Annotated in this window: 108 protein-coding genes and 1 pseudogene (1 of these 109 running past the window's edge); 66 read left to right on the top strand and 43 right to left on the bottom strand. The window is 51.1% G+C overall.

What is annotated here, in order from left to right:
• The coding region (locus F4X55_00005; GenBank protein MYC39392.1) for a hypothetical protein at window positions 1-807 on the bottom strand (807 nt) is incomplete at its 3' end.
• A gap of 167 nt (window positions 808-974) precedes the next feature.
• On the opposite strand from F4X55_00005, the gene cofG reads away from it, so the two are divergent.
• From cofG to coaBC, 15 genes are all read left to right on the top strand, one after another.
• On the top strand, window positions 975-2,234 hold the full coding sequence (cofG, locus tag F4X55_00010) for a 7,8-didemethyl-8-hydroxy-5-deazariboflavin synthase subunit CofG (protein MYC39393.1): 1,260 nt from the start codon (window positions 975-977) through the stop codon (window positions 2,232-2,234).
• A 4-nt stretch (window positions 2,235-2,238) separates the two neighbouring features.
• Entirely contained in the window at window positions 2,239-3,438 is a 1,200-nt protein-coding gene (gene cofH / locus F4X55_00015) for a 7,8-didemethyl-8-hydroxy-5-deazariboflavin synthase subunit CofH (protein ID MYC39394.1), read from the top strand.
• A 60-nt stretch (window positions 3,439-3,498) separates the two neighbouring features.
• On the top strand, window positions 3,499-6,357 hold the full coding sequence (locus F4X55_00020; GenBank protein ID MYC39395.1) for an FAD-binding protein: 2,859 nt from the start codon (window positions 3,499-3,501) through the stop codon (window positions 6,355-6,357).
• A 20-nt stretch (window positions 6,358-6,377) separates the two neighbouring features.
• A complete protein-coding gene (gene holB, locus F4X55_00025) occupies window positions 6,378-7,403 on the top strand; it encodes a DNA polymerase III subunit delta' (protein ID MYC39396.1) in 1,026 nt (341 codons plus the stop codon).
• A gap of 215 nt (window positions 7,404-7,618) precedes the next feature.
• Window positions 7,619-8,956, top strand: coding sequence for a carbohydrate porin (locus tag F4X55_00030; GenBank protein MYC39397.1), 1,338 nt, complete (start codon window positions 7,619-7,621; stop codon window positions 8,954-8,956).
• 18 nt (window positions 8,957-8,974) lie between these two features.
• Window positions 8,975-10,507, top strand: coding sequence for a BCCT family transporter (locus F4X55_00035; protein ID MYC39398.1), 1,533 nt, complete (start codon window positions 8,975-8,977; stop codon window positions 10,505-10,507).
• 59 nt (window positions 10,508-10,566) lie between these two features.
• The gene (locus F4X55_00040) at window positions 10,567-12,183 is read left to right on the top strand and encodes a BCCT family transporter (GenBank protein ID MYC39399.1); all 1,617 of its coding nucleotides are present in this window, start codon (window positions 10,567-10,569) and stop codon (window positions 12,181-12,183) included.
• An 89-nt stretch (window positions 12,184-12,272) separates the two neighbouring features.
• Window positions 12,273-13,811 (top strand): methionine--tRNA ligase, encoded by a 1,539-nt coding sequence (metG, locus tag F4X55_00045; GenBank protein ID MYC39400.1) that lies wholly within the window; start codon window positions 12,273-12,275, stop codon window positions 13,809-13,811.
• Window positions 13,812-14,043: 232 nt separating this feature from the next.
• A complete protein-coding gene (locus F4X55_00050) occupies window positions 14,044-15,063 on the top strand; it encodes an amino acid ABC transporter substrate-binding protein (GenBank protein MYC39401.1) in 1,020 nt (339 codons plus the stop codon).
• 51 nt (window positions 15,064-15,114) lie between these two features.
• Window positions 15,115-16,287 carry an ABC transporter permease subunit gene (locus F4X55_00055; protein MYC39402.1) on the top strand — a complete coding sequence of 391 codons (1,173 nt, stop codon included), beginning with the start codon at window positions 15,115-15,117 and terminating at the stop codon, window positions 16,285-16,287.
• A 12-nt stretch (window positions 16,288-16,299) separates the two neighbouring features.
• A complete protein-coding gene (locus F4X55_00060; protein MYC39403.1) occupies window positions 16,300-17,409 on the top strand; it encodes an amino acid ABC transporter permease in 1,110 nt (369 codons plus the stop codon).
• Window positions 17,410-17,423: 14 nt separating this feature from the next.
• Complete coding sequence (locus F4X55_00065) at window positions 17,424-18,209, top strand: amino acid ABC transporter ATP-binding protein (protein ID MYC39404.1); 786 nt, start codon at window positions 17,424-17,426, stop codon at window positions 18,207-18,209.
• 8 nt (window positions 18,210-18,217) lie between these two features.
• Window positions 18,218-19,324 carry an amino acid ABC transporter substrate-binding protein gene (locus F4X55_00070; protein ID MYC39405.1) on the top strand — a complete coding sequence of 369 codons (1,107 nt, stop codon included), beginning with the start codon at window positions 18,218-18,220 and terminating at the stop codon, window positions 19,322-19,324.
• Window positions 19,325-19,564: 240 nt separating this feature from the next.
• A complete protein-coding gene (ilvD, locus tag F4X55_00075) occupies window positions 19,565-21,268 on the top strand; it encodes a dihydroxy-acid dehydratase (protein MYC39406.1) in 1,704 nt (567 codons plus the stop codon).
• A gap of 70 nt (window positions 21,269-21,338) precedes the next feature.
• The gene (coaBC, locus tag F4X55_00080; GenBank protein MYC39407.1) at window positions 21,339-22,529 is read left to right on the top strand and encodes a bifunctional phosphopantothenoylcysteine decarboxylase/phosphopantothenate--cysteine ligase CoaBC; all 1,191 of its coding nucleotides are present in this window, start codon (window positions 21,339-21,341) and stop codon (window positions 22,527-22,529) included.
• An 86-nt stretch (window positions 22,530-22,615) separates the two neighbouring features.
• Here the strand turns inward: coaBC and F4X55_00085 are convergent, their stop codons facing one another.
• Entirely contained in the window at window positions 22,616-23,635 is a 1,020-nt protein-coding gene (locus F4X55_00085; GenBank protein MYC39408.1) for an alcohol dehydrogenase catalytic domain-containing protein, read from the bottom strand.
• A gap of 1 nt (window position 23,636) precedes the next feature.
• Window positions 23,637-24,434 (bottom strand): 3-hydroxy-5-phosphonooxypentane-2,4-dione thiolase, encoded by a 798-nt coding sequence (gene lsrF / locus F4X55_00090; protein ID MYC39409.1) that lies wholly within the window; start codon window positions 24,432-24,434, stop codon window positions 23,637-23,639.
• 84 nt (window positions 24,435-24,518) lie between these two features.
• Between lsrF and F4X55_00095 the strand changes: the two genes are divergently transcribed.
• Window positions 24,519-25,757: a BMP family ABC transporter substrate-binding protein gene (locus F4X55_00095; GenBank protein MYC39410.1), complete on the top strand. Its 1,239-nt coding sequence runs from the start codon at window positions 24,519-24,521 to the stop codon at window positions 25,755-25,757.
• A 61-nt stretch (window positions 25,758-25,818) separates the two neighbouring features.
• Here F4X55_00095 and bioF read toward each other — a convergent pair whose 3' ends face one another.
• The 4 genes from bioF to F4X55_00115 form a co-directional block, all read right to left on the bottom strand.
• Window positions 25,819-27,003, bottom strand: a complete 1,185-nt coding sequence (gene bioF / locus F4X55_00100; GenBank protein ID MYC39411.1) for an 8-amino-7-oxononanoate synthase — start codon at window positions 27,001-27,003, stop codon at window positions 25,819-25,821.
• A gap of 5 nt (window positions 27,004-27,008) precedes the next feature.
• The gene (bioA, locus tag F4X55_00105) at window positions 27,009-28,367 is read right to left on the bottom strand and encodes an adenosylmethionine--8-amino-7-oxononanoate transaminase (GenBank protein ID MYC39412.1); all 1,359 of its coding nucleotides are present in this window, start codon (window positions 28,365-28,367) and stop codon (window positions 27,009-27,011) included.
• Window positions 28,368-28,438: 71 nt separating this feature from the next.
• A complete protein-coding gene (gene bioB, locus F4X55_00110) occupies window positions 28,439-29,461 on the bottom strand; it encodes a biotin synthase BioB (protein MYC39413.1) in 1,023 nt (340 codons plus the stop codon).
• Between the two features lie 59 nt (window positions 29,462-29,520).
• Entirely contained in the window at window positions 29,521-29,982 is a 462-nt protein-coding gene (locus tag F4X55_00115; GenBank protein MYC39414.1) for a 2-deoxyribonucleoside glycosidase, read from the bottom strand.
• A 145-nt stretch (window positions 29,983-30,127) separates the two neighbouring features.
• Between F4X55_00115 and F4X55_00120 the strand changes: the two genes are divergently transcribed.
• The 10 genes from F4X55_00120 (at window position 30,128) to F4X55_00165 (ending at window position 40,270) form a co-directional block, all read left to right on the top strand.
• Entirely contained in the window at window positions 30,128-31,606 is a 1,479-nt protein-coding gene (locus tag F4X55_00120; GenBank protein MYC39415.1) for a hypothetical protein, read from the top strand.
• A gap of 442 nt (window positions 31,607-32,048) precedes the next feature.
• Complete coding sequence (locus tag F4X55_00125) at window positions 32,049-33,524, top strand: aldehyde dehydrogenase (protein MYC39416.1); 1,476 nt, start codon at window positions 32,049-32,051, stop codon at window positions 33,522-33,524.
• A 202-nt stretch (window positions 33,525-33,726) separates the two neighbouring features.
• Window positions 33,727-34,668 carry a ribose-phosphate pyrophosphokinase gene (locus F4X55_00130; protein MYC39417.1) on the top strand — a complete coding sequence of 314 codons (942 nt, stop codon included), beginning with the start codon at window positions 33,727-33,729 and terminating at the stop codon, window positions 34,666-34,668.
• A gap of 20 nt (window positions 34,669-34,688) precedes the next feature.
• Window positions 34,689-35,321, top strand: a complete 633-nt coding sequence (locus F4X55_00135) for a 50S ribosomal protein L25 (GenBank protein ID MYC39418.1) — start codon at window positions 34,689-34,691, stop codon at window positions 35,319-35,321.
• Window positions 35,322-35,333: 12 nt separating this feature from the next.
• Window positions 35,334-35,906 (top strand): aminoacyl-tRNA hydrolase, encoded by a 573-nt coding sequence (locus F4X55_00140; protein MYC39419.1) that lies wholly within the window; start codon window positions 35,334-35,336, stop codon window positions 35,904-35,906.
• 40 nt (window positions 35,907-35,946) lie between these two features.
• Window positions 35,947-38,013: a sodium-translocating pyrophosphatase gene (locus F4X55_00145; GenBank protein ID MYC39420.1), complete on the top strand. Its 2,067-nt coding sequence runs from the start codon at window positions 35,947-35,949 to the stop codon at window positions 38,011-38,013.
• Window positions 38,014-38,116: 103 nt separating this feature from the next.
• Window positions 38,117-38,668: a 30S ribosomal protein S6 gene (gene rpsF / locus F4X55_00150; protein MYC39421.1), complete on the top strand. Its 552-nt coding sequence runs from the start codon at window positions 38,117-38,119 to the stop codon at window positions 38,666-38,668.
• On the top strand, window positions 38,665-38,919 hold the full coding sequence (gene rpsR, locus F4X55_00155; GenBank protein MYC39422.1) for a 30S ribosomal protein S18: 255 nt from the start codon (window positions 38,665-38,667) through the stop codon (window positions 38,917-38,919). The genes rpsF and rpsR overlap by 4 nt, the downstream gene beginning before the upstream one ends.
• Window positions 38,920-38,957: 38 nt before the next feature.
• Window positions 38,958-39,410 carry a 50S ribosomal protein L9 gene (locus tag F4X55_00160; GenBank protein MYC39423.1) on the top strand — a complete coding sequence of 151 codons (453 nt, stop codon included), beginning with the start codon at window positions 38,958-38,960 and terminating at the stop codon, window positions 39,408-39,410.
• Window positions 39,411-39,460: 50 nt separating this feature from the next.
• Window positions 39,461-40,270, top strand: a complete 810-nt coding sequence (locus F4X55_00165) for a thiazole biosynthesis protein (GenBank protein ID MYC39424.1) — start codon at window positions 39,461-39,463, stop codon at window positions 40,268-40,270.
• 50 nt (window positions 40,271-40,320) lie between these two features.
• Here F4X55_00165 and F4X55_00170 read toward each other — a convergent pair whose 3' ends face one another.
• From F4X55_00170 to F4X55_00190, 5 genes are all read right to left on the bottom strand, one after another.
• Window positions 40,321-41,070, bottom strand: a complete 750-nt coding sequence (locus tag F4X55_00170; protein MYC39425.1) for a hypothetical protein — start codon at window positions 41,068-41,070, stop codon at window positions 40,321-40,323.
• On the bottom strand, window positions 41,070-41,558 hold the full coding sequence (locus tag F4X55_00175) for a RidA family protein (GenBank protein ID MYC39426.1): 489 nt from the start codon (window positions 41,556-41,558) through the stop codon (window positions 41,070-41,072). The genes F4X55_00170 and F4X55_00175 overlap by 1 nt, the downstream gene beginning before the upstream one ends.
• Entirely contained in the window at window positions 41,558-42,955 is a 1,398-nt protein-coding gene (locus tag F4X55_00180; protein MYC39427.1) for a Do family serine endopeptidase, read from the bottom strand. The genes F4X55_00175 and F4X55_00180 overlap by 1 nt, the downstream gene beginning before the upstream one ends.
• A 49-nt stretch (window positions 42,956-43,004) precedes the next feature.
• Entirely contained in the window at window positions 43,005-44,201 is a 1,197-nt protein-coding gene (locus F4X55_00185) for an NAD(P)-binding protein (GenBank protein MYC39428.1), read from the bottom strand.
• Between the two features lie 63 nt (window positions 44,202-44,264).
• Complete coding sequence (locus F4X55_00190; protein ID MYC39429.1) at window positions 44,265-45,755, bottom strand: AMP-binding protein; 1,491 nt, start codon at window positions 45,753-45,755, stop codon at window positions 44,265-44,267.
• Window positions 45,756-45,865: 110 nt separating this feature from the next.
• Here F4X55_00190 and def point away from each other — a divergent pair, with 110 nt between their 5' ends.
• From def to F4X55_00205, 3 genes are all read left to right on the top strand, one after another.
• Window positions 45,866-46,414, top strand: coding sequence for a peptide deformylase (def, locus tag F4X55_00195; protein ID MYC39430.1), 549 nt, complete (start codon window positions 45,866-45,868; stop codon window positions 46,412-46,414).
• A gap of 42 nt (window positions 46,415-46,456) precedes the next feature.
• On the top strand, window positions 46,457-47,767 hold the full coding sequence (locus F4X55_00200; GenBank protein ID MYC39431.1) for a hypothetical protein: 1,311 nt from the start codon (window positions 46,457-46,459) through the stop codon (window positions 47,765-47,767).
• A gap of 61 nt (window positions 47,768-47,828) precedes the next feature.
• Entirely contained in the window at window positions 47,829-49,094 is a 1,266-nt protein-coding gene (locus F4X55_00205) for an amino acid ABC transporter substrate-binding protein (protein ID MYC39432.1), read from the top strand.
• 117 nt (window positions 49,095-49,211) lie between these two features.
• On the opposite strand, the gene F4X55_00210 is transcribed toward F4X55_00205, so the two are convergent.
• From F4X55_00210 to F4X55_00240, 7 genes are all read right to left on the bottom strand, one after another.
• On the bottom strand, window positions 49,212-49,436 hold the full coding sequence (locus tag F4X55_00210) for a hypothetical protein (protein MYC39433.1): 225 nt from the start codon (window positions 49,434-49,436) through the stop codon (window positions 49,212-49,214).
• Window positions 49,437-49,497: 61 nt separating this feature from the next.
• Window positions 49,498-50,355, bottom strand: coding sequence for a shikimate dehydrogenase (locus F4X55_00215; GenBank protein MYC39434.1), 858 nt, complete (start codon window positions 50,353-50,355; stop codon window positions 49,498-49,500).
• On the bottom strand, window positions 50,346-51,287 hold the full coding sequence (locus tag F4X55_00220; GenBank protein MYC39435.1) for a bifunctional riboflavin kinase/FAD synthetase: 942 nt from the start codon (window positions 51,285-51,287) through the stop codon (window positions 50,346-50,348). Before F4X55_00220 ends, F4X55_00215 begins: the two co-directional genes overlap by 10 nt.
• A gap of 898 nt (window positions 51,288-52,185) precedes the next feature.
• On the bottom strand, window positions 52,186-53,643 hold the full coding sequence (locus F4X55_00225; protein ID MYC39436.1) for a TrkH family potassium uptake protein: 1,458 nt from the start codon (window positions 53,641-53,643) through the stop codon (window positions 52,186-52,188).
• Complete coding sequence (gene trkA / locus F4X55_00230; protein MYC39437.1) at window positions 53,640-54,971, bottom strand: Trk system potassium transporter TrkA; 1,332 nt, start codon at window positions 54,969-54,971, stop codon at window positions 53,640-53,642. The genes F4X55_00225 and trkA overlap by 4 nt, the downstream gene beginning before the upstream one ends.
• Window positions 54,972-54,980: 9 nt before the next feature.
• The gene (locus F4X55_00235) at window positions 54,981-55,736 is read right to left on the bottom strand and encodes a prolipoprotein diacylglyceryl transferase (GenBank protein ID MYC39438.1); all 756 of its coding nucleotides are present in this window, start codon (window positions 55,734-55,736) and stop codon (window positions 54,981-54,983) included.
• A 15-nt stretch (window positions 55,737-55,751) separates the two neighbouring features.
• A complete protein-coding gene (locus tag F4X55_00240) occupies window positions 55,752-56,639 on the bottom strand; it encodes a prohibitin family protein (GenBank protein ID MYC39439.1) in 888 nt (295 codons plus the stop codon).
• A 48-nt stretch (window positions 56,640-56,687) separates the two neighbouring features.
• Here F4X55_00240 and F4X55_00245 point away from each other — a divergent pair.
• Window positions 56,688-57,361: pseudogene (locus F4X55_00245) on the top strand (restriction endonuclease).
• 150 nt (window positions 57,362-57,511) lie between these two features.
• The gene (locus F4X55_00250) at window positions 57,512-58,855 is read left to right on the top strand and encodes an SAM-dependent methyltransferase (protein ID MYC39440.1); all 1,344 of its coding nucleotides are present in this window, start codon (window positions 57,512-57,514) and stop codon (window positions 58,853-58,855) included.
• A 16-nt stretch (window positions 58,856-58,871) separates the two neighbouring features.
• Here the strand turns inward: F4X55_00250 and recJ are convergent, their stop codons facing one another.
• The 5 genes from recJ to F4X55_00275 form a co-directional block, all read right to left on the bottom strand.
• Complete coding sequence (gene recJ / locus F4X55_00255) at window positions 58,872-60,578, bottom strand: single-stranded-DNA-specific exonuclease RecJ (protein ID MYC39441.1); 1,707 nt, start codon at window positions 60,576-60,578, stop codon at window positions 58,872-58,874.
• A 21-nt stretch (window positions 60,579-60,599) separates the two neighbouring features.
• On the bottom strand, window positions 60,600-61,055 hold the full coding sequence (aroQ, locus tag F4X55_00260; GenBank protein MYC39442.1) for a type II 3-dehydroquinate dehydratase: 456 nt from the start codon (window positions 61,053-61,055) through the stop codon (window positions 60,600-60,602).
• A gap of 59 nt (window positions 61,056-61,114) precedes the next feature.
• Window positions 61,115-61,726, bottom strand: coding sequence for a hypothetical protein (locus tag F4X55_00265; GenBank protein MYC39443.1), 612 nt, complete (start codon window positions 61,724-61,726; stop codon window positions 61,115-61,117).
• Between the two features lie 169 nt (window positions 61,727-61,895).
• A complete protein-coding gene (gene murJ, locus F4X55_00270) occupies window positions 61,896-63,449 on the bottom strand; it encodes a murein biosynthesis integral membrane protein MurJ (protein ID MYC39444.1) in 1,554 nt (517 codons plus the stop codon).
• Entirely contained in the window at window positions 63,427-63,696 is a 270-nt protein-coding gene (locus tag F4X55_00275) for a DUF4911 domain-containing protein (protein MYC39445.1), read from the bottom strand. The genes murJ and F4X55_00275 overlap by 23 nt, the downstream gene beginning before the upstream one ends.
• Before the next feature lie 301 nt (window positions 63,697-63,997).
• Between F4X55_00275 and mraZ the strand changes: the two genes are divergently transcribed.
• The 15 genes from mraZ to ftsZ are packed head-to-tail and all read left to right on the top strand — an operon-like array spanning window position 63,998 to window position 80,434.
• A complete protein-coding gene (gene mraZ, locus F4X55_00280; GenBank protein MYC39446.1) occupies window positions 63,998-64,444 on the top strand; it encodes a division/cell wall cluster transcriptional repressor MraZ in 447 nt (148 codons plus the stop codon).
• Window positions 64,434-65,414: a 16S rRNA (cytosine(1402)-N(4))-methyltransferase RsmH gene (gene rsmH, locus F4X55_00285; protein ID MYC39447.1), complete on the top strand. Its 981-nt coding sequence runs from the start codon at window positions 64,434-64,436 to the stop codon at window positions 65,412-65,414. Before mraZ ends, rsmH begins: the two co-directional genes overlap by 11 nt.
• Before the next feature lie 6 nt (window positions 65,415-65,420).
• Window positions 65,421-65,744, top strand: a complete 324-nt coding sequence (locus tag F4X55_00290; GenBank protein ID MYC39448.1) for a hypothetical protein — start codon at window positions 65,421-65,423, stop codon at window positions 65,742-65,744.
• A complete protein-coding gene (locus F4X55_00295) occupies window positions 65,741-67,621 on the top strand; it encodes a PASTA domain-containing protein (GenBank protein ID MYC39449.1) in 1,881 nt (626 codons plus the stop codon). The genes F4X55_00290 and F4X55_00295 overlap by 4 nt, the downstream gene beginning before the upstream one ends.
• A complete protein-coding gene (locus F4X55_00300) occupies window positions 67,618-69,120 on the top strand; it encodes a UDP-N-acetylmuramoyl-L-alanyl-D-glutamate--2,6-diaminopimelate ligase (protein MYC39450.1) in 1,503 nt (500 codons plus the stop codon). Before F4X55_00295 ends, F4X55_00300 begins: the two co-directional genes overlap by 4 nt.
• Window positions 69,117-70,499: a UDP-N-acetylmuramoyl-tripeptide--D-alanyl-D-alanine ligase gene (locus F4X55_00305; protein MYC39451.1), complete on the top strand. Its 1,383-nt coding sequence runs from the start codon at window positions 69,117-69,119 to the stop codon at window positions 70,497-70,499. Before F4X55_00300 ends, F4X55_00305 begins: the two co-directional genes overlap by 4 nt.
• Window positions 70,500-70,503: 4 nt before the next feature.
• Entirely contained in the window at window positions 70,504-71,616 is a 1,113-nt protein-coding gene (locus tag F4X55_00310) for a phospho-N-acetylmuramoyl-pentapeptide-transferase (protein MYC39452.1), read from the top strand.
• A gap of 4 nt (window positions 71,617-71,620) precedes the next feature.
• Entirely contained in the window at window positions 71,621-72,949 is a 1,329-nt protein-coding gene (murD, locus tag F4X55_00315; protein ID MYC39453.1) for a UDP-N-acetylmuramoyl-L-alanine--D-glutamate ligase, read from the top strand.
• Window positions 72,942-74,051, top strand: coding sequence for a putative lipid II flippase FtsW (gene ftsW / locus F4X55_00320; GenBank protein ID MYC39454.1), 1,110 nt, complete (start codon window positions 72,942-72,944; stop codon window positions 74,049-74,051). Before murD ends, ftsW begins: the two co-directional genes overlap by 8 nt.
• Complete coding sequence (murG, locus tag F4X55_00325; protein MYC39455.1) at window positions 74,048-75,115, top strand: undecaprenyldiphospho-muramoylpentapeptide beta-N-acetylglucosaminyltransferase; 1,068 nt, start codon at window positions 74,048-74,050, stop codon at window positions 75,113-75,115. Before ftsW ends, murG begins: the two co-directional genes overlap by 4 nt.
• A gap of 4 nt (window positions 75,116-75,119) precedes the next feature.
• Window positions 75,120-76,487: a UDP-N-acetylmuramate--L-alanine ligase gene (locus tag F4X55_00330; GenBank protein MYC39456.1), complete on the top strand. Its 1,368-nt coding sequence runs from the start codon at window positions 75,120-75,122 to the stop codon at window positions 76,485-76,487.
• Window positions 76,448-77,380 (top strand): UDP-N-acetylmuramate dehydrogenase, encoded by a 933-nt coding sequence (murB, locus tag F4X55_00335; protein MYC39457.1) that lies wholly within the window; start codon window positions 76,448-76,450, stop codon window positions 77,378-77,380. The genes F4X55_00330 and murB overlap by 40 nt, the downstream gene beginning before the upstream one ends.
• The gene (locus F4X55_00340) at window positions 77,377-78,078 is read left to right on the top strand and encodes an FtsQ-type POTRA domain-containing protein (GenBank protein ID MYC39458.1); all 702 of its coding nucleotides are present in this window, start codon (window positions 77,377-77,379) and stop codon (window positions 78,076-78,078) included. The genes murB and F4X55_00340 overlap by 4 nt, the downstream gene beginning before the upstream one ends.
• A 9-nt stretch (window positions 78,079-78,087) precedes the next feature.
• Window positions 78,088-79,326 (top strand): cell division protein FtsA, encoded by a 1,239-nt coding sequence (gene ftsA, locus F4X55_00345; GenBank protein MYC39459.1) that lies wholly within the window; start codon window positions 78,088-78,090, stop codon window positions 79,324-79,326.
• Between the two features lie 28 nt (window positions 79,327-79,354).
• Window positions 79,355-80,434, top strand: coding sequence for a cell division protein FtsZ (gene ftsZ / locus F4X55_00350; GenBank protein ID MYC39460.1), 1,080 nt, complete (start codon window positions 79,355-79,357; stop codon window positions 80,432-80,434).
• A gap of 19 nt (window positions 80,435-80,453) precedes the next feature.
• On the opposite strand, the gene rsfS is transcribed toward ftsZ, so the two are convergent.
• Genes rsfS through F4X55_00375 form a run of 5 tightly spaced genes read right to left on the bottom strand, consistent with a single transcriptional unit; the run spans window position 80,454 to window position 84,746 of the window.
• Window positions 80,454-80,825, bottom strand: coding sequence for a ribosome silencing factor (gene rsfS, locus F4X55_00355; protein MYC39461.1), 372 nt, complete (start codon window positions 80,823-80,825; stop codon window positions 80,454-80,456).
• Window positions 80,822-81,487: a nicotinate-nucleotide adenylyltransferase gene (locus F4X55_00360; protein ID MYC39462.1), complete on the bottom strand. Its 666-nt coding sequence runs from the start codon at window positions 81,485-81,487 to the stop codon at window positions 80,822-80,824. The genes rsfS and F4X55_00360 overlap by 4 nt, the downstream gene beginning before the upstream one ends.
• A complete protein-coding gene (ribD, locus tag F4X55_00365; protein MYC39463.1) occupies window positions 81,484-82,563 on the bottom strand; it encodes a bifunctional diaminohydroxyphosphoribosylaminopyrimidine deaminase/5-amino-6-(5-phosphoribosylamino)uracil reductase RibD in 1,080 nt (359 codons plus the stop codon). Before ribD ends, F4X55_00360 begins: the two co-directional genes overlap by 4 nt.
• Before the next feature lie 36 nt (window positions 82,564-82,599).
• The gene (ftsY, locus tag F4X55_00370) at window positions 82,600-84,018 is read right to left on the bottom strand and encodes a signal recognition particle-docking protein FtsY (GenBank protein MYC39464.1); all 1,419 of its coding nucleotides are present in this window, start codon (window positions 84,016-84,018) and stop codon (window positions 82,600-82,602) included.
• Window positions 84,015-84,746: a chlorite dismutase family protein gene (locus tag F4X55_00375; GenBank protein MYC39465.1), complete on the bottom strand. Its 732-nt coding sequence runs from the start codon at window positions 84,744-84,746 to the stop codon at window positions 84,015-84,017. Before F4X55_00375 ends, ftsY begins: the two co-directional genes overlap by 4 nt.
• A gap of 242 nt (window positions 84,747-84,988) precedes the next feature.
• On the opposite strand from F4X55_00375, the gene F4X55_00380 reads away from it, so the two are divergent.
• Window positions 84,989-85,468 carry a transposase gene (locus F4X55_00380; GenBank protein MYC39466.1) on the top strand — a complete coding sequence of 160 codons (480 nt, stop codon included), beginning with the start codon at window positions 84,989-84,991 and terminating at the stop codon, window positions 85,466-85,468.
• A 46-nt stretch (window positions 85,469-85,514) separates the two neighbouring features.
• On the opposite strand, the gene rho is transcribed toward F4X55_00380, so the two are convergent.
• Window positions 85,515-86,840, bottom strand: coding sequence for a transcription termination factor Rho (gene rho / locus F4X55_00385; GenBank protein MYC39467.1), 1,326 nt, complete (start codon window positions 86,838-86,840; stop codon window positions 85,515-85,517).
• A gap of 463 nt (window positions 86,841-87,303) precedes the next feature.
• On the opposite strand from rho, the gene F4X55_00390 reads away from it, so the two are divergent.
• From F4X55_00390 to ruvB, 4 genes are read left to right on the top strand one after another with little or no spacing between them, the layout of a single operon-like run.
• Entirely contained in the window at window positions 87,304-88,050 is a 747-nt protein-coding gene (locus F4X55_00390) for a YebC/PmpR family DNA-binding transcriptional regulator (GenBank protein ID MYC39468.1), read from the top strand.
• Window positions 88,043-88,609: a crossover junction endodeoxyribonuclease RuvC gene (ruvC, locus tag F4X55_00395; GenBank protein MYC39469.1), complete on the top strand. Its 567-nt coding sequence runs from the start codon at window positions 88,043-88,045 to the stop codon at window positions 88,607-88,609. The genes F4X55_00390 and ruvC overlap by 8 nt, the downstream gene beginning before the upstream one ends.
• The gene (ruvA, locus tag F4X55_00400; protein ID MYC39470.1) at window positions 88,593-89,177 is read left to right on the top strand and encodes a Holliday junction branch migration protein RuvA; all 585 of its coding nucleotides are present in this window, start codon (window positions 88,593-88,595) and stop codon (window positions 89,175-89,177) included. The genes ruvC and ruvA overlap by 17 nt, the downstream gene beginning before the upstream one ends.
• A complete protein-coding gene (ruvB, locus tag F4X55_00405; GenBank protein MYC39471.1) occupies window positions 89,178-90,203 on the top strand; it encodes a Holliday junction branch migration DNA helicase RuvB in 1,026 nt (341 codons plus the stop codon).
• A gap of 20 nt (window positions 90,204-90,223) precedes the next feature.
• Here the strand turns inward: ruvB and F4X55_00410 are convergent, their stop codons facing one another.
• The gene (locus tag F4X55_00410; protein ID MYC39472.1) at window positions 90,224-90,673 is read right to left on the bottom strand and encodes a hypothetical protein; all 450 of its coding nucleotides are present in this window, start codon (window positions 90,671-90,673) and stop codon (window positions 90,224-90,226) included.
• A 291-nt stretch (window positions 90,674-90,964) separates the two neighbouring features.
• On the opposite strand from F4X55_00410, the gene tolQ reads away from it, so the two are divergent.
• From tolQ to F4X55_00445, 7 genes are all read left to right on the top strand, one after another.
• The gene (gene tolQ, locus F4X55_00415; GenBank protein MYC39473.1) at window positions 90,965-91,645 is read left to right on the top strand and encodes a protein TolQ; all 681 of its coding nucleotides are present in this window, start codon (window positions 90,965-90,967) and stop codon (window positions 91,643-91,645) included.
• A gap of 16 nt (window positions 91,646-91,661) precedes the next feature.
• Window positions 91,662-92,117, top strand: coding sequence for a protein TolR (tolR, locus tag F4X55_00420; protein MYC39474.1), 456 nt, complete (start codon window positions 91,662-91,664; stop codon window positions 92,115-92,117).
• Between the two features lie 4 nt (window positions 92,118-92,121).
• The gene (locus F4X55_00425; GenBank protein MYC39475.1) at window positions 92,122-92,997 is read left to right on the top strand and encodes a TonB family protein; all 876 of its coding nucleotides are present in this window, start codon (window positions 92,122-92,124) and stop codon (window positions 92,995-92,997) included.
• Between the two features lie 6 nt (window positions 92,998-93,003).
• Window positions 93,004-93,618, top strand: coding sequence for a histidine phosphatase family protein (locus F4X55_00430; GenBank protein MYC39476.1), 615 nt, complete (start codon window positions 93,004-93,006; stop codon window positions 93,616-93,618).
• Between the two features lie 18 nt (window positions 93,619-93,636).
• The gene (locus F4X55_00435) at window positions 93,637-95,310 is read left to right on the top strand and encodes an arginine--tRNA ligase (GenBank protein MYC39477.1); all 1,674 of its coding nucleotides are present in this window, start codon (window positions 93,637-93,639) and stop codon (window positions 95,308-95,310) included.
• A 3-nt stretch (window positions 95,311-95,313) separates the two neighbouring features.
• Window positions 95,314-95,835, top strand: coding sequence for an SPOR domain-containing protein (locus F4X55_00440; protein MYC39478.1), 522 nt, complete (start codon window positions 95,314-95,316; stop codon window positions 95,833-95,835).
• A 74-nt stretch (window positions 95,836-95,909) separates the two neighbouring features.
• Window positions 95,910-96,650 carry a CDP-alcohol phosphatidyltransferase family protein gene (locus F4X55_00445; GenBank protein ID MYC39479.1) on the top strand — a complete coding sequence of 247 codons (741 nt, stop codon included), beginning with the start codon at window positions 95,910-95,912 and terminating at the stop codon, window positions 96,648-96,650.
• On the opposite strand, the gene F4X55_00450 is transcribed toward F4X55_00445, so the two are convergent.
• From F4X55_00450 to F4X55_00475, 6 genes are all read right to left on the bottom strand, one after another.
• On the bottom strand, window positions 96,647-96,991 hold the full coding sequence (locus F4X55_00450) for a 50S ribosomal protein L19 (GenBank protein MYC39480.1): 345 nt from the start codon (window positions 96,989-96,991) through the stop codon (window positions 96,647-96,649). The two genes, F4X55_00445 and F4X55_00450, sit on opposite strands and share 4 nt — an antisense overlap.
• Before the next feature lie 132 nt (window positions 96,992-97,123).
• Window positions 97,124-98,422, bottom strand: a complete 1,299-nt coding sequence (gene trmD, locus F4X55_00455) for a tRNA (guanosine(37)-N1)-methyltransferase TrmD (GenBank protein MYC39481.1) — start codon at window positions 98,420-98,422, stop codon at window positions 97,124-97,126.
• Between the two features lie 15 nt (window positions 98,423-98,437).
• Entirely contained in the window at window positions 98,438-98,977 is a 540-nt protein-coding gene (rimM, locus tag F4X55_00460) for a 16S rRNA processing protein RimM (GenBank protein MYC39482.1), read from the bottom strand.
• On the bottom strand, window positions 98,974-99,213 hold the full coding sequence (locus F4X55_00465) for a KH domain-containing protein (GenBank protein MYC39483.1): 240 nt from the start codon (window positions 99,211-99,213) through the stop codon (window positions 98,974-98,976). Before F4X55_00465 ends, rimM begins: the two co-directional genes overlap by 4 nt.
• Window positions 99,214-99,275: 62 nt before the next feature.
• A complete protein-coding gene (rpsP, locus tag F4X55_00470) occupies window positions 99,276-99,509 on the bottom strand; it encodes a 30S ribosomal protein S16 (GenBank protein MYC39484.1) in 234 nt (77 codons plus the stop codon).
• Between the two features lie 44 nt (window positions 99,510-99,553).
• Window positions 99,554-100,888 carry a signal recognition particle protein gene (locus F4X55_00475; protein ID MYC39485.1) on the bottom strand — a complete coding sequence of 445 codons (1,335 nt, stop codon included), beginning with the start codon at window positions 100,886-100,888 and terminating at the stop codon, window positions 99,554-99,556.
• Between the two features lie 287 nt (window positions 100,889-101,175).
• Between F4X55_00475 and F4X55_00480 the strand changes: the two genes are divergently transcribed.
• Window positions 101,176-101,601, top strand: a complete 426-nt coding sequence (locus tag F4X55_00480) for a hypothetical protein (protein ID MYC39486.1) — start codon at window positions 101,176-101,178, stop codon at window positions 101,599-101,601.
• Window positions 101,602-102,560: 959 nt separating this feature from the next.
• Here F4X55_00480 and F4X55_00485 read toward each other — a convergent pair.
• Window positions 102,561-102,833: a hypothetical protein gene (locus F4X55_00485; protein MYC39487.1), complete on the bottom strand. Its 273-nt coding sequence runs from the start codon at window positions 102,831-102,833 to the stop codon at window positions 102,561-102,563.
• A gap of 489 nt (window positions 102,834-103,322) precedes the next feature.
• Here F4X55_00485 and F4X55_00490 point away from each other — a divergent pair, with 489 nt between their 5' ends.
• The 3 genes from F4X55_00490 to dacB all read left to right on the top strand — a co-directional run bounded on the left by F4X55_00490 (window position 103,323) and on the right by dacB (window position 108,188).
• The gene (locus tag F4X55_00490) at window positions 103,323-103,964 is read left to right on the top strand and encodes a methyltransferase domain-containing protein (protein ID MYC39488.1); all 642 of its coding nucleotides are present in this window, start codon (window positions 103,323-103,325) and stop codon (window positions 103,962-103,964) included.
• 106 nt (window positions 103,965-104,070) lie between these two features.
• Window positions 104,071-106,767 carry a DNA polymerase I gene (gene polA, locus F4X55_00495; protein MYC39489.1) on the top strand — a complete coding sequence of 899 codons (2,697 nt, stop codon included), beginning with the start codon at window positions 104,071-104,073 and terminating at the stop codon, window positions 106,765-106,767.
• Window positions 106,768-106,784: 17 nt separating this feature from the next.
• Complete coding sequence (dacB, locus tag F4X55_00500) at window positions 106,785-108,188, top strand: D-alanyl-D-alanine carboxypeptidase/D-alanyl-D-alanine-endopeptidase (GenBank protein MYC39490.1); 1,404 nt, start codon at window positions 106,785-106,787, stop codon at window positions 108,186-108,188.
• Here the strand turns inward: dacB and rsmA are convergent.
• The 4 genes from rsmA to F4X55_00520 form a co-directional block, all read right to left on the bottom strand.
• A complete protein-coding gene (gene rsmA / locus F4X55_00505) occupies window positions 108,182-109,000 on the bottom strand; it encodes a ribosomal RNA small subunit methyltransferase A (GenBank protein ID MYC39491.1) in 819 nt (272 codons plus the stop codon). The two genes, dacB and rsmA, sit on opposite strands and share 7 nt — an antisense overlap.
• Before the next feature lie 168 nt (window positions 109,001-109,168).
• A complete protein-coding gene (locus F4X55_00510) occupies window positions 109,169-109,444 on the bottom strand; it encodes a septum formation initiator family protein (GenBank protein MYC39492.1) in 276 nt (91 codons plus the stop codon).
• 7 nt (window positions 109,445-109,451) lie between these two features.
• A complete protein-coding gene (locus F4X55_00515; protein ID MYC39493.1) occupies window positions 109,452-110,156 on the bottom strand; it encodes an MBL fold metallo-hydrolase in 705 nt (234 codons plus the stop codon).
• Window positions 110,090-110,383, bottom strand: a complete 294-nt coding sequence (locus F4X55_00520; GenBank protein ID MYC39494.1) for an acylphosphatase — start codon at window positions 110,381-110,383, stop codon at window positions 110,090-110,092. Before F4X55_00520 ends, F4X55_00515 begins: the two co-directional genes overlap by 67 nt.
• A gap of 143 nt (window positions 110,384-110,526) precedes the next feature.
• On the opposite strand from F4X55_00520, the gene thrC reads away from it, so the two are divergent.
• Window positions 110,527-111,864, top strand: coding sequence for a threonine synthase (gene thrC / locus F4X55_00525; GenBank protein ID MYC39495.1), 1,338 nt, complete (start codon window positions 110,527-110,529; stop codon window positions 111,862-111,864).
• Window positions 111,865-111,915: 51 nt separating this feature from the next.
• On the opposite strand, the gene F4X55_00530 is transcribed toward thrC, so the two are convergent.
• The gene (locus F4X55_00530) at window positions 111,916-113,163 is read right to left on the bottom strand and encodes a hypothetical protein (protein MYC39496.1); all 1,248 of its coding nucleotides are present in this window, start codon (window positions 113,161-113,163) and stop codon (window positions 111,916-111,918) included.
• Between the two features lie 34 nt (window positions 113,164-113,197).
• On the opposite strand from F4X55_00530, the gene pyrE reads away from it, so the two are divergent.
• From pyrE to F4X55_00545, 3 genes are all read left to right on the top strand, one after another.
• The gene (gene pyrE, locus F4X55_00535; protein ID MYC39497.1) at window positions 113,198-113,929 is read left to right on the top strand and encodes an orotate phosphoribosyltransferase; all 732 of its coding nucleotides are present in this window, start codon (window positions 113,198-113,200) and stop codon (window positions 113,927-113,929) included.
• A gap of 100 nt (window positions 113,930-114,029) precedes the next feature.
• Window positions 114,030-115,037, top strand: a complete 1,008-nt coding sequence (locus F4X55_00540) for an inorganic phosphate transporter (GenBank protein MYC39498.1) — start codon at window positions 114,030-114,032, stop codon at window positions 115,035-115,037.
• Window positions 115,038-115,343, top strand: the 5' portion of a protein-coding gene (locus F4X55_00545) for a phosphoadenylyl-sulfate reductase (GenBank protein MYC39499.1). 423 nt of this gene lie beyond the right edge of the window; only the first 306 of its 729 coding nucleotides appear in the window; it begins with the start codon at window positions 115,038-115,040; the stop codon falls past the right edge of the window.

The following is a 115,343-nucleotide window of genomic DNA, read 5'->3' on the forward strand; positions in this document are numbered from 1 at the left end:
CCCCCCCCCCCCCCCCCCCCCCCCCCCCCCCCCCCCCCCCCCCCCCCCCCCAACTTTGAGTGTGAAGCTTAGCCTCGCCATGCGCACGTTGGAGAACTTGCCCTGTCCCTTGATACTGGTGATGGTGCCCTGGGGAACGGTGGCAGGATTGCTCAGCAAAAATTCAGTCCCGTCCTCGGTACCGGCGTCGTAGGGAAAAAGGTCTACCGTGCGAGAGGACCGCCAATTCGATCCATCCAGCATAGAAAGACCGGAAACCCCCACAAACCAGTCTGGGCTGGGACCGATCATCGAGAGAAGGGTAAGCAGAGGATGAGTACGGCTGAACGTGACTTCAAACGTACTCGTGCCCGTGGCGGAGGTTCCGCTTTGATCTACGGTGGATTTTACGTTTGCGCCGGCAGCGGTGATTTCTGATTTGAATGTGCTCGTGCCACCAATTTCCGCCATAAGTTCAACGCCGGCGGTGGCCGTGCCGCCGGATGTCCAGAAAGTCACACTGCTGTTATGCACGGCGCCGATCAGCGTCGTGAAATGGGCACCCCCCACAACCCCGCCGGGTGTGCTACTAGTATTCCAGTTGCCTTTAAACGTCACCGTGTAGGTGGCGGTGGTCTGGGCATGGGCAAGCTCCATCTGCGCTCCGAGGACGATGGCGGCAAGAAGGAGAAAACCCATCGCGGCCCGGGCAACATCGCGGAAGATGCGGGAGAAACCCGGAAAACAGGTGCGTCTCCACATGCGGATACCGTCCCGGCACGCCGTAGCGGACGGGCCCGGTAGTCTGTCTGATTTTAATGCGGTCATTCCAGATAAAATAATACACTAATTCGGCATGCTCTTGAACTAGAAAATCTTACTGCTTCTCCATACATTCCTTGACAAAAACGGCCTCCGTATAAGATACTTACAGGCGGGGTTGGCGGGGTTGAAAATTGCTTCCGCGCAGGAAGCGTAACGGGTGGTTTCTCTATATGACTCTTTTAGCTAAAACTTGGGAAAAAACATTCGGCGCGAGCGAAAGCGCCATGCTACTCAATGCGTTCGGCGTAAGCGACTTCTCGGAGCTTCGCGCATCCCCGAAACTTGAGAGAATAATATCAAAAGCCATCGATGGAGAAAGCGTCACGCGCGAAGACGCTCTCTACCTTGCGGAGCTTTTTCCCAGGGAAATTCCTTTTCTTCTTCTGGCCGCATCGGCTATCAGAAACCGCTCGAAGGGAAAAACCGTAACCTACTCCAAAAACGTTTTCGTGCCCCTGACCCAGCTCTGCAGGGACCGCTGCGGATACTGCACGTTCAAGATAGAACCGGGAGAGGGAGAGCTGTTCATGACCCCTGAAGAGGTCGTCGACATGGCCAAAAAAGGGGCTAAGGCGGGATGCACTGAACTTCTTTTCGTCACGGGAGACAAGCCGGAACTCGCCTATCAGGTATACAGGGACGCACTCGGGGAAATCGGTTACGAAACAACAGCGGACTATCTGATCGACATGGGAAAAACCGGTCTTGAGTACGGAATTTTTCCCCATACGAATCTCGGGCTTTCGACCCCCGAAGAACTCTCCGGGTTCAGAAAAAGCAACCCAAGCATGGGCCTCATGCTCGAGAACATAAGCGAGAGGCTGCTCAAGAAGGGAAACGCTCACCACGGCTGCGCGGACAAGGTCCCGAAACTCAGGATGGAGACGATGGAGCACGCGGGCGAGCTCAGTATTCCCTGGACAAGCGGCATTCTGGTCGGAATCGGGGAAACGTTCGAGGAGAGAATCGACTCGCTTTACGCCCTTTTGGAACTCTCTCGCAGCTATGGTCACCTGCAGGAGATAATAATTCAGAACTTCAACCCCAAGGAAGGAATAAAAATGGAGGACTACCCTCCCGCCGATTTTCTCGAGATGCTGAAGACCGTCGCCATCTCGAGGCTTATATTCGGAGGGGACATGAACATACAGATACCGCCTAACCTTAACAACAGGAATTTCACTTTCTACCTAACCGCTGGCATAAACGACCTGGGCGGCGTGTCGCCCCTCACGATAGACTACGTTAACCCCGAGGCCCCGTGGCCGCAGGTTGAAAGAATGGAAAGGGAGGTAAGCGCGCTGGGTTACGAACTTCGGGAAAGGCTTCCCGTGTATCCCGAGTATATAGACGAGCAGTGGATAGACCCTTATGTTCTGGGCAAGGTAAGGCAGCGAGTTGATGAGAGGGGATACGTTCCCGTAAACTGAAAAAATGGAAGATATAAACAAGATAATAGGCTCTATAGAGGAGAGAAGGCCCATCGGCGTAGACGGAGTTATGTCGCGCATAAACGGCACTACGGGCCGGATAATCGAGGATGCGCTTTCGGGCAAGGAGATCTCGGTTGAGGACGGAATTCATCTCTTCAACATAGATGATACGGACGAGATATCCGCTCTCGCGCTTGCGGCCGACCAGATAAGAAAGGAAGACGTGGGAGATGTGGTCACCTACGTCGTTAACAGGAACATAAACTTCACTAACATATGCGACGTCTACTGCGGTTTCTGCAATTTCATGGCTGACGAGGGAGACGAGAGGGCCTATTTCCTCTCGATGGACGAAGTTGCGGAGAGAACCGTTGAAGCCTGGGAGATAGGCGCGACGGAAGTATGCATGCAGGGAGGCATGCATCCCGAGATAGACGGCAATTTCTACATCGAGCTTATAAAGACGGTAAAAAAAGCCGTGCCCGATATGCACACGCACGCTTTCTCTCCCTACGAGATCTACTACGGAGCTAAGACTCTCGGTATAGAGGAAGAGGATTTCATAAGAAGACTCAAGGATGTCGGTCACAATACCTTCCCAGGCACCGCGGCCGAGGTTCTGGTTGAAGAAGTAAGAAAGGTAATCGCCCCAAGGAAGATACCGACCGAGGTGTGGATAAGGGTAGTGAAAAAAGCTCACAAGGAAGGAATGAGAACCACTTCGACCATAATGTACGGGCACCTCGACAAGCGCCATCACTGGGCAATACACCTTGGAATTCTGAGAGACATACAGAAAGAGACTGGAGGGTTCACGGAATTCGTGCCGCTTCGGTTCATTCCCTGGAACACAAGGCTGTTCATTCACTCCAAGGGAAAGGTGAGAAAAGGTCCGACCGATCTTGACCAGCTGAAGATGTACGCCGTTTCACGGATGATGCTCCGGGGATGGATAAACAACATACAGGTCTCCTGGGTCAAGCAGGGACCCGAGTTCGCACAGTTCTCGCTCACCGCCGGGGCAAACGATTTCGGGGGAACGCTCATGGAAGAGCAGATATCCCGTTTCGCCGGTGCAAGTTACGGACAGTACTTCCCGCCCGAAGAATTCAGAAAACTCACCAGAGAAATAGGCAGAATCCCGGCCGAACGGGACACGACCTACGGGATACTCAAAACGTTTGAAAACGGCGAGGCCTGAAGACTTTTTCTCGCACACGCCATCTTTTGTCTCGAAACACTCCGGCCGGAATCGGTTCCCATGGAGAAATCAAGAATCGAAGAACTGAGCAGGAAGCTTCGCGGACAGATCCGGGGCGAGGTAAGAGAAAACCTCGTTGACCGGACCATCTACAGCACGGACGCAAGCAACTACAGGATCCTCCCAGAAGCTGTCGTAATCCCAAAAAATCGCCAGGACATAGAAATTACAGTTTCCGAAGCCTCAGCCCGCGATATCCCGGTCACGGTGCGGGGGGCGGGAACAAGCCTTGCGGGGCAGGCCGTGGGAGAAGGTGTAATCCTCGACCTCTCAAAATACATGAACGGGATAATCGACGTAGACGCCGGAGGAAAAAAAGCAAGAGTCGAGCCCGGAATCACGATTGACGGACTCAATAGAAACCTCGCGCCTTTAGGACTCATGTTCGGACCGGATCCCTCAAGCGCAAGCGTCGCCACCGTCGGAGGAGCCGTGGCGAATAATGCCACAGGGGCCCATTCAATACTGTATGGAATGGCGGGCGATCACGTCATCTCCTCAAATGCCGTGCTCGCGGACGGGTCTCCGCTCGAGCTTTCCAAGGAAAACTACGAAAAACGTGGTGGAGGAAACGGTATTGCGGAAAATCTTTTCGAAAAACTCGCCGCGCTCATAAAGGAAAACGGGGAACTTGTAAGAAATGACTTTTCAAGACACTGGAGAAGGGCTTCGGGATACTCGCTTAACTATTTTCTGGACAGGGAATTCAATCCCGCGAAACTTCTTGCCTCCTCGGAAGGAACCCTCGCGGTCTCAACCGATTTCGAGCTTAACCTCGTTGAAAAACCTCGCTCAAGCGCGCTCTGCGTCATCTCGTTCCGCGAAATTCCCGAGGCAATGGACTCGGTTTCAAAAATCCTCTCCCGCAACCCCTCGGCAATTGAACTTATCGACGGAACGCTGATAGGTCTTGCTAGAAGGAAAAAAGGATTCTCCCGCGCCGTTTCCTTCATCGAGGGAACCCCGGGAGCCATCCTCGTAGTCGAATTTCAGGGAGACGATGAAAGACAGACCGGCGAGAAGGCAAAAAGCCTCGCAGAGTCCGCGGTCCCGGGGGCGACCGCGTTTCCGGTGCTCGGGCGGGAGGAGCAGAAAAAGGTCTGGGATGTAAGAAAGGCGGGGCTCGGCATCCTGATGAGCGACAGGGGCAAGCAGAAACCGGTGCCTTGCATAGAAGACGTCTCGGTTCCCACGGAAAACCTTGCCCAATACACAAGGGACGTGATTTCGCTTCTTGACGAGTTCGGTCTTAAAGCCGCTTTTTACGGTCACGCAAGTGCCGGATGCCTGCACATAAGGCCTCTTCTTGACCTCCGGGAGCAAAAGGGAGTATCCGACATGGTAGCGCTTTCGGAACGCACCCTTGAGCTTGTTCTTCGCCACTCGGGGGTAATGAGCGGCGAGCACGGAGATGGCCTCCAGAGGAGTTATCTAAACGAAAAACTTTTCGGAAAGAAGCTTTATTCCATCATGGAAGAGCTAAAGGAGATATTCGACCCGCGGGGAATACTCAATCCCGGGAAAGTAGTCCGTGGGGCTGATTCTTCCTCAAATCTGAGGGCAAGGAAGTCTGAGGAGAGCCTCAACACCTTCCTTGACTGGTCCCGTGAAGGGGGGCTTGCCGCCGCGGCCGCAATGTGCAACGGCCAAGGGGTCTGCAGAAAAACCGCCGAGGGCATAATGTGCCCTTCCTACAGGGCGACCCTCGATGAGGGCGACACCACAAGGGCGCGGGCAAACCTTCTCCGGGAACTTCTGCTGGGCGACATGGACAAGGAGATGGTCTACGAGAAAGGATTCTACGATGTTTTTGATCTCTGCGTGGGATGCAAAGCATGCCGTACCGAATGTCCTTCCGGGGTTGACGTGGGCAAGATGAAAACCGAGTTCCTGGCGCTCTACAAGAATAAAACCGGGTTTACTGCAAGAGATATGCTATTTGCCCGAGTGCACGAGATAAGTTCCGCGCGTAGCGCCCTTCCCCGCTTTCTAAACCGCGCGCTTGAAAGCCCTTTCTCCCGAGGGCTGCTTTCGCTTGCGGGAATTTCCCGAAGAAGATCTCTTCCCCCGATGGCCGAAGATACTTTCAGCGGGTGGTTCCGCAAAAAGAAGAAAAATCCCCAGAATGGAAAACAGGTGGTTTATTTCCACGACACGTGGTCTGAGTTTTTCTACCCCGAGATAGGAAAAGCCGTTATCGGGGTGCTTGAGAGCCTTGGTTTCGAGGTGCTTCTGGAGAGACAAAGAAAATGCTGCGGGCGGCCGATGCTGAGTACCGGCATGGTGGAGAAAGCCAGGGAGAACGCAGCTCACAACGTAAACGTTCTCTCAGATTACGCCAGAAGGAATATCCCAGTGGTATTTTCAGAACCCAGCTGCCTCTCCGCGTTTCGGGATGAATACGCAGATCTTCTTCCAGGTAACGAATCACTGGACACGCTCCTTCCGAACACACACTCGGTCTGCGAATTTGTCCGCGCGCAAGGTGATAATTCCCTCGACCCCGGAAAGCAAAGACGCGGAGGAATACTAGTTCACGGACATTGCCACGAAAGATCTGTCGGCAATTTCGGAAAGACCCTGTCACTTCTTAACGAACTGGGATACGACGCGAGGACAAGCGATGCCGGGTGTTGCGGCATGGCAGGGAGCTTCGGCTACGAGAAAGAGCACTACGAGGTATCAAAAGCCATGGGAGAGTGCGGTCTTTTCCCGAAAATAAGAGACTTGGGAGAATCGGAAAGGGTCTGCGTAACGGGCATATCATGTCTCGAGCAGGTCTCCCATTTCACCGGGGTGGTTCCGGTTCACATAGCCCTGCTTCTCGAAGAATGCATATCGGCTAAAGATGCGAAATAACCATCTCCCGTTCATAGAAGATGCCCGTGCTTGCCGGTAAGATAAAGACCATGGGATTTCCGCAGATCATAGGACACGAACCCCAGAAGGAATTTCTTCGCAACTCAGTCCGCAAAAACCGGATCTCGCACGCATACCTTTTCTCAGGACCCGAGGGCGTAGGGAAAAAACTGGTCGCGATCGGTTTCGCGAAACTCATAAACTGCTCCGAGGGAGGGACAGAGAACCTTGACTGCGAATGTACCTCGTGCGCGAAAACCGAAAAAGGCCTGAACCCCGACGTCTTAGTGTTCGGATACCCAAACGAAAAGACGATAAAAGTGGACCACGTAAGACAGGACATAGAGCGGCTGATTCACCTGGCGCCCTATGAGAATCCCTACAAGGTCTTCATAATCGACGGCGCACAGAGAATGAACTTCAATGCACAGAACGCGTTTCTGAAGACTCTAGAAGAACCACCGCCTAATTCCGTCATAATCCTCATAACGACGCTTGCAGACCTGCTCATGCCGACTATAAGATCAAGATGCCAGTCGGTTGTCTTTCAGCCCCTTGAGGCAGGACAGGTAAGAAAATTTCTGGAAGAGGAGAAACCCGGGCAGAATGACCCGGAGCTTGTCTCAAAAATATCGGGAGGCAGCATCTCAAGGGCACTCGGTACTGATGAAGAGTATCTGCGTAAAAGAATCGAATATATAGACTGCGTAATGGCCGTCGACGCCAAAAAGCCCCTTACCCTTTTTGATTCCGTGGAGAGGATACAGAAAGATATAAAGAGTGGAGGACCGGAAGAGCTGAAAACGGTCTTTGACATTCTCTCCACATGGCTTCGGGATTCGGTGATTCTCAAGACTTGCGGAAAGAAAGAGGAGATAGTGAATACCGACCTCATTGAGCAACTAAATGAATACTCTGAAAAAAGGAACGTACCCGAACTCCTAGTTAAGTTCACCGCTCTTGAGGAAACTATGGCGCGGATCTCGGAGAATAACGCAAACGTCGAGATTTCTCTCGAGAATCTTCTCCTGAGGCTTGCCCTATAACGATATCAATTTGCCTGAGGTTTGTTAATCTGGTGCTTTTCGGAGCGAATTCACCTGTTGCAGTCGATACTTGAAACCATGCTTTATAACTCTAGAACAATTATCAAAAACCCTCGTCGAATATATAAAGTTGCATTTATTAGCACCGCCTAGTACAATTTGAAATCGCAGTCTAAATAGTTTAATGAAATCTTAGCATAGGGGAAGGATGATACATGTACAAACTTATCTTAAGCATTGTAATTCTGCTGTCCGCTTCCCCGCTGGCGTTTGCCGGCGAGGCCGCCGATGAAAACGAAGCGTTGAAACAACGTATCGAATATCTGGAGCTGGAGCTGGAAATAACCCGGAAAAAACTCGCGGAGTCGGAATCCCGGGCAGCACCAGCACCCCAAGAGCCGGAAGAACCTGAGAAAAGTCCGATCAGAATCGGCGGCGCGATGCGCGCCAACCATGCCTACGGCGATTACTCAGGGCGCAGGGGCGAAAACATCGGAGACTCAGATTTCGAACTGCTGCGCCTAAATGTCGATCTCGACTACAACGGCGTTATCGGAAGAGCCGAATACCGGTACTACGATGACTACAGCATGATGCACACTGCATGGCTCGGATACAAGTCGGACGACTACGGAACCCTTAAGGTGGGCATTGTCCGCGTTCCTTTCGGACCGGGCCCATGGGGCGTTTCGAACAGCTGGTTCTTTGATCAGCACTACTACGTCGGGCTTGCGGACGACATGGACCTGGGAGCAAGATGGACGAAGGCCTTCGGCGACCTTACGGTCGACCTTGCCTACTATCTTCAGGACGAAGGACACTGGGACGGAACCAGCCGCGACAGTGCCCGATACAGTTACGACCCCGTAAAGTGGAACAGCGGAGCCGACTCGGACGGGAATGTCACCGACTTCGGAGAAAACGGTTTTGAGGAAGAACACCAAGTAAACCTGCGCATTATCTACGCGAGCGAGAGCATCGGGGATATCGGAATGTCGTTTCAGTACGGAAGGCTTGAAGGAACGAATGTGGATGACTCAGGCGCCGACCACCTCGCAGTCTCAGCTCACGCGGTGACCCCGCTTCGGGATTTCTCGCTTCATTCCCAACTGTCCTATTACAGATACGACATTACGGACAAGACTCCCTGGGGAACCGGTGACCTTATTCCCATGGGAGCTTTTAACTTCGCATGGCCCGTGGCGTCAGAGGCATGGCTGCCGGCTGTTTCCCTCAGGTACAACGGCATTGAGGGTTCAGATATAGCGTGGCTCGACGGCGTCACGCCCTATATCGAGTGGAGTTCCATCCTCAAGACAACAGAAGATTTCAACAACAGCTCCCTCTGGACTTTCGGCGCTCTCTGGTACTGGGGCTCTCTATATATCTACACTGATTTCGCGCTCAGCGACGGTAATTTCTTCGTCGGTACGGAAGGAGACGAATACGGCAATATTTACGATGGAGCAAACGATTTCGGCGCCAGTGGAAACAACAGGTGGCACAAGCGCTTTAACATTAACGTGGGCTACTATTTCACTCTTTACGAATAAAGATCGAGGAGACATAAAGTGGAACACGGTCATCAGGCGGGACAAGACAATCTTCAGATATTCGGTCTTGATATAAACGTCCCGGTATTCGTGGCGTCCGGGATTTCCGTACTTCTTTTCACAATCGGGGCACTTGTGTTCCGGGAGGCGGCTACGGAAGTGCTGGGAACGCTTCGAGTCTGGATTACCACCCGATTTGATTGGCTTTTCATGAGCGCCGCCAACATATGCTTTCTGTTCTGTCTTCTCTTGATCGTATCTCCCTTGGGAAATGTGCGCCTCGGCGGTGCGAGCGCACTTCCCCAGTACTCAAGGTTTACCTGGCTTTCCATGATCTTCACGGCGGGAGTCGCAATCGGTCTGCTGTTCTACGGAGTGCTTGAGCCTGTCTACTATCTGCAGAACCCTCCTCTGGGAATTGATCCATCCGATACCAAGGCGGCTCAGGCCGTCGGCATATCCGCAGCAACCTTTCACTGGGGACTCTCCCCGTGGGCGTTTTACGGAACCGTGGGCCTCGGTCTCGCTTTTTTCTCCTACAACAGGGGACTGCCCCTCACGGTCCGCTCGGTGTTCTACCCTCTTCTCGGAAAGCGCGTGTGGGGCTGGAGCGGGCATCTTATAGATACGCTGGCAATATTCGCCACGCTGTTCGGTCTTGCCACATCTCTTGGCCTCGGGGCGAAGCAATCCGTGGCCGGTCTTAACTACCTGTTCGGAATCCCGGCAACGGATATGACTTACATCGTATTTATAGTGCTGACCACCTTTTTCGCCACCCTTTCGGTGCTCAGCGGGCTGAACGTGGGGATCAGGCGCCTGAGTCAGATCACTGTAGCAATTGCCCTGCTTCTGCTCCTGTTCGTTTTCATCGCCGGGCCGACGCAGTACATATTGAGCAGTATTTTCGCGGGATTAGCGGACTATATCGTGAAGATTGTACCCCTCAGCAACTGGGTAGGGAGAGAGGATACGGATTTTCTGCACGGATGGACGACTTTTTACTGGGCCTGGTGGATCTCGTGGACGCCGTTTGTCGGAATGTTCATCGCCCGCATCTCAAGGGGAAGAACCGTACGCGAATTCCTCGTCTGCGTTCTCGTTCTTCCGACTATCTTCTGCCTCCTGTGGATGAGCGTTTTCGGCGGCACGGCCATTCACCAATTTCTCTTCGACGGCTACACGGGCGTTACGACTATAATCACGCAGTGGAAACCGGAACTCGCGCTCTTCAAGATGCTTGAGCAGCTCCCCATGACGCAGATACTCTCCTTTGCAAGCGTCGTTCTTCTCGTAATCTTTTTTATCACTTCATCGGATTCGGCTTCGCTCGTCATCGACATCACTTCGGCCGGCGGGAAGCTTGACGCTCCCCCATCCCAGCGCGTGTTCTGGTGCAGCCTGGAGGGCGCGGTAGCCATCGCTCTGCTTCTCGGAGGAGGGCTTAAATCACTGCAGGCGGCCTCGCTCATAGCCGGACTTCCGTTCTCGGTCCTGCTCATCCTGATGACGGTAAGCATATGGAAGGGAATCAGGAGCGAAGCCCGCTGATCCGGAAACAGACGGACTTTTCAATACAAATGTGGTAGCTTAACGTCGGTTTGCGTTAAATGAAAGAAGAGAAAAAACCGGCGCGGGGATCAAATATTTACAAGGGGCGCGCCTACAGGCGCGGACGGGACAATCTCAGGATATTCGGGCTTGACCTCCATGTCCGGGCATTCCTTGTTTCCGCGCTTGTCATCGTCATCTTCGTTGCCGCCGGGACGATCTTTCAGGAAGAAACGGCCGAGCTCTTCGCAAACGCCCGCCACTGGGTCGTCACCCGATTCCACTGGTTGTTCATGAGCGCAGTCAACGTCATACTGGTTTTCTGCCTGCTGCTGATCGTCTCACCGTTCGCCAAGGTGCGTCTGGGCGGACGGGATGCGAAACCGGACTACTCGTATGCAAGCTGGTTCGCCATGATCTTTTCGACGTCGGTAAGCGCAGGATTCCTGTTTTTCGGAGTGGTTGAACCGATACATCATTTTCAGAATCCTCCGCTCGGCATCGACCCTTCCGACACCAAAACCGCTTTTGCCGCGGGCATGGCGGGGGCTATTTTTCACTGGGGACTCCACGGATGGGCGATATTCGCCGTCGTGGGCCTGTCAATGGCTCTTTTCTCCTACAACATGGGCATGCCGTTTTCCCTGCGTTCGGTGTTCTATCCCGTTTTGGGCAACCGAGTGTGGGGCTGGAGCGGGCACCTGATCGAAGCGCTGGCGGTATTCTCCACCCTGTTCGGCATCGCAGTCTCGATCGGTCTCGGAACCGAGCAGATAACCGGTGGAGTTGATTACCTGCTCTCGATTCCCCCGACCGATCTCTCCAAGGTGATGGTGATCGCCTTGGTGATGCTGACGGCGATGACGGCCCTGCTGACCGGGATAAATACCGGAATCGGCCGCCTGAGCCGAATCAACATAATCCTCGCGGTGTCGCTTATGCTGTTCATCATTGCGGCCGGACCGACGCTTGACATCCTACGCCACTGCTTGGACTCAACCACCACTTACATCATGAGCATAACGTCCCTCAGCATCTGGATAGGGCGCGATGACACGAATTTTCTGCACGAATGGACCATCTTTTACTGGGCCTGGTGGTTCTGCTACGCGCCGTTTGTCGGAATGTTCATCGCCCGCATTTCCAAAGGCAGAACCGTGCGCGAGTTTTTGTTTTTCGTGCTCATACTGCCGACCATTTTCTGCGTGCTCTGGATGAACGCCTTCGGAGGCACGGCAGTTCATCAGTTCTTGATCGACGGTTACACGGGGGTTACAGAAACGGTCGCGACGGGGCTTCACGGACTCGCTTTGTTCAAGCTGCTGGAGACGTTTCCGCTGACACATCTGTTCAGTCTTGTGAGCATCGTCATGTTGTTTTCTTTTCTCGTCGTCTCGCTTGATTCCGGGTCTCTGGCCGTTGATTCCATAACGGCCGGGGGCAAGCTGAATACGCCCGTGCGCCAACGCGAGTTTTGGTGTCTTATAGGGGGACTTATCCCCGCCGTGCTGATGCTCGCAGGCGGATTGGGGTCATTTCAGGCCGCAGTTATCGTTGTAAGCCTCCCGCTCGCCGTTTTGTTCGTCGTGATGCTTTTCAGTATCTGGACGGGACTTCGCCGCGAGTTGCGCCACCCACATCATCCGAGACAGCCATCCCGCAAAGACGCCGGTTAAGGAGTTTCGTGCAAATATAATTGAAATACTGTTTGGTTATGTTTTATTAATCGCAATACTGACTCTCCTTCTAAGGAATTAGAAAGCACATGGGAAAAAAACAGTTCTACGTAACGACACCCATCTACTACGTAAACGACGTGCCACACATCGGCCACGCCTACACAACCATAGCGGCTGATACAATCGCGAGATACAAGGCTGCTTCGGGACATGAAGTCTACTTCCTCACGGGAACAGACGAACACGGAAGAAAAATAGAACAGACCGCCCAAACGAGCGGAGAAACTCCTATAGAACTTGCCGACAGGGTGGTAGTGAAGTTTCAGGATCTTTGGAAAGTCCTAGGCATCTCGAACACCGATTTCATAAGAACCACGGAACCGCGTCACCACGAGGCGGTTTCCGAGATCTGGAGACTGGTGCAGAAAAACGGTGACATATACCTTGACGAGTACGAGGGGTGGTACGACGTAAGAAACGAGGCTTTCATAACCGAAATCCAGCTTGAAGAAATAATGAAGCTTCCCGAAGAAAGCCGCCCTCACCTAGAAAAAATAAAAGAGCAGAGCTACTTTTTCAGGCTCTCTAGTTACCAAGAGCCTCTTCTTCGGCATTACAGAGAACACCCCGAGTTCATAAAACCTGATTACAGAAGAAACGAGGTCGTAAGTTTCGTCGAGGGAGGCCTCAGGGACTTAAGCGTAAGCAGAACGAATTTCTCATGGGGAATTCCGGCCCCCGACTCAGAAGGACATGTAGTCTACGTCTGGTTCGATGCCCTCACGAACTACCTGACATCTCTGGGCTTCCCTGAAAAGACCGGGGATTTTCAGAAGTTCTGGCCTGCAGATATCCATCTTGTTGGAAAAGACATACTCAGGTTCCACGCAATCTACTGGCCCGCGTTTTTGATGTCGGCGGGACTCCCGCTTCCGAAAACAGTCTTCGCACACGGGTGGTGGACGGTAGAAGGGGAGAAGATGTCGAAATCTCTGGGAAATGTGGTTGATCCCTATCAGGTTGTGGAGGAGTTCGATTCCGAGATATTCCGCTATTTTCTGCTTCGCGAAATACCTTTCGGACAGGACGGGGACTACTCCAGAAAATCGCTTGTAAACCGCGTGAACGGAGAACTAGTAAATGGCCTTGGAAACCTGGTGAGCCGTTCGCTCGGGATGATAGAGAGATACCTCGGGGGTGTCGTTCCGAAGCCCGCAGAGTTATCGGAAAGTGAGAAGGAGATAGAGAATTTCTACCGAGAGACGGCGCAACAAGTCCACTCTGATCTTGAGGAACTCGCTTTTAACAGGGCGCTTTCCCGCATATGGGAATTCATAGCGCTTGTAAACCGCTACGTTGATAACACAGCACCCTGGAAACTTGCTAAGCAGCAAGAACAAGGCGAACGACTCGAAACGGTGCTTTGGACGCTTGTTGAGAGTATCAGGGTGATTTCCCTCCTTGTCTACCCGTTCCTGCCGGAAACCGCCCGCGATATCCGAGAGAAAATCGGTCTTTCTCCCGAACTCGGTGCCGAGGATGCGCACTGGGGAGGTACAAAGCCCGGAACGGCGATAAAAAAGGGAGAAAATCTTTTCACGAGAATAACGGAGAAAAGCGAATAAATTCTCTTCTTTATCCGCTTTTTAAAATTCATTTCTCGCTTGTTAAAAACCGTAGATGCTCTTGAAAGAGTTATCCACATTCTGATTTCTGAACTAGTAGAATTCCCCGCTTAGATTCCCGATTGCAAAACTCCGGGAAATATGATTATATTTATAATTGAGCAAGTAGATCTCCAGTGATCTGCTTATGTTTTCAAAATTCAAAACACTTTATCCCTAAGGAGGTTGAGGTATGAGAGTAATTAAATTCTTTGCAGTGATTACAGTACTGCTTTTATCCACGGTTATGGCCGAGGCGGGCACGCTCGAGGAAGTGAAAGCCCGGGGAAAGGTAAACTGCATCGTTTCATCAGGATTGGCGGGATTTGCCTCGCCGGATGAAAAAGGCAACTGGACGGGTTTTGACGTCGATTTCTGCCGTGCCGTTGCAGCAGCCGTGTTTGGAAGCGGCGACAAAGTGAAATTTGTACCGACTACGAATAAAACGCGGTTTACCCAGCTAAATGCCGGCGAAGGCGACATACTGTTCCGCAACACCACCGAAACACTGAGTCGTGACGTTGACCTGAAGCTGACCTTCCTGCCCGTTAACTACTATGATGGTCAGGGCTTTTTAATTCGCAAAAGCCTTGGGGTAACGTCAGCAACACAACTGGCCGGGGCTTCAGTGTGCATCCAGACCGGCACCACCACGGAACTTAACCTGGCGGATTACTTCAGAGCCAACAAAATGAAGTACGAGCCCGTAAACACAGAGACCAACGAAGAAAGCATCGTCGCATATGAAAGCAAAAGATGCGACGTGTACACAACCGACGCGTCGGCGCTGGCCTCTACGCGAGCGGCACTGAAAAATCCTTCGGAGCATGTGATTCTTCCCGAAATCATTTCAAAAGAGCCGCTGGGCGGCGCGGTGCGCCACGGCGATGATCGTTGGGCTGATATCGGAAAGTGGGTGGTTAACGCGCTGATTATCGCAGAAGAGATGGGAATCACCCAGAAAAACGTCAAGGAGCTCGCCAAAAAACCTGGGAACGATCCGGGCATGAACCGTTTTCTAGGCACCGAAGGCAGCATGGGCGAAATGCTCGGTCTTGACAAGAAGTGGGCCGTTAACGCAATTTCAGCCGTAGGCAACTACGGAGAGATATTCGAAAGGCATCTGGGGCCTAAGACTCCTCTAGCGCTTGAAAGGGGGCTTAACGCTTCCTGGAAAGCAGGGGGAATTTTGTACGCAGCGCCCATTCGCTGATCGTGAGCAAACGTCAATAATGATTCAAGCCGAAGCCGCAGCACGAATGTGATGGATTCAACAGCTTTTCTGTCTCGATTGTGGAGGGATGAGCATTCCCGATCCGTTATTATTCAGGTCCTCGCAGTCGTGCTGATCTTCGGCTTGTTCGCCTACCTAGTAAGAAATGCCATTGTCAACCTTGAGGCAATAGGCAAAGGGTTTAGTTTCGGCTATCTGCAGGAACCCGCAAGCTATGATATAAATCAGCATCTAATAGAATACACGTCCCGTTCCACTCACTTCCGCGCAATGCTGGTGGGAATTCTAAATACCCTTCTGGTGGCGGTAAGCGGCGTCGTTCTGGCAACGGTTCTTGGATTCACGCTGGGCGTTCTGCGGCTGTCGAAAAACCTGCTGGCAAGCAAGCTTGCCCACATCTATATTGATTATGTAAGGAATGTACCCGTACTGCTCCACATACTCCTTGTATACGGGATCATAGTTAATACGCTTCCCGTGCCCAGAGAGGCGCAAAGTCTCGGCGATATCGCATTTCTGACTAATCGCGGCTTTTTTCTTCCCAAACCGATTTTTGAACCTCTGTTTCTGGTGATTCTGGGTCTGTTCGCCGCGGGAATTGTTTTCACAATATGGTTCCGCAGATATGCGGCGGATATACAGAGAAAAACGGGAGAGCACTACCCGGTGTTCTGGATATCGTTGGGGGCCGTGCTGGGAATTCCGTTTATCTCCTATTTTCTGATAGGTGGTCCGATCACGTTTGAGATACCCGCGCTGACAGGATTTAACTTTAGCGGAGGTATGGTGGTCAGGCCTGAATTCACCGCACTTTGGATTGCACTTTCCCTGTATACAGCCGCGTTTATCGCCGAGATAGTAAGAGCCGGCATCATCTCCGTCAATTACGGGCAGACCGAAGCGTCCCTAGCCCTTGGGATAAACCACGGCAGAACGCTTAATCTGGTCGTGATTCCCCAGGCGCTGAGGGTGATAGTACCACCGCTTACCTCGCAATATCTTAACCTTGCCAAGAATTCATCTCTGGCCATCGCGATCGGCTACATGGACATAGTCGCCACCATCGGCGGCATTACGCTTAACCAGACGGGCAGGGAAATGGAATGCATGATTATCGTGCTGTTGCTGTATCTCTCATTATCCCTGTTAATATCCTTCGCGATGAATATCTACAACAAACGAATCAGCCTGGTTGAACGTTAGGAGGAAATAGTTATAAACCAAAGAAACTACAGAGTTGGAGAACACCCTGATCTTCCGCCGCCTCGTAACGTAATAGGAATCTACGCCTGGACAAGAAAAAATTTTTTCTCGAGTGCCACAAACATAGTCTTAACGCTTCTGGCGTTCTGGTTCCTGATTGAAACCGTTCCCGCGCTTGTGGACTGGCTGTTTCTTGACGCGGCATTTACCGGGGGAAGCAGAGATGAATGCAGGGCCAAGGCTGGCGGTGCGTGCTGGGCGGTTATCGGCGAACGTCTTAACCTGTTTACCTATGGTTTTTACCCAGTCGCTGAGCGCTGGCGGGTGAATCTTTCACTTGTCCTGCTGATTTTCACTCTTTTTCCGATACTCTTTGAAAAAGCGCCTTATCGCAAATACGCTCTTCATATCGCGGTCGCCTTCCCATTCGTCACCGCATGGCTTCTGGTCGGAGGACTAGGTCTTACGCCTGTCGAAACCGACCAGTTCGGCGGTTTCATGCTTACCTTGGTCATCGGAATAACCGGCATCGGGTTTTCATTACCGATTGGGATTCTGCTGGCTCTGGGTCGTCAGTCGAAGCTCCCCGCCATCCAGATATTTTCAATAGGCTTCATTGAGTTTATCCGCGGAGTACCGTTGATTACTCTTCTGTTCGTAGCTTCAACGATGCTTAATTATTTCCTCCCTCCAGGAGTGACTTTCGATCTTCTGCTGCGCGTACTGATCATGGTTACCCTTTTCGCGTCGGCATACATGGCGGAAGTTATCCGTGGAGGTCTGCAGGCAATACCGAAAGGACAGTTCGAAGCCGCGGATTCAATGGGGCTTCACTACTGGTCCGCCATGAGGCTGATCGTATTGCCCCAGGCGATGAAGATTTCCATACCCGGCATAGTGAATACTTTTATCGGACTATACAAGGATACGACACTGGTAATTATTATCGGACTTCTAGATCCTCTTGGGATAGGCAGAGCGTCTCTCGCAGATACAAGGTGGACGGGGCTCTCCACCGAGGTTTATCTGTTCGTGGCAATATTCTTTTTTATCTCTTGTTTTGGGATGGCAAGATATTCACAGTACCTTGAAAGTAAACTGGAAACCGATCATAAAAGATAAGGAGCATGGCACAAATGACCCAAAAACCTGAATCAGCGAATGAAAAAACAACATCGGGCGCAGAGAACTACGCGGTAATAATGCGGGATGTGCACAAATGGTACGGCAAGTTCCATGTGCTTAAAAACATCAATCTTAATGTCAGAGTCGGGGAAAAAATCGTTGTATGCGGCCCATCGGGTTCGGGAAAATCAACATTAATCAGATGCATCAACCGGCTGGAGGAACACCAGCAGGGAGAAATCATCGTTGAGGGAATAGAACTTTCCCATGATATCAAGAACATCGAGATCATTCGGCGCGAGGTGGGCATGGTCTTTCAGCATTTCAACCTGTTTCCGCACCTGACGGTGCTTGAGAACTGTACCCTTGCCCCCATATGGGTCCGCAAAATGCCTCTTGCGGAGGCAAACGCAACTGCCATGAAATATCTGGAAAGAGTCAAGATCCCCGAGCAGGCGGACAAGTACCCGGGTCAGCTCTCAGGAGGCCAGCAGCAACGCGTGGCGATAGCCCGAAGTCTCTGCATGAAACCCCGGATACTGCTGTTTGACGAACCAACATCGGCACTTGACCCCGAAATGATCAAGGAAGTGCTAGACGTGATGATTCAGCTGGCAAGCGAAGGGATCACCATGATATGCGTGACCCATGAAATGGGATTCGCAAGAACTGTCGGCGACCGCGTCATCTTCATGGACAACGGAGAAATAATTGAGGAGAACAACCCCGATGACTTCTTCCTGAACCCGCAGCATGAAAGAACGAAGCTGTTTTTAAGCCAGATACTGGATCACTGATGGAAAATATGATTATTTTACATAAGGGAGGGGGCAGAAATCTGATTTCATCCTTAAATTCAAGAGGTTTCATCCTGCTTAAGAAAATAGTAGATATAAGGGCAACGAAGTTTCTGGCAATTATTGCCGTACTGTTTTCATTCACAGTCATAGCTGATGCTGGCACCCTTGAAGATGTGAAAGCACGAGGCAAGCTCAACTGTATTGTTTCTTCAGGATTGGCCGGATTCGCCTCTCCGGACGGAAAAGGCGGCTGGACGGGTTTTGATGTCGATTTCTGCCGTGCCGTAGCCGCTGCCGTGCTGGGAAGCGGGGACAAGGTAAATTTCGTGCCATCTACGAATAGAACGCGTTTTGCCCAGCTAAATGCCGGCGAAGGCGACATACTGTTCCGCAACACCACCGAAACGCTGAGTCGCGACGTTGACCTGAAACTGACCTTCCTGCCCGTTAACTACTATGATGGTCAGGGCTTTTTAGTTCGCAGAAATCTTGGGGTAACGTCAGCAACACAGCTGGCCGGGGCTTCGGTGTGCGTCCAGGTCGGCACCACCACGGAACTTAACCTGGCGGATTACTTCAGATTCAACAAAATGGAGTACGAACATCTCAATACCGGAACCAACGCAGAGAGCATAATCATGTATGAAAGCAAAAGATGCGACGTGTACACAACCGACGCGTCGGCGCTGGCCTCTACGCGAGCGGCACTGAAAAATCCTTCGGAGCATGTGATTCTTCCCGAAATCATTTCAAAAGAGCCGCTGGGCGGCGCGGTGCGCCACGGCGATGATCGTTGGGCTGATATCGGAAAGTGGGTGGTTAACGCGCTGATTATCGCAGAAGAGATGGGAATCACCCAGAAAAACGTCAAGGAGCTCGCCAAAAAACCTGGGAACGATCCGGGCATGAACCGTTTTCTAGGCACCGAAGGCAGCATGGGCGAAATGCTCGGTCTTGACAAGAAGTGGGCCGTTAACGCAATTTCAGCCGTAGGTAACTACGGAGAGATATTCGAAAGGCATCTGGGGCTTAACACTCCTCTGGCGCTTGAAAGGGGGCTTAACGCTTCCTGGAAAGCAGGGGGGCTTTTGTACGCAGCGCCCATTCGCTGATCGTGAGTAAAGTCGTTCCGACTTCGACGGTTTGAAATTGTAACATACCGGTATCACTAATTCTTATTTTCCTGCTCGGTTTCGGCCGGAATATCTCAAACGATTTGATCGCAAGTGCCGGATAAGTCCGGGAAAGGCCCCAGTCTTCTGTTATCGCGCGAAAGTGCATTTTAAGTTAAAATTTACCACGAGAAATAATCAACCGAGAACGGCACGGTCAACACAAGGAGGAATACTTTATTGGCAACGAAAACCGCTAAGAAAAAAGAAACCCCCAGGAAATACTCTTCAATCTACGTGGAAGGGGCGCACAGGGCGCCGAGCCGCTCCATGCTTAGGGCCGTGGGCTTCACTGACAGGGACTTTAAGAAACCCGTAGTAGGAATAGCTTCGACCTGGAGCATGGTAACGCCGTGCAACATGCACATAGACCAGCTTGCAAGACACGGAGCCGCCGGAGCGAACAAAGCCGGAGGCAAATCCATAATCTTCAACACCATTACCGTGTCCGACGGAATATCCATGGGAACTCCGGGAATGAGATACTCTCTCGTATCCAGAGAAGTCATCGCCGACTCGATCGAAACAGTGACGGCCGGAGAGGGATTTGACGGAATCGTGGCCATAGGAGGATGCGACAAGAACATGCCCGGATGCCTGATGGCGATGGCAAGGCTCAACAGGCCTTCGGTGTTCGTCTACGGCGGGACGATACTTCCGGGCAACTACAGGGGAAATGACGTGGACATCGTCTCGGTGTTTGAAGCAGTGGGAGCGCACTCAAACAATGATATTACCGATTCAGAGCTAAAGGAGATCGAGTCCTGCGCCATCCCGGGAGCCGGTTCCTGCGGGGGAATGTACACAGCAAACACCATGGCTTCGGCAATAGAGGCCCTCGGTATGAGTCTTCCGAACAGCTCGGCCCAAGCAGCCGTTTCAAAAGACAAGGTGGCGGACTGCAAAAACGCTGGGGCGGCGGTCGTGAATCTCATACGGGAGAACATAACGCCGCGGGACATAATGACGAAAAAGGCTTTTCTAAACGCCATAACGGTGGTCATAGCGCTCGGAGGCTCGACAAACTCGGTCCTTCACCTGCTCGCCATGGCAAACGCCGCCGGGGTGAAACTGACCATAGATGACTTCACGAGAATAGGCAAGAAAGCTCCCGTTCTCGCCGACCTAAAGCCCAGCGGGCAGTACATGATGTCGGACTTCTGCAAGATAGGAGGGCTGACCCCGCTGCTCAAAATCCTGCTTGACGAGGGATTTCTCCACGGCGACTGCATGACGGTGACCGGAAAGACCCTAAAGCAGAACTTGCGAGGAGTAAAAAGATATCCCAGGGGACAGAAGATAGTGCGTCCGGTGAAAGACCCGATAAAGGAATCTGCCCACATAGTGATTCTCAAGGGAAATATCGCGCCCGAAGGGGCGGTGGCTAAGATAACGGGCAAGGAAGGCAACTCCTTTACCGGGAAGGCAATAGTGTTTAACTCCGAGGAGCAGAGTCTCAAGGCGATCCTAGACGGCAGGGTTAAAAAAGGGCACGTGATAGTCGTCCGGTACGAGGGTCCGAAGGGCGGACCTGGAATGAGGGAGATGCTCGCGCCCACGGCGGCTGTAATGGGCAAGGGCCTGGGAGGAGACGTAGCGCTTATAACAGACGGGCGTTTCTCCGGGGGAACCCACGGATTTGTTGTGGGGCACATAACTCCGGAGGCGATTGACGGCGGCACGCTGGCGCTTATAAAGAACGGGGATGAAATCACAATCGACGCAGAGAGCAGGGAAATAACCCTGAACGTACCGCAGAGGGAGCTCGCAAGAAGAAAGAAAGCTTGGAAGAAACCGGCCGCAAAGGAAAAAACCGGCGTGCTGGCAAAATACTCAAGGCTTGTTTCCTCAGCTTCCCAAGGCGCGGTGACCGACAGGGTCTAGGGCCTAGGTCAGCCGCTTCGCCCCGCGTATTGCCTATTTTCGCAGCGGGAATATACTTTATTGCATGGAGTTGCTTCGCGGAAAAAACGTCATAGTGGGAATAACGGGCGGCATCTCGGCCTACAAGTCCTGCGAACTCGTGAGATCCCTAGTTAGAGACGGGGCGGAAGTGCGGTGCGCAATGACAAGAAACGCCGAGCGTTTCATAACTCCCCTAACCCTCCAGACACTTTCGGGAAACAAGGTCGCCTCGAACCTCTTTGACCTGACTTCAGAATCCGAGATAGGTCACATAAAAATCGCTGACGATGCCGATGTCGTAGTGGTCGCGCCCGCAAGTGCATCCTTCATAGGCAAAATCGCTTCGGGCATAGCCGACAGCCTGCTCGCAACCGTCATACTGGCGACAAAAGCTCCCGTAATCATCTGCCCGGCCATGAACTCAAACATGTACTCAAACTCAATAGTCCAGGAAAACATGGAAAAACTCAGGCGCCACGGATTCACCATAGTGGAGCCCGGCGAGGGAGACCTTGCCTGCGGATGGACAGGCAGGGGAAGGCTTGCGGAAACGGACGTTATAGCTCTTGAGATCCAGAAGGCGGTCACGCCGCAGGACTACGCGGGAGAGAACATACTGGTAAGCGCCGGGGCGACCAGGGAGCATATAGACCCCGTAAGATTCATATCAAACCCCTCGACCGGCAAAATGGGCTATTCGATAGCCCGGGCGGGGTGGCTTCGCGGAGCCCGGGCGACTCTGGTCTCGGGACACTCCTCCCTTCCGGACCCCCATGGAGTGGAAGTGGTGCGGGCAACAAATTGCGATGATATGTACGAGAAGATCCACGAGCGTTTTGAACGGGCTCATATAGTGATAAAATCGGCGGCCGTAAGCGATTACTCGCCTTGCGAAAGATCGGAGCAGAAGATAAAGAAATCGGAAAAACAGCTCTCTATTTCCCTTAAGAAAACCCGAGACATACTGAAATCGCTCGGGGAGGAGAAGAAAGACAGGATTTTGGTGGGATTCGCCGCCGAGACGGAAAACCTTGTCAATAACTCGAGAAAGAAGCTTGACGAAAAAAATCTCGACCTCATAGTGGCAAACGACGTTACGGCCCCCCAAGCAGGCTTCGGGGAAGATACCAACATCGCTTGGCTCGTTGACAGGGAAAGAGTCGAAGAACTTCCTCTTATGAGCAAGTTCGAACTCGCAAACAGGATCCTCGACAGGATAAAGGAAATAGACAGGGGATAAGAATCTCCGTTCCGGATTTTTTAAAACCGTTTACCAAGAAACAGCTCAGACCCTTCACAGCAACAAGCGCTGAATTCTCGCCATTGTCATGGACTTATCATGATCTTAAGGCTTTCCTCGGGATTCTCAGCAAGGGTGAAGCCTTTCTGGATGTCCTCCAAGGAAAACCTGTGGGTAATCATCTTCTCCACATCAACAGCCCCTTTTCCTATTAGAGAGAGGGCCTCTTGCAGGTCCCTGGGAGCCGCCGCGTAGGAACTTACGATCCGCACTCCCGACCACCAGTATTCGTTAAAAGGAAAATCAAGGGCGAATTCCGGATCGGAAGGAGCGAAGAAGAGGATTTTCCCCGACGGAGAAACAAGCTCAAAAGCGCTTTTTATCGCGGCCTGCGCACCAGTACAGACTATTACCACGTCAGAGAGATATCCCGAGTTGTTTTCTCTTACAAGCGAAGCGATATCGTCGCTGGAACTGAAAGCGCAAGTAGCACCGAACTCCATGGCCTTACGAAGCTTGAATTCGTTTGAATCGGTCGCGAAAACCGGCCCGGCGCCGAGATGAAGAATATACTGAAGGCACAAAAGTCCCGCCGTGCCGCTTCCGAGAATCGTCACGCTCTCCCCCTGTCTTAGCCCCGCCGCCCGAACCGCTCTAGTAACGCAGCCAAGAGGCTCCGTGAACGATCCCTCCTCAAAGGAAACACTCTCCGGAAGATGAAAAACGCCCCGCTCCACGTTCGGCGGCGCCACGCATACGTACTCCGAGAAACCGCCTGGGTTAAACCCCGATTCCCTTATCATGGGACAATTAGTGTGCCTGTCGCTAAGGCAGTAACGACATTCGTTGCAGGGAACGTGGTGGGTGGCTACGACCCTGTCGCCCGCGTGGAACCCGCTCACTCCCGGACCCGTTTCAGCTATCTCCCCTGCGACCTCGTGACCCAGCACCAATGGGGCTTTCGGTACCCTGTACCACTCCATAAGATCGCTTCCGCAGATTCCGCTCGCCCTGATCCTGATCAGCACCTCTCCCTCGCCCGGCTCAGGGCGGGGAAACTCCTCAACCCTTAAGTCACTGTTTGTGTGGTAGACTGCGGCAAGCATATTAGGAACTTTCTTCTTTTAGTTCCATGAAAAGCTCGTGGGCCTGTTTCGGGGTCATGTTCTCATGAACGATACCGCGGATCGCCCTTATAATCGCGACCGGGTTGTCACGCTGCCATATGTTTCTTCCCATGTCCACTCCCGCGGCGCCTCTGGATATCGCCTCGTGGGTCATGTTGAAAACATCCATTTCGGTATCGAGCTTCGGACCGCCCGCGATTACTATGGGGACGGGACAACTGCTGGTCACCTTCTCGAAATCCTCGCAGTAATAGGTCTTAACAATACGCGCTCCGAGTTCCGCGCATATCCTGCAGCAAAGCCCAAGATACCTTGAGTCCCTTTTTTCAAGCTCCTTCCCGACAGCCGTTATTCCGAGAACCGGAATGCCGTATTTCTCCCCTTGGTTCACAAGCTCTGAGAGACCCAGGAGGGTCTGTCTCTCAAATTCGGTTCCGACAAAGACAGAAAGCCCTACTCCCACCACGTTAAGCCTTATGGCCTCCTCAAAATCCACGGTAATCCCCTCGTCCTCAAGATGCGGGCCCGCGATGCTGGTTCCCCCGGAGACCCTTAGCACTACGTTGGCTCCCGAGTCGGGGTCGACCGAGGTTCTTAGCACTCCCCTCGTGAGCATTATGGTGTCGGCGTAAGGGAGAAGAGGAGTTATGGTTTCTCTGGGAACCTCAAGGCGGTGAGTGGGACCGAGGAAATAACCGTGGTCAAGGGCGAGCATAACCGCCCTTCCGGTATCTGGCCTTATAATGCGGGCCATCCTGTTTTTCATGCCCCAATCCATCAGAACACGCATCCTCCAATTGCCGTTTCGCTAAACTCTAGAGCAATACCCGCTCCATGTCAAACTCCCGGCGAGGCAGAAGACATGCGGGTGCAGGACAAAGCTTTTGTCCGACGGCAATCGGCCTTCAAACATTCGGCTGCAACACTCTCCAGTAGAATTCTCCCCGCCCTGATATATACTCATCCGGGTTCTTCATCTATATTTCTTTTTTTGCACAGATCAATCCGACCGGAGGAAAAAATGACTGGCAAAGTTCTGAACCGAACCTTAAGCGCAAACGCGTTCCTGTTGATTCTGCCCTTCGTGGTGGTTCTGTTTTTCGCAGTTCTGTCATGTGGCGACGATGACGAAAGTGGTCCCCTTGTGGGAATAGTCTATGACGAGGCTGGCAAAGGTGACAAATCGTTTAACGATTCCGCCTACGAAGGAATTAAAAGAGCCCAAGAAGAACTTGGAACCGTGGTGAGCGAAGAAATAACCGACGGAACGGAGTCGCACCGCGAGGAATTGATCCGGTCTCTCGCCGCGAACAACGATCTTGTAATAGCGGTCGGATTCTTGTTTGAGAATTCAATAAAAAAGGTCGCCGCGGAGTACCCAGACACCAATTTCGCCGGCATAGACATTCAGCAGGGAAATGACCCTCCTGAGAATTTCGCAAGCCTGCTCTTTAACGAGGCCGAAGGCTCCTTCCTCGTCGGTGTTGCGGCCGCGCTTACGACCAAAACAGATAAAGTCGGTTTTATAGGAGGATTGTGCGCTACTCCGGACAAGCTCATTGAAAAATTCGAGGCGGGGTTCATCGCGGGCGTAAAAACGGTAAATCCGGATATCACGGTCAAAACGGAATATCTGACGGGCTTCCGTGACATTGCTGGGGGCAAGAGAGTAGCGTTGCGCATGTTCGGAGAAGACGCTGATGTCGTCTTTCATGCGGCCGGCACCTCGGGATTGGGACTTTTCGATGCGGCAAAAGAGTTTAGCAATGCAGAAGGAACAGAAGTATGGGCGATAGGAGTCGACTCGGACCAGTACCAGACCGTCGAAGAATCCGTACGGGAACATATACTGACTTCAATGCTGAAAAGAGTGGACGTAGCCGTATACAATATTATCGAAGCACAGAAAAACGGTGAATTCTCAGGCGGAGCAGTAAATCACGATCTCGCAAACAATGGAGTGGACTACGCAACATCTGGGGGCTTTGTAGACGATATAAAAGATGTGCTTGAAGCCTACAAGACCCTCATAATAAATGACGTGATTGAGGTTCCAAACGATCCAGATAACGAAGGTTGCCTGACACCGCAGACTTATTAGCTTATTAGTAAAATCGCCGTGCCTGCCGCCTCGTAGAATGCCGGCGTCCAGTTAAACCTGATCACGAACTTTTCACAAGCGAACCTGCCATCCTGAACCCCGAAAGCGCCCGCGATATGTGCTCTTCCGTGTGGGTCGCCATAAGCGACGCTCTTATCCTGCATTTTCCGGCGGGGACCGAGGGAGGCCTTACGGCCGGAGTGTAGATTCCCAGCTCGCGAAGCACCGAAGCCAGCTCAAGGGTAGCTTCCGGTTCTCCTGTCAATACGGGCACTATCGCGCTTTGGGACGGAAGCACGTTAAATCCCATGTCGCAAAGTCCCGCCTTGAACGTGTCTACAAGATCCATTAGATGCTTTCTTCTCTGCGGTTCGCCCTCTATGATGCCGATCGCCTCGATTGAAGCGGCAAGAGAGGCCGCGGGGAGGGACGTATCGAAAATGTAGCTTCTTACCCTGTTTCGGATAAAGTCGACGAGACTTCGGCTGCCGGCCACGTATCCGCCCAGGGATCCGACGGCTTTCGAAAGAGTGCCCATAACCACGGGAACCCTGTCCTCAACCCCGAAATGCTCGGTGGCTCCGCTACCTTTTTTTCCCAGAACTCCCATGGCGTGGGCCTCGTCCACCATGAGCATGCAGCCGTGGCGCTCAGAGATCGAGCAGATCTCCCCGAGGTCCGTCAGGTCACCGTCCATGCTGAATACCGTGTCCGTAACTATGAGTTTCTTTCCGCCCCCGCGGTTTCGGGAAACCATGCGCCGAAGGCTGTCCGTATCCAGGTGAGGATAGATCTTGACCGTCGCCCGGGAGAGCCTGCAGCCGTCTATTATCGAGGCGTGGTTAAGCTCGTCGCTGAAAACCGTGTCCCCCTCCCCGACAAGCGCGGCGATCGTTCCCACGTTCGCGAGATAGCCGCTTGAGAAAAGAATCGCGGCCTCGGTCGATTTGAATTCCGCTATTTTTCTCTCAAGCTCGGCGTGAAGATCGGAACTTCCGCTGACGAGCCTCGACCCCCCAGAACCCGTGCCGTACTCAGCAAGGGCCTGGGCGGCCGCTTCCATCACCCTCGGGTCGGTCGAAAGACCCAGGTAGTTGTTAGAAGCGAGGAGTATATGCTTCTTCCCGCCGATTATTATTTCGGGGGACTGGCCCGAGGCAATCTCCGTAAGCGTCCTGAAGAGATTCTCCCCCCGGATGACTTTTAATTCATCCTCAATCCACTCAAGAGAATCGGGGGTTTCCATCCGTACTAACCCTCTTCGGTTACCTTTTTTATGGAAAGATAGGTCGCCCGCAGAAGCTTCGCTAGATCGTCCATCTCGATTCCCACCGGCGGCATGAGCACTACCACGTCCCCGAGCGGCCTTATCAGAACCTCGTGCGAGAGCGCTTCCTCGGCGACTTGCCATCCCACTCTCTCCGCCGCCTCGTAGGGTTTTTTCGTCTTCTTGTCGCTTACAAGCTCTATTCCGACCATAAGTCCCTTGTTTCTCACGTTCCCGACGTGGGAAAGACCCTCGAATTCGCGAAGCTCATTCTCCAGAAACTCCGTTTTTTCTGAAAGGGCCGAGAGGGTGTCGTTATTTCGAAAGGCCTCGAGATTCCCCATAGCGGCCGCGCACGAAAGAGGATTGCCCGAGTAGCTGTGGCCGTGAAAGAAAGTTTTAAATTCCTCGTAGTCTCCCAAAAACTCCTCGTAGATCTCGTCGGTCGTTATGGTGGCCGAGAGCGGAAGGTATCCCCCGGTCATCCCCTTTCCGAGAACCATCATGTCAGGCGTCACCCCGTCGTGTTCGCACGCAAACATCTTCCCCGTTCTGCCGAAACCCGTAGCCACCTCATCAACTATCATGAGCACATCGTAGCGGGTGCAGTACTCCCTTACTTTCGCCAGATAACCGTCGGGAGCCACCACCATCCCTCCTGCAGCTTGAACGCACGGCTCAAGTATGACGGCTGCTATCTCCTCGTGGTTTTCCCTGAGTATTTTTCCCATCTCATCCGCGCACGCAATCCCGCACCCAGGCCAGGTCTCGCCGAGCGGACACCTGTAGCAGTAGTAGGAAGGAGCCCTGTAGGTCTTAAAGAGAAGCGGCGAGAAAGCCTTGTGAAAAATATCGATTCCCCCGACCGAGACGGCCCCCAGAGTGTCGCCGTGATAACCGTTATCAAGGCAGAGAAACGCTCTTTTCTCCGGCCTGCCCTTGTGAGACCAGTACTGAAACGCCATCTTGAGCGCAACCTCGACGGCACTTGCCCCGTCGCCCGAATAAAAAACTTTCTTGAGTCCCGGGGGACAGATTTCCACAAGTTCCTTGGCGAGTTCCGCGGCTGGTGGGTTGGTTATGCCCAAAAGCGTGCTGTGGCTTACAAGCTCAAGCTGTTTTTTTATGGCTCCGTCGATCTCGGGAACCCCGTGGCCATGGATGTTGACCCAGAGAGAGGAAACGCCGTCTATGTATTTTTTTCCCTCGGAATCTATTAAGTAGGAGCCCTCCGCGCGCTCAATCACTATGGGGTCCTTGCGCGCATAATCTTTCATCTGGGTAAAGGGGTGCCAGACGAATTCCCTGTCGTAGGATCCTATCTGCTTTGATCTGTCGCTCATCTCGGTTTGCCAAGAACTGTTTAGAAAGAGGCCCTGAATGGGAAGAATATAACGAAATCGCGGGGGCGAGGCTAGTTTAGAATTTCTTTCCTGACCGGCATCTGCAGGTCGTCAAGCATCCTGAGATCATCGCGCGGCGAGCGTCCGGGAGTGGTAAGGTAGTTGCCGAGGATCATGGCGTTTGCCCCAGCCACAAGACCCATTGCCTGGAGATCGCGAAGCGTCACTTCCCTTCCCCCTGCAGTCATTATTATCTTGTCCGGAAGCACGAGCCTGTAAATCGAGATTGTTCTTACGGCTTCAAGCGGCTGTATGGTCTCGAGGTTCTCAAACGGGGTCCCGGGTCTCGGGTCAAGGAAGTTTATCGGAACCCAGGTGGGGTTAAGATCCCTTATCTCGAAAGCGAACTCCATTCTCTGACGTATGCTCTCTCCCATGCCTAGTATGCCGCCCGAGCAGAGATTCATGCCGGTTTCCTTTACCAGAAGAGCGGTCTTGAGCCTGTCATCGTAGCTGTGGGTAGTGCATATGCTGGGGAAATGGCTTCTGCAGGTCTCTATATTGTGGTTGTATCTCCACACCCCGTGGTCCCTTAGTTCATAGGCCTGTTCTCTTGTCAGATCCCCCAGAGAGCAACCGACCTTTAGGTTCGTTTCCGCGCAGAGAAGGTCAACGGCCTCGAGAACCTTTTTGAATATCCTGGGCGTCGGGCCCTTGGCGCTTATCACTATGCAGAAATCCATGGCGCCCATTTTCTCCGCCTGCCTCGCAGCTCCGAGTATTCTCTCCGCCGCCATAAGCGGGTGAGCCTCAATCTCGGTATCGAAATGGGCCGACTGGGAACAGAAAGAGCAGTCCTCGGGACAGTTTCCCGTCTGGGCGCTTATTATCGAGCGCAGAAACACCCCGTCGCCCTTATATTTGAGAGTCACCTTTCTCGCAAGCGATATAAGTTCCGAGAGGCGCTCGGCGGGAAGTTCCGAGAGCGCCAGGGCGTCTTCAAAAGTTATGTCTTCCTCTTTTTCGAGAAGTTTTTCGGAAACGACGTCAAGAATGTCTATTTGGTTGCCTCTGAGTATTAAGTCTAGGGGAATCTAGGTTACAGAAACGGGCGGGGTTGTCAAACGAAGCCGGTTTGCGGTCCGAGCACTTCTCATCCGGAAAAAACATCCCCAACAGCGTCCGCAAGTTCCTCTATGGAGCGCACTATCGTACCGCCGCTTTTTCGTATGAAGTACTCGACCTGAAGGTTCACGGTGCTCCCCAGGTTATCTCCCGTGAGACGAAAATCCCCCCTGTAGCCGAGAATCTTCTTCCCGAGAGCGAAAGCGTAGCCTATCTCCGAAGCGGTGCCGCTGTCAACGTCCGTGCCGTCCAAAACGGCGAGCACCCCGTCTGAGGACTCTATCGCCTTTGTGTTTTTCTCTCCGACAAGCGCGTTGAAACGCCTCCATGCCTCTTTTTCCGCTTCGGGGGCAGGGATTTTAAAGCCTATATCCCACGGATCAAGGACCTCGAAACCTGATTCTCTCACGAGAGGCAGAAGCCGCTCGTAGTAAAAACCCCGGCTGGCTTCCGAGAATCCCAGCGGACTCGCTATATAGATTTTCTTCATTTATTAGGACTTACCGGTCCGTATAACCCTGAAATTGCTTTACAAACTCCCTTGCAATTTTAATTTCAGTTATGATTTAATATAAAAAGTATCAATTTTACCCCATGAGGTTAGTACGGTAAAAGATTTTGGGAGGAATATCAGGATGAAACTTAAAGTACACGGAATGTTTTTAAGTTTGTTTTTTGCGCTGGCGTTTTGTCTTTCGTTCAGTATTGAAGCGTCGGCTCATGAATATACAAGGTCTGACGGGCAACATACCTATACTCATAGCGAAGATATCAACGTAAGCGCGTCGGGTGTCGGCATTGCAAATGAAGCTCAAATGAAGCTGTTCGTTCGTCATCTGGCCACGCACCTTGATCTGATTCAAAAAGATACGAGCCTTGACGAAATGACAAAACAGGAGCAGTCAAGGGAGATCGTAATATTTGCAACCAGGGCAAGACAAGTGGGCCCTTTCAACGACGGGAGCGATATTTACGTCATAGGAGTAACTCCGAGAGGAGCCATAACGAATCACGGACTGCATCCAAATCTCTACGGCTACAGATATGATTCTTCCCAGGAGCCACTGAGAACTTTGCTCGGTGATACCGTTCCCGAACTCTCGGATGATGTTGATCCAGAGTGCGCAACGTATGACAGCGGGAACAGAGTGGCCTGTGCGGTCAGACAACAGACCCCCATAGGTACGATAACAACCATAACGGGTCTTCATCACGGGGAAGACGACTACGCTCAAGCTCCCAACTGTGATGAGTTCAATTTTGCGGTTACGGCCAAGGATGTCGAGGACGAGACAGATCCTGTCAGGAAAAAAGAACTCCTTAAAGAGTACGTAAAAGAGGTTATCGCGACATCTACAAGTCTGCTAGCCCGTATAGGGCAGGAGGTAGCCATAGAACTACGCTCCTTTGATCCTGCAAACCCAGACCCAAGAGTTGCAGCAGAAACAAATGCAAGGTTCTACGAAAAAGCGCCTTGCTTCCATAAGGAACCTGATTTACGTTACCGCTCCACATACCCTTTCATTATGGACCCGATACGTGGAGTCGTGTTCCTGAGCGGGACCGACTTTGCCCGAAACGGTATAAGCGCTTCGTTAAATGACCCGAACCCGGTTCCGTATGATGGAACAAATATCGAACCAAATGTCCTGACCGCTATTCAGAGAACACTGACAGGTATTACACCTGAAGATAAAGCTGAAATAGATGAAATGGATATAGCGACGATAGAACATGGAGATTCCGGTTTCTTCAGATATCACTGGTCCCATCCAATAAATACGGAGTTGAACATCCCTGGTGGCCAGATTGCTCTTGAGAGGGAAGTGGTTCCCGGCAAAGCGCTCAAGGAAAGCTACATCGAGGCAGTGGACCTGCTCGCTGGTTTGCCCATTGCGCCTCCTCCCGGGACTAAAGCCTTATTCGTGTTTGGTTCCGGAATCTACCTAGAGGAGGGGGATGGCATGATGCCGGAGCCAGAGATGCCGGCGGAAGACAGCGATGACGGGTGTGCTATCGCCGCAACCGGCAACACGCCACAAAGCATGTTGTTTAACCTGTTTTTGATAGCATCTGTTTTATTCTCGGCCGTTTTCCTGAGAAAGCGCGTTTAACGAAAGCAGACATTTTTCCGCGAGCGGTTTCCACCGCCCAGAGAAAAAAACCGGTTCAGAGAGGGCAGCTTTTCATAAGAAGCTGCCCTCGTCTCTTTCTCCGTGGTTTAACTCTCCGCCTCATCAACTGCTAAGCGAGACGTTCAAAGCATCGACCAAAACACCAAACAAGCATTGAGATTGAGCAGGTGCGATTTCTTACCGGTGGGAGAGACACCAGAAACCTTCTATAATCGTCACGGATTCGCCGCACCGAATCACTTGCTTTCATCCATTCTTCCGCAAGACCTAAAAGACAGCATTCTCTCCCTCCCGCTTTTCAGAGGAGGCCCCTGAAAAAAACACAAGATAAAAAAGGAGCTGTCTATACCCAAAAGAACATTCTTGCTAAACAAGTCCAGGTTTGATTGCAAGAACTTTGTACGGTATAAATTCTCAGGCTATGCCGGACGCAGAAATAAAGTGCAATCTTTTCATTGACGGCGAGGAAAAAACGCCTGCAAGCGGTTCCTATTCAATAAGGGAGAACCCGGCAACGGAAGAACCCCTGGCGCAGGTCGCCCAGGGAGGACCGGAGGACGTTGACGCGGCGGTGCAGGCCGCCGAGCGAGCCTTTCCGGCGTGGTCGAGACTCCCTGCATCGGAACGGGCCAAATATCTCCTTCGGATCGCCCAGATGCTCTCCGACAACAGGGACAAGATCTCCCTTATAAATACCCGTGAGACCGGAAAACCCATCCGTGAAAGCAGCGCAGTAGAGATAGGCGGTTCGGTGAGAACCCTTGAGTACTACTCCGGCGCGCACACTCGCCTAAACGGAGAAACCTTGCAGGTAAACGAAAACCAGATATCTCTCACGATAAGGGAACCCGTGGGGGTTGCGGCGCATATAATCCCCTGGAACTTTCCCCTTCTTCTTTCCTTCTGGAAAATAGCCCCCGCGCTTGTGGCAGGATGCACCGTGGTCATAAAACCCGCGGAACTCACTTCGTGCGGAATCTTCGAGGTAGCGAAGCTCTGCTCCGAGGCAGGGCTTCCCGACGGCGTGCTTAACGTGGTGCCCGGAGAGGGATCCGTAGCCGGCCAGGCGCTTACCGAGCACCCCGGTATAGGAAAGATAGCTTTTACGGGCTCGACCGAGGTCGGAAAAAACGTCATGAAAACAGCGGCGGGACAAATAAAAAGGGTTTCTCTTGAACTTGGCGGCAAGGCTCCCTGCATAGTTTTTCAGGACGCAAACGTCGAGGGAGCAGTGGAGGCGTGTCTTCGCGGAGGATTTTTCAACCAGGGAGAGAACTGTACAGCCGTTACCAGGCTAATGCTTCACGAAAAGATATACGATGAGTTTCTCTCCTCTTATCTTGACAGAATCTCGAAGATAAGAATCGGAGACCCCGAGGACCCGGAAACTGAGTTCGGGACGGTGATTTCAAAGGAACACTTTGAGAACGTAATGAACTACATCGAAAAAGGCGTCTCAGAGGGAGCCCGGGTGGTCGCCGGAGGGAACCGCCCCGAGGGGTTCGAGAAGGGTTACTACATAGCACCAACCGTTATAGAGGACATCCCTCCCGGCTCGGTTCTTCTGCGCGAGGAGATCTTCGGGCCGGTGGTCTGTGTCATCCCCTTTAAAACCGAGGAAGAGGCCGTCGCGGCGGCAAATGACGTCGAGTACGGACTCGCCGGAGGAATCTGGACCCAGGACATAAACCGCGCGCTTCGGGTCGCGAAGGCCGTAAAGGCCGGATACCTCTGGGTAAACACCTACGGGGGCATAATCCCCGAAACTCCCTACGGGGGATTTAAGCAGAGCGGAATCGGAAAAGAACTCGGGGCCGAGGGGATAGACAACTACCTTGAGACCAAGTGCGTTAACATCTTTACCGGGGAAAGCACCGGGAAGTGGTACAAAGGGTAGTTGATGCTCTTCAAATACATAATCTACGAAAAAACGGGTGAAGCTGCCGGGGGAACGAAGACGTTTATGGAGAAAAGACCGCCTGATTTCTCGCCCTACAGAAAGTAGCCCATTCCGGGAACTCCGTTATGTTCCCGGCGCTTGAATTATAAAAACTTTACTCTATAATACAGGGTTTCATATTTTGAGGCCCGCCATGGAAATGCAGGACGCAAAAATATTCAGCGGCACGTCAAATCACCCTCTGTTCGAGGATGTGTGCAACTATCTTGAGGTTTCCCCCGGAGAGATGGAGATAAACCGTTTCAGCGACGGGGAAATTTTCGTTGACATAAGAGAAAGCGTGAGAGGTTCGAACGCTTTCATCATACAGTCGACATGCCCTCCGGTAAACGAGAACATAATGGAGCTTCTCGTCATAATAGACGCACTCAAGCGAGCCTCCGCAAGGGTAATAACCGCCGTAATACCGTATTACGGGTACGCAAGGCAGGACCGAAAAGTTCAGCCCCGCGCCCCGATAAGCGCCAAGCTGGTCGCGGACCTTATAGTCGTCGCGGGCGCGAGCAAAATAGTGACCATGGATCTTCACGCCGGCCAGATACAGGGGTTCTTCGACGTTCCGGTAACTCACCTCTACGCCGCACCCGTGATAACCAACTACCTGCGGGAGAAATACCGCGACGGCGAAACCGTAGTGGTTTCTCCAGATGCCGGGGGGGTTGAGAGGGCAACCGAGTTCGCGAACAGAACCCACTCGGATATCGCCATTTGCTACAAAAGAAGGCCTGCTCCCAACGTCGCCCGGATAAGCAACATAATCGGCGACGTGGAAGACAAGCACGCGATAATAGTTGACGATCTGGTGGACACGGCGGGAACCGCCACCGAAGCCGCCAAGGTGCTCCTTGAGAAAGGAGCCAGAAGCGTATCACTATGCTGTACCCACGGCGTGCTATCAGGACCTGCCCTAGACAGGATAAACAACTCGGACATTGATGAAGTAATAATCACAAACACCATTCCTCAGCAGGAAAACCAGAAACAGAGCACAAAAATCACCGTGCTCAGTATCGCTGACCTCATCGGCGAGGCCATAAGGAGAACGGCGCTTGGGGAATCAATAAGCGCACTTTTCACTTAAACGACTCCAGGAGAAAGACAATGGTACAGAGTTCACTTCGGGTAAAACCCAGAAAAAGAATAGGAAAAAGCGGGGCAAGAGAGGTAAGAAAGGAAGGAAACATACCGGCAATACTCTACGGGCAGGGAGAGGACCCGGTGCCGCTTGTGGTGTCGCCCGATGAACTTAGGCGGGCGCTTTCCAACAGCGCCGGAATAAACACCATCTTGGAACTCGAGATAGACGGTTCCGGACAGCCCGAGAAAAAGTTCTCGATGGTACAGGAAATCCAGAGAGACCCCCTTAAAAACAGGGTTATCCATCTTGATTTTCTGGCTATCGACATGCAAAAGAACGTCAGGGTCAAGGTTCCGGTAAACACACAGGGAAGATCCGAAGGGGAGAGAAGAGGCGGCAAGCTTGAGAAACTGATGAGGACCATCGATCTTGAATGCCTGCCGGGGAACATTCCCGACTCAATAGAAATAGACGTGAGCGATCTCGAGATAGGAGATTTCGTGGACATAGACGGCATCTCGCTCGGCGAGGGAGTGGCGTCACTTAGAAGCGGGAGCGAAAAAGTCGTCCAGGTGGTCGCACAGAGGGCACAAGAAGAGGTAGTGGACGAACCGGAAGTCGAAGAAGAGGAACAGGAACCCGAGGCCCAGGAATAAGTCACTGAATCCATGCGATATTTGATTGCCGGCCTGGGGAATCCCGGTTCCGCTTACGACAATACAAGACATAATATAGGGTTTCGCACAGCGGAGCGCACGGCGCAGCGTCTCGGCGCAAAAATCGGGAAGAAAAAATTCAGAAGTCTCTGCGCGGAGGCGGTTTATTCGGATGAAAAGCTGCTGATAATAAAGCCCCAGACCTTCATGAACGCAAGCGGAGAGGCGCTTCGCGAGGCGAAGGAATTCTACAGGATAGCGGTTGAACGGATAATCGTGGTCTACGATGAACTTGATCTCCCCTTAGGAAACATAAGGGTGAACAGGGGAGGAGGCTCTGCCGGGCATAACGGAATAAGATCCGTGATAGCTTCTTTGGGTTCCGGAGAATTCTGCAGGGTGAGAATCGGCATAGGGAAACCCTCGGGAAAAAAAGAGGCTCGGGATCACGTTCTCTCCACATTCGCTGCAAATGAGAGAGACACAGCGGCGGAGATGGTCGAGACCGCGGTCGAGGCGACACTTGAGATAATAAGCGCCGGGGTGGATTCGGCGATGAACAAATTTAACAGTCGACTGAACTGAAAAAAAACAATTCTCTACTAGGAGGAATTTACCAATGGGTATGGGTGAAGTACTAGCGGGCAATATAGGGCTTGTGGGAATCGTGGTAGGTCTTATCGTGCTCCTATACGCGTTATTTGTATACAGGGGGATAAACAAGCTTCCTGAAGGAAACGACAAAATGAAGCAGATCGCTTCTGCGATTCAGGAGGGAGCGATGGTGTTTTTGAAAAGGGAATACAGGATAATCGGCCTTTTCGCCGCGATTGTTTTCGTTCTGCTCTCGGTGTTTCTTGGAATTGAAACCGGGGCCGCTTATCTGGGCGGGGCGATCTGTTCGCTTATAGCCGGGTTTTTCGGCATGAAGTCAGCCACGAAAGCTAACGTGAGAACAGCACAGGCGGCAGCGACCGAGGGACAGGGAAAAGCCCTTGAGGTGGCTTTTCGGGGCGGAAACGTGATGGGGCTTTCGGTCGCAGGTCTGGGTCTTCTGGGACTCTCTGTCGTTTTTCTTCTGGGAATCGACCTTCAGACAAAGCCTGAAGACAGCACTCTTTTCACGGCGTTCTTAAAGGAATTCGGAGGAATGATAGGCGGGTTCGCAATGGGAGCCAGCACCGTAGCTCTTTTCGCAAGGATAGGCGGAGGTATATTCACCAAGGCCGCTGACGTCGGAGCCGACCTCGTCGGAAAAGTGGAAGCCGGAATACCTGAGGACGATCCGAGAAATCCGGCCACGATCGCCGACAACGTAGGAGATAACGTTGGAGACGTGGCGGGAATGGGCGCCGACCTTTTCGAATCCTACGTGGGAGCCGTAATCGCTACCGTAGTAATCGCGGCCAGCATGGCGACAAACCAGCTCGCCATGATGTCGGTCCCGCTGATACTCATCGTAGTAGGGAGCCTTTCTTCGCTTGTGGGATCCAAGGCGGTAGGATGGCTGAGGGAAGGAGAACCAAGCGCTGTGCTTGAAAGATCCACCATATTTGCAGCGGTCGTATACTGTGCGATCTCCCTGCTGGCACTTTACGGGCTGGCGCAGGTGGAGAGTCTGTCCACCATGGGTAAACAGGGATACATAAGCATATGGCTTACTTCCATAGCGGGTCTGCTCGCCGGAATACTGATCGGCAAGGTTACGGAGCATTTCACCTCGGGACCTCCAATCAGGAAAATAGCAAACGCCTCCGAGACGGGCGTTGCCACCAACATAATCGAGGGAATCGCCGTGGGAATGTACAGCACGGCTTACCCGGTGATCATAATCGCGGCGGCAATAGTGGTGTCTTACTGGTTCACGGGGCTTTACGGAATAGGGATAGCCGCGGTCAGCATGCTAGCGACCATAGGAATAACGATGTCGGTTGATGCCTACGGTCCGGTAGCAGATAACGCGGGCGGCATCGCGGAGATGTCGGAACTCGGCGCGGACGTGAGAAAGATCACGGACAAGCTCGACTCTCTCGGCAACACAACCGCAGCCATAGGAAAAGGATTCGCCATCGGCTCTGCGGCCCTTTCCGCCCTCGCGCTTTTCGCCGCCTACACAAACGCCGTCGGACTCACTTCGATCGACATCACCCAGCCCAAGGTAGTGGCGGGAATGCTTGTGGGAGGAACGATCCCGTTTCTCATAGGCGCCCTGACCATGGGTTCCGTGGGAAGGTCGGCGCAGCAAATGGTGGAGGAAGTAAGAAGGCAGTTTCGGGAAATAACCGGACTTCTTGAAGGAAAAGCCACGCCGGATTACGCAAGGTGCGTGCAGATAAGCACAGACGCTTCCCTGAAAGAGATGATACTGCCGGGCATTACCGCAGTGGTAGTACCACTTATCATAGGTTTTGCCCTCGGAGAGGAAGCCCTCGGAGGTTTTCTCGCAGGTGCCGTTGTGGCGGGAGTCATGCTCGCGCTTATGATGGCGAACTCGGGCGGAGCCTGGGATAACGCGAAGAAATTCATAGAGGAAGGAAACCTTGGAGGAAAAGGATCGGAGGCGCACAAAGCCGCCGTTGTAGGAGACACGATAGGAGACCCGTTTAAGGATACATCCGGACCGGCGATGAACATTTTGATCAAGCTCATGTCCATAGTATCACTCGTCGTGGCTCCCCTTCTAATACTGTAAAACGGATGTCTGAACTGCGGGCGGGGCCACAGCCCCGCCCGTTATTTACACAATTTTTGAAATCAGTATAATAGTTTTTTCTGTTGCTCCTGACTTCTAAGCGATGACGCTCAGGGGCCTAAGACCAAAACAGGAGGCAGTAATCATGGCTATTGAGCCGACGAAGTACGAAACGCTTTACCTAGTAAGACCAGACATATCCCCCGAAGATCTCCTTACGATCCAGGACAGGGTCGAGCAGAGCGTGGCCGCAAACGGCGGAGAAATAATAAAATCCGAGAAATGGGCCGAGAGGGATCTTGCATACAGGATAGACAACTATACCAGGGGCACCTACTACATAACCGTTTACGCGTCTGAACCCGGGGCCGTAACGGACATAGAAAGATATTTCAACCTTTCCAAGAACAACGTTCTGCGGTTCATGACCGTAAAATACATCGAGGAGCAAAAACCGGCGGGGGCCGTGATGAGTGCTCCTCCGCAGGCATCCGGGCAGGAAGATCAAAGCGCTTTTCAGACTCCTCCTTTAACGGCTGAGGAGCAGGCCGAGGAAAGTGCAGAGCCTTCTCAGGAAACTCAAGAGCAGGCCGAAGAAAGCCAGGAACAGCCTCAGGAAGACGCAGAACAGACTAAGGGAGGCAGCGAATCATGAGCAGAAGAGCAATGGGCGGGGGAGGCAGAAAATTTTACTCGCGCAGAAAGAAACCCAGAGACCTTGCCAAAGAAGGCAAGCAGATAGACTACAAGGACATAGAACTCCTCTCTCAGTTCATAACGGAGAGAAAGAAGATACTGCCCAGGAGAAACACCGGGCTTTCCAGGCAGGAGCAGAGGAAGGTGGCGATCGCGATAAAGAGAGCCCGTTTCATGGCGCTTTTGCCGTACACGGTAACTCACAAGTGATTCCCGGATACCGCTTAACCCATACGCGGAGGTAAACAATGAAAGTAATTCTGATTTCCGATGTGGAGAACATAGGAAGCGTCGGAGACGTAAAAGACGTGAAAAACGGAATGGCCAGGAACTATCTTTTTCCCCGCAAGCTCGCAATAAAGGCAACCGAGGCGAACCTTAAGGCCTGGGAAAGCAGGATAGAGGCGATAAGACTGCGCAAAACCGAGATTATCGAGAACGCAAAGGCGCTAGCGGAGAAACTCAAGGGTCTTGAGATTTCCATATCCGCCAAATCCGGGGAAGAAAACCGGCTGTTCGGATCAGTTACTTCGCAGAACATTTCCGACGCGCTGGCGGAGAAAGGATTTGAGATCTCAAGGAGGGATATAGCGCTTGACGGCACTATAAAAGCCCTTGGAACATACACGGTCGCTCTTAAGCTTCATACGGACGTGACCCAGCAGATAACCCTAAACGTCGTGAAGGAAGAAGAGCAGTAGAATAGGAAAAAGCAGAAAGACTTATTGACGTTTTTTCGGAGGGAAACCACATGTCAGACAGTTTAAAGACCCCACAGTTCGCACCGGTAGGAGAGAAGGAAGTAACACGGGCCATAGTCGAGGGATTCTCGGAGGAATTCAGCGAATACATTACAAGTGACGTTATAATCGTCGGCGCGGGACCAAGCGGGCTTGTAGCGGCAAAGGACATAGCGAAGAAAAAGTACAAGGTGCTGCTCGTTGAAAGAATGAACTACCTTGGAGGAGGATTCTGGATCGGCGGATACCTCATGAACAAGGTTACGGTACGCGCACCGGGACAGACGGTGCTGGACGAGATCGAAGTACCGTACGAAGAGGTCTCCGAAGGGCTTTTCGTAGCCGACGGCCCTTACGCCTGCTCGAAGCTTATAGCAACGGCGTGCGAAGCGGGAGCGAAAGTAAGAAACATGACGCTGTTCGACGATCTGGTTTACAGGGAGAACGGAAGGGTCGCAGGAATAGTAATCAACTGGACGCCCATAGCGAACATGCCCAAGGAAATAACCTGCCTTGACCCAATTGCGATAGAATCAAAGCTGGTAATAGACGCCACGGGACATGACGCCTACTGCGTTTCTAGGTTATCTCAGCAGGGTCTTTACAGAAAACTTCCGGGTCACGGATCTATGTGGGTTGAGAAGTCGGAAGAAGCCCTTGTCGAATACACCGGAGAAATACACCCAGGACTGCTGGCATGCGGAATGTCCGTTAACACCACCTTCGGGCTTCCGAGAATGGGCCCTACTTTCGGGGGAATGCTGCTTTCCGGAAAGAAAGTAGCCCAGGTCGCAGTAAACATACTTGACGAGATGGACTAGGAACCACACAGGTTTTCTATCATCCTTCTTCGCAGTGCAAGGAGCCGCTTTTACCTTCCTGCTATCCTCTTTATTTCATTCTCGCACTCGGCGCACAAAACACCTGAGTACTGGATATCGAGAACTTCCCTCTGCCAGTGGGAATTGAAAAGGGCGCACCCGCCGTTTTGGCAGAACTCCTTCCCCGAAAAATTATGTAGAAGGGGTTGAAGCACGTACGCGCTTGCTATCTTCGTTATCTTATCGTCTTCGTAATCGACAAACTTCCCCCGGAAAATCTCGTCAAGCTCCGCAAGGTCTTTTCCCGACCGGACAAACTCCGCCTTGAGGAAATAGTATTCCCTAGATCTAGCCGGGCCTTCCACAACTCCAGAGGTTGAAATAAAGGATGGAACCCCCGAGATGATAACTCTCGCGTGGTATCTTCGGGATCCGTAAGTTCCAAGCAGTCTCCCCGTAACAACCGCGTGAAAGCCGGTTTTCTCAAGTTCTCCGGGATGCTTTTTCAGGAAAAATTTTGAGAATATTCTCTGCACCCAGAAACCGTCGTATAGTTCTTTTTCGAACACATCGGACGGCCGCGGACTACCTGAGAAATCAACGGGCTTTTCAATGTCAAAGACTCTGGCCTTCTGTACAAGAGAGTCAAGTTCCACCGTCTCTTCAGCCTCAAGCGAGAGAAAACTGAGAAAATCTCCGCGAAACTCAACCGAAAAACCCAGACCAGAGAGAAAACCCACTACGTCTTCCATGACAAGCGACTGCGAGGGACTGTCCGAATAAAGGTATACGGGAAACATCAGGGGGAAATATCCGAACTTCTCAGGGCAGCGGGAGAGAACTCGGCTACAATTTCAATTTCAACCGGGGAGTCCATGGGAAGATTTGGAACCCCCACGGCTACCCTCGCGTGGCGACCGCGCTCCGAGAGTACATCAGTGAAAAGCTCAGAGGCGCCGTTAACCACCTTGTGCTGTTCCGTAAAACCGGGAGCGCTTGCCACGTAACCCGTTACTTTTATGATTCTGCTTAGCCGCCGCAGGCCTTCCAGAGTATGACTGATCACGGAGAGGCCGTTTATCGCCGCAAGCCTCGCGGCCTCGTAGCCCTGCTCAACCGTAAGATCGGATCCCACCTTGCCCGTGAAGACAAGCTCTCCATCTTTAACGGGAAGCTGGCCCGATATGAAAACCAGATTGCCCGACACGGCCGCGGGAACGTAACTTCCCAAGGCGGGAACTTCTTTTGCAAGTTCTATTCCGAGTTCCGAAAGTCTTTCCTCTATCATCAGCCGCGGCCCGTCTTTACTCCCAGATATATAGTCCTGCCCCCACGCTCGATCAGGAAAAGCAAGATTCTTCCCGACCCATGCTCATCAAGTGCTTTTTGGTATTCCCCAAGCCCGTCGACGGAATCTCCGTTTACCTCAAGTATCACGTCGCCCACGCGAAGCCCCGATTCAAAAGCAAGGCTCCCGGGGGCGACATTCACGATGATCACTCCGCTCGACGCATTAATCTTGAACCGGTTTCTGAGCTGCTGCGTTATCTCGCTCACCTCGATGCCAAGCTTCTCCTCGGTTTCAAGCTTGTCTGTGGATTCCTTGATTTTTTCGTTCTCGGGATGTTCGATAAGTTTTATTGTAAGGGTTTTCTCCTTCCCGTCGCTAAGCACCACGAACTTCGTATCGATCCCGGGCTGGGTGAGCGCCAGCTTTCTTGCAAGCGTCGCGGCGTCCCGAATTTCCTCTCCCTCAACGGAAACTATCACGTCGCCCCTCCTGAGACCCGCCTTGTCCGCCGGACTCCCTTCCTTGACCTCGGATACTAGACCTCCCTTGTCGCGCTTAATCCCGAGTGCCTCTGAAATTTCCGGGGTTATATCCTGAATCATTATTCCGAGCCACCCTCTGATAACCCTTCCGTGAACCTTGAGATGCTCAATGACGATCTTCGCCATGTTTACCGGTATGGCGAAACCCAGGCCCTGGCCACGGGCCATAACCGCAGTGTTCACTCCCACAACCCTGCCTTCATAGTCAAAAAGCGGTCCCCCGCTGTTTCCAGGGTTAATGGCCGCGTCGGTCTGAATGAAGTTGTCGTAGCGCCCGATCCCAAGGGCCCTGCCCTTCGCGCTCACTATTCCGGCGGTAACCGTGTGACCCAGACCGAAAGGATTTCCGATCGCGAACACCCAGTCCCCTATTGCAAGGGTCGAGGAATCGCCCATCTCCACTGCGGGAAGAGGTACTTCGGGATCGATTTTCAGGAGAGCCAGATCGGTCACGGGGTCGGTACCGACTATTTTCGCAGTATATTTTTTGCCGCCTTCGAGTATGACCTCTATCTCCTCCGCCTTCCTCACGACATGGTTATTAGTGATTATGTAGCCGTCCGAACTCATTATGAAGCCGGAGCCCAGTCCCTTGTTCCGAAACTCCCTCTCAGGCATTTCTTCGGAGAAAAACTTTTCGAAAAACTTCTTGAAGTACTCGTCCTGGTAAGGTGAGCCAAACGGCGATGCTTTTATGACGTTGGTAGTGCTTATGTTCACGACCGAAGGGGTAAGACGCTTTACAGTAGGAGATATGGACTCGGATGAGCCATGGGAGAGAGCTTCAGAGAAAGGAAGCGAGAAAACCGCCGCTGAAACGAGAAAAAAAAGCAGATGTTTAAGTGATTTCATTTAATTTACTCTCCGGAATCGAAAATTTTTTAAACTGCGGGACATGACCTCAGAGGGGATCTTTCAGCATGTTGTCCCAGTATCTGAAAAGCTGCCTGCTCGAATACGCCCTGACGACATAATCGCGGATCGACGAGAGGATGCCGCTTTCTGTGTATATGAATTTCCCCATGATTCTCGACTGGTTTTGAACCTTGTTCACCCTGGCTTTTCTTCTTGACTCATACTGCCGGAAGGCATGGGAAAAGTTTACGGAATCGGTTCTGCAAAGCTCCTCGGCCAAAACGGCGGCCGATTCCATCGCCATCGACACTCCGGCGCCGGCGTTTGGCAGTATGGCGTGAACCGCGTCTCCGACAAGCACCACCCTTCCGCGCGACCAGCCATCCATCCTGAGGTCATTGTATTCATCATAGTAAACTTCGCGTGGGTCATCGAGACCGCGCAGAATTTCCGGCACCACCCCTCCGAACTCGGCGAAACTCTGCCGGATGCTTTCTATTCTCGTATCAACGCTGTCGCGTACGCCGGACTTTCTTCTCACGCTGGTGAAAACAGCAAGGCGTCCGCGCGTCGGCCACATTCCAAGGAACTTTCCCCTTCCCCAGTACTCAATGATCCCTTCGTGTGAGCAGAGGTCGGGGTTGACCCAGAATCCCCACCCGGACATGCCGCTGTAGCGAAGCGGCACTTCGCCGAAAACGTCCCTGCGGACTTTGGACCTTATCCCGTCACATCCTATAACGAGATCGTAGGTCCCTGCACTTCCGTCGCTGAACACCGTCTCGACCCCGTCCTCCGTATCCTCAAGGGAGACAACCATGGTGTTCATCCTGATTGAATCTTCGCTTACCGCCGCCCTCAGTATGTCTATGAGATCGGGGCGGTAAATGCTTATTATGGGGCCGTATTTTTCCACCACGGAGTCTATCGTGTAGCTGTTTATGACCTTGCCCCTGTAGTTGGAAATGTTGTAACTGGTAAAAGCGCAGCCCTGCTCCTGCAGCCGCTCGTAGAGACCAAGCCCCTTGAGTATCCTGCTACCGGAAGGCCAGACCACTATCACGTACCCCACGTCTCCGAACTCGGGGGCTCTCTCAACCAAGGTGGGCTGAAACCCCCGCTGCTGGAGAAGCCCGCAAAGCGTGAGTCCGGCAATGCCGCCGCCGACTATGAGAACTTTCATGTCAGGACCGTAACGGATACGGCCGTTTGAGTGCGTGGGGGCGCTCCCAGCCTGGTTCATCTTTCTCTCCACATCTTGATCCTTAAAAACCTAAGAAGACCGACCCTAGATTACAAAAAGAAATTATAAACTATTTTCAAAAGACTGCTTAATTGCGTTTTTGGTAACCTTGCCCATGGAGTTTCTCGGAAGTGAGGAAAGAAGCAGAAGACGGGTCGGAAGCTTGTACCGGGCAAGCCCGCAGGAAGCCCAGTCGCGAAGCTCTTCAAGCTCTATCGAGAAGCCCTCCCTTAAAACAAGCGCGGCCCCCACCCTCTCTCCCCAGCTAGGGTCGGAAATCCCGACCACGGCGCATTCCTCAACAAGCGGATGCTCCCGGAGCACTTCTTCTATCTCGAGAGCAGATATCTTGTATCCGCCTGACTTTATTATGTCCACCGACTCCCGCCCGAGTATCCGGTAGGAACCTCCTTGCTCCAAAAACGCAATATCTCCCGTTTTGAACCATCCATCACAAAAGGCATTTTCGGTCTCCCGCGGCTTTCCCCAGTACTCAAGAAACACGTTTTCTCCCCTCACCCTGATTTCCCCTTGACCTCCTTCCCGCAGCTGGCCGTCCCGCGCGTCGAAAATACCCACCTCGACTCCCGGCATCGCAAACCCCACGCGCCCCGGAAGCCTCTCGCCCCTGTAGGGATTCGAAAGAGCCATACCTATTTCGGTCATCCCGTACCTCTCAAGGAGCACATGACCGCTTATTTCCTTCCATTTCTCAAGAACGGACACGGGAAGAGCTGCGGAACCGCAGACCATGAGGCGCAATTTCCGCGTGCAGTCGCTCATCTGTTTTTTCTTCTGGGCAGTTGAATTCTCCCAGAAATCTATCAGCTTGGAATAGATCGTCGGAACTCCCATAAAAAGGGTCAGGTCTTTTTTCTCGAACCCCTCCCATACATCCCGCGGGGAAAATCCGTCCATCATTACGCACCTGGCACCCGACCACAGGGAGCAGAGAACAACATTCAGTATGCCGTGGAGGTGATGGAGGGGTAGGACGTTGAGTATGGAATCCTCAGGGCTCCACTCCCACGCCCCCGCCATGCTGTTTATCTGGGCCTTTATGTTAAGATGCGTTGAGACGACCCCTTTCGGCCTAGAGGTTGTGCCACTCGTGTATATGATCATCGCCCTTCTTTCCTCGCGGATGAGCGGGGGTTCTCCGTCTGCCGGCCGCAGGACATCCTCGAGTTCTCGTAACCCCACTCCGGCGCCAAAAGAAATCCCCTCGAGCTTGTACCCAAGATCCGGGTGAAAGATCACCGTATCGGCTCCGGAGTCCCCTATGACGTATTCTATCTCTCTTGGCGAATGTGCCATCCCCAAGGGAACGGAGACACCTCCCGCCATCCACACGCCGAGCTTGAGGGCGACATACCCGAATCCAGGGGGAACGATAAAGGCCACCCTCTTCTCCTCAAGATCTCTTTGGCCGCCGAGAAGGTTAAGCGCCCCGAAACGGGAGACGCGCAGCAAATCTGTGTAAGTGAAATTTCCCGTCCAGTCCTCAACCGCGGTTCTCTCCGCGAAACTGCCTGCCCTCTGTATAAGCTCGATCCCGGCCACGATACCTCCTTTAACCTCCCGGCTTTTTGTTTTATAATAATAAGACCTTAAACAGATGCCCGCAATCCGCTTCAGCGGGCTGTTTTCAATCAGTTACGATCATGGCGCAGCAACGTGAAATCACTGAACTTGGAAACCCCGTGCTCAGGCAGAAAGCCGAAAGCGTCGAAAACATAAGCGACACGGATATTCAGGAACTGATTGACGACCTGATTATCACAGCCGCCGAAGCAAGCGGCGTCGGAATCGCCGCTCCCCAAGTATCCGAGTCCCTGCGAATTTTCATAATCGCCGGAACTGCGAGCCCACGCTACCCCGATGTCCCCGAAACAGAGACCAGGGTGATAATTAACCCGGAAATAGTTTCGGTGTCCGACGAGTTGGAAAAAGGCTGGGAAGGATGCCTCAGCATTCCGGGACTCCGGGCGCTTGTGCCGAGACACAAGTACATCCAAGCGACATACAGGGACAGGAACAACAATCTCGTCGAAGAGAGCTTTTCGGACTTTGCGGCGAGAGTGTTCCAGCACGAATACGACCACATAAACGGAGTGGTATTTCTCGACAGGGTCGAAAGTTCGCTGGAGATAATCACAGAAAACGAATACATGAAACTTGTTGCCGAGTCTGATTCCGAAGAGGAAGAATGAAACTGTCCGCGGGAGCGGAGAAACTAAATTAAGGAGAAATTCATGAGCGAATACCCAGAAGGTCTTGATCACGCCATAGATCACGGTTTTTACGACGCCGTTTTCCAGAGAAGATCTAGGCGCTTCGGTCTTGGAATGGAGATCGAAAAAGGACCCCTGCAATACAAGTCCAAGCACGACCCCGTACCGCTGTCTGAACTTGAGGAAGCCATACTGGTGTGGACGGGCCTCGGCATAAAGAACATAAACCTCTCCGATTTCCCCCCGCACGTGGGTCTTGACCTCGAGATGCAGTTCACAAGCAAGACGATTCCGGCCCTCGGGGACGTGCACAGAACCGAGCTTTTCTACACGAACGACGAGGGGCTCTATATGATAAAGATGCACGACCGACGCGCCGAGGATTTCGAAGGTCTTGAAAAAATGACCCGCCACCAGAGAGTGGACCGGATACTTGAGCTGTTCCGCGAATCCAAGATCAAGCTTTCAGACGGAAGGGCGGACCTGCCGTCAAAACCTCCGGGAATCGCCGCCCATAATCTTTGGAACGTGAACAAGCCCGGAACTACGGTATTCATGCCTGTAACCGATCTTTCGGCGTGCATAATCAATCTCTACTTTTTCTACATGAGACCAGATCACAGGTTCAATTTCGTCGACGAGCTTCACAGGCTGAGACCACCCGGAACCGCGCACTGGCTTGAGCAAGGGTTTCTGGACAAGTCCAAAAGGATGCCGCTTGTCGAGGCAGAGCTTCGCTTCGCAAACGGTTACATCGCGGAGCAGGCATTCATGGGACAGAACATGGTCCTGACGCTTCAGACCCTAGGTCTTGGAGGGTGGCTTTTCAGCGGATTCGCCAGCATGTTCATGCTCGGCGGAACCCCTTTCAACAGGGGACTGGGCTTTCGGTTCGCCACTCCGAAAATACAGGGCGACACGGGAAATCCCAACCCGGTGGCAGTAGGTCGTGACGACCTGTTCCAAGCGTTCTGCCCGCCGTACTACAAGGACATGGGGGAAGCCGTGGAGGCGTTTAACGACATGAAGTGGACGAACTGGGAATCTCACAAGCTTCCCTACAAGGATCCGACGGGAGTGCTCGCAGAGGTTGAAAGGCCCAGCAAGGACGAAATTCAGGTCGTAAAGGACATCTGCAACTACGTTTACGACACGTACGGGAGGTTCCCGGCTTTCTCAGACCCAATGTTCCTTCGGTTCATGGTGCAGGCCCATCATCTGGATCTGGATTTCTACGACAAGTACTACCCGCCCGGAGCCTATACGGAGGCACACAAAAACCATTTCGCGCGCTGGCATCCTGATATTCCTGACCCGTTTTCGGGCAGTTAGGCAGCCCCGCGCGTTCCCTCTCATAACGCTTCAAACGATATAATTCTGGAGACCTTCTAAGATGGAAAAAAACAAGCTACAAAGAACTTTCGGGTTGCTCATGACATTGGTTGTCGTAAGCATGGTCGCCACTGCTTTGACAAGTTGCGACACGAATGACGAAGACTTCAACCTCAACACCTTCCCTGTTTTTAAAATGGGAATGCTGCTTTCTAAAACAGGAGAGCCTGAGATAGGACACAACTACGAACCGGGGGTCAGGCTGGCGGTTAAGGAGATACAGGAAGCGGGAGTGAACGTAATTCTTGCGGAGAGAGACAGCGCATGCAGTCTGGACACTGCGGAAAAATCCTTCAGTCAGCTTATGGATGAAGGCGTACATGGCATTATCGGAGCCGGGTGTTCGGCCGTTTCCTTCGGACTCCTTGACGAGATAAACAAATATGAAATGGTAATGATCTCTCCGGTGAGCTCTTCTCCCGTTCTGACTACAGAACCGACCTCAGGTAACGGGTTTTTCTTCAGATCAAAGCCCTCCGATGCGTTTAGGGCCGTAGTTATCGCCAAAGTTATAGACGAAGACGGAGGGGGCGATAACATCGCCGTAATCCATATAGACGATGCCTACGGCAACGCTCTTAAAGATGCTTTAATAGAAACGGTAGGAGACAGTTCCAAGATCACGCAGATTTCCTATTCCCCGGAGGCTACCGCTTCTGAGTACGCAGAAGTTGCCCGGCAAGCCAGTTCCTCAAACCCCGACGCCATAGTAATTGTTCCCTTAGGAGCGGAGCGCACGGACGTTATAGCGGCGTTGATTTCCGCAGACACGGAACCATCTCAGACAAGAATATATCTTGCCGGTGCCGCGCCGGCTAACCTTGATACAAACGTAAGAAATCTTCTGGGAATACCCGGCGATGAAGTTCAGGTGGAGGGAGTAAAAGGTATTACTACTTTTTTTCCGGAAAATGCGGATTTTGCCCGCCGTATAATGGAATTTGCCCCGGAGATAGGATGTCCTTCCTGCCCGCGACATGCTTATGATGCCACCGTTATCATGGTTCTTGCCGCTTTGAGTACACGGACTGTGGAGCCATCAGAATACGTAAATGAGACAAGCGATGTGACGAGGGGCGGTGAGAAGTGCCAGAGCTTCTCAGAGTGTCTCGACCTGGTTGTTGAAGGTAAGGATATAGACTATGACGGAGTATCCGGCACCATCGAACTTGATGATGCTGGCGATCCTACGGAAGGAATTTACGAGATCAGCAGGTACGATGCAGAGGGCATCCCGGTAAAAGTGGGAAGCATCTCTGTTCCTTAATTACGAGTAAAGAAAACAAGAGGAAGAAGAGTTCAATCAGCAATGCACCTGAAGAATCCACGGGTTTCCTTGTAAGCACTATCGCCAGGAAACTTCTTCTCCTAAAGAAACCTTATGCTAATCTCGCTTTCCGCCGAAAATCCATCTGAACGGTTGTTTCGCAAGCAATAAAACAACCTGAAGGTTAAGCAGCACCCCCGCAAAACTCAGAAGATCGGAGGGCTTCATGTAGATTTGCGAATCCCACACCCCCATCTGCCCGCTTATGACTATGAAGTCACCCTCAACGGACGATTCCTTCACCGTTATCTCAAAATCCCCGGCTGGGCTGGTTACTTTCATTAAAATTCTCCCGTGACCGATTAAAAAGCTCTGGATTCATTATACCAAAAAACCGGAACCGTCACCCGGAAACTGAAAGGGCATCTCTCATCACTTCCACCGGGGCGTCTTCGCCAGTCCAGATCTCAAAAGCGTCAACCCCCTGGTAAAGTAGCATGCCGAGTCCGGATTCCGCCCTTAACCCGAGGGCTCTTGAGTCCCTTACAAGCCCAGTAACGGGAGGCTTATAGACAAGGTCGTAGACCACGCAGTTTTGGCTAAGCAGATCAAGCGGAAGGGAAAGCGGTTCGATATCGCCCATTCCGGCAGACGAGCAGTTAATCACTATATCCGCCTGCTCCATCAGTTCCGAAACCCGACCCGAGTCGTCAAGCGGTGCTGCGGAGAATCCGATGTCGCTAAAGTGGGGAGAAAATTCCTCCAAGAGTTCCTGAGCTTTCAAATAGGTTCTGTTCACAACCACGACGCCTCGGGCGCGGCCTGTACACATCGCCACTATGACGGCCCTTGAAGCTCCGCCCGCTCCCACGATAAAAACATTCTTGCCCCTCGGGGAGAATTCAAGCTCGGATTCAAGCGCCCTCAACACCCCGGAGATGTCCGTATTATAGCCCTTGAGCCTTCCGTTTTCGTTAACTATGGTGTTTACAGCTCCGACCATGGATGCTTCGGGAGCGATCTCATCCAGGCCCTCCATGACGGACTGCTTGTGCGGGATAGTGACGTTAATTCCGCAAAGACCAAGGGCTCTTATTGATTTTACGGCCTGAGCTACGTTTCGGGGATCCACATCGAAGGCCAGATAGACGCAGTCAAGTCCCAGATGCCTGAACGCCGCGTTATGCATGGCGGGAGACAGGCTCTGGGATACCGGATGGCCGAAAATGCCGTATATCCGTGTCGTGGCTCTTATTTCCAAATCCGCTCGTCCTTTGGGTGGCCGCGGAGAATTCGGTGAACCGCCGCGATATCGTGATTTATCTGCTCTACAAGCTTATCCACATTTTCAAAACGCTTCTCGTCTCTTAGCCTCTCGACAAAATTAACTCTGAATTTCTTTCCGTAAAGATCCTCATTGAAATCAAAGATATGGGTCTCAACCGTAAGCTTGCTCTCTTCGAATGTCGGGCGGACCCCTATATTGGTAATACTTTCGTGGGAGCCGTCGGAAAGTTTGACGTAGGTAGCGTAGACTCCCGGTTTGGGAAGAATCTCCCATTCGGTATCAAGGTTAACTGTGGGAAAACCCAGTTTCCTGCCTCTTCTTTCTCCTTCCACAACGACACCCTCTATGTAGTAATCGTAACCGAAAAACCGGTTTGCCTCGCTGATTTCCCCGTCTCTTACAAGGCTTCTTATAGCGCTACTACTCACCACCCAATCATTTACCCGCGCCGCTTCGGCAACCACAGTGTTGAATCCATGCGTTTCTCCCATTGACCGCAGAAGATCGACGTTTCCTTGTCTTTTGTGTCCGAAAGAGAATCCGGGACCCACAACTATGTTCTTTATCCTCAGGCGGTCAAGAAGAATGTCTTTTACGAAATTCTCCGCGCTTACCTCTGAAAGTTCATGGGTGAAGTTAAGACAGACAACCGCATCAATTCCCGTGGACTCAAGCATCTCGAATCTCCGGCTTAAAGGGAAGATAAGGGAAACCTCCTTTCTGCCGAGAACTTTCTGCGGATGGGGATCGAAGGTGATTACGCAGGAACGCATGGAATTTTCCCGCGAGCGCTGTTTCACGGCGTCTATTATTTTTTTGTGTCCGAGATGAATCCCGTCAAAATTTCCAATGCCCGCTGAGGTCTGGAAATCCAGAGGCTGTTTGGGATCAATGATAATTTCCATGTTTTCCGAAAACCAAAATCGTAAAAAAAATAAACACCCGCTGGAAGCGGGGAAGGAAAGAATGAAATACTACCATATAATTCCCCCCTTTTTATCCAAAAACCTCGCGCACACCCCGAAAACCGCTCCAAGCACCCTCCTGACACACGAAAAAGGCCCTGTATATCTCGCTGGTCGCATCGTCCATGGTGACCACCAGATCCCACTTCTCCTCTTCAGCCCACCCGTGCGTGCTGGCGTCCTGATGTATCATCATCCCCACCTGCTACAGAGGAAATAAATCTAGACAGCTTCCCCGCCGCAAAAGCGGACAACTGATTTGCTACAAATCCGGACATATGACTTATTATTAACACATCTACTTGAAAACAGTTAACCAAGAAGTTAGATTTACCGTTAGGTCCTAAGACTTTCACAGCCTGCGATGTTCAGTTGACATCGGCAATCCGTCAACTTAAAAGAATAATTTCTTAATAATACGATGGAGCAAGCGGCTGGTTATAGGGGTAATTACCTAAAAAAGGGGGCGCTGAGGCAATAGAAAAAGAGGAAACAGAAAAAGCCGGTTAAGAGGGGCGGTTTCATCTTCCGTTCCTCCCGTAAGGGGGGTCGGGTTACCGGTCTAGCTATTAAGATGCCCTTCTTTCTTTATAGATGACTGTTCCGCCAGCCCGACCTCCTGTTTTCTAGGTTTGTCAAGTTTAATACATAATTCCCTTTTTAAGAATTGTGACCTTTAGATATAACTCCCATACTTTTGCTACGTTACATTCAGTTTTGCCAATTTTCAAAAGGAACTTATGTGCGTTTAAATACACTAAGAGTTGAACAAGAAAGAAAATTTTTCCTAGTTAGCAAAGACATTATCCTCAATTGCCAAGCCAGCCAGAAATCTCTCCTATCTCTTCCAGAAAGACGGCATGAAAAGCACCAGAACCGTGTAGAGTTCAAGCCTCCCTATGATCATGGCCAATGAAAGCATGATTTTCGTTGGCGAACTCAGATGGGAATAGTGGCTTGTCGGACCGACCTCGTCGAAAGCAGGTCCGACGTTGGTTATGGAAGCAGCCGCGGCCGAGACGGCGGATTCCAGAGATATATCCTCAAGCATGAGAACCACAAGAGCAATGAAGCCGAAAAGGAAAATGTAAAGGATGAAAAAGCTCGTTATGCTCGAGACAGCTTTCTCGTTTATTGTCTTTCCCTCTATGGTTATGGGAGAAACCACGTTCGGATAAACGAGTCTTCGTATCTCTCTGTGAGCTTTTTTGAAAAGCACCATGATCCTCAGCCCCTTTACCGACCCGGAAGTCGATCCCGCGCACGCGCCGAAAAACATCAGCATGAAAATCACCCATTTCACGAAAGCCGGCCACGCGTCAAAATCCGTGGTGGTAAATCCGGTCGTGGTGATAATCGAAACCACCTGAAAAGAAGCGTAACGCAGGGACTCGGAGAAGGTTCCGTAAACACCGGTCTGGATGAGCTCTAAAGCAATGAACATCGTCGCAGCAATGACGAAAAAGAGATAGAACCGAAACTCAGAGTTTCTTAAAAGCCTCCCGGGCTTCCCGGTAAAAAAGTAGAAATGAAGCACAAAGCTAGTTCCCCCGAGGAACATGAAAAATGTAATCAGCCCCTGTATGTAGACGCTGTCATAAGCCCCTATGCTTGCATCCCTGCAGGAGAAACCCCCTGTCGAGAGGGTGCTGAAAGAATGTGTCAGGGCGTCAAAAAAGCTCATTCCACCGAAAATGAGAAGTACCGTCAACACGGCAGTAAGGGCAATATATACAATCCAGAGCTTCTTGGCCGTCTCGGCTATTTTAGGAGCGAACTTCTCCGCCGTCGGTCCAGTGGTCTCAAGCCCCATTAGCTGCGCCCCGCCGACAAAAAGCTTGGGGAAAATCGCAATTCCCAGAACTATTATTCCCATGCCGCCGAGCCACTGAGTAAAGTTCCTCCAGAAAAGAATTCCCTTGGGAAGCCACTCAATGGACGCAAGCGCGGTGGCTCCGGTGGTGGTAAAACCCGCGGTCGATTCGAAAAGCGCATCGACCGGGCTGGCGAACACCCCGTAAACATAATAAGGGATGGCGCCGAAAACGCTTGCAAGCACCCAGCAAAGCACCGCAACCAGAAAACCTTCTCTTCTTCGTATCTCGGTCGGAGTTTCGGGAATGCGGCAAATGACCATAAGAGAAAGACCCGCAATTGATGTTATGAGCGCTGAGATCAGGAAGGCAAAGAGATCGTCCTCCGGGTAAAACAGCGTGCAGACAGCCGGCACGAGCATCAGCAGCCCGAGATACATCACGAACTTTCCCGTGATCTGAAAACAGAATCTAACGTTCACGAAACTAGTATTTCTTCAACCTTTTGCACGGCAGTCGGCAGGGAGAACACCACTAGACGGTCCCCGACCTGCGCAACGAAATCCCCGCCGGGGAATATCGGCTTCCCGTCTCTTATGCAGACGCCTATAACGGAATCGTGGGGCATTTTGCACTCAGAAAGTGGTATCCCGAGGATCTTAGTATGTTCGGTTACGTCAAACTCGAGAATTTCTCCCGCTCCCTCGTAAAGAAGCGATACGTTAGCCTCTCCGCCGAGATGAAGAGAGTTCAGAATGCCGTTTGCCACGGCCATGTTTACGCTTATTGCCCTGTCGATACCTATAGCTTCGAGCACTTCCACGTAATCGGGATTAGAGTAAAGCACCGTGCAGCGGTCAATGCCGAGATTTTTCGCGAGAAGGGCGCTTAGCACATTGTTTTCATCGTCGCCGGTAAGTGCAAGCAGGTAATCGCTCTTTTCAACCCCGGCTTCCTTCAGTATCTCGAGGTTGGTTCCGTCACCTTCAAACACCATTGCCCCGACAAGTTCCTCGGCTGCTGCCCTAGCCTTTTCACTATCGTTTTCAATGAGTCTTACGGAAAGCCCATTAGCGTGGAGCGTGGAAGCGACTTTGCACCCCACCCTGCCCCCGCCGACTATGATAACGGAATGGACCTTCTGGATTTTGAGGTTAAACAGCTTTTTAAGCTTCTCAAGAGCAGAAGGGACTCCGAGAGCGAATACGAAGTCGCCCGGGCGAAGCTCCGTATCTCCCCGCGGAATAGTTATCCTGTGCTCCCTTTGCAGTCCGACGAATGTCCAGTTCCTGGGACTGCTGACGAAATTTCTCAGCTTCTCGTTTATTATGGGCACCCCTTCATCCACCCGAAGTTTGAGAAGCTCTATCTGTCCGCTTGCAAAAAACTCCACCCTCCCCGCAAAAGGAGCACTTATGAGCGCACTTATCTTTTCCGAGATTATGCTGCTTGAGCTTATTACCGAGATGTTCGAGTTTTGTATGACTCCCTCGTATTCTGCATACTTCGCATTTTTTACCGCGGCAACGATTTTTTTGACTCCCGAGGCATGGGCGATAAACGAGGCGAGTATATTCGTTCTGTCATCTCCGGTAACCGCAAGAACTATGTCGGCCTTTTCTATCTCCGCTTGTCTCAGGACGGCGGGATCGTCCCCGCTTCCCTCAATTGCCAAGACATCCTGGGTTTCCTTGGCCTTGGCTATGAGCTCGGCGTCATTTTCAATAACCACAACTTCCTGACTCTTGGAGAGTTCCTTTGAGAGGAAATTTCCAACCTGCCCCAGACCTATTATCAGAATTCTCCGCATAGCAGCAAACTATACCTGCGCTTGCTTTCCGAGGACACCGCCGGAAAGCTGAAAAAGCCTTATCCCGAAGACAACCACGAGCAGCAGAGCCGCTAGCTGGGCTTGGGAAAGACCTTCTATGAAGCTAGGGGTAGTCTCCCTTATAAATTCAATAAAAAATCTCTGAGTACCGAGAATCACGAATCCTACCGCCGAGACAAAGCCCGTGGGACGATTCTCGGTTCTGATTTTCCAGAGAAAAACGAAAAGCAGCGCCATAAACAGCGTGTCGTAAAGCTGCGTGGGGTGAACGTCAACTACTCTTGCGGAAAAAGAAACCGCCCAAGGCAGGGAACACACGGTTCCGTAATCGCAGCCGTTAAGAAAGCAGCCTATCCTTCCTACCCCGTAACCAAGAATCAGGGCCGGACACACGACATCGAGAAGAACCTGAAAATGCGTTTTTCTTAGCCTGGATACGATCCACAGGGCCAAGAAAATTCCCACAAGCCCGCCCACCGATGAAAATCCCGATATGAAGTAACGCACGGGGTTGGCGAGAAACTCGGCTAAAGTGGCGTTCTGATACAGAAAAAGTATCTTGGCTCCCACGAGTCCGGCTATAAAGCACGCAAGCAGGAGGGTTGCGGGAAGGGACGGATCCATTTTCCTGCGGCTCACATCCGCGGACACCACCCAGTAAGCGACCAGATATCCCAGTGCGAGGAATACCGAATAGGAATATATAACCAGACCTCCGCCTAGATCGAAAAGTACCGGGTACATATGCGTCTCCCTGGGTTATTCCTCTTTCAGAAGAGAATCCACGTTTATCAAGGGCACCGTTTCGCTGCCCGTGAACTTGGGGAGAGTGCCGTCCCACTTCTCCGCGACTCGCAGTTGAATGATCTGCGGATTGTTCTTAAGTGCTTTCGCTTCCCTCTCAATCGCATCGGCTCTCGCCTTAGACGCCACTTCTATCTCGAAAGCATGGGCGCTTGCGGCGAGTTTCTTCTCCTCCGCGGCGGCTTCAGCCTGAGTCACCCTCCTTATTTTTTCGTTTTTGGCCTGAAGCGCCTCCTGCTCAGCCTTTACCTTGAGTTCAATCGCCCTGTTGAACTCATCCGAGAAATCAAAGTCCGTTATGGCGATGTTGGCTATTTTAAGAGCGCTTGTGGAAATCTCCTTCTCGGCAAGAGTAATTGATATGAAATTATTTATGGCCTCTTGTATCTCGACCTTCACTTCGGCCCTCTTGGTAACCAGCTGCTCGGCCGTGTACTTGGCCGTAATGGCCTTTACCGATTCCTGTATCGCAGGCTCTATAAGCGTCAGCGACACGGTGTTTCTCTTTCCTATCTTCTGAAATATAACGGGAGCTAGGTCTCCCGTAATGGAATACTGGAGAGTAACTTGAGTCTGTACCGTCTGGAGGTCCTTGGAGGCGGAAACGGCCTTGGCACTCGCCGCGGTAAGACGGATATCGATCTGTTCAACCTTATCCATGAAAGGTTTTTTCATGTGGAATCCCTCGGGAAGCGCCCTAGGCTGCACGGCGCCAAGGGTTCGCACGACCCCAACATGCCCGCTTTCCACTATTACGAAAACCCCTGTCACCAGAAAAAACAGCAGGATAAAAATTATCGGATAAAAAATATTAAGTTTGGGCAACTGCCTCCTCACTTTCATCTAATACCTCCGTTAGATACTTATGTGTCCATACATTATAATACTTGTGTGAAAAAACCGAAACTTACAAGAAAAAGACTTACAAGAAAAAGACTTCTGCAAGGAGCAAAAGCCTTCTCCCCAATTTACTCAAAGACAACTTTTCCTGAAATTTATGGAATAACCGACGGTAAAGCAGTTGGTACCTTCATTGAGCATAAGTTTAGGGAATATCTTGCCGAAACTTACGAATTCAAATCTGGAAGTTCCGCAAAAGGGATTGATTTTCCAAGCTTGGAAATTGACATAAAGGTCACAAGCATAAAACAGCCTCAATCATCTTGTCCCTACAAATCAGCAAACAAAAAATTTATGGGTTAGGATACTCACTTCTGGTTTTCGTTTATGAAAAGACTGACGATCATAATAACAAAACCGGTCGCCTGAACTTTCTACACACTATTTTTGTAGAGAAAGAGATTACGGGTGATTATCAAACCACCAGTGGATTACGCCATATACTAGAAAACAATGGTAACAACGACGATCTTATCGCATTTATGTATGAGAGAAACCTGCCCGTTGATGATATTCAAGCCAACAGAATCGCGGAGGAACTTCTTAAAAAGAAACCCGAACAAGGTTATCTGACCATTTCAAACGCCCTGCAGTGGAGATTGCAGTACGGTCGCATAATTGACGTAGCTGGGGATGTCAAAGGGGTACGCAACTTGCTGAAATAACAAGGAAATGACAAAAAACGAAAAAAAAGCAGAATACGGCGATTTTCAAACGCCTCAAGAACTGGCCCAGCAAGTCTGCAGATTGTTAAAAAAGAACAATCTTGCACCAAGAAGCATCGTGAACCAACTTGCGGCGTAGGCACTTTTTTCATGGAAGCACTGAACGCGTTTGATGAAGCAAAAATGGGATATGCCTGTGATATTGACGGTAGTTACATTGAGGTGTTAAAGAACTGGCTCTCAGATTACGACGGGGGCATTCTTGCCAGAGTTGAAACAGCCGATTTTTTCTCTAAAGACTGGGAATCCGCCTTGGATAATCTGCCGGAACCTATTCTAGTAATAGGAAATCCTCCATGGGTCACGAACTCACAACTTGGTCAGTTAAAAAGCGATAACCTGCCTGCAAAACAAAACCATAAAAAAATGAAGGGACTAGATGCTTTGACAGGAAAAAGCAATTTTGACATATCGGAGTGGATGATAAACCGGATGATTGAATGGCTCCAAGAAAAGCAGGGAACCGTAGCAATGTTATGTAAAACTTCGGTTGCAAGAAAAGTTCTGCTGAACTCATGGAAGCGCGACAAGAAGATGGAAGTCGCCACCATGCACCTAATTGATTCAAAATCTTATTTTCAGATTTCTGCCGAGGCCTGCCTGCTGACCATAACATCCTCTTATGAAAAACATAAAGAATGCAAAGTGTACAATAGTATCCAAGCGGACAATCCAGCTCAGACAATAGGATTACGGGATTGTTTTCTCGTTGCCGATATTCACGGCTATGAAAAAACAAAGCACCTAATCGAAAACGGTCAACATTACAAATGGAGAACAGGGATTAAACATGATTGCTCAAAAGTTATGGAATTGGAAAAAATAGGAAAAGACAGATACATAAACGGATTTGGTGAGACAAGCGAACTCGAAGACTTGTGTCTTTACCCCTTACTAAAAGGTTCCGGTCTTGCTAATGGAAAAACTCCCGAAAAATTCATGCTGGTTCCCCAGACAAAAATCGGTCAAGAAACAAGATATTTGGCGGAGACTGCACCTAAAACATTAGAATATCTGATAAAATATGGCGACCTGCTAGACCGTAGAGTAAGTTCAATATATAAAGGCAAACCAAGATTCTCCGTCTTCGGAGTCGGAGATTATACATTCAGCAGTTGGAAAGTGGCTATTCCTGCCCTTTACAAACAACTTGAGTTCTTTGTTGTAGGCCCTCACGAGGGTAAGGCGGTCGTGTTTGACGACACCGTGAATTTTATCGCCATGGATAATGCTGAAGAGTCCTACCGGTTAGCGGAACAACTGAACTCAAACACAGCAAATATCTTTTACAGATCTTTTATCTTCTGGGACAGTAAAAGGCCAATCACTGTTCAGTTACTTAGATCCTTGGATATTGACAGGCTATTGGCGGAATCAGGAAGCGAATTTAAATACAGTATCAGTAAAACCTCTAGACAATTGCAATTAATATAGAGTTTGGATAGCGGATTCACCCACTGGTCCCCCTCGCGTCCTTTATGAAAAGACGAGTTTCCCTTTCCCCGTTTCGCACGTTGAAGCGCAGAGCGAAAACCAGGTCTATTTCTTCGGGAAGGCGCTTTCGGGAAGCGTAAAACCAGATGCAGTTCAGCACAGAACCGTTTTTCCTCACCCTAAACCGGACATGCTGATTCCTAAGCAGGTTCTGGTCCATTACCCTAACGGCCCTCGAGAGAAAGAGAGGTTCGGGATTTCCCTCTCCGAAAGGCGAGAGAGTTTCAATCTCGGAGACAAGAGTATCGCTTATGGAAGCGAGAGTTATCTCGGAGTCTATATTAAGCCTGCTTTCGGGCTTCTGACCGCTTTTTTCAAGTTCTTCTGAGAACCTCTCCCTGAAAAGATCGATTTTTTCCTCCAAGACGGTTACCCCGGCCGCGTAGGCATGCCCACCGAATTCCATGAGAAGATCTTCGCACTTTGAAAGCACGGAGAAAATGTTGATTCCTCCGAAGGATCTTCCGCTTCCCCTCCCTACGCCGTTTTCATCAACCGAGATGAGAAAAGCGGGTTTCCCGTAAGACCCGGCTATGGAGGAAGCCACGATACCTACGACGCCTCTGTGCCATTTGCGGGAGGAGAGAACAAGCGAATTATACTTTGTGTCCCCGTGGACAGACTCAACCATCCGGGTCGCGTCACGCAGTATCCCCTCTTCGATCTCGCGACGCTTGGAGTTGCGCTCGTCAAGGAACTTCGCGAGGGAAAAAGCCTCCTCCCGGCTGTCGGAGAGGAGAAGCTCGACCGCCTTGTCCGCAGAATCAAGCCTGCCGGCCGCGTTTATCCTGGGACCAAGGCGAAAACCAAGATCGAATATCTCGATCCCGTCGCCTATGCCGCTTACATCCTTAAGGGCCCGCAGACCCGGCCTTTTGGGACTTCGCATTCTCTTAAGACCTTCCTTTAGCATGATCCTGTTTACGTTTTCCACAGGCACGCGATCAGAAACCGTTCCGAGCGAAACGAGGTCAAGAAAATCTCCCATGTTGGGTTCCGCCGCGGTCTCAAAAAATCCCTCTTCCCTGAGCGTTCTCCTGAGCGCAAGGGCGAGGTTAAACGCAACGCCGACGCCCGCGACTTCCTTTCCCGGGTACCCGCAGTCAGTCTGACGTGGATTAAGAACGGCAACAGCCTCGGGCAGCTGGCCCAAGAAACTGTGATGATCCGTAACTATGAAGTCCATCCCGAGAGCTCTGGCCTGCGCCACCTCGTCCACGGCAGTAATTCCGCAGTCAACCGAGATTACAAGGGTCACCTGTTTCTGTTTAAGAGCGCGAAGCGCCTGGGAGTTTACGCCGTAGCCCTCTTTAAACCTGTCGGGAATGTAGTATATGACGTCGCAGCCAAGAGCCCTTAGAAACCCCGTCAGAAGAGAAGTCGCCGTAACGCCGTCAACATCGTAGTCACCGTAGACGGCGATTTTTTCTTTTTTGTGAACGCACCTGCGAAGGCGCTCGACCGCCTCTTCCATCCCTTTCATCAGAAAAGGAGAAGGCAGATCAGAAAGTGATGCACAGAGAAAAGCCTCGGCATCCTGAGTTGAATTTATCCCCCTGTTTACCAGAAGTTCCGCCGTTATCGGCAGAATGCCGAGCTTTGCCGAAATTTTCTCAACCGGCCCCTTGGCGGGTTTTGCGACTACCCATTTCTTTTCCTTCATAAAAATTCCGCGGGGAGAGATTCAGGAAGAGGCGCCTTCTTTCCTCAGGTGCTCAACCAGACCCACAAGTCCGAGGTAATAACTGCGTGCCCCGAAGCCCGACACCACGCCGAGCGATACTCCTGAGACAAACGATTTCTGCCTGAAGTCCTCCCTTTTGTATATATTGGAAATATGAACTTCCACAACAGGCATTCCGGTTGAGAGTATGGCATCCCTTATTGCAACGCTGGTATGAGTATAGGCGCCGGGGTTTATCACTATTCCGTCAAACTTTCCATAGGCATCCTGTATAGCGGTGACTATCTCCCCTTCGGAATTTGACTGAAAGAAGGAAAGCTGGACATCCTCGCCCAGAGACTCGGTGTGGGAAGAAAGAAAAGACTCGATGTCTGAAAGGGTTAGGCTTCCGTAAATCTCAGGTTCCCTTTTGCCCAGCATGTTGAGATTCGGACCGTTTATGACGATTATTTCCATGGGACAAAATACCGCAAGTAATGATAATTAAAAGGTCGGGAAAAAACCAGACGAAGGCACTATTTTCCAAGAAGAGTCATTATCTCTTCGCGCTTGCCGCGGTAAACCGGGTTGTCGGGTTCAAGTTCGCAGAGAACCTCGACTACCTCCAAGGCATCCTCATAAAGCCCTTGGGAGAAGTAAAGATTAAGCATCGTGTCCGTTTCGAAAACCCCGACCTGTGGCTTGCTTTCCTTTCCCGGTTCGGGGGAAGGTTCTTCGGATTCCGGGAGGTCCTCCTCCAGTCGTTCCAAATATGAACCAGGTGATAGAGCCACCCTGAAGGCTTCGCCTGTTTTCCCCGCACTTTCGTATATATGTATCAATAGTTCTGAAGCCTGAGTGTTTCGATGATCAAGAGAAATGGCCTTTTTGAGTTCCTCCTCCGCGGCGGCGGCATCCCAGCACATAAGATAAGCTTTGGCGAGAATAACCCTCGCACGGCTGCTGTCTCCGTTCTTTCCGGTAAAATCAGAAACCAACAGTCTCGCCTTAGTTACTTCACCAAGCGCGAGAGAGACTTCCGCCATTGCAAGAAGCGAATCAGATTCGGGAAAAATCTTCGAGGTGTACTCGTACTTCTCCCTGAGCGTTTCAAGAGCATCCCGACTTAGGGTTTTAAGTTCATCCATAAGCCTTTGTCGCTTTTTCCAGCTGCTTAACCTTCCACACCTTTTCCCAATCCGCGCTGAGTACACTATTTACATGGAAATCGAATCGGCATTTCTGACCCGTTTCACCAAAGATACCGCAATGCTGGGAAGCGGACAACCCCAACCGGGACGATGTTCCGGCCCCATTTTACCTTTTTCTCATAAAAGAGAGCATCTCAACTTCCTTTATCCCAACTAACCTGGCGAGCAGGAAGTAAAGGGCAACGCCAATACCCACCGAGGTAGCCATGACTACTGTCTTGTCAAGAGAAAAACCGGTCTCGCTCCACGAGGAAAATCCGGCAATACCCCACACGGCAAAACCCATGACAACCGCAATCGCAAGAACCCTGAGCGAAAAGAAGATAATTTCCCGGGAAAGAAAACGTCCCAGCCTTCCGTTCAGCAGAACCACCAGCAGAACGAAGTTCGCCACCGAAGAAATGGAACTTGCAAGCGCCAGACCGAAGTGGTCAAGCGAAAAGACAAATCCCAGGACGAACCCGCAGACGGCGTTTAGCAGAAAGCAGAAAAACGCCACCTTTACCGGCGTCTTCGTATCCTGGAGAGCAAAAAAGGCGGGCACGGTGATGCGAATTCCTCCCACGGCAAAAAGTCCGAGTCCGTAGCCCAAAATGGCCTGGGAAGTGTTTATAACCGCCACGTAATCAAATTCGCCATGCTGGTAAAGGAAGTTGCAGAGCGGAACCCGCAAAGCAACTATCCCGACCATGGCGGGCACCATTATAAACAGCATGCGCCTTAGCGAACGCAGATATTCGGCGCCGAATCCATCGTAATCCTCTCTTGCAGCGTGGGATGAAAGAGCCGGAAGCATAACGGTCGCCAGGGAAACGGCCACCACTCCCAGGGGAAACTCTATTATTCTCTCCGCGAAGTAAAGATAGGAAACCGTTCCCTCGGACATGAAAGACGCGTACTGGGTGTTCACGAGTATATTGAGGTTATAGACCGCTATTCCGAAAAGCTGGGGGAACATGAGCAACGCGAGTCTTTTGACTGCCGGGTGGTTGAGGGTTCCGGTGAACCCGAACATGAACTTCTTTTCGCGGAGATAAAACAGGTGGAGCACCAGTTGCAACACCCCTCCGCCAAGAACCCCGAAACAGAGAGAAACGATAGGTACCTCAAGCTCCTGGTAAAGAAACAGGGCGCTTGCTATTATGCACAGGTTAAAAAGAACCGGAGAAAAAGCCGGAGCGAAGAAATGCCTTACGGAATTAAGAACCCCCATCGCAAGGGCGGTAAGAGATATGAAAAGCACGTAGGGAAAAACAAGTCTGTTGAGGTAGACCGCAAGATCGAAAGTCTTCTGATCGAACCCGTAGGCGAAAAGCTTCACGAGCCAGGGGGAAAAAATCACTCCCAGCGCTACCACCAAAACGAGAACAATTAAAAGCACGGTAAACGCGGAGCGCAGGGCGTTTTTCGCCTCCCGCCTGTCGCCCGATTCAAGATACTCGGAGAATATGGGTACGAAGACCGCCGCCAGAGATCCCTCGGCGAAAAGGCGGCGCAGCAGGTTGGGGATACGGAACGCGACGTAGAAGGCATCGGTTTGATAGCCCGCTCCGAAAAGCGCCGCCACCACAACATCCCTCAGGTATCCGATGATCCTGCTTAGAAGTGTGAGCAAGCTTACCAGCCCCCACTTGTGGCTATGATCTTCTCTTGTTTCCATGAAAATCCTGCTCCCCCGGCAGATCACCGCCTTCTGGAGAGCCGACAAATTCAAACTCTATCTCCCCCCTAAGCGCCTCGAGCACCTCGCGCGTTTCCGAAGCGAGTTCAGGGGTGGTGATCACCTTAACTATCATTTCCTGCGGCACCTCGGTCCTCACCCACATCAGGTGCCCGTAGGTGCCGAGTATCGCCTGCAAAAGAACGTTGGAGCTCTTATCCGCAAGTTTTATGAAAAAAACAGACATTTTTCCCTAAGCGAACTCAGATGGATTTTACCCGCAAAACCGCCGTGCCTTCGGATGAGAGTATATACAAAATAAGCGAACAAGTAGAATCCCGTACCCAACGGATAGTATTTTTTTCTTAAATCCCGTCCCGTCGTCCCACATTGTTAAAGTAACATCTAGTTTTATGTTTCCTCTGTCTGAACCCTGAAAAGATTAACTATTTCAAAATGTTACTTGACTTTTTGCATGTTTTTTTATAATTTATGAATTGGCATGAGAAGAATATATTATGGCATATAATGGCAGAAGATAGCATAAAATGTTCAGAGGACGATACGAACACACTATGACCAAGACCGGGAGGGTCAGCATCCCCTCAAAGTTCAGGGAGGTCTGCAGGAAGAAATACTCTGATGAGACCTTCGTAATCACGAACTTTGACCGCTATCTAATCGCCTACCCAATGAGGGAATGGAACGAGCTTGAAAAGAAGCTCTCCAAGGTATCCATAACCGACAGCGAGGCGATCTCTTCAATACGCTATCTCATGGGGAACGCGGTAGACTGCCCCGTGGACAACCAGGGAAGAGTACTGATTCCGCAGTCGCTGCGTTCATACGCGACCATCGAAACTGAAGTGGTCCTGGTCGGCATGCTGAAAAAAATAGAGATCTGGTCAAAGGAAATCTGGGAGAAAGAAAACGGCAGCGGGGCATTTGAGACCTTCATACAGAGCAGAGAGGTACTTGCCGGATATGGACTCTAAGAAAATAAAAGCCGCGGCCATAAGCTCTGAGCCGCAGGAACAGTTTCACTCCCCTGTTATGGCAAAAGAGGTGGTCGAGCACCTCGATCTGCCCGAGGGAGCCATAGTGATTGACGCGACCGTGGGTCTCGGCGGACACTCCGAGTGCTTTCTCAATGCATACCCCTTAATATCAAAGCTCATAGGAATGGATGTTGATCAGGCCGCCATCTCTCTTGCGAAGGGCAGACTTTCGGCCAGCGCGGAAAAAGTGGAGATGGTAAATAGGAATTTCATACACATAAAAAGCACGGTTAACTCCATGGGAATAGAATACGTCGACGGCATCGTCGCCGACTTGGGAATCTCCTCTTTCCAGCTTGAGCGCAGCGGCAAGGGATTCAGCTTCAGAAAAAACGAGTTTCTTGATATGAGGATGGATGCGGGCCTTCAGTTTTCCGCTTACGATCTCGTAAACGGAATGAAAACCGAAGAACTCGAATACATACTGAGAGAATACGGCGAAGAGAAATTCGCCGGGAGAATCGCTAGCTCGATAGTAAAAAGCAGGGCCAAAAAAAGTATACAGACTTCCTTTGAGCTGGCCTCGATAATCTCAAGTTCCATTCCCAAAAAGTTTCACCCGAAAAAGACTCATCCCGCGACCAAGACTTTCCAGGCGCTTCGGATCTCGATTAACAACGAACTCGACAACCTGGCGATCTTTATCGAAGAAGCCGTGAAGATTCTCAATACCGGGGCAAGACTGGCGATAATCTCTTTCCACTCGCTTGAAGACAGAATAGTCAAAAACATGTTCAGAAAACTTGACTCTCCCTGTGTTTGTCCTGCGGACCTTCCAATATGCGCATGCGGAAGAGTTCAGCAGGTAAGAAGGGTGACCCGCTCGGTCATAAGACCCAAGAAGAGCGAGGTGGAGGAAAATCCCAGGGCGAGGAGTTCAAAAATGAGAGTAGCAGAGGGGGTATAACCGCAAATGAGAAAAAAACTTGCCGGAAGAAAAAGGAAACAGAAGGGGTTTCCCCTTCGCACTGTGATAATTTTCGGGGTCTTGTTTGTAACGGCCCTTTGCTTCTTGCGCGTCAAGATCGAATACACAAGAACCGGTTACGAGATCACCAGAAACAAGGAAACTGAGAGGGAACTTATAAAGGAAGGCCAGATCCTTAACTACGAGCTCTCAAAGCTCAAGTCCCCCGAATTTTTGGAGCCCGTGGCTAAGAAAATGGGTTTCAGGTTCGCCACTTATAATGACGTTGTTTTCGTTGAAGAGGTAGTGCTTGCTGGAAGGGCAGAATGAAAAAATCCCAAAAAGGAAAATGGAAGTTTTATCTCACCACGATTTTCCTCACCGGCCTCTTTGTGGCTCTGGGCTACAGGTCCTTTGAACTCCAGGTGCTGCAAAGCGACAGGTTCTCGGCAGGCGCGAAGAAACAGCACAGCAGGGTCTATAAGATGCCTCCGGTACGCGGAACCCTGTATGACCGCAACAAAAAACCCCTGGCCACAAGCGTCTGGGCAACTTCGATCTATCTGAACCCCAAGGAAGTAAAGGACCCGGGCAAGCTCGTCCGGACAATATCGAAACCGCTGGGCATGTCCCGCAAGAAGGTGCTCAGCCTTGCGCGCTCTGAGAAGCCCTTTGTATGGATCAAAAGAGGAGAAGATCCCAAGACCGCAAAGAAGATAAAGGCCTTGGGTCTTTCGGGGGTCGGTTTTGCTGAAGAACCGAAAAGAATCTATCCCAACGGTTCCCTGCTCGGGCAGACGCTTGGATTCACCAACATAGATCTTAAGGGGGTAGAGGGCCTTGAATATGCTTTTGAGAAGATGCTCGCCGGCAAACCCGCCACGGCGAGGATAAGGACTGATGGAAGGGGAAACCGCATATCCGATGCCCTGCTAAACGCAAAAGAGCAGTCAACCAAGGGAAACGATCTGATGCTTACGGTGGATTCCAACATACAGCACATAACCGAGACCGCACTTGAAAAGGGTATAAGAGAAATGAAAGCGGATAGGGGGGCCGCCCTCCTGATGAATCCTCAGACCGGCGAAATACTCTCCATGGCCTCCTATCCGTTTTTTGACCCGAACCGCTTCGGCGAGTTCTCCCAGAAGACTAGAAAAAATCTCCCGGTATGGATGTCTTTTGAGCCCGGTTCGACGCTGAAAGTGTTTCTGGCCGCGACACTGCTAGAAGAAAAGATGGGAGATGAGAATACCGAGTATGACTGCGAGAACGGAAAGCAGAGAATCGGTCCGAACGTGATAAAGGACGTGCACGGACACGGAATCCTGACCGTTTCCGAGACCATAACGTATTCAAGCAACATATGCGCCTGGAAAATGGGAAAAACTCTGGGGAAGAAAAAACTCCACGACTCGCTCAGAAACTTCGGTTTCGGAAAAACGGTCGGAGTGGACCTTCCCGGAGAAGCCAGCGGAAGAATACAGAACCTGAGGAAATGGGGAGATATAGAGCTGGCGACAATATCGTTCGGACAGGGAATATCGGTAACGGCGATTCAGCTGGCGACCGCACTCTCAAGCATCGCAAACGGCGGATACCTCATGAAGCCCTATATTGTGAAGAGAATCGTATCGCCGGAGGGAAAAGTTCTTATGGAGAAAAACCCGGAGGTCCTCAAAAGAGTCATTTCCTACGACACGGCTTCAAAGATCACCAGAATTCTTGAAGAAGTAGTGAAAAACGGCACAGGCAAAAACGCCGGGATCTCGGGCTACAGGGTCGCCGGGAAGACAGGAACAGCGCAGATGCCCAATCCAGAGACCGGCACTTATTACGAAGACAGATATCTTTCGTCGTTCATCGGGTTCGCTCCCGCTGACAACCCGCGTCTGGCGCTTGTGGTAATCGTCGAGAACCCCAGAAAACACAATTACGGAGGAGTGGTCGCGGCACCCATCTTCAAGTCCATAACCGAAAAGGCCCTGTTCTACATGCGCGTACCTCCGCGCAAGGAGGTGCTCGAGGAAACAGTCATGCCGGACATGGTGAACAAAAGCGCAAGAGCCGTGATGAAGTGGGCGGAGAAAGAGGAAGTCTCAGTCCGATTCATAGGCAGCGGTTACGTGGTAGGCCAGCACCCTCCCTCGGGGGAAAAGATAAAAAGGGGAACAGACTGCACTTTTACTCTTAAGCAGAACATATGAGATTAGCGGATGTTCTGAAAAACGCGGGAATTGAAACGTTAACTGGATCACAGAATCCGGGAGATACGGAAATTACAGGGATAACTCTCAACTCGCAGAATGTGGAACCGGGTTCCCTCTTTATTGCCATCAAAGGGAACGTCACCGACGGTCACATGTACGCCGCCTCGGCGGTAGAAAAAGGAGCGGCGGCGCTTCTACTCGAGGAGGTTTCAGAGGAAATTCCAAGCCTTAGAGTACCTGTCGCGAAAACAAGCGACTCAAGAGCCGCAGCCTCCATAGTCGCCTCCAATTTCCACGATCACCCTTCCCTCGCAATGAAGGTCGTGGGGGTGACGGGAACCAACGGGAAAACCACGGTCTCCCACATGATTGAAGCCGGCTGGACGGCCGAGGGACTAAACACTGGGCTTCTGGGAACCATAGAGAACAGATACATGGGAAAAACCGAGGCCGCCTCCCTCACGACGCCCGACCCGCTTGCTTTCATGAGCATGCTGCGCGAAATGAAAGACGCCGGAGTGACGAACGTCACGCTCGAGGTATCCTCACACGCCCTTGACCTAAAAAGGGTCGACGGATGTCATTTTGACGCGGCGGTATTCACAAACCTCACCCAGGATCATCTCGACTACCACAAGACACTCGAAGATTACTTCAGGGCCAAGGAGCGGTTCTTCTCCGAGGTCCTGGAGAGAAGTGCGAAAAAAGAGGTGTTTTCGATAATAAACGCGGACGACCCTTTCGCAAGCAGGATATCCGTCCCGAAAAAAGCTCAGAAAATAACGTTTTCCACGAAAAAAAAAGACTCAGCCGTATTTGCAGAGAACTTCACGCTTGATTCTGGAGGGATAAAGGCCACGCTGGCCACCCCGTGGGGCAAGGTGGAACTTGACTCAAAACTCATGGGGAAGCACAACCTCTATAACATGATGGCGGCAACCGGAACACTCCTCTCTCTCGGTTCGTCCCCCGGGATAACCGGGAGAGCGCTGAGTGAACTAGGGCGCATACCTGGAAGACTCGAGAAAATCGAAAACACCTTGGGCATAGATGTTTTCGTGGACTACGCCCACACTCCCGACGCGCTTGAAAATGTGCTTGAGTGCTTAAAACCTTTCTGCGCTGAGAGGCTAATCACCGTTGTGGGTTGCGGCGGAGACAGGGACAGGCGGAAACGTCCTCTCATGGCCGCAGTCGGGCGCAGGTATTCAGACATGCTGATAGTGACTTCCGATAACCCCAGGACAGAGGACCCTGAAAGGATAATCTCGGATATGACCGAAGGGATAGAGTCCCAGGATCCAGGGGTCGCGGTGATAACCGACAGGGAAGAAGCCATAAAACACGCCGTGGATACGGCCGGGCGCGGAGACACAGTCCTGATAGCGGGAAAAGGGCACGAAGACTACCAGATAATCGGTACCGAAAAGATTCATTTTGACGACAGGGAAATCGCGGAAAAGTACCTTGAAGCCAGAGGCGGGAGGGGACTTTGAAATTCAGCCTTGATTTTCTGCTAAATTCCACGGGAGGCAGCCTCGTCGGCGGCAAGATGCCGGTCGGAGCCACCGGAGTCTCCATCGATTCAAGAAAGATAAAAAGAAACCAGCTCTTCGTCGCCATAGAGGGCCCCAATTTTGACGGTCACGATTACGTCGCCGAGGCCTTTGAGAAAGGTTCGGTGGGAGCCGTGGTGGAGAAATTCCCCCAAATACACGGGAAGCAGAGCTGCGGGGCGATAATAAAGGTAGAATCCACCCAAAAAGCCTTGCTTGAGATGTCAAGGCATTGGAGAAACTCGTTTCCCGGTCTCCGTGTCGCCGCCATTACAGGTTCTAACGGAAAGACCACTACCAAGAATATGACTCACAGCATACTCTCCATATCGGGCAACGTGCTGAGCACCTACGGCAACCTCAACAACCACATAGGCGTTCCGCTCAACCTGCTGAAACTGGAAGAAGAGTACGATTTCTGCGTGCTCGAGATGGGAATGAACTCTTTTGGAGAAATAAGGACCCTTGCCGAGGTGGCCTCGCCCGACGTGGGAACGATAACCACCGTGGGCAAAGCCCACCTTGAGGAGATGAAAGACCTTGAAGGAGTTGCGAGGGCAAAAGGTGAACTGGTTGAGAACTTTGGCGAGGAAAACACTTTCTGCGTGAACATCGACGATCCATGGGTGACGAAAATAGCCGAGAGAGCGCGCTGCCGGAAGATCACCTACGGGGTCAACTCCCCCGAGGCCTTCATAAGGGCAAGCGACATCGACAACGAGGGAATGGAGTCAATTGAATTCACGATACACATCGGCGGACAGTCCGCTAAAACGAGGATAAAGGGAATAGGCACGCACAACGTTTCAAACGCCCTCTCCGCTTCCGCTCTCGGGTATTCGCTTGGATGCGGAATGAACGAGATACTGGCCGGTCTTGAAAAATACGTTCCCTCAGCGATGCGCCTTGAAGTCATGCGCACCCCGTTTGGCTTCAGGATCATAAACGACTCGTACAACGCAAACCCCGACTCGATGCGCGCGGCGCTTGACGAACTTGCGAGTCACCGCCGGGGCAAGGCTAAGGCTGTGGCGGTTCTGGGCGACATGCTCGAGCTCGGAGAAAGCAGCGAGAAAGAGCACGAGCTAATAGGGGAGCACGCCTCGCAACTGGGTCTGGACATGGTGGTGGCCATGGGAGAATTCTCCCGCTCGCTCGTATCGGCGGTGCGAAGCGAAACGCCGTGTCATGTGGCACAGAGCCCGCAGGAGGCGGCGGCCCTGCTTCTCGATGTCTGCGGAGAGGACGACATAGTGCTTGTAAAGGGGTCGCGGGGAATGAAGATGGAAGCGGTAATACAGACGCTTTACAAAACATAAGCCCATGCTCTATTTTCTGCATCTTCTAAAAGACGACTTTGTTTTCCTCAATGTCTTCAAGTACATAACTTTCCGCTCTTTCGGGGCCGGCCTGACCTCTTTTCTTCTCTGCATTCTCTTGGGAAAAAAGCTGATTGACCTGCTCAAAACCGCCCAGTTCCACGAGACCATACGCAAAGACGGACCCAGCAGCCATGGCGCGAAAGCCGGCACTCCCACGATGGGAGGGATATTCATCGTAATGGCCATAGTCATCTCATCCCTTCTCTGGACGAACTTTCTCGTAGACAAGGTGATGCTCGTGATCCTGTTTACGGTAAGTTTCGCCATCCTGGGATTCCTCGACGATTTTATGAAAGTAAAGAAAGGAAAAGGAATAAGGGCAAGGGTAAAGTTTCTCTGCCAGGCACTCATCGCTGTGACGTTTGTGGTCATTCTCTGCATGAATGAGAGCGGGAGCTTCTCGATGTCCATGAGGGCCGGTGAGAGCGCGGTGTATTCCTCGACCTCAATAGTGTTCCCTTTTATAAAGCAGGCAGTGGTGGATCTTGGATATCTCTACATACTTTTCGCCCTCCTGGTTACCGTTGGTTCTTCAAACGCGGTGAATCTGACCGACGGTCTTGACGGCTTGGCCATAGGTTCGATCGTCATCGTAACCTCTACCTACATAATTTTCGCCTATCTCGCGGGGAACCTTCAGTTTGCAAGCTACCTGCAGATCCCGCATGTACAGGGAGCGGGAGAACTGGCCATCTTTCTCGCGGCGGTCGGAGGGGCATGTCTTGGATTTCTTTGGTACAATTCCCACCCCGCCGAGGTTTTCATGGGAGACGTGGGTTCTCTTTCGCTGGGGGCCGCCATAGGATTCAGCGCTCTTATGATAAAGCAGGAGATACTTCTGATAGTTGCCGGAGGAATATTCTTCGTGGAAACCCTCTCGGTGATAATCCAGGTGGCGTCGTTTCGTTCCACCGGCAAAAGGGTTTTCAGGATGACCCCTCTTCATCACCATTTCGAACTTGCCGGATGGGCCGAATCAAAAGTGGTGGTGCGTTTCTGGATAATATGCGTGGTTCTTTCCATTCTCGCTCTTTCAAGCCTGAAAATAAGGTGACCAGATGGAACTTGCGGAAAACAGATTCTTAGTAGTTGGTCTCGGGATAACGGGAGTGGAAACTTCAAGATTCCTCCGCGCCAAAGGAGCGCCGGTAAAGGCAACCGACTCAAGGGAAGCCGGTGAACTCGGTTCCGTGGTTGAAGAACTCACAGCGGGAGGGGTGAAGATCCGGTGCGGGACTCATGCCTCCGAGTTTTTCGAATGGGCAGACACGATCGTGCTGAGCCCCGGGGTAAGGTTCGACCTTCCAGAGATCAGGGACGCCCAAGCAGTCGGAAAGACGGTAATAAGCGAAATCGAGCTTGCGTGGAACTTCATATCAAAGCCGGTAATAGGCGTAACGGGAACGAACGGAAAGACAACTACCACGTCTCTTCTCTCGGAAATGCTCAGACGAAACGGCTTGAAAGTCTTTACGGGAGGAAACATAGGAACACCTCTTATATCGATAGCCGAAAAAGACGACGAATACGATTTTCTGCTGCTCGAGCTAAGCAGCTTTCAGCTCCAGGGAATAAGGAACTTCACACCCCACATCGCCGTGATCCTGAACATATCGCCAGACCACTTGGACCACCACTCGAGCATGGAAGAATACGAGGCGGCGAAACTCGGCCTTTTCGCAAATCAGACCGAAGACGACTGGGCAGTGTTCAACGCAGAGGATCCGGCGGTACTCAGAGGCTCAGGCGATTTCAGAGCGAAAAAAGTATCTTTCGGCGCCCGGGACGGAAGAACAGACATCCACTGCAGGGAGGACGAAATAGTGTTCGGAGAACTCTCTTTCTCCGTTCGGGACTCTGCTCTTCTCGGGGAACACAACAAGGAAAACATAATGGCCGCGGTAGCGGTGGCGGGAATACTTGGCTGTCAGCGGGACCCGGTGCAGAAAAGCATAGACGAATTTCGCCCGCTTTCCCACAGGATGGAATTCGTGCTGACGGTAAGAGGGGTGAGCATCTACAACGATTCGAAATCCACAACCCCCTTCTCAACGCTAAGGGCCATCGAGAGCCTGCCCTCCCCGATCATACTGGTCGCCGGGGGGAAGGACAAGGGAATCGACTACGACTGCCTGAGGGACGTCGTGGCAAGCAAGGTAAAAGCCTTGGTCTTCATAGGGGAGACGAAGGAGAAAATGCGCGCCCAGCTGGGCAACCTGGCGCAGACAACATGCGCGGATTCGCTTAAAGAAGCGACGGAAAGTGCTTTTGAGCTCTCCGAAGAGGGAGACACACTTCTGTTTTCGCCCGGATGCTCGAGCTTTGACATGTTCAGCTCGTACGAGGAGAGAGGGAATCAGTTCAAGGAGATCGTGAGAAATGTTTGATTTCAAAAACAGGGATTTCGACATATTGCTCCTCGGCCTAGTGCTCATAGTGGCGGGAATCGGCGTCGTGGCCGTATATAACTCAAGCTCGATATTCTCACTTGAAACCTATGACAACTCGATGCGTTTTCTTAAATTCCACGTCATATACCTATTAATCGGAATAGCGGCCATGTTGACACTGATGCACGTGAAGCCGACTTTCCTTAGAAAGCTTGTCTATCCTGGTTATCTGCTCGGACTCGCCTTACTCGTAATCGTGCTTCTCCCAGAGGTAGGCAAGGAGGTCGGCGGGGGACGAAGGTGGATTTCGGTCTGGGGATTTTCGTTCCAGCCGTCTGAGTTCTGCAAATACATGCTCGTCATTTACATGGCGCATTTTCTGTTCAAAAAAGAGGGCAAGATGGACAGCTTCTGGATCGGCATTTTTTCTCCGCTGCTAGCCGGCGGCGCCTACGTGGGGCTTATTCTGGCCGGACCTGACCTCGGAACCTCCTTTCTCGTTATGGCGATCCTTTTCATAATGCTCTTCGTCGGAGGAGCCAAGGTCAGGTATCTGCTAACCATAGGGATCGGATCCGTGCTACTGCTCGCTCTAGCCATCGTCAACGAGGGATACAGGATGAAGAGAATAATGTCGTTTCTCGACCCGTGGCAAGACCCTCTCGGCTCGGGATACCAGGCCGTTCAGTCGTTCATGGCATTCGGTCTCGGTGGAATATACGGAAGCGGACTCGGAAACAGTTCCCAGAAACTGCTCTTCCTCCCCCAGGCACACACCGACTTTATATTCTCGATAATAGGCGAGGAATTCGGATTCATAGGGGTAATGACGTTAATCGTGCTTTTCCTCTTAATTCTGGCAAGATGCGTAAGGATATCCTTGAGGGCGGAAGATCCTTTCTCAAGGTACATGGTATTTGGTTTCACGGCGCTCATAACTCTTCAGGCGGCGCTTAACATGGGAGTGGCAGTCGGTCTTTTCCCAACTACGGGACTGACGCTGCCCCTTGTAAGCTACGGTGGAAGTTCCCTCGTATCAACGCTTGCGGCGTTTGGAATAATCCTGAGCGTCTCTAGGTTCAGCACCGGGAAACGATGAAAGTGATAATAGCCGGAGGAGGCACAGGTGGACACGTTTTCCCCGCGATATCGATTGCGGAGGAAATACTTGAGAGAAGCAGCGGAAACGAGGTTCTGTTCGTGGGCACCGAGCAGGGAATCGAAAAAAGGATCCTCCCGGAAAAGGGGTACAGAGTTGAATTCATAAACTCAAAAGGAATTGTCGGAAAAAGCTTTTTCCAGAAGATAATGGCGGTGATCTCGATACTCGGAGCAATGGCAAGTTCCCTTAAGATACTCAGAGATTTCAGGCCCGACGCAGTGATAGGAGTCGGAGGATACGCGTCCGGACCGACCCTGCTTTGCGCCTCAATAAGCTCCATACCGACCGCCGTTTGCGAACAGAACTCCGTCCCAGGGCTCGCCAACAGAATCCTCTCTAGATTCGTCGCCAAGATATTCATAACCTTCGAAGAAAGCAGGGAGCACCTTCCGGCGGAAAAAACCGTTTTCACCGGAAACCCCATAAGACGCGACCTAGCCCGCGGCATCGCCCAGAAGAAAGCTCGCCAAAGTACCCCGCGAAACATATTCGTACTCGGAGGAAGTCAGGGAGCGCGGAAACTGAATGAAATCGTCCCCATGTCTCTGGAAAAACTGGGGACGCAGGTAAGCGTGACCCATCAGACCGGCCAAGCGCAGGTAGAAAGCGTAAGGGAAACTTACCGGCAACTCGGCATTGGCGCTGAAGTATTCGGATTCACAGACGACATGTCCAAGATATACGAAAAAACGGATCTTGCGATCTGCAGGGCGGGTTCCGGAACTCTCTCAGAGATAACGGCGTTCGGCATACCGGCAATACTGATTCCCCTCGCCTCTTCCACGCACGACCATCAACTGAAAAACGCCCGGATACTGGAAGCAAACGCGGCGGCAGTAGTAGTCGAGGAAAAAGAACTCTCGGTCGAGGGTCTTTGCGCAGTTGTGGAGAGAATTCTTGAGCAAAGCACCCTAGAGCGCATGGCGGAAAACTCAAAGAAACTCGCACGGCCCCACGCCGCCCGGGAGATCGTAAATGAAATCGAGAGGATAATCGGATAAGTCAATGTACGGGAAAATAAAAAAAGTCCACTTCATCGGCATAGGCGGCATAGGGATGAGCGGCATAGCCGAAGTGCTGATCAACATGGGTCTTGAGGTGAGCGGTTCTGACCTTGCGGAAACCCAGATAACGCGGCGGCTGACTTCCCTCGGAGCTATAGTGCACACGGGTCACGACTCAGAGAACATAAAAGGAAGCGAAGTGGTCGTATACTCGTCAGCAATTGGCGAAGATAACCCGGAAATGATCGCCGCCACCGCGGCAAGAATTCCCCTCATACCCAGGGCGGAGATGCTGGCAGAGCTGATGAGGCTCAAGTTCGGCATCGCTGTTGCCGGGAGTCACGGAAAGACCACCACGTCCTCCATGATAGCGTCGGTGCTCTCTCACTGCGGCGCGGACCCGACCATAGTGGTCGGCGGGAAACTGCGGACCATCGACTCAAACGCCCACTTGGGAACCGGCCGGTTCATGGTAGTGGAGGCTGACGAGAGCGACGGATCATTCGAAAAGCTCTCCCCGGTCGTCACCGTGCTCACAAATATCGACAAGGAGCACCTCGATTACTACGGAGACATGGAAGCCCTTGAGGCCGCTTTTTCCAACTTCCTGGACAAAATTCCCTTCTACGGACTCGCCATAACATGCGCCGACTGTCCGAGAACCGCCGAGATAAGCAGGAAATTCAACAAGAAAATACTTACTTACGGAATCGCCGCCCCGGCAGACCTTGTGGCGGAGGACATACGCTTTTCCCAGTTTCGGACATCGTTTGAAGTGACCTACGGGGGTTACCTGCTTGGAGAAGTGGAACTCAGCACCCTAGGAGCCCATAACGCCCTTAATTCCCTGGCCGCCATAGCCGTGGGAATGGAGTTCGGGTTCAGCTTCGAGAAGATAAAGGAGGGCCTTGCCGCCTTTGGTGGCACGGAGAGGAGGCTGCAGTTGAAAAGCGAGAGAAAAGGTGTGAAAATAATAGATGATTACGGGCATCACCCGAGCGAGCTGGAAGTAACTATAGAAGCTCTTAAGACGGCGTTTTCCCAAGAACCGATTCTGCTCTTCCAGCCCCATAGATTTTCTAGGACAAAGCTTCTTTACGACGATTTTGTCAGGGTTTTGGGAAAGATAAAACATCTATACGTTCTTGATATATATCCCGCCGGGGAGAAACCGGTGAAAGGGATAACTTCAGAAAAACTGGTCGAAGACATAAAAAAGGCGGGCAACGCGAACGCATGTTATGTGGATGACCCCGAGGCCTTCGCGGACCGCATGGCGAACGAGCTTAAAAAAGGAGATGTCCTGCTTACCTCGGGCGCCGGAAATGTATGGAAGTACGGGGACAAAATCGCGGAGCAGATTGGATGAGCGAAGCAACCCAGAACAAGGACCTCGACATACTGGACAACTACCCGATGAGAAAATACCTGTATATAAAAGTCGGGGGAGAGGCAAAGCGCCTGGTGTATCCGCGGAACATGAAGAGCTTTCTTGAACTGCTCAGAAGCTGTCACGAAACTGGGGAGAAAGTCACCGTGCTCGGAGCCGGCTCCAACACGATAATAACCGATAAGGGAATCGACGGCGTGGTAATAAGCACGAGGAAACTCAAGGAAGTACACATAGACGGCACCCGAGTTGAAGCCGAATGCGGAGCGATGCTCTCATCCATAATGAACAGGTCTATCCGCCTGGGACTCACCGGGTTTGAGTTCGCCGCAGGAATACCGGGAACGGTCGGGGGAAGCATATATATGAACGCCGGCGCAAACGGGGGAGAGATAAAGGACGCGGTGAAAAAAGTTTACATATGGCACGAAGGGGAAGAGAAGGAACTGTCCAGGGAAGAGATAAACTTCGAGTACAGAAAAAGCAACCTGCCCGCGGGCGCCGTAGTCACCAGAGCAGTATTTGAACTGCGCAGAGGAGACAGAGGGAAAAGCGAAGAAAACGTGAGGCAGTACCTCGCGTACAGAAACAGGACCCAGCCCGTGAAAATGGCCAACACGGGTTCGGTCTTTAAGAACCCGCCCACTGTAAGCGCGGGAGAGCTGCTCGAGGGATTGGGATTCAAGGGGCTTTGTATTGGCGGGGCCAAGTTCTCGGAAATCCACGCGAATTTTATTGTGAATTTCAACAGGGCAAAGGCCGACGATATCATCTCGCTCATCGAAAAGGCGAGGGAAACCGCCCTTAGGAAAAGAAACATAACGCTTGAGCCCGAAGTCGAAATAATGGGCAGGGAGGCAGAAGCGGTATGAGTATTCTGACAAAGGGAATATCGGCGGTTTTTCTTCTCTCGCTCTGCGGAATTGCCGTTTTCGCGATCCAGCCGTCAGATCATCTTACCGTGAGGGAGATCGTGATCACCGGGAACAGCAAGATAAGCACGCCCGAGATTATAAAACGCTCCGGCATAAGGGCCGGGTCAACCTCCATGCTGTTTTCAACTTCCAAGGCAAAGAAGAAGATCTTCGAAAATCCATGGGCAAGCGACGTAAAGATGAAGAAACTCCTTCACGGAAAAATAGAAATCGAAATCTCCGAGAACGAGCCTTTCTGCGTGGTGGCCCTGCAGGGAGCGGAACCCCACTACATAGACGGAAAAGGGAAAAAACTTGGTGCAGTGGAGCCGTCGCAGGGATTCGATTTCCCCGTAATCTCAAGCGAGGGGGAAATCAGTTCGGGTCTCATGTTCCAGGCAATAGAGGTTCTAAACCTCTCTAGGTCCAGTTCGGTTCTTGGCTGGTCGGAAATTTCCGAAATAGTGGTGGAAGAAGATTTCGGGATCAAGCTTCTAACACTTGACCGCAGATTCGTAACCTTCGGGAAAAACAACATGAAAAGCAAGTGGTACAAGGTTGAGAGGATAATAGTTCACTCCCGCAAGAAGAACTTGGTGGAAAAGGATATAGACATAAGTTCGGGCGAAGTAGGCGTAATAGGCTACGACTCCTAACACCTCAAGATGGCGCAGAGAAGAAATCATTCACTACCGATAGTTGGTCTCGACATAGGAACGACGAAAGTCTCCGTAGTGGTCGGAGAATTCGACCTAAGCGGCGAGGTCGAGATAATCGGCGTCGGCAATCATCCCTCCCACGGACTCAAAAGAGGGGTAGTGGTCAACATAGAAAAAACCGTGGACTCCATACAGAACGCAGTCGAAAAAGCCGAACGCATGTCCGGACATGCGATAAAGGAGGTAATAGTAGGAATAGCCGGCGGACATATAAAGGGAATGAACGGGCACGGAATGGTTACCCTGCGGGAAAAAGAGGTAACTCACAAGGATATTGAGAGAGTCATAGAATCGGCAAACGCGCTTCTGATTCCGGCGGAAAGGGAAATCATTCACGCTATCGCGCAGGACTACACGGTTGACAGGGAAAGCGGCATAAAGGATCCGGTCGGAATCCACGGCTTAAAGCTCGAGGCGGATGTCCACATAGTCACGGGGGACGTGACCGCGGCCCGGAACATCATAAAATGCATAGGAATGTCAGGAATGACTTCCGTTGACATGGTACTTGAGCAGATAGCTTCAAGCGAGGCGGTTCTTACGCAGGATGAGAAGGAAATCGGGGTAGCGATGATAGATTTTGGAGGAGGCACCTGCGACATAGCGGTGTTTATGAATGGAAGCGTGAAGTATACAGAAAGCATCACCCTTGGAGGCGACCATCTCGACAGGGATATCGCGTTCGGGCTCTCGGTACCGCTCCCGGAGGCAAGAAAGCTCAAGGAGAATCACGGCGTGGCCATGACAAAGCCAAATGAAATGCCGAGCGATGAGAGAATAGAGGTGAAAAGCGCCTCCGGACACGTGCCCAAGCATATTCTGAAAAGAGACCTCACGACGATAATCCAGCTGAGAATGGAAGAAATCTTCACGCTGGTAAAAAAAGAATTCTCAAAGCAGGGGTTCATCGGCATGCTGCCGGCAGGAGTAGTGCTAACGGGTGGAAGCAGCAAGATACAGGAGATGACAACCCTTGTTGAGCGGGTACTGGAAATGCCGGCTCGCATCGGTATACCTCGCGACGTAAACGGTCTCACGGAGATTATCACCGACCCGATATACTCGACTGGAGTGGGGCTGGTCAAGTACGCGAGCTTGAACGAGGAAACGGGCGTTGCGGCGGGAATCCTGAGACAGAAAAATGTTATTACGAGAATGAAAGGCTGGTTTAACGAATTTTTTTAAAGGAGAAATCCAACTGGAGGGTAACCATATGGCAAGTTTTAGGATTGAGCATGTTGAGAACAGCTCGAGAAGAGCCAGAATCAAGGTTCTAGGAACAGGTGGAGCGGGCGGAAACGCCGTTAACACCATGATAAGCAAGGGACTTAAAGAAGTGGAGTTCGTCGCCGTGAACACGGATTTTCAGGATCTGACCAAATCTCTGGCCCCGACGAAACTCCAGATAGGAGAGAGTATATCTAGGGGTCTGGGTTCCGGGGGAAGTCCCCAGCTCGCGAAGGAGGCCGCCATGGATGACCGTGACAAGATAAGCGATGTCATAGGGGAAGCCGACATGGTCTTCATAACCGCGGGAATGGGAGGCGGAACGGGAACAGGCGCCTCTCCCGTAATTGCCCAGGCATGCAAGGAGAAGGACATCCTCACCGTGGCGATAGTAACAAAGCCCTTCGAATTCGAAGGAGTTGCGAGAAGGGAGAACGCCGATTACGGGATCGAGGAGCTGGACAAATATGTCGACACGCTGATCGTAATTCCCAACGACAAGCTTGCGGCCATACACAAAGTCAGCATCCTTGACGCCTTCCGTCAGGCGGATGAAGTTCTCTATCAGGCGGTAAAGGGAATTTCCGACATTGTTACGGGAACCGGTTACATCAACGTCGATTTTGCCGATGTGAAGAGCATAATGGCAAACCATGGAGGCAAAGCCCTTATGAGTTCCGGATTCGCGCAGGGTCCGAACCGGGCAACTCAGGCAGCTCAGATGGCCATAACAAGCCCTCTTCTTGAGGATGTATCCATCGCCGGAGCCAAGGGGATATTGATGAACGTAACGGCTTCCGAGGACTTCGGGATCGAGGAGTTGAACGAAGCATGCAGCCACATAAGGGAAAGAGCAAACGGCGATATCGATCTGATTTTTGGTCTGGTCTTTGATGAAAAAGCCAAGGATTTCGTAAGGATCACGGTGGTCGCGACCGGAATAGAGAATTACATCGATAAAAAGGCGGCCGATATAATCTCGGAGCAGCCGTTCAACCCGGATATGGAGGAAAATCTGGACATACCGACTTTCGTCAGAAAAAGAGAAAGAATCGCCGCCCGTTAAGAGGGTGTGCGGCGAGGTGTCAGACAACCTCGGATCTGCCTTCCTTAAGGAAAGGCAGGTCCACCCTCGGGGTATCGATCCAGAGTCCTTCTATGTCGTAGAACTCCCGTACGGGCCGGTAAAATACGTGGAGAACAACGTCTACAAGATCAAGCAGCACCCATCTGCCTTCTGAGACGCCTTCGGTTCCGAATATCTTTACCCCGCGTTTTTTAAGCTCCCGTTCAACGCTCTCCACTATGGTTTTCACCCCTCTGTCGGAGTTAGCGCTGCACACGACGAAATAATCCGCCACGTCACTTTTTTCCCCAATATCCAATACGACGGGATCCTCCGCTTTCTTCTCCCAAGCGGCGCGGGCGACAAGCAAGGCTTTTTCCCTGGACTCTATAGTTTTTCCTCCAGCTGGTAAAGGCCGTTTCCCGCTATGTACTCTTCCACTTCAGGCACTACCAGATATCTTAGGGAATTGCCCCGGCTCGCGAGTTCCCTGACCTCCGTGGAAGAAACCCTTATGCCGGTGATATCTACGAAAAACAACTCATTTGAGCTTGTGTGAGCAAAAACATCCATACCCTTGTCGCTATAAGAATATCGAAAGTCATTTTTGAGAGCAAGAGGAATCAGGCTGGCGGAATCGGGAACGTCGTAACCGGGACGGCGGAGAACAACGAAACTTGAGTAGTTAAAAAGCTCCGCGAAGTCTTTCCACGTGTCTATCTCGGCGAAAAGTTCGGAGCCCATTATGAAATAATGCCTGTCTTCCAGGTTGCTTCTGTTGAGCGACCTGAGAGTATCAACCGTGTAGGACGGAGGCTCCCTGCGGAGTTCCATATCGGAAATCCTGAAATGAGGATTGGCTTTTATCGAGAGGTTAAGCATGTTGAGTCTATGGGAGGAGTCGGTCATGGTCTCGGAGCTTTTATGAGGAGAGATGAGAGCCGGAATGAAAACCACTTCGTCAAGCTCCAGTTTTTCGCTTATCTCTTCAGCGGCCCTCAGGTGACCGGCATGCACGGGATCGAACGAGCCGCCCATAAGACCTATTTTCATATGTAACCCTCTATCATCATTTCATCGCCGAACCTTCTGACCTTGATGTTCTTGATATTAATCGCCTCTTTAATCGATTCCTTCCCAAGATCTCCAATCATACTCACCCCGTCTCCTCCGATAATCCTAGGGGAGTAGAAGAAAACCACCTTGTCAATCAGGCCCTCTCGCAGAAAACAGGCCCCTACCCTGCTCCCTCCCTCAACCAGAACTCCACACATCCCCATGGCCCCAAGTTCGCGGAGGAGGTCCGCAGCAGACACGCGGCCCGTAGAATCGGACCCTAATCTTAGGATTTCGGCACCGAGCCTAGAAAGCCTCTTGGCCTTAATCGGGCTTGCGGACTCCGTAGTGGCTATTATGGAGCGGGGATGGGTGCTGAAGATCTTTGCTTTGGGCGAAATACGTAGCTTTGAATCCATAATCACCGGAACCGGCTGGCGCACGTTCCCGCCGACGAGGCGAACGTCAAGCCCCGGATCATCCGCACGCACCGTGTTTATCCCGACTATCACGCCATCCACTTTCTTTCTCAGCCTATGGGCCATCTTTCTCTGCTTCACGCTCCCTATCCACTTGGAATCACCCGTCCCTGAAGCTATTTTGCCGTCAATAGTCGAGGCGGATTTTAAGATTACGAAAGGAAGTCCCGAGACGACATGCTTGTTGAAAAACTCGTTTATTTCCACGCACTCCCTCTCAAGCACCCCGGTTCTCACGGCTATCCCACTTTTGCGAAGCTTTGCCACCCCCTTTCCGCTCACTTTCGGGTTCGGGTCAATGGTGCCCACGACAACATCGGATACGCCCGAGGCCACTATAGCGTCGGTACACGGAGGAGTAAGCTTTTCGGTGTGGCAGCAGGGCTCAAGCGTCACGTAAAGCGTTGCGCCCGCAAGAGAAATTCCTTTTCTCGCGGCATCCAAAAACGCTTCTATTTCCGCGTGAGGAGAACCGGATTTTTTATGGTAGCCACGGCCTACGATACGTCCCCCAAGCACGCAGACAGCGCCGACCATGGGGTTGGGACTGGTGCACCCTTCCCCCTTGAGGGCAAGCCTCAGAGCTTCTTTCATAAAGTCCGTGTCATTTCGAGCGGGCATGAAAAAAACCTAGTGTAAAGCCTCCTTGTCCAATGTGAAAAGCGCTTTTGTGAACTGCTCGGCGTCAAATTCGCGCAGATCCCCGAGACCTTCTCCGACCCCGATATACTTGACCGGAAGACCAAGCTGGTCAGCTATCGCCACTATTATTCCTCCCTTGGCAGTTCCGTCGAGTTTCGTAAGCACTATACCGGTTACTTCTATTGCCTCGCCAAAGACCCTCGCCTGCTCTACGGCGTTCTGCCCCGTGGTCGCGTCGACGACAAGGAGAACCTCATGAGGGGCCCCTTCAAGTTCCCGCGCTATCACCCTTCTAAGCTTCTTTAGCTCTTCCATAAGTCCCGTTTTCGTGTGGACACGCCCAGCGGTGTCTATTATGAGCAGGTCGACACCTCTTGAAACCGATGCCTTTACCGCGTCGTAAGCCACGGCGGAAGGGTCCGCTCCGGTCTGGCCGCGGAGAAAATCGCTTCCGACTCTCTCGGCCCAGACGCCGAGCTGTTCAACGGCAGCCGCCCTGAAGGTGTCAGCAGCGGCAACCATTATCTTTTTTCCGTCCTGAGCGAACCTGCTGGCGATTTTCCCTATGGAGGTAGTCTTCCCCACGCCGTTAACTCCGGCAACCATGAAAACCGTCGGTTTGGCGGAAAGCTCGATCACCGGACTCTCGACCCCCCTCAAGATATTGAGAATCTCCCCTTCCAAAAGAGTTTTTATTTTCTCCATGTCCCCGCTTTCTCCCGCCCCGGCAGCCGATGAGACCTTCTCTCTCAGCTTCGCGGTGGTTGAAACTCCCATATCCGACATTATGAGTATCTCCTCGAATTCATCCCAAGTGGCATCATCAATCCGCCCCGATGAGAAAACGTGCTCAAGATTCTGCAGAATCCCCCTGCGGGTCTTGGAAAGTCCGAGGCTCAGCCTCGAGAAAAAATCTTTCTCCGTAACCTCCTCTTCCTGCGGCGCGAGAATCTCCTGCTCCACCTCTTGTGCGACCGCATCTTCCTCAGGCTCGGGTTCCGCCGGTTCGGGCTCTTTTTCCGGTTCTTCAGTGGGAGCAGGCTCTCGGGTAACTTCAACCGGCTTAACCTCGGATATTTGATCCGGGGGCGGCGGGACAATCTCTTTTTCTTCCGCCACTACAGGTTCGGGCGCGGCGAATTGCTGTTCAGGTACGGAATCTGCAACTTCCGCGGGCGGAATTTCCGGGGTCGGGGGTTCCGTAGGCTGCTCCGTCTCCTCAGGTTCGGCCGAAATGGGTTCTGGCTCTTCCTGCTGCGTTTCCGCGACGGGTTCCGGCGGAGGTTCTTTTTTCCTGAGGAGAAAATAACCCGCCACGAATGCGGCGACGGCTACAGCGACCGGGATAATAACCGCGGGATCAAGATGGGTTCCAAGTCCCGAGAAAAGCTCAGTTGTCTCTTTCATATGGCCTGTCCGGTTGAAAACAGTTTTTTACCGACAAAAAACGGTCCTAGGCTCTCAAGATACCTTGAAGTCTGCTTCGTCTTTCTCATTCTCTCCACCAGCGCGGAGAGCGGGTGTAGATCTTTGCCCAAAATCCCTATCACGAAATCATTGTCGTTTTTGTCAAGACCGTGGCTCGCAAGACGTATGTCCTTTGCGTACCCGGCGTCCCCGAACTGAAACCCTATCTTGCCGTGTTCCGCCAGAACGGCTCTCTGTTCTTCAGGCGCGAGAGTCTCAAAAGCCTTCGCCCTTCTAAGCGGGTACCAGATGGCCCACGCGAGTCCCGGGTCAAGAATTTTTCGCATAGGACCCGAAATCAGGGTTTTCTCTAGATCTTTTTCATAACCGAGCGAATAGGTTCTTCCGAGCATTGTGTACTCTGGCTTAGGTTTGAGTACGGCAAAGGAGGAGTCTGAGAGAAACCGCCTGAGTTCCGTAACGAAAAAATCGGGGTTCTCGCTTACGGTCAGAAGACCCGCGCCCCCGTAATCGTTTATATCCGAATAAAGAACAGCCGTTGCCGAAAAGTTCTCCAGATCGCGCGTCAAACGGGACTCAAGGGCGAAATCAAGACCTCCGAAACTGAGAAACTGCATGAAAAGCCTTCTGTCAAGAGACGCGGTTTCCCCGTCATCGCTCCTTCCCTTTTCGCTTAAGTCAAACGGTCTGTCTTCAGGTTTGTTCATATTCCGTCACCCAACCTAAGGCTTAAGTATCTATGATTTAAGGGTCTAACTCAATCCTTAAACCGGCCTTACGAGAAGTCCATATAGTGACTCTCTTCTCGGTGACAAAACATCTGCAAAATATGATGCTCAGCAGTGGCTTTGAGTTTCAGTGGAACCATTATCGGGTGTTTTGCTTCAAGAGACTTCAATTAAGTCGTTGTGATATAGTATTATAAAGAAGTAATAATCAGGGAATCACAGTGAAAAAGCCCAGTTTTTCCGACCTAGCCTACAGAAACAAGAAGAAAGTGACCCGCAAGCAGCGATTCCTTGAAAAGATGGATGAGATGCTTCCGTGGGAACTGCTGCTTGAACCGATATTGAAGAAATATCCGAAGTCCGGCAAGGGGCGCCGACCTATCCCGGCCAAGGTTATGCTGCGCATTCACCTGATGCAGCAGTGGTACGGGTTGTCGGACCCGGCAATGGAAGAAAGTCTTTACGACATTGAGTCCATGCGCCGTTTCGCCGGCGTGTCCATGCAGAGAATTCCGGATGAGACCACTCTCTGCAAGTTTCGGCACTTTCTGGTAAAACACAAAATATCCGAAGAGCTGCTTCGTCTCACTAAGCAACATTTATCGGCACATGGCTTAATCGTCACCAGAGGCAAGATCGTCGATCCGAGAGTGCGTAGTACAAGAGGAAAACGCGCTAAGATGGGCCGTAGGCAGGGATAAGGAACGGACAAGGACGATTCGACCGGAGATCGCTCTCCATATACAACTACTGGTGCATCATGTTCAGAAATTCCGCGTTGCTCTTCGTTCCCTGAAGCTTGTCAAGCAGGAATTCCATTGACTCTGTAGTATTCATCGGATTGAGGATTTTCCGAAGAAGCCATATGCGGTTGAGCTCTGATTCGGGGATAAGCAGTTCTTCCTTCCTGGTTCCCGATCTCTGAAGATCTATGGCAGGGAACACCCTTCTCTCCGCAAGGCGGCGGTCAAGGTACACTTCCATGTTTCCCGTTCCCTTAAACTCCTCGAAGATGACCTCATCCATGCGGCTTCCGGTGTCTATAAGGGCGGTAGCTATTATGGTAAGGCTGCCTCCCTCCTCGGTGTTTCTCGCCGCCCCGAAAAACCTCTTGGGTCTCTGAAGAGCGTTTGCCTCTATCCCTCCCGAGAGCACCTTTCCGCTTGCAGGGGTCACGGTGTTGCTCGCCCTTGCAAGCCTTGTGAGACTGTCGAGCAGGATAACGACGTCCTTTCCGTGCTCAACATACCTTTTCGCCTTCTCGATCACCATGTCGGCAACCTGTATGTGCCTTTGTGCCGGTTCGTCAAAAGTTGAACTGACGACTTCCCCCTTGACCGATCTCTGCATGTCGGTGACTTCCTCGGGGCGTTCATCTATCAGCAGAACGAACAGCTCAACTTCGGGGTGATTGTCCGTTATCGCATTGGCTATTCTCTGGATGATTATGGTTTTACCGGTTCGCGGAGGAGCCACTATCACGGCCCTCTGCCCCTTCCCCACGGGCACGAAAAGGTTCATGACCCTCGAGCAAAACTCGTTTTTGTCATGTTCCAGATCTATCTTCTCTTCCGGATGAAGGGGAATTAGGCTCTCAAAAGGCGTTCTCTGCCTGCATATCTCTGGGGAGTCGTAGTTTGCTTCCTCTATTTTGAGAAGGGCCAAGTTCTTTTCCCCCTCTCTTGGAAGCCTCACAAGACCTTTTATGGTGTCCCCGGTTTTGAGACTGAAGGATCTTATCTGGGATTTTGAAACGTATATGTCGTCTGGGCTCGGAAGATAGCTGTACTTGGGAGACCTTAGAAAACCGTAACCTTCGGTCAGGATTTCAAGCACTCCCTCGGCTATTATGGAACCGTGTTTTTCGCTCTGGGCCTTAAGCAGGGAATAGATCAGATCCTGCTTCGCCATTCTGGCGGTATCTTCAATACCGGCTTGTCTGCTCAGTTTTATGAGGTCCGAGGGCTTTTTAGCCCTTAGATCGTTCAGGTAAAGCAGCTTGCCGTTTCCGTCCTTCTGCTCTTCATTCTTCTGGACGGAGTCGGCAGCTTCCGCTTTAGAGACTTTTGCCATAAGGTGAAACTCCTTGAACTAAGGCATTATCAAATTTTTTGGTTCAAAAAAACAATCGAAATCTTTTGAAGTGTCAGGAATGCGACAATCGTGCGCGTTTAAGAGTTCAAAATGAAAAACCGGTACAACCGATACAGTTAATACTATTGTCGCGTAACGAACTTGTCAATATCTAAAACCGGACTTGTCAGAAGAAAAGGACTTTTGCTCCGCAGAAAATCCACGCCGTTTTTCAATGAGAATCCCACTCCCCCCTGACAAGCGCGGTTAACGCTTCGGACTCTGCGACCACAATTATCCTTAGTACATACACGAACGGGAGTAAATGTCAAGGGGTTCCGGGCCCTGAGACCTTCTCGATCCGTCGCAACGGCTCCCAAGACGTTGTGGCAACTTGGGGAAATTTTCGGTTATACTTTAGGGAAAAATACGAATAAACCGGGAAACAAGGGGGTAAGCTGAGATGGCGGGCCATTCCAAATGGGCAAACATAAAACACAGAAAAGCCGCGGTTGACGCCAAGCGGGGCAAGATATTCACCAAGGTCATCAGGGAGCTTACGGTTGCCGCAAAGGAAGGGGGAGGCGACCCGGAAGCTAATCCCCGTCTTCGCACTGCCGTGGCAACCGCCAAGGGCGCCAACATGCCCAACGACACGATCGAAAGGGCCATAAAACGAGGCACCGGGGACATCGAGGGAGTAGTCTACAACGAGATATTTTATGAGGGGTACGGACCCGGCGGAAGCGCCGTATACGTAAAAACCCTTACCGACAACAGAAACAGGACCGTCTCCGATATAAGAAGAATATTCACTAAACACGGCGGAGGGCTCGGGGAGAACGGCTGCGTGGCGTGGATGTTCGATCTTAAGGGCAGAATCGCTTTCAAAGGAGACTCGGTCGATGAGGATGCGCTTTTCGATCTGGTAATAGACGCAGGAGCAGACGACGTGCGTACAGAGGACAGCGAAATCGTGGTGATAACCCCGACGGACAGCTATGAAGACATAAAGAAAGCTGTCGCCGACGTAGGAATTCAGTACGAGTCAGCCGAGGTCACCATGATACCGCAGACAAGCGTGAGAATCGAGGGACGCGAGGCCGAGCACATGATAAGGCTGATGGAAGCGCTTGAAGACAGCGACGACGTTCAGAACGTATACGCCAACTTCGACATAGACGAGCAGTTACTCGAGGCAATTGGATAAAAATTCCGACACCAGGGTCATGGGAATCGACCCGGGATCAAGGTCCTGCGGCTACGGAATCGTAGACGGCGAGGGAAACCGGCTGAGCTATGTGACCAGCGGGACGATTTCCCCCGCACCCAGAAGTTCCGCTTCCGAAAGACTGAACGACATCTACGTCGGTATCCTGAGGGTAATTGACGATTACAGCCCTTCGGTCGTATCAGTCGAGGAAATGTTTTTCGCTAAAAACGCTAGAAGCGCCATAAAACTCGGCCAGTCGAGGGGAATAGCGATCCTAGCGGCGGCGCAAAGAGGAATCCCGGTAAGTGAATACGCACCCACCAGGGTAAAGCTTGCCCTGACCGGCAAAGGCAGGGCGGGAAAGGAAGAGATACAGAAAATGCTTTCCTACATGCTCGGAGTCAGCGAATTCCGAAGTACGGATGAGTCCGACGCGCTTGCGATCGCGATCTGCCACTTAAATCTTTCAAGATACGGACTGCCGGACAGCTCATTCAGTGGCGCGGGCAACCGGCGCAGGAAAAAGAGATTCACGGCAAATGATTTATCTGCTTAGAGGCGTAATCGCTTGTAAGGAAATTGGAACCGTCGTCGTCGACGTAAACGGAGTCGGCTACGGCGTTACCGTTCCGCTTTCGACTTACTACGATCTTGGGGCTGTCGGAAAGGAGGTTGAACTGAAAATACACACAAGCCTCAGGGAAAACAGCATTGAACTGTTCGGTTTTCTCACCGATGCGGAAAAAAAACTCTTCGAAAAGCTTATCGGCGTTTCCGGCATAGGACCTAAAGCGGCGACGAACGTGCTGTCCAACATCTCCGTTTCCGAACTTGTAAGATCCATAGTAAACGGGAATCTGGCGCAGAGAAAAATCCGCGGAATCGGCACGAGAACCGCAACAAAGATAGTAAACGAACTCAAGGACAAGCTTGACGATCTTGCCACGGATGAAGAACCTTCGGAGTCAAACACCATGCTTAACGACACACTCTCCGCACTGCTCAACTTGGGTTATACGAGGGCCGAGGTGGAGAAAAAAACCCCCGAGATCAAAAAAATTATCGAGGTCTCGGGTTCTATCGAGGACGCGCTTCGGGATTCTCTTAAGGTAATCAGAAAATAGATGTCACAGGATACAGAAAGAACCGTTTCGCCGGAATACACGGAAACAGATGAACTCACGGATATGAATCTCCGTCCCGCCTTTCTTCGGGACTTTATCGGACAGCCGAGCGTAAAGGAACAGGTCGACATATTCATCGGCGCCGCAAAGGCAAGAGGTGAGGCCCTTGACCACGTACTTCTCTCCGGTCCCCCCGGACTTGGAAAGACGACCCTCGCGCACATATTTGCAAACGAATTGGGCGTAGGTCTTCACCTTACCTCGGGTCCGGTTCTCGAAAGAACAGGAGATCTCGCATCCATGCTCACCAATCTCGGCGAGAAAGACGTGCTTTTCGTTGACGAGATACACAGGATAAACAGGGTCGTCGAGGAATATCTCTATTCAGCAATGGAGGATTTCACAATCGACCTCATGATAGGAGAAGGTCCGACGGCAAGATCCGTGAAAATAAACCTGAACAGGTTTACGCTCATAGGAGCGACCACCAGGACGGGACTTCTCACCTCCCCGTTTCGCTCCCGCTTCGGAGTCGAACTAAGGCTCGATTACTACAGCAGCGAAGAACTTTCAAGAATAGTGAAAAGATCCTCCGGGATTCTGGGAGTCGAGATAACGGACGAAGGCGCCCGCGAGATGACCTCGAGAGCAAGAGGCACCCCCAGGATAGCCAATAGGCTTCTTAAGAGGATTAGGGATTACACCCAGATGAAATCGGACGGGCGGATAACCGAACCCGTGGTTCGGGACGCGCTTTCGATGCTTGAGATCGATTCAATGGGTCTTGACAACCTCGACAGGGCCATACTCACCGCCATAATCGAAAAATTTGGAGGCGGTCCGGTAGGAATAGACACCATCTCGGCCGCGGTAAGCGAAGATAAAGACACAATAGAAAACGTCTACGAACCCTTCCTTATAAGAGAGGGGCTCGTGGAAAAAACTCCCAGGGGAAGAAAAGCTACCCAGCTTGCCTACAGGCACCTCGGACTTACCCCGAGCCAGGGTCAGCCGAAACTTCTCTGATCCGCACGGAAATCAGAAGATCATCGATTAAGCGGGATTTCCCTTATGAACTCATCCCAGTGGTTCCCGGAAATGGCGTCTATTATCTTCCTGGGATCCTTATACCCCGACTCCCCTGGAAACAGCTTTCTGTATACCTCGTCTCTTATCTCAAGCCACCTGTCTATCGCCGCGTAGTTTTTGAATTTAACCACGGTCTTGTAGGTCCAGAGCGGCTTTACGGTATGTATTCTCTGTGAATACATCCTGTAATCGTCAACAGTAATACCCATCTTCTTCATTTCCTGCCAGAAAGGAAAAAGACGCGTTTTGTACACCCTGAGAAATTCCTCGCGGTTCTCGGGCGCCACGGTATAGAAGCTTTCTTCCACCACGATCGTGTACCTGTCTTCCTCCGCATGAACCGCCGAGGCGGTCGCAAGAAAAAGAATTAGGATGAAAACGGCCGGGAAACAATATTTTCTTGACACCTTGATTCCTCCATTAAGCGCAGTAGTGACGGATGTTCGCGAACTTGACTCTGTTTTCCAATTGTACCTGACAGTAAAGGGATGTTTAATTTCCCAAAATGGGTATAATTTTAAGATCAAGATTTTCCGTCCGATTTTTATTGGCGGTTATCTTTTCGCTCGGCATTGGGTTATCCGACCACTTGTCGCCCGCGACATGACTTGAAAGATTTACCGACGGAACTGGAGCATTCGAATTTCGCTTAAGCCCCTCTAATGAATTTGTTCGCAGAAGGAACAAACAACATATTAATGCTGCTTGTAAGCACCGGACCCGTGGTCAAGGCCGTGCTTTTGCTTTTAATCTTCATGTCCGTTTTTTCCTGGGCGATTATCTACACGAAATTTCGTCTTCTAAGAAGTTCTTCCAAGAAATCAGTTGCGTTTCTCAACCTCTATCATTCAAACGAGGACATGAGGGCGCTTCTTTCCTTCTCGGAGAAAGTCGGTGGTCCCGTTGCCGAACTGTTTAGGGCGGGCTACGCGGAAGTGGTGAAAACAGAAAAGAAGAAAAGCCGGGACGAACACGACTCACAGCAAAATGGAGACATGTCTTCTCGCGCCGAATCCGTGGACCTAGTGGAAAGAGCTCTTAACAGAGCGATGACCGCTGAGGCTTCGAAGCTCGAGAAATCCCTGGTCTTTCTTGCCACCACTGGCAGTTCCGCCCCGTTCATAGGACTGTTCGGAACCGTTTGGGGTATTATGAATTCCTTCATAGGGCTCGCGGGAAGTAAAGGGGTTCCCTCGCTCGAGGTCGTGGCTCCTGGAATCGCGGAGGCGCTTATAGCGACCGCAATAGGTCTTGCCGCCGCTATTCCCGCCACGGTGGCCTACAATTACTTCGTCAGCCAAGTAAGAGCGATGGAAGCGGAAATGGAGAATTTCTGCGCCGGATTTCTCAACACGGCGGAGAGGTATCTAAACAGGTAGCGGGGAATTTCGCCTCATGGCAGCGGGAAAATTCAATACGGGTTCGCGCAGATCGGTCCTCTCCGAGATAAACGTCACTCCCTTTGTTGACGTGATGCTGGTTCTGCTGGTCATTTTCATGGTCACCACTCCCATACTCTATCAGGGAATCAAGGTAAGCCTTCCGCAGACAGTGTCTTCTAAAATCCCCGTAAAAAACCAGAAAAGAATAACCGTAACCCTGACGGGATCCGGAAATATATTCCTCGAAGACAAAAGCTATCCACTCTCCCAGATTGGCGCCGCCCTGAGTAAACTCATGGAAGCGGAAGGAACGGCGCCCGACAGCGGGCGGGTTTTTCTAAGAGCCGATAAATCGGTTAAATACGGATTTGTGGTAAAGGTAATAGACGAAATAAAAAAAACCGGCGTCCAAAAACTAAGCCTCGTCACGGAGTCAAAAAACATAAGGGATAAAAAAGCGGACATGTAAAAAGATGAAGGGAGAAGAAAATCTATTTCGTAAAGGGCTTTTCATTTCTCTGGGTCTTCATCTACTCATAGTCTGCCTGCTTGTCTTGGGAGTGGGAGGGCATGGGGAAATCTCCCCGGAGAGTTCAATAGAAGTATCGCTTTCAACCCACACTCCACGTATTGACAAGAAAAAATCAGAGGCGAAGGCACCCAGCCGCCCAAAGAAGCCGGAAAAAAGCGTAAAGAAAAAAGCCAAAAAAGCTCCCCCGGCGCAGGTAAAAACCCCCGAGAAGAAAAAAGAACCTCCGGCCGCACCCGTAGTGAAAAAGCAGGAGCCCCCCAAAGTTTCCCAAACGGAAACAAAAAACCCTGAGAAGAAAAAGGAGCCCGCGGTGAAGCCCAAGGAAACGGCTACCGGGAAAACCGCGGAGAAAACGGAACCCGAAACGCGGAAAGAAACTCCTACTGCCGAAGAAAGCTCCCTGGAATCGGAGAGGGAAGAGGTAATCAGGAATATAAAGAAGGAATCCGTCCTGAAAACCATCAAGAAAACAGCAGGGACATCCGGCCAGCCGGCTTCCAAAGAGGCCGGCCCGGGGCTCATCTCGCTTGTACTTGACGTATATTACAGGACAATATCGAAACGCATACAGAAAAACCTGTTCCTGCTCCCTAACATAGACTCCAGTGTTTTCCTCGCGGCCCAGGTGAATTTTTATATGAAGGAAACCGGCGAGGTATATGATGTGGGGATAGAGAGAAGTTCCGGAAACGCGAAGTTTGATTCTTACTGCATAAAAGCCGTAAACGCCGCTTCGCCTCTTCCCGCCCCGCCAACCGAGTTGAGAGACAGGATAAAATCGGAATTCTTTATAATCTCCTGTGAGACCAAGAAGTGAACTATTATGCGCCTGACACTGGTAAGACACGGAAAAACGGACTGGAATGAAACCGGAAGATGCCAGGGGATAAGTGACGTTCCGCTTAACTCATCCGGAATTGAGCAGGCCGAGAAACTGGCTTTCTCCCTTAAAGACGAGAGGATCGACCGCATATACTCAAGCAACCTCGTAAGGGCGAAGGTGACCGCCGAGAAAATCGCCGGGTATCACTCTATTGACGTTGATTTCAGGGATGATCTTCGGGAAATGGACCAGGGAATTCTCGAAGGACTTTATTTCTCTCACATACAGGAGAAATATTCTCACGTGCTTGAGCACTGGCGCAACGATCCCGAAACCCTTCAGTTGCCGGGCGGAGAATCCCTAATCGGCGTTCAGCAAAGGGCCCTTGACGCCATAGCTGATATCAGAAGCCGCTTCGGGTCGCAGAACATAGTGATCGTAAGCCACAATATGGTTATAGGTACGCTGCTCTGCAGTTTTACCGGAAGCTCACTTAAGAAATTACGCGATTACATAGTGGATGAAGCCTCAAAAAGCGTCATTGAAATATACGACGACAGGTTCGTTATAATATCCCTTAACGATATTGATCACCTGCGCTCTTCCGATGAGTAAGTCGGGACGAGGAAGTTAATGAAAGACGAAATACTGAAAGTCATAAAAGAGTCCGTGGATTTGCTTGAGTTCCCCGGAATCCCGCCGGGTGATAAGGCGGAGTTTGAGGTGTCGGTTCCGAAAAAAAAGGAATTCGGTGATTTCTCCACAAACGCGGCGCTCATCATAGGAAGTATGACGGGCGAAAATCCGCGCAAAGTCGCGCAACAGATAGTCGAGGCCATAGAGCGGAGCCAGTGCGGTTTCATAGAAAAGCTCGATATAGCAGGGCCGGGATTTATCAACTTCTTCGTTAATGAAACCCTGTTTGAATCCGCTCTTCTTGAGATCCTTCGTCTCGGTGAGCGCTACGGAGCCTCGAGAGAGGGTTCCGGCCAAAAGGTAATAGTCGAGTTCGTAAGCGCCAATCCCACGGGCTACCTTCATTTCGGTCACGCGCGAAATGCTGTTGTCGGAGATTCTGTGTGCAGGATACTTTCCTTTTGCGGATACGAGGTAACAAGAGAGTTTTACGTAAACGACGCAGGGAGGCAGATGGATATGCTCGGCGAGTCGGTGTACTCGGCTCTCGCGCGATTATTCGGACTCGCAAGGGAAATTCCTGAAGACGGTTATCGCGGTGAGTACGTATCCCAGCTTGCCGAAGAGATAAAGGTATCGGACAAATGTCCGCAGGTACCTGGGGATGAGTCGGTGGCCATCGAGTTCTGTAAAGAATTTGCCTACTCAAAACTGCTTGAGGAAATAAAAACGGACCTTCTTGACCTGAGAGTGGATTTTGACAACTGGTACAGCGAGAGGGCCAAAATACACGGTCACGGTTCGGAAGAGGGAAAAATCGACAAGATTCTTGTCAGGCTCCGGGAACTTGACGTAGTTGAGGAAAAAGAGGATGCGCTCTGGTTCAAGGCATCCCTCTACGGGGACGGTAAGGACTGGGTAATAATAAAAAAAGACGGTGCTCCGACCTACTTTCTCTCCGATATAGCCTATCACGCGGATAAATATTCAAGGGGATTTTCCAAGCTTATAAACGTCTGGGGAGCCGACCACCACAGTCACGTCTCGCGCCTTAAGTCATCCATGAAGGCCCTCGGTCTGGACGAATCCTCTCTGCACGTGCTTCTCATGCAGTTTGTCAGACTCGTGAGGGACGGAGTGGAAGTCCCGATGTCGAAAAGAGCCGGAGATTTCGTCACGCTTCGCGAAGTGCTGCGAGAAGTCGGGTGTGACGCCACTAGATTCTTTTTGCTGATGAGAAGTTCGGACAGCCACCTTGATTTTGATCTTTCCTTGGCGAAAAAGGAATCGAGCGAAAATCCCGTTTACTACGTTCAGTACGCAAACGCTAGAATCTCAAGCCTGATGAGAAACTCGGCAGAAGCTCAAGTGAGCGCTTCTGAGGAACATCTTGACCTTCTTTCAGACGATGAGGAACGAAACATCGTGAAGATACTTCTCAGGTTTCCCGAGGTAGTAAGCTCGGCAGCTGATTCTCTTTCTCCTCACAAAGTAGTCTATTATCTCCAGGAATTGGCAGCTGAGTTTCATTTTTATTACAATAAAACGAGGATACTGGATTCAGAGAATGCCGATACGGCTTCCGCGAGGCTTTATCTGGCTCGCTGCGTACAGGTAGTTATAGAAAACGGTCTCGGGCTTTTAGGAATAAGCGCCCCCCGAAGCATGTAAGAAATGGCTGAAGAAAAAAAAGAAAAAGATCCCCGGGTACTGCGCCTGTCTCTGGTTTTTCTCGTTGTCTTTACAATGGTGTTTTCTCTGGGAGTCGTAGTAGGGAAGAAGTTCATACCCCCAGACGGGCCGGTTTCGGCGGAGAAATCTCCCGGCCTGCTGGAAAAGCTGTTTTCGTTCGGGTCGCGAATGAAACTTCCAAGCGGCGGAACGGGGAAACCGGACGATTCCTCGAAAAAAACACCCACCCGCGATGAGTACCTATCGGCGATGATCAATCCCGACCATAAATACACCATTCAGGTCAGTTCCTTCCTGAGCAAGAAAGTTGCCAATCGATCCGTGAGGTTCTACAAGGACAAAGGGTATCCGGCCTTTGTAAGAGAATATTCGCCTTCTGAAATCACCACCTTCTACAGAGTAAGGATAGGAAGCTTTCAATCCAAGGAGGAGGCACAGGAATTCGGCAACGAGATAAAGGAGAAGGAAAGAGACTTCAAGTTCTACGTAACCATTAACGACTGAACTGCGTAGCACAGCCGTATACCGCCTGCCCACAGATAGACTACAGGGGAAATTACAGGGTATTATTTGTCTCCATGGAAAACGAATGGACATCGTCTAACTCCGAGGAAACTGACGAGAGATCGAAAACAGGAAGAAAACCGGAGTCTTCCAAGCTTCTCACGGGCGGGGTCAAGTCCTGGTGGGTCCTTCTAATGAGCCCCATAGAGGACTTTCTTATAGAAAGAGAATTCCGCCCCAACGTACTCACTATCACCACGCTGGTAGTTTCCGCCCTTGCTGGTTACTTTTTCCATCTGGGTATGATTTTCGTAGCCGGGGTGCTGCTGCTGGCCGGCTCGACTTTTGACATTTTCGACGGCAGAGTAGCGCGGGCGCAAGGTCTCAATTCACCCAAGGGAGCTTTCTTTGACTCCTGCGTGGACAGGTACTCAGAAGTTCTCATCTACTTGGGCCTTCTAAGCTTTTTCAGAGACACTTTCTTTGTTTACATCGTTTTCCTGATAGCCTGCTGTTCCATGATGGTCAGTTACACAAAAGCCAGGGCAGAAGGGCTCGGAATTGAATGCGAGGTAGGAATAATGCAGAGAACTGAGAGGATAGTCTATCTAGGGGTTCTCGCGGCGTTTAACTTCCTTGGCAACATAGTTACTTTCTTTCTAGGGTTAGGAAACAGGAATTACCTGCTGAAACTCTCTATCATCATCCTCTGCATCTTTTCCTTTTACACTTCGATACAGAGAATGACTCATGTAATGAAGAAGATGGAGGAAGCCGGGAACGGCGGGACGGACGGAACCGGAGCAGTAGGTTAAGAGCTTCTCTCCCTTATTCTGCTAGCTTTCTTTGAAAGGCCTCTTAGGTAGTAAAGCTTGGCTCTTCTCACTCGGCCTTTTCTTTTTACCTCTATTTTCCCTATAAGAGGGGAATGCAAGGGGAAGATCCTTTCAACGCCGATACCGTAGGAAACCTTTCTTACCGTGAAAGTCTCTCTGAAGCCCGAGCCTTTTTTGGCTATCACGGTACCTTCAAAAACCTGGATCCTTCTCCTCTCGCCTTCCTTAATGTTGTAGTGGACCGATACAGTGTCTCCGGCACGAAACTCCGGCAGGTCGGTTCTGAGATGCTTTTTTTCAACTTCTGCTATGATTCCCATTTCTTAATCTTCCTTTTCGCGGGATGTTGAATATACAGAACCTCTCGGATGTTGTCAAAATATTAAAGGGGCTTTTTCCTCGGCTAACCAAAAAGGTTTTCTGAAACGTCTATCCCACCCGGTCTGAGTAGATTAGGCTCCGCAGGAAAGCAGCCTGTCAAGCACTATGGCGGCCGCGCTTCTTACCGAAAGATGGTTAAATTCGCTGTAACCGCTTATGGGCCTAAGGACGTAGTCGGCCGCTTTTATCGTCTCAAGGGTGAGTCCCGATCCCGTACCGAAAAGAATCAGAAACGGTTCTTCATTTTCGAATATTTTCTCCCGAAGAGTCCGGTAGCCCGTCATGTCGTCTGAAAAGCGGGCGTCTGTGGCTACGATCTTTGGTTTTTTCCCCTCTATTTCCTCTATTTGCCCTACGGCCTCCTCGATCGTGCTTATTACGCTTATAATGCCGAAGGCCTTGCTTTTAGTCTCGTTAAAATTCTTTCCCTCTCCCTCAATCCAGTGATCAACGAGCCTCCCAGCGAGGCGGCGCTGCTCCTCCACGGGGTTTATCAGATAGAACTTTCTCACCCCGTAGGTGGTGGCGTCCCTAGATATGTCGTGCGCGTCTATGCTTTTAAAAGCAGTTGAGACGACTTCGAGGCGGCTGTTGTACACCGGATGATGGACAAGCGCTATATAAACCTTAAAACCGGCGGCACTCTCGGCCTTAAGCTCCTTCAAAAAGGCATCTTCATCTTTGGAGAGTTGCGCGGCGTCAAGAGAAGCGGGATTTTGGATAAATGTGCTTTTTATGCTTTCCCGCCTTCTCCATTTCCTTATTTTTTCGTGGTCTCCAGAAATAAGCACCTCGGGAACCTTCTCCCCCCTGTACGTTCGCGGCTTCGTGTACTGAGGGTACTCAAGAAGCCCGTTTTTAAGAGATTCGGAGGCAAGAGACTCCGTGTTTCCGAGAACTCCAGGAAGATATCTCGATACGGCATCCACTATCAGGGAACAGGCGTACTCTCCACCGGAATTTATATATTTCCCAGTGGATATCTTCATGTCGACATAAAGCTTGTTTATCCTGTCGTCTACCCCTTCATACCGACCGCAGAGTATTATCAGTTGCTCAAAGCCGCAGAGTTCCTGCGCCTTGCGGTCGTTAAATTCCTCTCCTTTGGGGGTCGTGAGAATCACCGCGGAACGCAGACCTTTTTCCCTTATACTGTTGATCGCGCTTCCTATCGGCCCCGGGGTCATAAGCATTCCGCTTCCCCCTCCGTAGGGGGTGTCATCCGTTTTTCCGTGCTTGGCAGGAGAGTAAGCTCTCAGGTCGTGAACATTTATCTCAACCGTCTTGTTCTCAACCGCCCTGCTTATCACCCCGAAGGAAAAAACGGACTCGAAGAAATCCGGGAAAATTGTCACTATGTCAAACTTCATGGCAAAGTCATGGGGCTACTCGAGGAGCCCCTCTACCGGCTCCACGGTAATCACAGAACCGTCAAGATCTACCGCAGTCACGAATCTTTTAACAAACGGAACCAGAAATTCCCGCCCCCGCCCTGAACTTTTTATCACTAAAATATCGTGTCCGCCCGAGTCTATGAGGTCTCTTACTTCACCGACAGTCTCTCCGCGGGAAGTACAAACCTGAAGCCCGATGAGATCAGACCAGTAATATTCATCCTCCCCGGGGGGCTGCAGATCATCTCTTTCCACAAGCACATTGAGATTCCTCAGACCGTCGGCGGCTTCGGGCGTATCGACGCCCTTTAATTTCAAAATTGCGGTGTTTTTCTGGGTTCTTACCCGAGACAGGATGAATTTCCCGGGTTCTGTCCGGTCGGGAACTTCTATATAGACTTTTTTCACCCTGGAGAGGGTTTCAGGATGTCCGCCGAAGGCGAACATTTTTACTTCACCGGAAAGGCCATGTCTTTTCGTTATCTTCCCGTAGAGAACAAGACTTTGTTTCGCACTTTCCGGCAATGCTATTCAAGAATCTCCAAGACGGCGCGTTTTTTCATTTTCGCGGCCGCGGCGCTCAGTATGCTGCGAATCGCCTTTGCTGTTCTTCCCTGCTTTCCGATTACCTTTCCCAGATCTTCTGAGGCAACCCTAAGCTCAATAACCGTAGTCTTCTCACCAGCTACTTCCGTAACCTGAACCTCTTCAGGGCTGTCGACAATGGACTTGGCCATGAATTCGACGAACTCTCTGAGTTGACTCATAAGGAGCTTTCCTCCTGAAACTAAAATCTATCTGCCTGAACTTTCGCGTGGAAGAAAAAGTGCTACGTAACCTGAGATATGAGCTTGCTCACCCTATTGGTTGCCTTGGCGCCGTTATCCATCCATGCCTGTACTCTCTCTATGTCTATCTTCAATTCGTGGGGTTTTTTTCTCGGATCGTAATGTCCCAGTATTTCAAGAAACTTCCCGTCGCGCGGGGAACGCACATCCGCGGCGACTATCCTGTAGAACGGTTTCTTCTTGGATCCTATCCTGCTCAATCTTATCTTGACCAAACTGCTGCTACCTCCTAGATCCGGGGCCAAAAGGTATGCTCCCGTTATCTGAATTTCATCATTCTTTTTGCTAGTTTACCCATTTTCCCCATATTTTTCATCATGTTTCGCATTTGTATGTAGTTTTTTATCATTCGGTTCACGTCAGGAACGGTGGTTCCGCTTCCTCTCGCAATTCTTTTTCTGCGGCTGCCGTTCAGGATCGTGTGATCTCTTCTTTCGGGCGCGGTCATGGAGTTGATTATGGCAAGGCTTTTCTTTATCTCCTCCTCGGCCTTCACCATCGCTTCGGGGTTGTCGGTGATCTTTTTCATTCCCGGCACCATGTGCGCTATGTTTTCTATGGAGCCGAGCTTGCCCATGGCCACTATCGACTCGCGGTAATCTTCGAGGGAGAACTGTTTCTTGGATATCCTTTCGGCAAGTTTTTGCGTTTTTTCCTCTTCAAAGGCGTCTTCTGCCTTTTCTATAAGGCTGAGGACGTCTCCCATGCCCAAGATTCTCGAGGCTATTCTATCGGGGTGAAAGACCTCAAGCGCGTCGGCTTTCTCTCCCGTTCCGAAAAACTTGATCGGTTTGCCCGTTGTAGCCTTTATCGAAAGGGCCGCCCCTCCCCTGGCGTCCGCATCCATTTTGGTAAGGACCACGCCGTCAAGATCAACGGCTTCATCAAAACTCTGCGAAACATTAACGGCATCCTGTCCCGTCATTGAGTCAGCGACCAGGAGAATTTCATGGGGATTCACCCTCTTCTTTATGCTCCCCAGTTCATCCATAAGCTCGCGGTCAAGATGAAGGCGTCCCGCCGTGTCTATGATCACCGCGTCCGCACCCACTCTAGCGGAGGCCGAAACCGCGTCCGCGCACACGTCTACGGGGTCCGTGCCGGCGACGGTATCGTAGACACTTACGTCTATTTTTTCTCCGAGCACCTTTAACTGCTCTATGGCAGCGGGACGGTAGATGTCCGCGGGAACAAGCAGAGGGGTTTTTCCGTGGCGCTCCTTCAGGAACTTGGCAAGCTTCGAGGCCGTGGTGGTTTTTCCCGAACCCTGAAGCCCTACCAGCATTATTATCGCGGGAGGCGCAACGTTAAGATTCAGGGGCTCGTTTTCCCGTCCCAGAATCTCTGTAAGCTCCTCCTTGACTATCTTTATGAACTGCTGTCCCGGGTTAAGGCTTGCCTCGACCTCCCGGCCCAGCGCTCTTTCCTTGACAAGTCCGGTGAACTGGCGGACTACCCTGAAATTGACGTCGGCTTCAAGCAGGCTCAGGCGCACTTCGCGAAGCGCATCTTCTATGTTCTTTTCGCTTAGCTTTCCGTACCCCCCTATCCTTTTGAGGGTGGTACCGAGCTTCTGTGAGATTCCTTCAAACATTGCGTCGTTGCCCTGCGGTTCCAGGATCCTAAGGACCGGGGCTGCAGTTTATATAATACCGAAATTAAGAAATACAATCCTTCCCCGACTGGGGCGCTACGGAATTTGAAAACCCGCACCGAAACATAGACAAAATTTTACTTGACTTATCGGGGAGGGGTAGGATCAAATCGAACCTGATATAACCGACTGTATCTAAAAATGTGAAGTCAACTACAAGTAACAGACAGCACGTATTGCTTCAATGGTAGGTTAGCCTTAGTTGCAAAAAGATGAGGTATTGATTCATGAGAAAACGCCTGATTTATGGATTTTTTCTTTTAGCCGTTGCGGTGGTATTAGGGTTGCTCTATTACGGTATGAGGAATGATGCCGGACAACCGGGTTCACATACCGCCCCACCTGACTTGGGCTCTGTTCCCTCTTCTCCCGACAACGTGTCGGAGGCGGTGCAGAGCGAGGAGGCCCAGGTGCTGGAGGATGAACCTCTTAAAACACCCCCGGGAGATCGACAGGCTGAGCAGGAACTTCAGCCTCAGTCTGACACGACTGCGGAAGATCCCCAAGACCCGACACCGCTTAAAGGAAAGACGGTTACTCTTGAAGACGGGAAAGAAATCATAATCATTGAAAACGTTCCTGATTCATGGAAGACAGAGACCGAAGTACGATTTGACGAGGAGGGTAAACCACATATTACACATCGTAAGTAGAAAGTTCTTTACAGTAATTCCCATTCTTTTTCTTTTGGCAACCTTTTCCCCGGTTACAGAGAGCAAGGCAACTGAATTTACACCAGTGTACATGGATGCCCCGGGAACAGGCTTTTATGACGAAACCCCTCTAACTGACCAAGTGGCCCGTGGCGACATCAGTGGCAGCACTCTTGGAGAGGTGAGAAGAAGGGCTTTTCAGAGTGCTCTTGATATCTTGGAAGGTTTGATTAGGACCAGGAACGATAATGGAATCAGGATACAAGCGTCGTTTGATGATTTGGGAGAGGCAGATGAAAGAGGTGCGATAATCCTTGCGCGGGCCGGGGCAGCAGACTTTCGAATTATCCCTGAATCGCCGCTTCTGCCCGGGGGAGAATTTCTAGCATTACCTATTGCACTTTCTGAGCACATCCTGGAACGTGAATTAAACGAAAACGAGGCGGATGTTGAAATAAATTTCAACGAAAGAGTTCCATTCTATTATGGAACAGGATTTGAAACACCCTTGAATTACGTCAATTTCACGATAATAACAGCGCATGAACTACTGCATGGTCTGGGATTTTTAGATCTTGTTGAAAAGGACGGTTCCTTTTCAGAAGTAGAACTTGTGGATGGAAGAACTGGCCTTGCGATTGGTCTTTACGACTTAAACCTGTATTCAGAAAGCGAAGAAGAACTGCTTGTAAACCTTTCTCAGTCTGAAAGACAGGAGGCTATTACCTCGGTAGATGGTCTTCTCTGGGATGGGACGACAGGAGGTGCTCTCTCTACCAGTTGTTCGCGGCTTGTGGGCGAAGCCTTAATGGACGACTACCCGTCTGCAGTAGACAGCAAGGGAAGACCCCGACTTTATGCCCCAGACCCCTGGGAACAAGGAAGTTCTGTTTCGCACCTTGCCGAGGCTTCTCGTGACCTCATGAAGCCTTTCTACGAAGGATCTGAGCACCTTGAGTTCACGCGTGGAATGCTTCTGGAGATGTTTTGGACAGTAGGGATAGCAAACCCTTCTTCCCTAGAGATTCTTGAAAGTTGTCTCGCCGACTCGGGGGAAGAGCCAGAACCAGAACCAATGCCAGAACCAACGCCAGAACCAATGCCAGAACCAATGCCGGAACCAATGCCGGAACCAACGCCAGAGCCAATGCCAGAGCCAATGCCAGAGCCAACGCCAGAACCAATGCCAGAGCCAACACAAGGAAGCAAAGGGGGAGGTGGCGGATGTACAATTACGGGAGATGAAGGCACTCCACAGAACACCGTATTTAACCTGTTTTTGATTCTGTACGCCCTGTTTCCAGTGCTTTTCTACACCAATTCCATGATCAAGCTCTCAAGTGTTCGAGATTGTAGTAAAAGATAGAAATATTTCAGCAGAATAAACTAGATCCTATCTTATTCATGAGTAGCAGAATCTCGTCTCCTAGTGAATAAGGTGGGTTCTATGTCGGCACTCACGCGTTCCGGGTTCTGGAAAAAGAAATCTTAGCTCTCGACGGATTAATTCGGTGACCGCTATCTGAAAGATATCCAGAGGACAATCTCTTGTTTTTGCCCTTTGTTCCAAAATCTCCTGTAGGCACGGACATCCACATTAAGACTGACCCCTTCTTCGAGGGTCTCCGTTATAGTTCCCAAAGACTGCTCCTCATAAGATAAAAACACTTGTTCCTCACCCAGAGTCTTTGTCAAAATCAACGTATGCAGAGAACAAGTCAATGGACAAAACATTCCAAACTACTATAATTAATTTGATTTGCGTTTTATCGGAGGCGCCGTTGAAACTTGGAATATACGGGTACATAAAGCAGTTTCTCAGGGATCCCAAAAGCACCGGTTCCATAACTCCTTCAAATGAAGAACTGTCGGAACTTGTCACCGAGACCGCGCGGCTCGATGAAATGGGGACCGTTGTGGAACTGGGTCCGGGAACCGGGGTTTTTACCGAGAAGATTCTTGAGAAAAAAAACCCCGACGCGCTGTTTTTCGCAATAGAAATCAACCCCGAGTTCTACGAAGCGACCAAGTCCCGATGTCCTTCCGCTACAGTCTACAAGGATTCCGCGGAAAACATGAAAAAATACCTTGAGCAGCACGGAAAAGATTCCTGCGACTGCATTATTTCAAGTCTTCCGTGGGCGGTGTTCGATCACGGAACCCAGGACAGGCTCCTTGACGTTATATGGGACGTGCTGAGGCCTGGAGGCAAGATGATTACCTTCAGTTACTCAATCAGCATGATGGTTCCAAACGCCAGGAGATTCCGCTCGATTCTGCGAAGCAAGTTTTCAAACGTGGCCAAGTCGAAAACGGTCTGGTCAAATTTCCCTCCCGCATTCGTGTACAGCGCGAAAAAGTAACGTCTTTTCTCCGCTTGGTAAAGGTTGGGACCGTAACGGCAGCCAAATTCCCCTCCGCAAGGGCGGTTGGGTATACTTAACAAACAACGCGTAAGCGGTTTCTTTCATGTCCCAGCATCTGCTCTATCTTATTGACGGCAGTTCATATATATTCAGGGCGTATTATGGCGTAAGGGCCGATCTTTCCACCTCCGACGGGTTTCCAACCAAAGCCGTCTACGGATTCGCCACCATGCTTCTTAAGTTCCTCAGGGAATACGAACCGAGGTACCTAGGGATGGTGTTCGATTCCAAGGGGAAAGTGTTCAGAAACGAAATATACCCAGAGTACAAGGCCAACAGGGATGAGGCGCCCGAGAATCTAAAGCTTCAGTTTCCAAAGATTTTCGAGCTGGTCCGAGCGTTTTCGATCCCGATGCTCGCAATGGAAGGATACGAGGCCGACGACATAATGGGGACTATAGCCAGGGCACAGGGAACATCAAAGGTCGTCCTGGTTACCGGAGACAAGGACTTCTGCCAGCTGGTGTCTGAGAAAGTGACTCTGGTTGACACAATGAAGGAGCGGGTAACCGGAGTGCAGGAAGTGCGCCAGAAGTACGGGATCGAACCCGGACAGATGATTGATTTCTTCGCTCTTGTAGGAGATGCGGTTGACAACATTCCAGGAGTGGCGCGCGTAGGGGAGAAAACCGCCTCGGCCCTTATATCCAAGTACGGGGATCTTGACGGCGTATACGGCAACCTAGAAGAAATTGAAGAAATTCGCCCCAGTATCGCACGGAGTCTAAGAGAGCATAAAGACGACGCGTACCTTAGCCGTGAACTCGTTACCATAAAAACCGATGTCGAGGTAGGAACCGGTATCGAAGACTTTAGATACGATGGATACGCGACCGAAGATCTTCAGGAAATATTCTCAGAGCTTGAATTCGAAAAGCTCCTAGACGAAATCGGCGCATCCCGCACGCGAGACGAAAGCGAAGCGGTAAGATACGATTCCTACGAAACCGTTTTCGAGGAAAAAGCCCTCGGCCGGGTCGTAAGCATGGTAGAGGAAGCGGGAGAACTCTCAATAGATCTTGAGACGGATTCAAAGCTGCCGATGAACGCAGGGATAGTGGGCTTTTCACTCTGCCCCGCTCCGGGGCGGGCTTTTTACGTTCCTGTGGGACATGTCGGAACTATAGAGGCTGAAAAACAGATGGGACTTCAAGCTGTGCTCTCGATGCTGAAACCCATTTTGGAATCTGAAGATATAAACAAAACAGGACAGAACATAAAATACGAGATGCTGGTGCTCAGAAACCACGGAGTCACACTCAGAGGAATTTACTTCGACACTATGCTGGCGGCGCATCTGCTTGACGCCTCTCGGGGAAGCTACAAGCTTGACGAACTCTCAAGAACAGAACTTGGTCACAGGATGATTTCCTACGATGATGTTACGGGAAAAGGAAAATCCAAGAAGAATTTCTCCGAAGTCGATATAGAGACTGCGACAAGATATTCCTGCGAAGATTCTGACGTGACGCTCATTCTCTCGAGGAAGTTCCTCGAAACTCTCAAGCAAGAGGGACTCTGGGATCTTTACAGGGAAAACGTCCTGGGACTTCTTCCGGTTCTCTGCGATATGGAGTTCACGGGAGTAAGCGTTGACATCGCAATTCTTGAGGAAATGTCCAAGGAATTTGAAAAGGATCTCAGCTCCATCGAGGCCGAAATATACGAAAAAACCGGAGGGAAGTTCAACATAAACTCAACAAAGCAGCTTTCCGAAGTGCTTTTCGAGAAACTTCGCCTTCCCGCCAGAAAGAAGACCGCTAAAGGCGCTTTTTCCACCGATTCCGAAGTGCTGAGGGATCTCTCAACAATCCACGAGGTACCACGTCTCATACTCAGACACAGGTTTCTTTCCAAGCTCAAATCCACCTACATTGATCAGCTTCCAAGGCTAATTAATCCTGCCACGGGAAGGATACACACCTCCTTTAATCCCGCCGGCACTTCGACCGGAAGGTTGAGCTCAAGGGATCCTAATCTTCAGAACATCCCGATAAAAACCGAAGACGGAAAAAAGATAAGAAAGTCTTTCGTGGCGAAAGACGGCTGCCTCATACTGTCGGCAGATTATTCCCAGATAGAGCTTCGCCTGCTCGCCCATTTCTCCGGGGACCCTACCCTGCTCGAGGCGCTTCGAGGCAACAAGGACGTACACATCGCCACGGCCTGCGAAATCTTTAACGCAACCGAAGACCAAGTCACCTCGGAGATGCGCAATCTCGCCAAGACCATAAACTTCGGGATAATATACGGCATAAGTGCCTTCGGGCTCTCAAAACAGCTCGGTACCACGGTCTCGGTCTCAAGAAATTACATAAACAGGTATTTCGACAGATACTCGGAAGTGAAAGCCTATATGCAGTCATCGGTTGAAGAAGCGAGGAGCAGGGGGTACACCGAAACGCTTGTCGGCAGAAGAAGGCCGATACCGGAGCTTGTGTCGAGGAACAGGGTGGAGAGGAACAGAGGGGAACGCGAGGCCATAAATACTCCGATACAGGGATCTGCGGCGGATATAATAAATCTGGCCATGATCCGCATATTCACAAGACTTGAAGAAGAAGGTTTTCGCTCGAAGATGATTCTTCAGGTTCACGACGAGCTTCTTTTCGAAGTGCATGAAACGGAACTTGAAGAACTGCAGACTCATATAAAAAACGACATGGAAAACGCTTGGGAACTCAGTGTGCCGCTCAGAGTGGAAATGCGCGCCGCGGAGAACTGGGCCGAAGCCCACTGACCTCAAAAAATGCAGCAATGATAAATTTCAGAAGAAAAACCTTTATTCTGCGCGCACTGGTTTTACTTTTCGCCTTTCTGCCGGCGGCATCTTCTCATGCTGACGTAAATCACAAAAAAATCCTCTCATTTCTCTCCAAAACCCCTCCGTCGCAAAGGAAAATCGGAATCATGGTCCGCTCAGCCGACACCGGCAAAACGGTTTTCCGGTACAACAGTAAAAAAACATTCATTCCCGCCTCCAACAACAAAATACTTTCTTCAGTCGCGGCACTCTCCCTTCTCGGAAAGAATTTCCGGTTCAAAACGGAGTTTTATCTGGGCGGAGGAATACACTCAGGGGTCGGCCACGGCGGCCTCTACGTGAAAGGGTTCGGAGACCCCACAATAGATATCGATAAACTCAGGGAAATTGCCGGACGGTTTAAAGCGCTCGGGATAACCAGAATCGACGGCGGGATACATCTTGACGGTTCATATTTTGACGAGATCCACTACGGAAAGGGCTGGGACCCTGAATGGTTCGACAAGGGATTCTGTCCTCCCGTAACCGCAATCTCGTTTAATTACAATTCAGTCAAGATAAAAATCTCCGCGTCCAGAGTGCAGGGGGGACCCGTAATAGTGAGAACACAACCCGCCGAGTTTCCCTTCCCGATTAGAAACAGGGTTTCCACGTCTCTTAGAAAATCCGGCGTGACGGCAAAATATAACGAACAAAACGAGCTCAGGATTTCCGGATACGTTTCTTCCCGAAAAAAAGCCGAAACCCTCGAACTGTCCGTGCCCGACCCGTTTTTTTATTTCGGCGCCGTACTTAAAAAAATCCTCGAGGAGGATGGCATCGAGGTAAGCGGAAACATAGACCGCGCGAGAGTGCCTAGGTGGGCCGGGAAGGTATTCACTCATTACTCAGAACCTCTGGGCACAGTTATCCATGAGTACAACAAAGAAAGCGTAAACATAATCGGGGAAAGCATAGTCAAGGTGATTGGCGCTAAGCTCCTCGGCGGCCCAGGCTCTTGGAAATCCGGCACGCGCGTGATTGAAAACCACCTGAGACAAATCGGTCTTAACGGAAACTTCTCCGTGGCTGACGGTTCCGGTCTTTCAAGGCTTAACAGGGTTTCTCCGGAAGATATGACGCAGGCACTCGCCAAGGCCTATGGAGACCCGGATATTTCCGAGGAGTTTATCGCATCCCTGCCGATCGCCGGAGTTGATGGAACTCTTGAGAAAAGATTTCGCAATCTCAAAGGCAAAGTCTACGCAAAAACCGGATATCTTGAAGGAGCCAGGTCTCTGTCCGGTTACGTCTTCGGAAAAAACGGGCGGGTTTACGTTTTTTCCATAATATCAAACGGCATGGGAACGAGGGTGAAGAAACTTCAGAATTTGCTTCTGCGAGAGCTTGTCTACTGATTTATTTCGCGGAAACTGCCCGCTAACCTAGCGAATTCCTCAACTGAAAGCGATTCCGCCCTTCTTCCCTGATCGATGCCCGAGTCCGAAAGCGCCCGTTCAACCATCTCCCTCTCAAAAAAGTTGCCCAGTGAATTCCTTATGGTCTTTCTCCGCGAGGAAAACGCGTGTCTCGTGACAGTTCTGAAGGTTTTTTCGCTTGATACCGAAAACACGGGATCTTTCAGCGGATCAAGAACTACCACCGCCGAATCCACCTCGGGAACCGGATAAAACGCATGTCGAGAAACCTTGAAGGCAAGTTTTACGCTGAAACAGCTCTGCAGAAGCACCGAGAGGGAACCGTAGCTTTTCCGTCCCTTTGGAGAGGATATTCTCTGCGCCACTTCCTTTTGCAGCATTACGACTATTTTTGAGAAAAGCTCTCTTTCATCAAGCAGCTTGAGGAGAATCTGGGTGGATATGTTGTAAGGAAGATTGGATACGAGCTTCTTTTTCCCCACGGCGGAAAAACGGCTGAGGCTGACCCCAAGGACATCTTCATAAACGAATCTGACGTTTGGAGACTCTGCGAATTTCTCGTCAAGGAAAGTTCTGAGCCTCGTGTCTTTTTCAATCGCCGTGACCGCTCCGGCACCGAGCGCAAGATGCTCCGTGAGGCTGCCTTTGCCGGGGCCGATTTCAATCACGTGATCCTCTTTCTGAAGCTCCGCCGCAGCGCAGATCTTACGGAGTATATTGGGGTCGTTCAGAAAATTCTGTCCAAGTCTCCTAGTCTGACGGAATATCTTTTCCTGCTCCATATAGTCCATCCGTTTAAACCGGCATCAATTCCTACACTGTAGAAAAGACGCAACATTAAAACTATAACCCTGATTCTGTATTTTTGGAGATTCTTTGGTATCACCAGCCGGCGAAACCAGCGGATACTGACTTAGAACACCTTTTAAGCATGGAAGGGAAGAGTGCGGATAGCAAAGCTACTCTTCTTTGAACCTGAATATCTTTTCTTTATCCTTTATCATCCCAAGTTCTTCCCTCAGTATTTTCTCAATGTATCTTTCGTCTTGCTTAAGGGCTTTTATCTCGTTTCTGTAAGCCTTATTTTGAGCTTCCAAATTCTCTATTCTCTTCTCTATTCTCTTGTTTTCGTTTTTGAGAAAATAGACCTTTGAAATTTCGTTGAAAAACACCAAGGCCACCACCACGGCGATTACCGAATACACAGCCAGCCTGATGAATTTCCCCGGTTTCATATATCTTCTACAGTGCTAAGGTTCCAACAAGAAAAGGATTGGTAGCTTTTTCCATTCCCACGGTCGTTTGTGGGCCGTGGCCCGGGTGGATTTCGTAATGGTCGGGATATTTAAGAATCTCGGAGCGGATCGACCCTACAAGCTCCGTCATGTTCGTTCCCCCGGTAAGATCCACCCTGCCTACGCTTCCAGCGAAAACAGTGTCTCCAGCTATTATCGATTCCCCAAAAACAAAACATATATGTCCCCAGGTGTGTCCCGGAACAAGGAGTATTTCTCCCCTGAGATTTCCCACAGAAAGGGTTTCTCCTTCTCTTACATAACCATCTACTTCGGGGACTTCGACAAAATCAAACCCGGGGAATCTCATCTTCGCCTCGGGAAGCAAATCAAGCACGGGCTGTTCTTTTTCGTGTATGTAAAAGGGTATGCCAAGCATTTTTTTGAAAATCTCAACGCCGGCCACATGATCCAGGTGCGTGTGGGTGTTAACTATTTTTTTTACCTCGAGCCCCGATTTTTCGATTTCCTCGGATATCTCCGCTACCTGCTCTCCGGGATCAACGAGCATAGCCTCGTTTGTATCTTCATCCCCTATGATGTAACAGTTTTCAATGAATATCCCGCCCGGGATGCATTTTATTATCAATCTGATCTCCTTTGAGTCCTGTTTATCCGAAAATCGACAAATCTGCCCTCCGGCGGCAGCCACTTGAGTTCAACCGATTCCACCTTTGCACGGGACGGGCCCTCTCCGCACCACTCGATCAGCTTCTCGAGGTTCTCCGTTGCTCCTTCGGCGACTACCCTTACGCTTCCATCCGCAAGATTTTCGACATGTCCCCTGATGCCAAGCTCCGTCGCTTTCTGAGCCGCCGAGACTCTGAAATAAACTCCTTGTACCCTTCCCTTCACCAGGATAAGCACTCTTTGTTCCATCCGACTCTCCCCAGATTACCGAAAGCCTCTGTTGGTGTCAATGAACACGGGTATTTAGAGTCCCGGAAGTGATTCTCGGGACAAACAAGGAGAGTTTTCACGGCGTTGACAGGAAAAAAGGCAAAATGTACCTTGTTAATCTGATGAGTGAGTACCGAGCCCATTTCAGATGCATAGACGAAAGTTGCTCTGAAACCTATCCCATCGATGAAATCATCTACAGATGCAGGAAGTGCAAAAATCTTCTCGATGTCCAGCACGACATGGAAATCCTCGGTCGAAAAACTCCCGAGGAGTGGAAAGAGCTTTTTGACAGCAGATACAGAAAGCAGGCCTGGCCTTTCGGAAGTGGCGTCTGGGGAAAAAGGGAGTGGGTGCTGCCCTCAATCGAAGATGAAAACATAGTTTCTATGTACGAAGGATGCACGAACCTTTTCTGGGCTGAGAGGTTAGGAAAGCAGGTAGGCGTTGAGGATCTCTGGATAAAGATGTGCGGCAACAGCCACACCGGATCCTTCAAAGATCTGGGAATGACCGTGCTCGTATCGGCGGTAAACCAGATGATAAGCGATAATATCAGCATCCCCGCAGTAGCCTGCGCCTCAACAGGGGACACCTCTGCCGCTCTGGCCGCCTACTGCGCGTCGGCAGGCATTCCTTCAATAGTTTTTCTTCCAAAAGACAAGGTATCCATCGCCCAGCTGATCCAGCCCATATCGAACGGATCCCTGGTTCTTTCCCTAGACACGGATTTTGACGGCTGCATGGAGATGGTTCAGAGGATCACAAGCGAGCACAACATTTATCTCGCCAACTCCATCAACTCCCTGCGCATAGAGGGACAGAAAACAATAAGCGTAGAACTTTGCCAGCAGTTTGACTGGGAGGTCCCGGACTGGGTAATAATTCCCGGCGGCAACCTCGGCAACGTGTCTGCCCTCGGAAAAGGGTTTTTGATGATGTACGATCTCGGTCTTATAAAAAAGCTTCCGAGAATAGTCTGCGCGCAGGCGCAAAACGCAAACCCTCTTTACCTAAGCTACCTTAAGGGATTCGAAGAGTTTACCCCCGTAACAGCGAAGAAAACCCTTGCAAACGCCATACAGATCGGAAACCCCGTAAGTATTAACAAGGCGATCTCGATCCTAAGGCGATTCGACGGGGTCGTGGAACAGGCATCGGAAGACGAACTTTCCCATGCCTCGGCCATGGCAGACAGAACGGGCACCTTTAACTGCCCCCATACCGGAGTGGCGCTCGCTGTATTTTTGAAACTGCTTGAGAGAAAGGTCCTTTCCCCGAAGGAAAAAATAGTGGTCGTATCCACCGCCCACGGACTGAAATTCGTGGAGTTCAAAGCCGGCTACCACAGGTCTGCTCTCGAGGGAATATCATCTGAACTGAGCAACGTCCCGGTGGAACTTCCAAACGACTACAAGGCCGTAAGAGACGCGATACAAAGCAGAATTCCGGTTCAGTAAAAATCAGCGCATCTTCCCACTCCCGGCAATTTGAAGAAGCTTCATTTCCCCTCAACCGCCGCCGGCGACACCCGCGCGGACAGCCGAGGTTCTTCTCGAAGCCCGAAACCTCCACCATTCCCAGGCAAGCAGTGCCCATACGGGCCCGAACTCCATCCACACCACCGCGTTCCTGAACATTCCCATTTCCTCGGGATGAGAAGGGAAGTAGTACTGCAGATAATAAAGCGGAAGCAGCGCGGTTAGTGCCAGAAAACCCGGGCTCAAAGCTACGCAGAGAAACGGAAGAAGCCAAGTGTAGTACCAGGGAAACTGCGCCGGGCTCAGCAGAAACGCGCCTCCAATTACCAGAAGGGCTTTTCTGTGAATGCCCAGAGATCCGCTCGCAAACGCCACGTAAAACTTCCAAGCAAGAAGAACCGCTATGACGCCGACCCTGGAGTGCGTCTGCGCATGTCCGGGGTGAATATCCATCGCTTCCAGAACAAACTCCCACCCCGAAAGAACCGCTGCAAAAAACGGGCTGTTGTTCTGCCAGCTCTTTCCATACATCACGATTCCGGAAGCCGGGTCCAGCTGAAACATCACCGTGGGAAGAAATATGATCAAGATCGCGACAGCAAAAACAATAGTCTGCAAAAGCGTTTCCCTCTTCTCCCGAAGAGGCTTTAGAAACAGCCCGAAAAAAAGCGCCGGCCAGAGCTTGACTCCCACCGCGAGCGAGAGCGCAAGCGTCCACAGTTTTTTTCTTCCGTAAAGAAAAAGCAGGATTGCTCCCAGTACGAACGGAAACGCCAGAACGTCCATGTGCACGGAGTTAAATATCTGCTGCACCAGAAGCGGGTTCCACCAGTAGATAAGCAGGCTTTGGAGAGGAATATCAAGTCTTCTCAGGCTCACAAATAAAAGCGCGAGCGTAATCAGATCAAACACTAAGAGCATGATTCTCCATGCCGTGAGGCTCATGGGAGATATCTTGTAGGACAAGGCGAAGAAAAATTCCGCAACCGGCGGATAGATGGTTTTTACGTGCGGGTGATTTACTTTCTCAAGCGTATTGCCGTAGAGCTGCCTGAGTTCCTTAAGTTTTTCGTTTCCCCCGCCTTCTGCCACTTCTTCAGGCGAGTGCTCATAGGGATTCAAACCGCTTGCCAGAACCGCGCCATCCCAGAAGTAGCGGTGAAAATCGTCTTCGAGTATCGGAGTTGAAAACAGAAACAAAACCCTAAACCCGAGACCGAAAAGAACTATAAGGAGAAGCGAGCACGCGCGGTTTTTCCTGAAGCTCCCTACAGCCACGAAATAAACGGCCGAAGCTGCAACCAGAAGGAATATGAAAACCGGTATGAGATCCTTTTCAAAAGCCCCTGAGGAGAGCTGCGGGGAGATTTTCGCTATGGCTCCGAGCAGCAGGAAAACGGCAATTCCACATAGGAGGAGGAACCAGTTCGGTTTATTGATTTTCTGCATCAATGGGTACAATTACAAGAACAAAGTCTCATTCGGCTTGGAATTCCGGAAGATGAACAAGAGCAGGGAAAAATTAAAACTAATTCTCAGAAGCAAATCAATCCTGCTCGGAAATTTCACTTTGGCATCAGGAAAACAGAGTTCCTATTACATCGATGCTAGACTCACAACCCTGGACCCCGAAGGCGCAAGCTTGATATCGGAAATATTCCTGGGCGAAATCGCGGCGGAGGATGGCATAACAGCCGTGGGAGGACCGTCTACCGGGGCAGATCCAATGGTGGGCGCTATTATTTCCAGAAGTTATCAGGAAGGTATGCCCCTTCGCGGATTCATAGTAAGGAAGAAGGAGAAGGAACACGGTACCGGGAACATGATAGAAGGCGGACTCACCGAGGGAGACAGGGTAGTCATCGTCGAGGATGTGATTACGACCGGCGGTTCCGTGCTAAGGGCCATTGATCTCGTTGAATCCGCAGGAGCCGAGGTCTGTAGGGTTCTCTGCGTCGCTGACAGGGGAGAGGAAACCGAAAAAACCTTCCTTGAGCGGGGCTGTAGCTTTTTTTCCATATTTAGGGTCTCGGAACTTCTCTAGAAAATACCTCGCAGAACCCTTTTGTTTTTCGCACAAACCGGAATGATATTTGGTTTTTACGTAATTACTGCCGTCAATATTAAGGCGGGGAGACAACTTATTGAGCGTATTAGTAATTGTAACACTTGTACTTTCGGGATTTCTGGCCCTTAACATAGGAGCCAACAATTCCGCGGCGTCCATGGCGACTTCATACGGCGCCGGGGTAAGGTCAAAGAGGCAGGCCGTATGGCTCATAGCTATCTTTGCCCTCTTGGGAGCGCTTACGGCCGGAGCTCCCGTCGTCGAAACCGTAGGCAAGGGAATAGTGCCCGCCGAAACCCTTTCCTCCGACATAGGTTTCATATTTATAATCCTGCTTCTGGGAATAGGGTTCATCGCATGGGCTAACGTGGCACGCACACCCATAGCCACTACACACGCCATAGTGTGCGCCATAGTGGGAATCGGTCTTTATACTCAGACGCTCAATTCCGACAGCTTCATCCGGGTGCTCAAATGGTGGATCGTGGCGCCCATAGTCGCCTGGGTAATAAATTTCACTCTGGCAAAGTTCTTTTACTTCAAGATAGTCCATTATCTGGCAACCAATTTCTCGGAAAAAAGAGTTAACGCTATTCTGACCGTTCTGATTACCATATCCGGAACATTTATCGCGTTCTCGGGAGGGGCCAACAATTCCGCAAACGCTATAGGTCCGATAGTGAGTCTGGGGCTCATAGATTCCTATCCAGGCGCAATTCTGGCCGGCGTTGCGATGGGAGTGGGAGCGATTCTGCTGGGAGGCAGGGTTCTTGAAACGCTTGGAAAAAAAATAACAGAAATATGCATTATAAGAGCCATCTCGGTCGAGTTTACGGCCGCCGTGATAATACTACTTGCCTCGCTTTACGGAATTCCCGTTTCGATCGCCGAGATAGTCATGGCCGGAGTGGTTGGCTTTTCATGCGCACAGCATGGATTCGCCCAGACTTCAAAGAACAGCCATGTTGTCAAAATCGGTTTTTTCTGGTTTGTTGTTCCCGTGCTGACCGTCGGGGTAAGCTATTACGTATCCCTTATATACATAAAGTACGGTCTATCGTCGTATCTGAGTTTTCTGGGTTAGATGAAATTTTCTGAAGAAGACATAAAAAGCCTCAATCGCGAATTTGAGACAAGCCCTCCCCAGGACATCCTCGCCTGGGCTTCGCAGAACCTCGGTTCGTCGGTGGCGCTTGCGACCAGTTTTCAGGTCCAGGGAATGGTGCTCGTGGATATGTTCGCAAGGACTGATCCCGAGGCGAGGATATTCACCCTTGATACCGGAAGGCTTCATTCGCATACGTACGATGCGATGGAGAGAACAAGAGAGAAGTACGACATCAATATCGAGGTGCTTTTCCCCGACAAGACTGAAGTGGAGGAAATGGTG

It is taken from the genome of Candidatus Dadabacteria bacterium, assembly GCA_009840385.1.
Classification (GTDB): Bacteria; Desulfobacterota_D; UBA1144; order Nemesobacterales; family Nemesobacteraceae; genus Nemesobacter; species Nemesobacter australis.

What these genes read in the sequence shown, in the direction of transcription:
- F4X55_00440 (MYC39478.1), top strand. Translation starts at nt 95,314, where the DNA reads ATGGCTGAAGAAAAAAAAGAAAAAGATCCCCGGGTACTGCGCCTGTCT.
- bioF (MYC39411.1), bottom strand. Translation starts at nt 27,003, where the DNA reads ATGGAAACCCCCGATTCTCTTGAGTGGATTGAGGATGAATTAAAAGTC.
- trmD (MYC39481.1), bottom strand. Translation starts at nt 98,422, where the DNA reads ATGAAGTTTGACATAGTGACAATTTTCCCGGATTTCTTCGAGTCCGTT.
- murD (MYC39453.1), top strand. Translation starts at nt 71,621, where the DNA reads ATGGAACTTGCGGAAAACAGATTCTTAGTAGTTGGTCTCGGGATAACG.
- F4X55_00020 (MYC39395.1), top strand. Translation starts at nt 3,499, where the DNA reads ATGGAGAAATCAAGAATCGAAGAACTGAGCAGGAAGCTTCGCGGACAG.
- F4X55_00450 (MYC39480.1), bottom strand. Translation starts at nt 96,991, where the DNA reads ATGGGAATCATAGCAGAAGTTGAAAAAAAGCATCTCAGAACCGACCTG.
- tolR (MYC39474.1), top strand. Translation starts at nt 91,662, where the DNA reads ATGGCAGCGGGAAAATTCAATACGGGTTCGCGCAGATCGGTCCTCTCC.
- rsmA (MYC39491.1), bottom strand. Translation starts at nt 109,000, where the DNA reads ATGGACTATATGGAGCAGGAAAAGATATTCCGTCAGACTAGGAGACTT.
- mraZ (MYC39446.1), top strand. Translation starts at nt 63,998, where the DNA reads ATGTTCAGAGGACGATACGAACACACTATGACCAAGACCGGGAGGGTC.
- def (MYC39430.1), top strand. Translation starts at nt 45,866, where the DNA reads ATGGCGCAGCAACGTGAAATCACTGAACTTGGAAACCCCGTGCTCAGG.
- F4X55_00240 (MYC39439.1), bottom strand. Translation starts at nt 56,639, where the DNA reads ATGAAAGTGAGGAGGCAGTTGCCCAAACTTAATATTTTTTATCCGATA.
- F4X55_00435 (MYC39477.1), top strand. Translation starts at nt 93,637, where the DNA reads ATGAAAGACGAAATACTGAAAGTCATAAAAGAGTCCGTGGATTTGCTT.
- F4X55_00180 (MYC39427.1), bottom strand. Translation starts at nt 42,955, where the DNA reads ATGAAATCACTTAAACATCTGCTTTTTTTTCTCGTTTCAGCGGCGGTT.
- polA (MYC39489.1), top strand. Translation starts at nt 104,071, where the DNA reads ATGTCCCAGCATCTGCTCTATCTTATTGACGGCAGTTCATATATATTC.
- F4X55_00055 (MYC39402.1), top strand. Translation starts at nt 15,115, where the DNA reads ATGGATTCAACAGCTTTTCTGTCTCGATTGTGGAGGGATGAGCATTCC.
- recJ (MYC39441.1), bottom strand. Translation starts at nt 60,578, where the DNA reads ATGAAGGAAAAGAAATGGGTAGTCGCAAAACCCGCCAAGGGGCCGGTT.
- rsmH (MYC39447.1), top strand. Translation starts at nt 64,434, where the DNA reads ATGGACTCTAAGAAAATAAAAGCCGCGGCCATAAGCTCTGAGCCGCAG.
- F4X55_00330 (MYC39456.1), top strand. Translation starts at nt 75,120, where the DNA reads ATGTACGGGAAAATAAAAAAAGTCCACTTCATCGGCATAGGCGGCATA.
- cofH (MYC39394.1), top strand. Translation starts at nt 2,239, where the DNA reads ATGGAAGATATAAACAAGATAATAGGCTCTATAGAGGAGAGAAGGCCC.
- F4X55_00115 (MYC39414.1), bottom strand. Translation starts at nt 29,982, where the DNA reads ATGAAGAAAATCTATATAGCGAGTCCGCTGGGATTCTCGGAAGCCAGC.
- F4X55_00340 (MYC39458.1), top strand. Translation starts at nt 77,377, where the DNA reads ATGAGTATTCTGACAAAGGGAATATCGGCGGTTTTTCTTCTCTCGCTC.
- F4X55_00175 (MYC39426.1), bottom strand. Translation starts at nt 41,558, where the DNA reads ATGATAGAGGAAAGACTTTCGGAACTCGGAATAGAACTTGCAAAAGAA.
- F4X55_00135 (MYC39418.1), top strand. Translation starts at nt 34,689, where the DNA reads ATGGTACAGAGTTCACTTCGGGTAAAACCCAGAAAAAGAATAGGAAAA.
- ruvA (MYC39470.1), top strand. Translation starts at nt 88,593, where the DNA reads ATGATTTATCTGCTTAGAGGCGTAATCGCTTGTAAGGAAATTGGAACC.
- dacB (MYC39490.1), top strand. Translation starts at nt 106,785, where the DNA reads ATGATAAATTTCAGAAGAAAAACCTTTATTCTGCGCGCACTGGTTTTA.
- rpsF (MYC39421.1), top strand. Translation starts at nt 38,117, where the DNA reads ATGACGCTCAGGGGCCTAAGACCAAAACAGGAGGCAGTAATCATGGCT.
- F4X55_00310 (MYC39452.1), top strand. Translation starts at nt 70,504, where the DNA reads ATGCTCTATTTTCTGCATCTTCTAAAAGACGACTTTGTTTTCCTCAAT.
- ftsA (MYC39459.1), top strand. Translation starts at nt 78,088, where the DNA reads ATGGCGCAGAGAAGAAATCATTCACTACCGATAGTTGGTCTCGACATA.
- thrC (MYC39495.1), top strand. Translation starts at nt 110,527, where the DNA reads ATGAGTGAGTACCGAGCCCATTTCAGATGCATAGACGAAAGTTGCTCT.
- F4X55_00300 (MYC39450.1), top strand. Translation starts at nt 67,618, where the DNA reads ATGAGATTAGCGGATGTTCTGAAAAACGCGGGAATTGAAACGTTAACT.
- aroQ (MYC39442.1), bottom strand. Translation starts at nt 61,055, where the DNA reads ATGGAAATAATCGTCATAAACGGTCCGAATCTCAACATGCTGGGCAAA.
- F4X55_00220 (MYC39435.1), bottom strand. Translation starts at nt 51,287, where the DNA reads ATGGAAATTATCATTGATCCCAAACAGCCTCTGGATTTCCAGACCTCA.
- F4X55_00070 (MYC39405.1), top strand. Translation starts at nt 18,218, where the DNA reads ATGATTATTTTACATAAGGGAGGGGGCAGAAATCTGATTTCATCCTTA.
- F4X55_00520 (MYC39494.1), bottom strand. Translation starts at nt 110,383, where the DNA reads ATGGAACAAAGAGTGCTTATCCTGGTGAAGGGAAGGGTACAAGGAGTT.
- ftsY (MYC39464.1), bottom strand. Translation starts at nt 84,018, where the DNA reads ATGAAAGAGACAACTGAGCTTTTCTCGGGACTTGGAACCCATCTTGAT.
- F4X55_00295 (MYC39449.1), top strand. Translation starts at nt 65,741, where the DNA reads ATGAAAAAATCCCAAAAAGGAAAATGGAAGTTTTATCTCACCACGATT.
- F4X55_00250 (MYC39440.1), top strand. Translation starts at nt 57,512, where the DNA reads ATGGAAGCACTGAACGCGTTTGATGAAGCAAAAATGGGATATGCCTGT.
- F4X55_00160 (MYC39423.1), top strand. Translation starts at nt 38,958, where the DNA reads ATGAAAGTAATTCTGATTTCCGATGTGGAGAACATAGGAAGCGTCGGA.
- ribD (MYC39463.1), bottom strand. Translation starts at nt 82,563, where the DNA reads ATGAAAGAAGCTCTGAGGCTTGCCCTCAAGGGGGAAGGGTGCACCAGT.
- ftsW (MYC39454.1), top strand. Translation starts at nt 72,942, where the DNA reads ATGTTTGATTTCAAAAACAGGGATTTCGACATATTGCTCCTCGGCCTA.
- F4X55_00445 (MYC39479.1), top strand. Translation starts at nt 95,910, where the DNA reads ATGGAAAACGAATGGACATCGTCTAACTCCGAGGAAACTGACGAGAGA.
- F4X55_00125 (MYC39416.1), top strand. Translation starts at nt 32,049, where the DNA reads ATGCCGGACGCAGAAATAAAGTGCAATCTTTTCATTGACGGCGAGGAA.
- F4X55_00210 (MYC39433.1), bottom strand. Translation starts at nt 49,436, where the DNA reads ATGAAAGTAACCAGCCCAGCCGGGGATTTTGAGATAACGGTGAAGGAA.
- F4X55_00480 (MYC39486.1), top strand. Translation starts at nt 101,176, where the DNA reads ATGAGAAAACGCCTGATTTATGGATTTTTTCTTTTAGCCGTTGCGGTG.
- rpsR (MYC39422.1), top strand. Translation starts at nt 38,665, where the DNA reads ATGAGCAGAAGAGCAATGGGCGGGGGAGGCAGAAAATTTTACTCGCGC.
- F4X55_00050 (MYC39401.1), top strand. Translation starts at nt 14,044, where the DNA reads ATGAGAGTAATTAAATTCTTTGCAGTGATTACAGTACTGCTTTTATCC.
- lsrF (MYC39409.1), bottom strand. Translation starts at nt 24,434, where the DNA reads ATGGATTGGGGCATGAAAAACAGGATGGCCCGCATTATAAGGCCAGAT.
- F4X55_00265 (MYC39443.1), bottom strand. Translation starts at nt 61,726, where the DNA reads ATGGATGAACTTAAAACCCTAAGTCGGGATGCTCTTGAAACGCTCAGG.
- F4X55_00030 (MYC39397.1), top strand. Translation starts at nt 7,619, where the DNA reads ATGTACAAACTTATCTTAAGCATTGTAATTCTGCTGTCCGCTTCCCCG.
- metG (MYC39400.1), top strand. Translation starts at nt 12,273, where the DNA reads ATGGGAAAAAAACAGTTCTACGTAACGACACCCATCTACTACGTAAAC.
- holB (MYC39396.1), top strand. Translation starts at nt 6,378, where the DNA reads ATGCCCGTGCTTGCCGGTAAGATAAAGACCATGGGATTTCCGCAGATC.
- F4X55_00360 (MYC39462.1), bottom strand. Translation starts at nt 81,487, where the DNA reads ATGAAAATAGGTCTTATGGGCGGCTCGTTCGATCCCGTGCATGCCGGT.
- F4X55_00205 (MYC39432.1), top strand. Translation starts at nt 47,829, where the DNA reads ATGGAAAAAAACAAGCTACAAAGAACTTTCGGGTTGCTCATGACATTG.
- F4X55_00490 (MYC39488.1), top strand. Translation starts at nt 103,323, where the DNA reads ATGGACAAAACATTCCAAACTACTATAATTAATTTGATTTGCGTTTTA.
- F4X55_00235 (MYC39438.1), bottom strand. Translation starts at nt 55,736, where the DNA reads ATGTACCCGGTACTTTTCGATCTAGGCGGAGGTCTGGTTATATATTCC.
- murG (MYC39455.1), top strand. Translation starts at nt 74,048, where the DNA reads ATGAAAGTGATAATAGCCGGAGGAGGCACAGGTGGACACGTTTTCCCC.
- F4X55_00065 (MYC39404.1), top strand. Translation starts at nt 17,424, where the DNA reads ATGACCCAAAAACCTGAATCAGCGAATGAAAAAACAACATCGGGCGCA.
- F4X55_00390 (MYC39468.1), top strand. Translation starts at nt 87,304, where the DNA reads ATGGCGGGCCATTCCAAATGGGCAAACATAAAACACAGAAAAGCCGCG.
- F4X55_00085 (MYC39408.1), bottom strand. Translation starts at nt 23,635, where the DNA reads ATGCTTGCCGCAGTCTACCACACAAACAGTGACTTAAGGGTTGAGGAG.
- F4X55_00425 (MYC39475.1), top strand. Translation starts at nt 92,122, where the DNA reads ATGAAGGGAGAAGAAAATCTATTTCGTAAAGGGCTTTTCATTTCTCTG.
- rho (MYC39467.1), bottom strand. Translation starts at nt 86,840, where the DNA reads ATGGCAAAAGTCTCTAAAGCGGAAGCTGCCGACTCCGTCCAGAAGAAT.
- F4X55_00375 (MYC39465.1), bottom strand. Translation starts at nt 84,746, where the DNA reads ATGAACAAACCTGAAGACAGACCGTTTGACTTAAGCGAAAAGGGAAGG.
- F4X55_00185 (MYC39428.1), bottom strand. Translation starts at nt 44,201, where the DNA reads ATGAACCAGGCTGGGAGCGCCCCCACGCACTCAAACGGCCGTATCCGT.
- tolQ (MYC39473.1), top strand. Translation starts at nt 90,965, where the DNA reads ATGCTGCTTGTAAGCACCGGACCCGTGGTCAAGGCCGTGCTTTTGCTT.
- F4X55_00200 (MYC39431.1), top strand. Translation starts at nt 46,457, where the DNA reads ATGAGCGAATACCCAGAAGGTCTTGATCACGCCATAGATCACGGTTTT.
- cofG (MYC39393.1), top strand. Translation starts at nt 975, where the DNA reads ATGACTCTTTTAGCTAAAACTTGGGAAAAAACATTCGGCGCGAGCGAA.
- F4X55_00120 (MYC39415.1), top strand. Translation starts at nt 30,128, where the DNA reads ATGAAACTTAAAGTACACGGAATGTTTTTAAGTTTGTTTTTTGCGCTG.
- F4X55_00475 (MYC39485.1), bottom strand. Translation starts at nt 100,888, where the DNA reads ATGTTTGAAGGAATCTCACAGAAGCTCGGTACCACCCTCAAAAGGATA.
- ruvB (MYC39471.1), top strand. Translation starts at nt 89,178, where the DNA reads ATGTCACAGGATACAGAAAGAACCGTTTCGCCGGAATACACGGAAACA.
- F4X55_00170 (MYC39425.1), bottom strand. Translation starts at nt 41,070, where the DNA reads ATGTTTCCCGTATACCTTTATTCGGACAGTCCCTCGCAGTCGCTTGTC.
- F4X55_00095 (MYC39410.1), top strand. Translation starts at nt 24,519, where the DNA reads ATGCGGGTGCAGGACAAAGCTTTTGTCCGACGGCAATCGGCCTTCAAA.
- F4X55_00275 (MYC39445.1), bottom strand. Translation starts at nt 63,696, where the DNA reads ATGTCTGTTTTTTTCATAAAACTTGCGGATAAGAGCTCCAACGTTCTT.
- F4X55_00465 (MYC39483.1), bottom strand. Translation starts at nt 99,213, where the DNA reads ATGAGTCAACTCAGAGAGTTCGTCGAATTCATGGCCAAGTCCATTGTC.
- F4X55_00290 (MYC39448.1), top strand. Translation starts at nt 65,421, where the DNA reads ATGAGAAAAAAACTTGCCGGAAGAAAAAGGAAACAGAAGGGGTTTCCC.
- murJ (MYC39444.1), bottom strand. Translation starts at nt 63,449, where the DNA reads ATGGAAACAAGAGAAGATCATAGCCACAAGTGGGGGCTGGTAAGCTTG.
- F4X55_00040 (MYC39399.1), top strand. Translation starts at nt 10,567, where the DNA reads ATGAAAGAAGAGAAAAAACCGGCGCGGGGATCAAATATTTACAAGGGG.
- F4X55_00130 (MYC39417.1), top strand. Translation starts at nt 33,727, where the DNA reads ATGCAGGACGCAAAAATATTCAGCGGCACGTCAAATCACCCTCTGTTC.
- F4X55_00145 (MYC39420.1), top strand. Translation starts at nt 35,947, where the DNA reads ATGGGTGAAGTACTAGCGGGCAATATAGGGCTTGTGGGAATCGTGGTA.
- F4X55_00510 (MYC39492.1), bottom strand. Translation starts at nt 109,444, where the DNA reads ATGAAACCGGGGAAATTCATCAGGCTGGCTGTGTATTCGGTAATCGCC.
- ftsZ (MYC39460.1), top strand. Translation starts at nt 79,355, where the DNA reads ATGGCAAGTTTTAGGATTGAGCATGTTGAGAACAGCTCGAGAAGAGCC.
- F4X55_00430 (MYC39476.1), top strand. Translation starts at nt 93,004, where the DNA reads ATGCGCCTGACACTGGTAAGACACGGAAAAACGGACTGGAATGAAACC.
- F4X55_00140 (MYC39419.1), top strand. Translation starts at nt 35,334, where the DNA reads ATGCGATATTTGATTGCCGGCCTGGGGAATCCCGGTTCCGCTTACGAC.
- F4X55_00165 (MYC39424.1), top strand. Translation starts at nt 39,461, where the DNA reads ATGTCAGACAGTTTAAAGACCCCACAGTTCGCACCGGTAGGAGAGAAG.
- bioA (MYC39412.1), bottom strand. Translation starts at nt 28,367, where the DNA reads ATGAGCGACAGATCAAAGCAGATAGGATCCTACGACAGGGAATTCGTC.
- pyrE (MYC39497.1), top strand. Translation starts at nt 113,198, where the DNA reads ATGAAAACCGGTATGAGATCCTTTTCAAAAGCCCCTGAGGAGAGCTGC.
- murB (MYC39457.1), top strand. Translation starts at nt 76,448, where the DNA reads ATGGAAGTACGGGGACAAAATCGCGGAGCAGATTGGATGAGCGAAGCA.
- trkA (MYC39437.1), bottom strand. Translation starts at nt 54,971, where the DNA reads ATGCGGAGAATTCTGATAATAGGTCTGGGGCAGGTTGGAAATTTCCTC.